The organism is Nocardia sp. NPDC020380, from assembly GCF_044386975.1.
Lineage (GTDB): Bacteria > Actinomycetota > Actinomycetes > Mycobacteriales > Mycobacteriaceae > Nocardia.
In genome coordinates this window covers 682,617-770,310 of record NZ_JBIRVQ010000001.1, presented here as the reverse complement: position 1 = coordinate 770,310, position 87,694 = coordinate 682,617, and the positions used below count along the sequence as shown (strand labels likewise).

At 68.0% G+C, this 87,694-nt stretch carries 54 protein-coding genes (1 of these 54 running past the window's edge); 27 read left to right on the top strand and 27 right to left on the bottom strand.

All coding sequences use genetic code 11. The features are described 5' to 3' along the window. Nucleotides 1-63: 63 nt before the first annotated feature. Both ACH438_RS03475 and ACH438_RS03470 read right to left on the bottom strand, forming a co-directional pair. Nucleotides 64-243: an SRPBCC domain-containing protein gene (locus tag ACH438_RS03475; protein ID WP_397000667.1), complete on the bottom strand. Its 180-nt coding sequence runs from the start codon at nucleotides 241-243 to the stop codon at nucleotides 64-66. Then, on the bottom strand, nucleotides 240-509 hold the full coding sequence (locus tag ACH438_RS03470; protein WP_397000665.1) for an acyl carrier protein: 270 nt from the start codon (nucleotides 507-509) through the stop codon (nucleotides 240-242). The genes ACH438_RS03475 and ACH438_RS03470 overlap by 4 nt, the downstream gene beginning before the upstream one ends. A gap of 76 nt (nucleotides 510-585) precedes the next feature. Between ACH438_RS03470 and ACH438_RS03465 the strand changes: the two genes are divergently transcribed. Further along, nucleotides 586-1,509 (top strand): MerR family transcriptional regulator, encoded by a 924-nt coding sequence (locus tag ACH438_RS03465; RefSeq protein ID WP_397000663.1) that lies wholly within the window; start codon nucleotides 586-588, stop codon nucleotides 1,507-1,509. Nucleotides 1,510-1,527: 18 nt separating this feature from the next. On the opposite strand, the gene ACH438_RS03460 is transcribed toward ACH438_RS03465, so the two are convergent. Beyond that, the gene (locus ACH438_RS03460) at nucleotides 1,528-2,343 is read right to left on the bottom strand and encodes a DUF899 family protein (protein ID WP_397000661.1); all 816 of its coding nucleotides are present in this window, start codon (nucleotides 2,341-2,343) and stop codon (nucleotides 1,528-1,530) included. Nucleotides 2,344-2,512: 169 nt separating this feature from the next. Here ACH438_RS03460 and ACH438_RS03455 point away from each other — a divergent pair, with 169 nt between their 5' ends. Beyond that, a complete protein-coding gene (locus ACH438_RS03455) occupies nucleotides 2,513-3,298 on the top strand; it encodes an alpha/beta fold hydrolase (protein WP_397000659.1) in 786 nt (261 codons plus the stop codon). Here ACH438_RS03455 and ACH438_RS03450 read toward each other — a convergent pair. Next, nucleotides 3,295-3,834 carry a GNAT family N-acetyltransferase gene (locus ACH438_RS03450; protein ID WP_397000657.1) on the bottom strand — a complete coding sequence of 180 codons (540 nt, stop codon included), beginning with the start codon at nucleotides 3,832-3,834 and terminating at the stop codon, nucleotides 3,295-3,297. The two genes, ACH438_RS03455 and ACH438_RS03450, sit on opposite strands and share 4 nt — an antisense overlap. A 140-nt stretch (nucleotides 3,835-3,974) precedes the next feature. Here ACH438_RS03450 and ACH438_RS03445 point away from each other — a divergent pair, with 140 nt between their 5' ends. Together ACH438_RS03445 and ACH438_RS03440 are read left to right on the top strand one after the other, a co-directional pair. Continuing rightward, on the top strand, nucleotides 3,975-4,700 hold the full coding sequence (locus tag ACH438_RS03445; protein ID WP_397000655.1) for an LppP/LprE family lipoprotein: 726 nt from the start codon (nucleotides 3,975-3,977) through the stop codon (nucleotides 4,698-4,700). 104 nt (nucleotides 4,701-4,804) lie between these two features. Beyond that, nucleotides 4,805-5,692 carry a class I SAM-dependent methyltransferase gene (locus tag ACH438_RS03440; RefSeq protein ID WP_397000653.1) on the top strand — a complete coding sequence of 296 codons (888 nt, stop codon included), beginning with the start codon at nucleotides 4,805-4,807 and terminating at the stop codon, nucleotides 5,690-5,692. A gap of 187 nt (nucleotides 5,693-5,879) precedes the next feature. Here the strand turns inward: ACH438_RS03440 and ACH438_RS03435 are convergent, their stop codons facing one another. Continuing rightward, a complete protein-coding gene (locus ACH438_RS03435) occupies nucleotides 5,880-6,758 on the bottom strand; it encodes an esterase/lipase family protein (protein WP_397000651.1) in 879 nt (292 codons plus the stop codon). Between the two features lie 170 nt (nucleotides 6,759-6,928). Here ACH438_RS03435 and ACH438_RS03430 point away from each other — a divergent pair, with 170 nt between their 5' ends. Further along, on the top strand, nucleotides 6,929-7,141 hold the full coding sequence (locus ACH438_RS03430; protein ID WP_397000649.1) for a hypothetical protein: 213 nt from the start codon (nucleotides 6,929-6,931) through the stop codon (nucleotides 7,139-7,141). Here ACH438_RS03430 and ACH438_RS03425 read toward each other — a convergent pair. The 12 genes from ACH438_RS03425 to ACH438_RS03370 are packed head-to-tail and all read right to left on the bottom strand — an operon-like array spanning nucleotide 7,093 to nucleotide 17,814. Then, on the bottom strand, nucleotides 7,093-8,349 hold the full coding sequence (locus tag ACH438_RS03425; protein WP_397000647.1) for a TetR/AcrR family transcriptional regulator: 1,257 nt from the start codon (nucleotides 8,347-8,349) through the stop codon (nucleotides 7,093-7,095). The two genes, ACH438_RS03430 and ACH438_RS03425, sit on opposite strands and share 49 nt — an antisense overlap. 47 nt (nucleotides 8,350-8,396) lie before the next feature. Then, the gene (locus ACH438_RS03420; protein WP_397000645.1) at nucleotides 8,397-8,993 is read right to left on the bottom strand and encodes a hypothetical protein; all 597 of its coding nucleotides are present in this window, start codon (nucleotides 8,991-8,993) and stop codon (nucleotides 8,397-8,399) included. 11 nt (nucleotides 8,994-9,004) lie between these two features. Further along, the gene (locus ACH438_RS03415; protein WP_397000643.1) at nucleotides 9,005-10,183 is read right to left on the bottom strand and encodes an MCE family protein; all 1,179 of its coding nucleotides are present in this window, start codon (nucleotides 10,181-10,183) and stop codon (nucleotides 9,005-9,007) included. Beyond that, a complete protein-coding gene (locus tag ACH438_RS03410; RefSeq protein WP_397000641.1) occupies nucleotides 10,180-11,286 on the bottom strand; it encodes an MCE family protein in 1,107 nt (368 codons plus the stop codon). The genes ACH438_RS03415 and ACH438_RS03410 overlap by 4 nt, the downstream gene beginning before the upstream one ends. Continuing rightward, the gene (locus ACH438_RS03405; protein WP_397000639.1) at nucleotides 11,283-12,389 is read right to left on the bottom strand and encodes an MCE family protein; all 1,107 of its coding nucleotides are present in this window, start codon (nucleotides 12,387-12,389) and stop codon (nucleotides 11,283-11,285) included. Before ACH438_RS03405 ends, ACH438_RS03410 begins: the two co-directional genes overlap by 4 nt. Next, nucleotides 12,389-13,375 carry an MlaD family protein gene (locus ACH438_RS03400; protein ID WP_397000637.1) on the bottom strand — a complete coding sequence of 329 codons (987 nt, stop codon included), beginning with the start codon at nucleotides 13,373-13,375 and terminating at the stop codon, nucleotides 12,389-12,391. The genes ACH438_RS03405 and ACH438_RS03400 overlap by 1 nt, the downstream gene beginning before the upstream one ends. After that, entirely contained in the window at nucleotides 13,372-14,394 is a 1,023-nt protein-coding gene (locus tag ACH438_RS03395; RefSeq protein ID WP_397000635.1) for an MCE family protein, read from the bottom strand. Before ACH438_RS03395 ends, ACH438_RS03400 begins: the two co-directional genes overlap by 4 nt. Nucleotides 14,395-14,402: 8 nt before the next feature. Continuing rightward, nucleotides 14,403-15,644, bottom strand: a complete 1,242-nt coding sequence (locus tag ACH438_RS03390; RefSeq protein WP_397000633.1) for an MCE family protein — start codon at nucleotides 15,642-15,644, stop codon at nucleotides 14,403-14,405. A gap of 8 nt (nucleotides 15,645-15,652) precedes the next feature. Next, nucleotides 15,653-16,516, bottom strand: coding sequence for an ABC transporter permease (locus tag ACH438_RS03385; protein WP_397000631.1), 864 nt, complete (start codon nucleotides 16,514-16,516; stop codon nucleotides 15,653-15,655). A 1-nt stretch (nucleotide 16,517) separates the two neighbouring features. Beyond that, the gene (locus tag ACH438_RS03380; protein WP_397000629.1) at nucleotides 16,518-17,372 is read right to left on the bottom strand and encodes an MlaE family ABC transporter permease; all 855 of its coding nucleotides are present in this window, start codon (nucleotides 17,370-17,372) and stop codon (nucleotides 16,518-16,520) included. Between the two features lie 29 nt (nucleotides 17,373-17,401). Next, nucleotides 17,402-17,602, bottom strand: a complete 201-nt coding sequence (locus tag ACH438_RS03375) for a hypothetical protein (RefSeq protein ID WP_397000627.1) — start codon at nucleotides 17,600-17,602, stop codon at nucleotides 17,402-17,404. Next, the gene (locus ACH438_RS03370; protein WP_397000625.1) at nucleotides 17,590-17,814 is read right to left on the bottom strand and encodes a hypothetical protein; all 225 of its coding nucleotides are present in this window, start codon (nucleotides 17,812-17,814) and stop codon (nucleotides 17,590-17,592) included. Before ACH438_RS03370 ends, ACH438_RS03375 begins: the two co-directional genes overlap by 13 nt. A gap of 83 nt (nucleotides 17,815-17,897) precedes the next feature. On the opposite strand from ACH438_RS03370, the gene ACH438_RS03365 reads away from it, so the two are divergent. Together ACH438_RS03365 and ACH438_RS03360 are read left to right on the top strand one after the other, a co-directional pair. Beyond that, nucleotides 17,898-18,764, top strand: coding sequence for an oxygenase MpaB family protein (locus tag ACH438_RS03365; RefSeq protein ID WP_397000623.1), 867 nt, complete (start codon nucleotides 17,898-17,900; stop codon nucleotides 18,762-18,764). A gap of 116 nt (nucleotides 18,765-18,880) precedes the next feature. Continuing rightward, entirely contained in the window at nucleotides 18,881-19,324 is a 444-nt protein-coding gene (locus ACH438_RS03360; protein WP_397000621.1) for an SRPBCC family protein, read from the top strand. Between the two features lie 16 nt (nucleotides 19,325-19,340). Here ACH438_RS03360 and ACH438_RS03355 read toward each other — a convergent pair whose 3' ends face one another. Both ACH438_RS03355 and ACH438_RS03350 read right to left on the bottom strand, forming a co-directional pair. Continuing rightward, nucleotides 19,341-19,658, bottom strand: a complete 318-nt coding sequence (locus ACH438_RS03355; protein ID WP_397000619.1) for a DMT family transporter — start codon at nucleotides 19,656-19,658, stop codon at nucleotides 19,341-19,343. Between the two features lie 21 nt (nucleotides 19,659-19,679). After that, complete coding sequence (locus tag ACH438_RS03350) at nucleotides 19,680-20,012, bottom strand: DMT family transporter (protein WP_397000617.1); 333 nt, start codon at nucleotides 20,010-20,012, stop codon at nucleotides 19,680-19,682. 75 nt (nucleotides 20,013-20,087) lie between these two features. On the opposite strand from ACH438_RS03350, the gene ACH438_RS03345 reads away from it, so the two are divergent. Then, nucleotides 20,088-20,522: a MarR family winged helix-turn-helix transcriptional regulator gene (locus ACH438_RS03345; protein ID WP_397000615.1), complete on the top strand. Its 435-nt coding sequence runs from the start codon at nucleotides 20,088-20,090 to the stop codon at nucleotides 20,520-20,522. A gap of 18 nt (nucleotides 20,523-20,540) precedes the next feature. Continuing rightward, on the top strand, nucleotides 20,541-21,308 hold the full coding sequence (locus tag ACH438_RS03340) for an enoyl-CoA hydratase (RefSeq protein ID WP_397000613.1): 768 nt from the start codon (nucleotides 20,541-20,543) through the stop codon (nucleotides 21,306-21,308). Nucleotides 21,309-21,504: 196 nt separating this feature from the next. Here ACH438_RS03340 and ACH438_RS03335 read toward each other — a convergent pair whose 3' ends face one another. The 4 genes from ACH438_RS03335 to ACH438_RS03320 form a co-directional block, all read right to left on the bottom strand. Further along, nucleotides 21,505-22,161, bottom strand: coding sequence for a hypothetical protein (locus ACH438_RS03335; protein ID WP_397000611.1), 657 nt, complete (start codon nucleotides 22,159-22,161; stop codon nucleotides 21,505-21,507). Next, a complete protein-coding gene (locus tag ACH438_RS03330; protein WP_397000609.1) occupies nucleotides 22,161-22,898 on the bottom strand; it encodes a hypothetical protein in 738 nt (245 codons plus the stop codon). Before ACH438_RS03330 ends, ACH438_RS03335 begins: the two co-directional genes overlap by 1 nt. A gap of 270 nt (nucleotides 22,899-23,168) precedes the next feature. Continuing rightward, a complete protein-coding gene (locus ACH438_RS03325; protein WP_397000607.1) occupies nucleotides 23,169-23,780 on the bottom strand; it encodes a hypothetical protein in 612 nt (203 codons plus the stop codon). A 161-nt stretch (nucleotides 23,781-23,941) separates the two neighbouring features. After that, nucleotides 23,942-24,535, bottom strand: a complete 594-nt coding sequence (locus ACH438_RS03320; protein WP_397000605.1) for a TetR/AcrR family transcriptional regulator — start codon at nucleotides 24,533-24,535, stop codon at nucleotides 23,942-23,944. A gap of 162 nt (nucleotides 24,536-24,697) precedes the next feature. Here ACH438_RS03320 and ACH438_RS03315 point away from each other — a divergent pair, with 162 nt between their 5' ends. The 7 genes from ACH438_RS03315 (at nucleotide 24,698) to ACH438_RS03285 (ending at nucleotide 33,711) form a co-directional block, all read left to right on the top strand. Beyond that, entirely contained in the window at nucleotides 24,698-26,284 is a 1,587-nt protein-coding gene (locus tag ACH438_RS03315) for a carboxyl transferase domain-containing protein (protein WP_397000603.1), read from the top strand. A 5-nt stretch (nucleotides 26,285-26,289) separates the two neighbouring features. After that, nucleotides 26,290-28,350, top strand: a complete 2,061-nt coding sequence (locus tag ACH438_RS03310) for an acetyl/propionyl/methylcrotonyl-CoA carboxylase subunit alpha (RefSeq protein ID WP_397000601.1) — start codon at nucleotides 26,290-26,292, stop codon at nucleotides 28,348-28,350. After that, nucleotides 28,347-29,507, top strand: coding sequence for an acyl-CoA dehydrogenase family protein (locus tag ACH438_RS03305; RefSeq protein ID WP_397000599.1), 1,161 nt, complete (start codon nucleotides 28,347-28,349; stop codon nucleotides 29,505-29,507). The genes ACH438_RS03310 and ACH438_RS03305 overlap by 4 nt, the downstream gene beginning before the upstream one ends. A 5-nt stretch (nucleotides 29,508-29,512) precedes the next feature. Further along, nucleotides 29,513-29,989 (top strand): MaoC family dehydratase, encoded by a 477-nt coding sequence (locus tag ACH438_RS03300; RefSeq protein WP_397000767.1) that lies wholly within the window; start codon nucleotides 29,513-29,515, stop codon nucleotides 29,987-29,989. Beyond that, a complete protein-coding gene (locus ACH438_RS03295) occupies nucleotides 29,986-30,819 on the top strand; it encodes an HpcH/HpaI aldolase/citrate lyase family protein (protein ID WP_397000597.1) in 834 nt (277 codons plus the stop codon). The genes ACH438_RS03300 and ACH438_RS03295 overlap by 4 nt, the downstream gene beginning before the upstream one ends. 11 nt (nucleotides 30,820-30,830) lie before the next feature. After that, nucleotides 30,831-32,771 (top strand): acetoacetate--CoA ligase, encoded by a 1,941-nt coding sequence (locus ACH438_RS03290; protein ID WP_397000595.1) that lies wholly within the window; start codon nucleotides 30,831-30,833, stop codon nucleotides 32,769-32,771. A gap of 76 nt (nucleotides 32,772-32,847) precedes the next feature. After that, nucleotides 32,848-33,711 (top strand): hypothetical protein, encoded by an 864-nt coding sequence (locus ACH438_RS03285; protein ID WP_397000593.1) that lies wholly within the window; start codon nucleotides 32,848-32,850, stop codon nucleotides 33,709-33,711. Between the two features lie 41 nt (nucleotides 33,712-33,752). On the opposite strand, the gene ACH438_RS03280 is transcribed toward ACH438_RS03285, so the two are convergent. Next, nucleotides 33,753-34,283 (bottom strand): helix-turn-helix domain-containing protein, encoded by a 531-nt coding sequence (locus tag ACH438_RS03280; RefSeq protein WP_397000765.1) that lies wholly within the window; start codon nucleotides 34,281-34,283, stop codon nucleotides 33,753-33,755. A 212-nt stretch (nucleotides 34,284-34,495) separates the two neighbouring features. Between ACH438_RS03280 and ACH438_RS03275 the strand changes: the two genes are divergently transcribed. Next, entirely contained in the window at nucleotides 34,496-35,536 is a 1,041-nt protein-coding gene (locus tag ACH438_RS03275) for an isopenicillin N synthase family dioxygenase (protein WP_397000591.1), read from the top strand. Nucleotides 35,537-35,539: 3 nt separating this feature from the next. On the opposite strand, the gene ACH438_RS03270 is transcribed toward ACH438_RS03275, so the two are convergent. Beyond that, nucleotides 35,540-36,505 carry a helix-turn-helix transcriptional regulator gene (locus ACH438_RS03270; protein WP_397000589.1) on the bottom strand — a complete coding sequence of 322 codons (966 nt, stop codon included), beginning with the start codon at nucleotides 36,503-36,505 and terminating at the stop codon, nucleotides 35,540-35,542. A gap of 91 nt (nucleotides 36,506-36,596) precedes the next feature. On the opposite strand from ACH438_RS03270, the gene ACH438_RS03265 reads away from it, so the two are divergent. The 5 genes from ACH438_RS03265 to ACH438_RS03245 all read left to right on the top strand — a co-directional run bounded on the left by ACH438_RS03265 (nucleotide 36,597) and on the right by ACH438_RS03245 (nucleotide 39,769). Then, a complete protein-coding gene (locus ACH438_RS03265; RefSeq protein ID WP_397000587.1) occupies nucleotides 36,597-37,730 on the top strand; it encodes an epoxide hydrolase family protein in 1,134 nt (377 codons plus the stop codon). A 31-nt stretch (nucleotides 37,731-37,761) separates the two neighbouring features. After that, nucleotides 37,762-38,028 (top strand): type II toxin-antitoxin system Phd/YefM family antitoxin, encoded by a 267-nt coding sequence (locus ACH438_RS03260; protein ID WP_397000585.1) that lies wholly within the window; start codon nucleotides 37,762-37,764, stop codon nucleotides 38,026-38,028. Then, on the top strand, nucleotides 38,016-38,414 hold the full coding sequence (locus ACH438_RS03255; RefSeq protein WP_397000583.1) for a type II toxin-antitoxin system VapC family toxin: 399 nt from the start codon (nucleotides 38,016-38,018) through the stop codon (nucleotides 38,412-38,414). Before ACH438_RS03260 ends, ACH438_RS03255 begins: the two co-directional genes overlap by 13 nt. Before the next feature lie 26 nt (nucleotides 38,415-38,440). Then, entirely contained in the window at nucleotides 38,441-39,202 is a 762-nt protein-coding gene (locus ACH438_RS03250) for an SDR family NAD(P)-dependent oxidoreductase (protein WP_397000581.1), read from the top strand. 138 nt (nucleotides 39,203-39,340) lie between these two features. Further along, complete coding sequence (locus ACH438_RS03245; protein ID WP_397000579.1) at nucleotides 39,341-39,769, top strand: DUF4254 domain-containing protein; 429 nt, start codon at nucleotides 39,341-39,343, stop codon at nucleotides 39,767-39,769. A gap of 10 nt (nucleotides 39,770-39,779) precedes the next feature. Here the strand turns inward: ACH438_RS03245 and ACH438_RS03240 are convergent, their stop codons facing one another. Together ACH438_RS03240 and ACH438_RS03235 are read right to left on the bottom strand one after the other, a co-directional pair. After that, nucleotides 39,780-40,505 (bottom strand): ABC transporter ATP-binding protein, encoded by a 726-nt coding sequence (locus ACH438_RS03240; RefSeq protein WP_397000577.1) that lies wholly within the window; start codon nucleotides 40,503-40,505, stop codon nucleotides 39,780-39,782. A gap of 35 nt (nucleotides 40,506-40,540) precedes the next feature. After that, complete coding sequence (locus tag ACH438_RS03235; RefSeq protein ID WP_397000575.1) at nucleotides 40,541-41,590, bottom strand: ABC transporter permease; 1,050 nt, start codon at nucleotides 41,588-41,590, stop codon at nucleotides 40,541-40,543. 131 nt (nucleotides 41,591-41,721) lie between these two features. Here ACH438_RS03235 and ACH438_RS03230 point away from each other — a divergent pair, with 131 nt between their 5' ends. The 5 genes from ACH438_RS03230 to ACH438_RS03210 form a co-directional block, all read left to right on the top strand. Continuing rightward, nucleotides 41,722-42,879 carry a sensor histidine kinase gene (locus tag ACH438_RS03230; RefSeq protein WP_397000573.1) on the top strand — a complete coding sequence of 386 codons (1,158 nt, stop codon included), beginning with the start codon at nucleotides 41,722-41,724 and terminating at the stop codon, nucleotides 42,877-42,879. Continuing rightward, a complete protein-coding gene (locus tag ACH438_RS03225; RefSeq protein WP_397000571.1) occupies nucleotides 42,876-43,514 on the top strand; it encodes a LuxR C-terminal-related transcriptional regulator in 639 nt (212 codons plus the stop codon). Before ACH438_RS03230 ends, ACH438_RS03225 begins: the two co-directional genes overlap by 4 nt. 20 nt (nucleotides 43,515-43,534) lie before the next feature. Next, nucleotides 43,535-43,960 (top strand): PPOX class F420-dependent oxidoreductase, encoded by a 426-nt coding sequence (locus ACH438_RS03220; protein ID WP_397000569.1) that lies wholly within the window; start codon nucleotides 43,535-43,537, stop codon nucleotides 43,958-43,960. A 17-nt stretch (nucleotides 43,961-43,977) separates the two neighbouring features. Next, nucleotides 43,978-44,754, top strand: coding sequence for a precorrin-4 C(11)-methyltransferase (cobM, locus tag ACH438_RS03215; protein WP_397000567.1), 777 nt, complete (start codon nucleotides 43,978-43,980; stop codon nucleotides 44,752-44,754). 283 nt (nucleotides 44,755-45,037) lie between these two features. Next, nucleotides 45,038-87,694, top strand: partial view of a non-ribosomal peptide synthase/polyketide synthase gene (locus ACH438_RS03210; RefSeq protein WP_397000565.1) — the 5' portion only. The gene runs 2,139 nt beyond the window's last position; only the first 42,657 of its 44,796 coding nucleotides appear in the window; the start codon lies at nucleotides 45,038-45,040; its stop codon lies beyond the right edge, outside the window.

The window sequence follows — 87,694 nt, the reverse complement described above, 5'->3', positions numbered from 1 at the left end:
CTCTTCGTTGTAGTTCTTGGACATCGGGTAGATCTTCTCGCTTTCCCTGGTCTGAGACCAAGATCAAGCGTGTCCACTACCCGGGGTCAAGGCCCCTGTGGCGCCGATGGAGGTTGTCGGGCGGAGCAGCCAGCGTTCCAAGAGGTCCGGGTCGGTCAGTGCGTGCCATACGGTGGTGGGGGGTTCGGGGTAGAAGGCGTCCAGTTCGACTGCGGCGGGGTTCAGGTGGTGGTCGGCGATCATTGGTGGGCTTCCTTGATTTTCGCCTCCATCTGCTGGACGTAGGTGGTTGCGTCGCCGACGGTTATGAGGGTTTGGAGGTCCTGGTCGGGGACTTTTACTTTGTACTTGTCCTCGAGTTGTACGACGATTTCTACTAGGGAGAGGGAGTCGATTTCCAGGTCTTCTGTGAAGGATTTGTCGATTGTCACTTCGGAGGCGTTGATGCCGGTGACCTCCTCGATGATTTCGGCGATGCCGGCGACGATTTCTGCTTGCGTGGTGGGCACGGGGTTCTCCTCGGTGTGATCGGATGTGCGCCAGTACGCTAAAAGCTCCAGTGGGGTGGAGGTTCAAGAGGTTGTGATGGGTGACACAGGCGAGGGGCTGGTGAGTATCGGGGAGTTGGCGCGGCGTAGCGGGCTTTCCGTGCGGACGATCCGGTTCTATTGCGATGAAGGGATTCTGGAATCGCGGCGGAGTGCGGGTGGGCATCGGATGTTCGATTCCGCCAGTGCCACCGAGCGATTGGTGCTGGTGCGGCGGTTGCGGGCGCTGGGGCTGGGGTTGGGGTCGATCAGCGCGGTGCTGCGTGGGGAGCGGTCGATCGAGGAGGTCGTTGCTGCTGAAAGTGCGCGGCTCGATGTCGAATTCAGGGCGCTGGCGTGGCGGCGGGCTTCGGTGCGGGCCGTCGAGAATGCCGGGCCGGCACAGCGGGCGGAGCGGCTCGCGTTACTGGCCGCTGCACAGGATGGTGGTGCGGCACACGATTGCCTGGTCCGGTTCTGGCAGCGGATTCTCGCGCCGGTACCCCGGAGTGATCTCGATATCTGGTTGTACTGGAATGTCCCTGAGCCACCTGCTGATCCGTCCGTCGACGAGGTGGTCGCGTATGCGGAGTTGGCGGCTCTCGTCGATACTCCCGGCTTGAACAGCGCTGTACGGCAACAATATTGGCGGCACCGGCCGGAATCGATCCGCGACCGCCGCGGGCTGTATGCCGACGTGGGTGAACTATTGACCGATGTGGTGCCACTGGTATCGGCAGGGGTGCCGCCACGTGCCGGCATCGAACTCGATCGGTTCGTCAACGCCCATGCCGGTGCACGAGGGGAATCCGATTCCCCTCGTTTCCGCACGCAATTGCTGACGGACGCAACCGATACGGACCACCGTATTCATCGATACTGGGCTCTCACTGGTCAGCTTCTCGGGCCACGTGTCACCGTGGGGCCGACTCACCACTGGCTGTACGACGCATTGGTCCGCACCACCGATACTTCCGAATAGGCGTTATACCTGGGATTCTCAGTGCTCTCCCTGCCGGCCGAGGGTCTGCACGGGCCCCGCGCCCGGCCGAGTCCATTGCGGCACAGGACGACTCGTCTCACCCCACACCGCATTGCCCTCCGCATCCGTGCGCCAGTACCAGCACGCGTGATTACCCTCGGGCCAGCCTTCGGGGCTGTCCTGCCACGCCTCGCGCCGCCCGTACGGCGTCATATCGAGCAGCGCGAAGGTGCCGCTGAACACCTCGTTGCCGCGCCCCGTCGTCGAGTAGGTGAGGAACACGCGGTCCCCGTCGCGCAGGTAGGAGGTCATGTAACCCATGCTCCCGCCGACCGGTTCGCCCACTCCGCGCACCGAGTACCAGGGCAGCGTGTACCCCATGAATTCGGTGAAGGCGGCCACTTCATCCCACTCGCCCACGGTGACGATGGCGAGCGAGATGCCGCGCGCATCGAGGTAGGCCCCGAGGTCCTTCAGATGCCAGGCCGCGTTGGTACACCCCTCGCACTGCCCCTGATGCGGCGCCCCGTCCCACCACATGTGCTTGTAGACCAAGAGCTCGTCGCGCCCCTGGAACAGATCCAGGAACGGCACGGCCCCCTCGGGTCCGACGACCTCGGTCTTCCCGTCGAACTCCACCATCGGCAACCGCCGCCGCTCGGCGGCGAGCGCATCACCCGCGCGCGTATGCGCCTTCTCCCGGACCAGCAACTCGTCCCGAGCCGCCTGCCAGGTGGCGAGGTCGACGATCGGCGGGCGGCCGGGCAGCACGTCCGAGTCGTTGGGAATGGTCGTCATGGTGTCCTCCAGGTTTCCGATGCCGGGCAGCGCCATACGACGTCCTATGACGCTCACCAGAAGAGACGCCCGCCGCCACCGAAATTCATCGCCGCCCGCGGCCCGGATATCGCGTCAGCGCACGCATCAGGCCGGCGTCAGCCCGATATCAGCCCGGTTCGCGAAAGTTCTTCCTGTCAGCAACGCCAACGGCAAAGGAAAAACAATGAACACGCAGCTCACCACCACCGCCTGGACCGGCCAGGTCACCGTCGAGGACACCACCCTCGCCGTCACCGACACCGGCGGCGCCGGCACCCCCGTCCTCTACCTGAACGGCTCCTACGCCGACCAGTCCTCCTGGAAGCGCATGATCGCCGACCTCGGCCCCGGCTACCGCCACATCACCTTCGACGAGCGCGCCCGCGGCAAGTCCGGCCGCTCCGCCGACTACTCCTTCGAGGCCTGCCTCCGCGACGTGGACGCCGTCCTCGCCGCCCGCGGTGTGGAGCGCGCGATCCTGGTCGGCTGGTCCTACGGCGCCCTGGTCGCCGTGCACTACGCGGACCGCAACCCCGAGCGTGTCCTCGGTGTGGTCTCCGCCGACGGCGCCCAGCCCTACGGCCTGACCGACGAGGCCGGAAAAGAGCGGATCCGCAAGCTCTTCCACGGCATGCGCTACTTCATGCCGCTGCTGCGCCCCCTCGGCCTGGCCGCCCGCATGAGCGCCGACCAGCACGCCGAGATCAATATCGAACTCAACGAGCTCTGCGCCGCCCTCGCCCCGCTGCTGGAGCGCCTCACCTGCCAGGTTCGCTACGTCCTCGCCACCGGCGCCAATCTCGGTGCGGCCGCGGAGGAAATGGAAGCCGTCCGCGCGTCTCTCGACCCGGTGCTGGCCGCCAACCCGAACCTGAAGGTCAGCGCGAAGGTCCCCAGCAACCATTCCAAGCTGCTGGCCAAGGACTTCCATGCTCTCGCCGACGCGGTCCGCGAGCTCAGCGCCCGCTAAAGATCCACCGCCGCAACCTCATAGATGATTTCCAACCCGTCCTCCTCGTCCATCTGCTCGCCGACTTCGACGAACCCGTACTGCGACACCAGTCCGTACGAGGCGAGATTGTCGGGGCTGATAGTGACGCGCACCGTCCGCACCTCCGGTTCGCGGGCGGCGCGTCGGAGGAGCGATTCCAATGCCGCACGCGCATAACCTTTTCGCCGATGCTCCGGCTCGACCGCGTACCCGATTTCCACCATCCCCGCCGCGTCGGGCGGCCCATGATACCCGGCCCGCCCCACCACGAGATCCCGCTGCTCATCCCAGATGGCCCCGGTGACCCAAGCGGCGCTCCCCGGATCCTCCCGCACCTGCCGATCCCGCCGCTCCCACAACGGCTGCCATTCCGCCCCGGCGAAATGATCCGGCAGCGGAATCGGACTGACAGCATTGGCCGCCGCCAGATCCCCCCGTGCGAGCGCCTCGAGGACCGGCCCGTTCAGATGCACGATCCGCACGGCCGGAAGTTCGCCGTTCCGATATAGAGACATGAATCGACCCTCCCATATCTTGTTGGTGCCCATGGCTTTTGGGGCATCTATCCCGGCGTCCCCGGGTAACACCGTATTCGCCCGCCTCGATGATCATTGTGTCCTTCCGTTCGGAACGGAAGTCGAATCGAGGGGATTCCATGAAAGCCGACTCTGTGCTGTTCGCTGCGCTCACCGCGGGCCTGCTGGTCACCGTCACCGCGTGCGGGACCGCTTCGAACCAGGCGGCAACGCCCACGTCGTCGCCCGGCAGCGTGTCGCAGGGAGCGCAGCCGCCCCAGGCCACACGGGCAACGCAGCCCGCACCGCCCGGGCAAGCCGAGCCGTCGTCCCCGGGCGACTCCGACCCGACGGTGGTGGCGCCGGTGACGACAACGAATCCGGTTGCGCCGCAGCCGCCCGCGGTAACCCCGCAGCCGCCCACGGTGGCGCCGGTGACCTCGGCGGCGCCGTACGGCAGCGGGCACGGACTCTGCTTCGATCTCAATTCCGCCCTGTCGAATACCGCCATCAAGAGCCTGGCGGCCCCGCCCGTCGGAGCCTGGACCAACCCGTCGGCGAGCAATGACCACATCTCCGACGGCTGCGACGGCGTGCTGTCGTGGATGACGGTGGAATCGGGCAATATCCACCCGTATACGCATGTCCTCTTCTTCACCAACGGCACCTATCTGGGCACGGCGACCGCCAAGCCGTACGGCTACACCGAGATCGTCGGCAAGACCACGAACACGGTGTCGGTGAGTTACCGCTGGGCGCAGCCGCAGGATGCCCTGTGCTGCCCGTCCGGCGGTCCCAGCCTGGTGACCTTCACCCTGTCCGGCGGCAAGGTGCAGGCCAGCGGCCAATTCCCGCCCTCCAGCTGAGCCTGGTTGCCGGGTAGTTACCAGCGGGGGAAGATCGAGAGTGGTGCGGTGGATGGGGCCGCACCGAATTCTGCTGTGATAGTCGGCGAACCGTGAGGTGGGACATGCGAACTGACGGGGACAGCTGGGACATCGTGACGAGTGTGGGGCTGACCGCCCTGGGGGTTGCTACCTTCCGGGCATTGGAGTCGGCCGAGAGCGTGCCGATGATTCGCGACGACTACGCGACCTTGTTCGTGAAGGCCGCGGGGGAGCCGCATTTCGTGAGCATGCTGGCCGATCAGGCCGCCATGGGCGGCGCCCGCCGCTTCGGCCGTTTCATGGGCGTCCGCACGAAATTCTTCGACGAATTCTTCGAGGCGGCCTGGCAGCGGGGCGTGCGGCAGGCGGTGATCCTGGCCTCCGGCCTGGACGCCCGCGCCTACCGGCTGGATTGGCCGCCGGGCATGGTGGTGTTCGAGATCGATCAGCCCCAGGTGCTGGCGTTCAAGGACCAGGTGCTCACCGACAACCACGCGGTACCCAGGGCCGATCGGCGCGTGCTGGCGGTCGATCTGCGCGATGATTGGCCCGCCGCGCTCATCGCGGCCGGTTTCGATCCCGCCCGCCCGACGGCCTGGTCCGCCGAGGGCCTGCTGCCGTTCCTGCCGGGCACCGCGCACGACGCTCTGTTCGAGCGCATAAACGCCTTGTCCGCACCGGGCAGCAGCGTCGCGACGGACGATTTCGCCCGCGGCCTGAATCCCGACCATTTCGTCAATATGGCGGAAAAGGCGTTCGGCGCCAACCCTTTCGGTGACCTGGACGTCGGCGCGCTCTGGTACGACGACCCGCGGGCCGAGCCGGGAGCCTGGCTGTCCGAACACGATTGGTCGGTCCGCAGCACCACGCCGTACGACCTGGCCGTCGCCTACGGCCGTCCGATGGCCGATCTGCCCGCCGAGGTCGTCGACCTGACCCGCCTGATGTGTTACGTGACCGGCACGCGCTGACCGCAAAGGCGCAGGGCCACCGGTGCATTCCGCCCCGGTGGCCCCATTTCGCACCCGAATACACGCCGCGGTGTGCCGTCCACCTTTCCCTGCCGGACCGGTGCGCCGCGGCGTCCAGGCACTGTCGAGTATCCAGCACCGAGCCGGTCGGCGGGTGGGGTATGGGTCGGTCTGTGACGCCGGAGCCTCAGCTCTGCAGCTGATCCAGCACCCACCCGGCGGTCTGCGTGCTGGACCGGATCAGCGAGTGATCCACCGGATCGGCCCCCGGGAACAGATCCTCGTAGACCGCATTGGTAACCCCGGGCTCGTCGATCAGAGAGCAGGTGACGGCCGGCGTCGCGAGTTGATCGTTGCGCGTGGCGATTACCGAATATCGCACCCCGGGCTGCGTGACATTCCCGTCGAAGATGGCCTGGTACACATCGGAAGTCGGCGCCATCTCGGTGGCCACCGCCATATCGGGCGACAGCGATCCCAGCACCGACGCCAGGAACGGCAGCGCGGTCAGCAACTGCACCGGTGTGATCGGCGGATTCTTGATCCCGAACGGAGCGAGCAGCCCCGCGCCGTCGCACCCGCGCGATTCGGGTGTGATGAACACGGCGTGGTGCACTGCCGGTGCCCCGCCGAGCACCTTCAGGTAGTCGTTGGTGACGACCGTCCCCGCCGAATGCGCGACGATATCGACCTGTTCGGCACCGGTGGCCTGCCGCACCTTCGCGACGAATTCGGCCAGCTGATGCGCCTCGGCGGGAATGTCTCCGGCCCACCGTTTCCCGTTCACGATCCCGCCCTGGAACAGCAGCGTGCAATTGCCCGCCCCGCGCAGCGCCCCGAGCATGGTCGCCCATTGCGCATCGGTGTCCGTGGTGTTTCCGTCCCCGCCGGGCAGCACGATCACCGGATTCGGGTGCGCCGCTGTCGGTCCGCAGTCGATCGGTGGTTCGATGGTGGTCCCGGCCGGCAGGGCGGCCGCCGCGGGCGTGGTCGCCGGCCCGGGATCCGCGGTCGCGGTGGCCGTGCTCGCGAAAATCGCCCCCACCAGGACGGCGGCGAGACTCATCCCAATTCTCATGCGTGGAACTGCCTTTCGAGTCGTTCGAGTGCGGCTCGATTATTCACGAAATTCGACTCGCGCTCTCTGCTTGCTGCAATAGCGAATGATTGGCAAATATATTGCTCAGAGGCGGACCGAATTGCCGTGATAGTCCGGGAAGTGCGGAGAGGAATGCCATGAGCAGGACCGATACGTTGGAACCGAACCACGCCGGGCTCTATTGGGACCGGGACGGCGACATCTGGCAGCGCGAGGACGTCGGCTGGCGTCTCATTCTGCAGAGCGGCGTCGCCGTCGATCCGATCTCGGTGTGGGAGTGGGATGCCGGGTGCGTCCGCGATTACGCGCCCTTCACCCCTGTTTCACCCATTGCGGCGGCGGGCGGATAACCGAAGAGCACGGTTTCCATCAGGCGGATGACCCGTTGCTGTGGGCAGATCTGCCGGCTCGGGGATTCGGCGTCGGAATCGTCGAATACCCGGCCCAGATCGACCACCAGTCCGAAGGCGGCCTGCACCAGAATGCGGGCCTCGCCCTCCGAGAGTTCCGGTCGCACCGCCACCAGCAGTCGCACCCATTCGGCCACGATGAGCCGTTGCACATTGCGCAGCATGGTGCGTTCCTCGGCCGAGACATGACCGAATTCGGCGTAATAAACGAAAGTCAGTTCCCGTTCGGCAAACGACCCGGCCACATAGAGATCCACCAGCTTGGTCAGCGCCTCGGCGGGCGTGGGCGAGGAGGCCACCGCCGGCCCGATCGCCCCCGACACCCGATCGGCCGCCCGCCGGAAGGCCGCGGCCAGCAGATCGCCCTTGCTGCGGTAGTAGCGGTACACCGCCGAGGCCGCGGACAGATCCGCCGCCGCCGCGATGTCTTCCACGCTCACATTGGGATAGCCGCGCTCGTGGAACAGTTCCACGGCCTTCTTCAGCAGCAGTTCGTGTTTGAAGGAGAGCGGGATCTCCACCGCGCGCGGCGGCCCGGGATCGGTGCCGGCGGGCGGCAACTCGGTCGCGATGACCGCCGCGCAGGCCGAATGCAGCAGGGCGGTCAGGGTTTTGGCGGGCAGTGCCGCGTGATGGTCGCCGATACTGGAGATCACGCTGAGCAGCGTGACGGCCCGTACGGCCCGGTCGTGCCCGTCGAGTTCCGGCCGTACCTCCCCGATCAGCCGCCGCAGCGTGGTGATGGCGTACGCGAATTGCTCGTCCAGGCCCTGTTTGTCGGTGGCGTCGAGGTAGCGCCCCTCCCAGCGTGCCAGCGCCACCGTGGACCGATTGGCAATGGTCTCGCCGATGAGCCGGTCGATGATCTGTGAAAGGCGCTGCGCCGGCGGCAGGTCCAGCGCTTCGGGTGGCAGGGTGGCGGCGTCGGCGGTGATGGCGCCCAGTCGTAGCAGCTCCTCGCGGAAGAGCGCGTACTTGCTCGGATAGTGCCGATACAGCGCCGCGGAGCTGATCCCGACCCGCGTCGCGATGTCCTCCATGCTGACGCCGTGGTACCCGAGCGAACCGAAGGCCGCCGCCGAGGTGGCGGCGATCTGGGCACGCCGGTTCTTCGGCCGGCGCCGGATCACCCGCTCCTCGACACTCATGTCAGCAATGGTAGCGACCTGGTCGTTTGCGGAATCTTCCTGTCCCGTCAAGGCTGCTGCTTCCCCAATGTCGAATCGACCTTGTTCACCAGCCACCGATCCCCGGACCGCTGCAACCGCATCACCATGGCCAGCTGCCCGGGCGCGGGCTTGCCCTGTGTCCCCAGACTGGTGATGGTCTGCCCGATCACCACCACCGCCTCCGCCGAATCCTGATCCCCGCTGCGAATCGCGCACTGCACATCCGTCGCCTTGGACACCACCTGTCCCTGCACCAGCACGTCGCGCAGGTCCTTGCTGGTGGAGTCGAACTGGGTATGCCAATCCCCGGTGGCGCCGTCGAGTACCGATTTGAAGTAGTCGTCGAGATGCGCCGCGTCATAGGTGGCCAGTTTGGGCGCGTACTGACACGCCGCCTCCTGCGCCGAATCTCGCGCGTTCAGCAGCGCCCGCTCGTCGCGGCTCTGGGTGTAGAAATGCACGCTGGTGCCGATGGCTCCGGCCAGCACCAGCGCCGCGCCCGCCCCTGCCGCTATCCGCCTCCGACTCACCCTGGGTAAGCGACGCGGCCGAAGCTGTTTCACGACCGCGATTTTCGGCTGCTCGTCCGCGAGATCGGTTGTCCCGGTGTCGTTGTCACTCATGATCGTGGCTCCTATCGGCCCGAATTCGGCTGGGAGAGTTCGTTTCCGGTGGCGCCGGGCGGCATGGTCGCACCGTTGTCGGGGACGTCCGGCCGCGGCGCGTCGGCGGAACCGCGGATCTGCAGCGCCGGATTGCCCGTGACGCAGTAGTTGTAGAGGCGCACCCGGGTATCGGCCGTAATCTGCGTCGGGACAACCGGAATGGTGTCGTATTCGCAGGTGGGCCGCGGCCACGGATCCACGAGGGTGTTGTAGGCCCCGTCGTGCGCGGGGATGCCGAGCGCCTCGGAACCTGCCCGCAGCGCGGGGAACAGCGCCGCGATGGCCGGGGCACGCAGCTGCGCAGCCTTGGTGATGGCGACGAAATTGGTCACCAGCGAGGTCACCGGATCCCGATTCCTGGTGACGAAGTCGCCGAGCGTGCCGAGCTGACCGGGCCCCTGTTGCAACAGCTTCCGCAATTCCTGATCGGCCGCCGAGAACTGATCGAACAGCACCCCGCCCGCCGAGGTGAGCGTGCCCAGATCGGGCTGGGCGTGCTGGGTGGTGTCGGCGATGACCTCGAGATTCTCGAGCAGCTGCTGCGTCTGCGGCAGCAGATCCGAGAGTCCGGACATGGCCCGGCTGATCCCGGCGATCATATTGCGCAACCGATCCGGCCCACCGGCCAGCGCCTTGTCCAGCTCGTCGATGATCACGTTCAACCGGTCCGGATTCATCCCGCCGATGAAATCGCTCATATTGCTGAACACCGACTGGATCTGCACGGGCACAGCGGTATTCGCCCGCGCCACCACCGATCCGTCGTGCAGGTACGGCCCGGTGTCGGAGTCGGGCCGGAAGTCGAGGTACTGCTCGCCCGCCGCCGAGAGCCGCCCGACGGCCACCGACCCGCCGACGGGTATCCGTGCCGAATCGTCGATCTGCGCCACCGCCGCCACACCGTCCCCGGACACGTGCACGTCGGCGACCTTCCCGACCCGACTGCCCCGGAAGGTGACGTCATTGCCCGCCGACAGCCCGCCGGAGGACTGCAACTGCACCGTCACCCGGTAGGTGTGCGGAATCGGGTTGAACCGCAGCACATATCCGCCGATGTATCCGGCCCCGATCACCAGCACCACGATCAAGCCCAGATTGGCGATCCCGATGTGATGCCGCACCACCCATTGCCACAGCGGCGAATTCATCGACCGCCTCCCTGCGGTTGCTGCGGGGGACTGTTCAGCCGCCCGATGACCTTCTCCAGCACCTGCTGCAGACTGCCGATGAAGGCCGGGACGTCTCCGGCGTTCGGCCATCGGCTGCCGCTCGGATCGGTCAGCGCTCCCACATCCAGGTAGGACACGGTCGCGGCCACGGCCAGCGCCGGCCCCCGGATGCTCGCCATGAGCGAGGGATAGATCCCGTGCAGCCCGTCCAGCGCGGGCGCGAGCTGATCACTCTTGGCGAAGCTGGACATGAGCGCCTGAATGCTGTTGAACAGCCCCACGAAATCCCCGCCCGTGGTCTTGCTGAAGTCGCCGAGCGCATCGGTGGTGACCGCGACCTTGTTCAGCAGATCCACGATCTGCTGATTGTTCTCGCTGAACAGCCCGAGCAACTGCGGGAAAGTATCGGCGGCGGTCCCGAGTTCGGCCTTGCGCTGCGCCAGATCCCCGGACAGCGCGTCCATCCCGCCCAGCACCTGGTCGATATCGGTGGTGCGCTGGTTCAAAGCGGTGATGACGCTGGTCAGCTGGGTGAGCAGATGCGACAGTTCCGGCGCCCGCCCCGCGAACATGGAGTTCATCTGGCTGGTGATCTTCGCGGCCTGCTCGATCCCACCACCGTTGAGCAACAAGGAGATCGACATCATGAGCTGCTCGACCGAGGCCCCCGCCGAGGTCTTGTCGGTCCCTATGGAGTCCCCGTCCTTCAACGGTTCACCGGCCTCCCGCGCGGACGGCAGTGTCATGGCCACGAACATGTCGCCCAGCGGAGTCGCTTGCCGCAGTTGCACAGTCGTGCCTTCAGGCAGCTGAATATCCTTCCGGATGAGCATCTGCACATCAGCGATGTAGTTGGTGGTCTTGATCTTGGTGACCACTCCGATATCGGTCCCGCCGATCTTGACGTGCGCATGATCCGGCAGATTGAGCGCATCGGTGAACGCCGCGTGCACGGTGTACCCGGGCCCGCCCAATCCGGGCTTGGGCATGGGTATGTTGTCGACGGTCACGGCACAGCCGGTGGCCCCGCCGAGCGCGGCGACGGTGACCAATGACGCGAAAACGGTTGCGCGAATTCTCATTTCAGATTCACCATCCCGAGCATTGCGGCGGCGAGCCCGAAATCGGGGCCGAAGTCCTCGATCTTCCCGGTGCGGCAGCCGTCCGAGCGCATCTGGATGCGCTCGCAGAAGGTGGACAGCGCCTCACTGTCGAGCACGCTCTTGTCGAGCAGCCCGTGCAGTCGCAGCGCCTGCCGGTCGCGACTGGTGGCATTGTTCAGGTTCTGGAACATGAGCGGCCCTACATCCACGATCTCGGTGAGTCCGCGTGCATTGGCCCGCATCTGATTGCTGATGGCGACGAAGCGGCTCAACGCCCCGCCGAGCTGATCGCCGTTCTGCCCCACCAGCGAGGCGGTATCGGTGACGAAATCGTCGAGCTGACCCAGGACCGCCTGCAATCCGGGCGCCTGCTGCCCGAGCAGACTCACCAATTCGGTGAGCCGGCCGCTGAAGTCGCGCACCGTCTGGTCATTGCTCGCGATGACCTGCGTGACGTCATTGAGTTTGACGATAGTGTTCGCGATCTGGTCCTTGTTGGCGAAGCTCACCTCGAAGGCCGAGGACAGCGCGTCCAAGGTCTCGCGCAGCTTGTCTCCATTGCCATTGAGCAGCGGGAACAGCACCCGGCTCGCCATGGGCCCGGTCTGATCGTCGCCCTTCAACGCAGCACCCAGCTGCGAGAAATCGGCCAGAATCCGATCCAGTTCGACCGGCACCCGCGTCCGCGTGATGGGAATGTACGCACCATCGCTCAACGTGGGCCCACTCCCGGTATAGGCGGGGGAGAGCTCCACGTGCCGGTTGGTGATCAACTGCGGATTGACCAGCGCCGCCATGGCATCCGCCGGAATCTTCACGCTCTTGTCCAGCGACATGGTGACCCGCACATAACTGCCCTCGGGCTGCACGGATTCGACGGTCCCGATCGGGACCCCCAGCACCGCGACATCATTGCCCGCGTACAGCCCCGCCACATTCTCGAAATCCGCGCTGACCTTCATCCGGTCGCCCAGATACTGCTGCGGCAGCGAGGTGATGGAATCGGGCAGCAGCCCGCATCCGGAGGTCAGCAGCAGGGCGCCGGTGAGCGCCGCCAATTTGAGCCGATGTCGAAGTCTCATCACTTGCACCCCTGAATGGCCTGCGCCGCGCACAGCCAGTTGTCCGGGAAGATCCACGGCGCGTAGACATTGCCGTAGGGCCCGTCGCCGAGCACATTGTTGAACTGCCGCAGGGCCACCGGCATGGTCTGATACAGCTTGTCGAGATTGGCCTTGTTCTTGGTGAGGCCGTCCGACATGGTGTTCAGATCGGTGATGAGCGGCGCGAGCCGGTTATTGTTCTCCAGCCCCATCTGCTGCAACAGTTTCGACAGCGAGGCCACATTGTCGAGCAGTTGCTGCAGCAGCGTCTGCCGCTGCTGCACCGCATCGCCGATGGCCTGGCCGCGGGTGAGCAGCATGAGCACGCTGTTCTGATTGTCGGAGGCCAGCTGCGACACCGTGTCCATGCCTTTGAGCAGCTTGTCCACTTCGTCGCGGCGGTCATTGATCACCTTGGCCAGCGCCCCGACGCTGTCCAGCGCCTGCACCGCGAGCTGCGGGGAATCGCCCATCTGCTGATCCACCAGATCCAGGGCCTGCCGCAGCTTTTCCGGATCCAGTCGTTCGATGCGCTCGAACGATGCCTTGTACTGCGGGTCCTGAATGACCTTGCCGAGGTTGTAGGGCACCGACGTGTGATCGAGCTTGATCCGATTGCCCGGCAGCGCTTTTCCCTTGCCGGGTGTCAGATCCACATGCAGCCGGCCCAGAATGGTCGTCATCTTGATGGCCGCCCGGGCATCGTCGCCGAGGTCGATATTCCGGTGCACCCGCATATCGACGAGCACCTTGCCGTTGTCCAGCTTCACCGCGCTGACCTGCCCGACCTCGATACCGGACACGTCCACGGTCGCCCCGGACCGCAGTCCGGCCGCCTGCTCGAACTCGGCGTGAATGGTCTTGTCGCCCAGCTGCGCCCGCTGGATGAGCGTCGACCCGGCGAGCAACAGCACGACGAATGCGGCCGCCAGCACGCCGAGGCGCAGAAACCGATTCCGGATCATCGGCACACCTCCGAATGGGATTGCCCGCCGATCTGGTCGAACAGTCCGGGCGGGAACAGCACGCCGTACAGCGAGACATCCAGGCTGCAGATATAGGCATTGCCGTAGGTGCCGTAGCTACTGAATCGTGCGACGGCATTGAGAATGTCGGGCAGCTCCACGGCCGCCTTGTCGAGCGAATCCCCGCTGGCCAGCAGTAGCGTGACCCCGTCGGTGGCATCGGTCTGCGCCTTGGCGATGCCGGGTTTGACCTGGCTGACGATATTCACCAGCGAATCGGTGGCGGTGGCCACGCGTTCCACCGACGATTTCAGCGCGGTCCCTTGCGAATACAGCGCATCGGTCAGCGACCGGGCCTGGGTGATCAGCGTCTCCAGCTGCCCGCTGCGATTGGCCAGCCCCGAGATGACGCTGCTGAGATTGCTCACCACCTGCCCGAGAATCTGATCCCGCTGCCCGAACGTGTCCGCGAGCTGCGCGGCCTGGGTCACCAGTGCGCTGAGCGAGACCCCGTTCCCCTGCAAGGCCTGAATCAGCGTCTCCGACAGCGAATTCACTTGATCCGGCTGCAAGACACTGAACAGCGGCTCGAAGCCGGACAGCAGGGATGACACGTCGAAGGACGGTTCGGTCCGTTCGAGCGGAATCTGCGCACCCGCCCCCACCGGCTGCCCGGCATCCTTGCCCGGGATGAGCGCGATATACCGCTGCCCGATCAGATTCTGGTATCGCACCAGTGCTTTGGTGGAGGTGGTCAGATGCTGATCGTCCTCGATCCGGAAATCCACCCGCGCCTGGTACTCGCCGGTGAAGTCGATCTTGTCGACCCGCCCGACCCGCACGCCCGCCATCCGGATGTCGTCCCCGATCCGCAGCCCGAGCACATCGGAGAACACCGCCGAATAGTGGTCGGTCCGGCCCGGCACCGAGCGCTGCAGGGTGGACCACATGGTGTAGCTCAGCACCACCGCCACGATCGCGAACAGCCCGAAACCGGCCAGTGCCCGCCCGGATTTCATGGAAGGCCTCATCGCCCGCCTCCCGGCTCCGACGGCACCAGCGCGCCCCCGGCCAGCGCCGGCGGCAGCATGAGCAGATCGGCCACATTCGGGGCCCGGCCGAGCAGCGCCCGTACGGCGTCGAGATCGCGCAATCCGGGCGGAGTGTCCTGCACCGGCGCGGCCTCGGGCACCGTCGAGCCGCCGCAACGCGGGCCCGCCAGCTCGCCGTAGTGCGGGCAGTCGGCCGCGGTGTACTGCTGGAACGGGGTGAAGGAAACGTCCATTTTCCAGACCATTTGCTTGTGGGGGCCGAAGGTGAAGGTGGTCTGCAGTCGCTGCAGCGCGGTATTCAGATTCGAGATGGCATAGGGAATCGCGTCAGGATCTTGTGCGAGGCTGCCGAACAGCCCGTTCAGGCCCGAGACCAGGAACTTGCCCGAATCGGGATTGCGGGCGAAGAGCGAATTGATCGAATCGACGGCGGTGCCGCCATTGGTCAGCAGCGCAACGAGATTCGAGCGCTGCTCGGTGAGTGTGCGCGCCGTGGTCACCGACTTCGACAGCATCCCCACCAGATCCGGAGCGGACTGGCTCAGCGCCGTGGCGGCCCGGCCGAGATTCCCGAGCAGATCACCGATTCCGGGGATGTCGTGCACGGCGGTGATCCAGGTGTCGAGCCGCTCCACCGTGGAGCCGGGCAGGCGCGCCGAGGGATCCAGTGCCGCCGAGAGCGTGCCCAGCACCCTTCCGAGCTTCTCGGGCTGAATGTTGTCGAGCACGTTGCGCAGTACGTTCAGTGTGGTCTGCAACTGGACCGTGCCCTCGCTGGTGTCCTCGGGAATCGTCGCCCCGGCCTTCAGCGTCTGCAAGCGCGGGGAGGCGGAGCGGGTCGGCGAATTGTCGACCAGTTCGATGGCGGTGACGCCGAAGATATTGTTGGGAATCACCCGCGCGGTGACATTGGCCGGAATAGTCCCCGCAACAAGCGGTTTCAGCGCGAGCCGGGCCCGCTGCTGCGCGCCCTTGGCGGCGATATCCACGCCGTCCACCCGCCCCACCACCATGCCGCGGAACTTCACATCGGCATGCGCCGGCAGCCCGTCACCGGTGCTGGTGAGCACGGCGACGACCGGCACCTTGTCCTCGAATCGCCCCGTATACCGCAGGGAGAGCAGATAGATCAGCAGGGCGATGGTGGCCATCACCGCCAGCCCGGCCAGGCCGAGCTGCCGTGCCGTGGGTCCGCGCCCGCTGGGATCGAGAAGCATGCGAACCCCTATCCCGAGATCCGGAATCCGGGGTCGATGCCCCAGATGGCAAGGGTCAGAAACAGATCGGCGAAGACCGTGACGACGATGACCATCTTGATGGCGCGCCCGGCCGCCACCCCGACGCCTTCCGGCCCGCCCGTCGCGACGAATCCGTAGTAGCACTGGATGAACGCCGACAGCAGCACGAACACGATCACCTTGAGCAGCGACCAGAACACGTCCGGGCCCAGCAGGAACTGGAAGAAGTAGTGGTCGTAGGTGCCCGCCGTGGTGCCGCCCAGGAACAGCACCACCAGCTTGGTGGCGAGATACGCCGCCGCCAGCCCCACGCTGTAGAGCGGGATGATGGTCAGCGTCGAGGCGATCATGCGGGTGCTCATCAGGTACGGAAGCGGCCGGATGGCAATGGATTCCAGCGCGTCGATCTCCTCGGAGATGCGCATGGAACCCAGTTGCGCGGTGAACCGGCAGCCCGCCTGGATGGCGAAGGCCAGTGTCGCGATGATGGGCGCGAGCTCACGGGTGGTGGCGAAGCCCGAGATGGCCCCGGTGAGCGGACCCATCGTGAGCAGGTTCAGCGCCGTGTACGACTCCATACCCACCGTGATCCCGGCGAACGCGCACAGGATGAGCACCACGCCCACGATGCCGCCGCCCACCACCAGGGAACCGTTGCCCCAGCCCACATCCGCGGTGAGCCGCACGACCTCCTTGCGATAGTGCTTGAGCACGAAGGGCATGGCGAAGATCGCCTGGAAGAAGGTGACGGCCTGATGCCCGAGCCGCTGATTCGCCTGTATCGGCACCGAGGCCGCGGTGGTGACCAGCCGCACCGGTTTCAGCGCGGGCGGTACATACGTGCTGCCCACCTCACACCACCTTGGCCGGCAGCAGCGTGTTGTACAGCTGCGTGAGAATGATGTTGGTGGCGAACAGCATGAGCGCGGAGGACACCACCGCCGAGTTCACCGCATTGGCCACCCCGCCGGGCCCGCCGTGCGCGTGCAGCCCGATATCGCAGGAGATGACCGCGGTGAGCAGCCCGAATATGGCCGCCTTCAATAGCGCGATCAGCAGATCATTCGCTACCGCGAACGAGGAGAAGGACCCGATGAACGAGCCCGGCGTCCCGGACTGCGCGTACACGTTGAACATGTAGGCCGTCGCGAACCCGACGAACACGATGAACCCGCAGAGCAGCATGCTCACCAGCACCGCCGCCGCCAGCCGTGGCGCGACCAGCCGCCGCACCGGGTCCACGCCCATGACCATCATGGCGTCGATCTCCTCGCGGATGGTGCGGGAGCCCAGATCCGCGCAGATGGCCGAGCCGACCGCGCCCGCGATCATGAGCGAGGTGACCAGCGGCGCGCCCTGCCGGATGATGCCCAGTCCGGCCACCGCGCCGATGAATGTCGTTGCGCCGACCTGATTCACGAGCGCGCCCACCTGGATGGACACCACCACCGCGATGGGGATGGCCACCAGCACGGTCGGCGCGGCCGAGACGCTGGTCATGAAGGCGCACTGCTTGATGAACTCCTGATACGGAAATCGCCTGCGCACCAGCGAGATCACGAGCTGTTTGAGAGCGTCGCGGCCCAGATCGACCTGGCGGCCGAGGGTTTCCAGCGAGCGTTGCGGATGCCGCCGCCACAGGCCGGTGGCGCTGTCGCGGATCTTGGTTAATTCGGACTCTTCGAGAGTCTGTTCAGTGGTGGTCATGCGTCCCCTCCGGTATCCGATGACCGCAGCTAGGAAAGGGTTACGAGCCAGTGCTGCAGGAGCACCAGTAGCACGCCGAGCACCGCGAGGCCGGCGAGCAGCACGCTCACCACGGCCAGCCACAGCGCGAACCGGAGTACCGGATTGACTTCCATGCGCCCACCGAGGATCTTCACGCCGATGACCAGCACGTCGATGAGCCAGACCAGCGCCATCATTACGTCATGCACACATTCGAGAAGGTGAGCACCGGCCAGCACACGATGGCTCCGAGGAACGACACGACGACGTCGATGCCGTGCAGGTTCTTCAGGTGCGAGGTGTGGGTGAGCGTCCAGATGACGCCCACGATCCCGTAGGGGATCCCGAGCAGAATCAGCGTGCCGAGGAACTCCGACACCTTCATCTCGTAACTGAGTATTCGATCAAGCCGTTTGAGCACGCGCCGTATGTTACTCACGATTCTCGAAGAGCGATGGGGTTTCGGCTGTGTTATTTCGGATCTAAGTTACGTACGATTCCTTCATGCTGACGATCGATACGAATCGCATCGAGATCCCGGCCGTGCACCGCTCGGAGACCAAACGACCCCCGCACCTGCAGGACGCACTCGACTTCTGGCAGTTCGCGGGCTCGGCCGCGAACGTCGCCATGCAGATGTCCAACCCGGGCGTCGGCTACGGCGTGGCCGACAGCAAGGTGGAGTCCGGCGCGCTCATGGAGCATCCGTGGAAACGGTTGCGCACCACCGCGTCCTACCTCGCGGTCGCCATCCTCGGCAGTCCCGGGGAGAAGCTCGCCTTCCGCGAAGCGGTGAATGTGGCGCACCGGCAGGTGAAGTCGGATCCGGGCGCGGCGGTGAAGTACAACGCCTTCGACCGCAAGCTGCAACTGTGGGTGGCGGCCTGCCTGTACATCGGATTCGAGGACTCCTATCAGCTGCTCAACGGCCGCATGAGTCCCGAACAGGCCGAGCACTTCTACCAGACCTCGGCGAGTCTCGGCACCACGCTCCAGGTCCCCGTGGAACTGTGGCCCGCGACTCGCGCGGACTTCGACGAGTACTGGAATGCCGCGGTCGAAGAGGCGGTGCTGGACGACAAGATCCGCGCCTACATCGACGATCTGCTGAACCTGCGCATGATCCACTGGTATCTGCGGGTGTTCTTCGGTGGACTGCTGAAGTTCCTCACCGCCGGATTCCTGGCGCCACACTTCCGCAAACAGATGGGCGTGGAGTGGACCGCGACCGATCAGCGCCGCTTCGAGCACCTGTTCCTGTTCGTGGGCTTCGTGAACCGATTCATTCCGAAGTTCCTGCGTTTCGCGCCCACGCAGTTCATGATGCGAGATGTTCGCCGGCGCATGCGAAAGCGCAAGGCGCTCATCTGATTCCGGTCACAAGGTGAAGTGATCGGAATGCAATCTTGCGATTCGAGTGATCGGCTCGATCGGGGGTGTTCGATCTCGTAGGCTGCGACAGCAGCAACGATCGAAACGGAGCCGGCATGCGCACGGTGGAGCTTGAACGCACCATCCAGGCACCACTCGTCGATGTGTTCGACTGGCTCACCGATGCCACCAATTATCAACGGGCGCCGTTCGTCCGCCGGGTCACCCCGGTCCGGCCGGGCGATACCAATGGCCACGGGGTCGGCGCGGTCCGGCTCATCGTCACCCCGCTCATCCGGCTGACCGAAGAGGTCGTCGAGTACGACCCGCCCGTGCTGATGCGCTACAGCTTGCTGAAATCCGTTCCGCCGCTGCGGCATCAGGAAGGTCATATGGCCTTCAGCGAGTGCTCGGCGGGCACCCGCGTGCACTGGTCCACGACCTTCGAGATCGCCTCGCCGATCCTGCCCGCGCTGTGCACCCGCCTGTTCCTGCCCGTGGTGCGGGAGGGGTTCCGGCTGGTGCTGCGCACCGCGGAGCGCGAACTCCGCGGTGCGTGAACAAGATCCGTGATCGTCAGCCGGCGGCCAGGCGCAGCGTGATCGCGCCCGTGATGATGGCGGCGAAGGAGAGCAGCTTGGGCAGCGTGATCTTCTCCTTGTAGATCAGCGCGCCCAGCACCACGGTGCCGATCGAGCCGATTCCGGTCCACACGGTGTACCCCACGCCGACATCCAGGGTCCGGAGCGCGAGGCTCAGCGTGAAAATCCCGGCCGCCGCGGCGATCAGCGTGAACACCGACGGCCACAGGCGGGTGAAACCCTTGGTGGCATTGGTGCCGAGCGCGAAGGCGACCTCGAAAACGGCGGCTATCAGCAGATATCCCCAGGCCATGATGAAACTCCTCGAAGAACGTCAAGCGGTGGCGGAAAGCTTGTCGGCGAGCTTGAGCCCGAGGACGCCGCCGATGATCAGTACGAAGGCAACGGCTTTCGCGGGCGTGATGGTCTCGTGGAAGACGATCGAGGCGAACACCACCGTGCCCACCGACCCGATCCCGGTCCACACCGTGTAGCCCACCCCGACATCCAGCGACTTCAGCGCCAGACTCAGGAAGAAGATGCCGCCGGAGGCGGCGGCCGCGGTCAGCAGTGACGGCCACAGCTCGGTGAAGCCGTGCGTCGCGTCGGTGGCGAGGGCGAAGACGACCTCGAAAACGGAGGCAATGAGCAGATAGACCCAAGCCATCGAGAGCTCCTAGGTAGTTGCATGTATGTGCAAGTTTCTTGCGCGCGGCAAAAGCATGCATGTACAAATAGCTTTGTGTCAACCCCGATTCGAACCGACGCCGCCCTGTGGAGCCGCATGCTCACGCTGCACGCCCACGTGGAAACCCGCCTTGCCACCGCGCTGCAACGTCGACACGGCCTGGGCCTGTCCGAGTACCGCGCGCTCGTCTTCCTAGACGACGCCCCCGACAACGAACTCCGCATGCAGGAACTCGCCGCCAAACTGGGCCTCAACCAGAGCTCCGTCACCCGCCTGGTGGCCCGGCTGAACTCCGCCGACCTCACCTATCGCGACCTGTGCCCCGAGGACAAACGCGGCGCCTACACCGTCCTCACCGACGCCGGCCGCACCCGCTACCGGCAGGCCCGCCCCACCTACGACGAAACCCTCACCGTCGCACTGGCCGACGCCGCCGAAGCCGATCCGGCCGTGGCCGAATTCCTGACCGCCGCCCGTCAATCCTGCTGACGCGCCTACGATCTGCGCGTGGCCGAAATCAAACTGGAACGCACCGGCAAGGTCGCGGTCGTCACCGTCCATGACCCCGACAAGCGCAATGCCCTCACCCTGGACCTCTCCGCCGATCTGGCCGACGCCATCGCGGAAGCGCAGCACGACACCGCCGTCCACGCCGTCGTGGTCACCGGCACGCCCCCCGCCTTCTGCGCGGGCGCCAGCCTCACCGCGCTGGGCGAGGCCAAAGAGCAAGGCCTGCGCGCCATCTACGAAGGCTTCCTCGCCGTGGCCCGCTGCCCCCTCCCCACCATCGCCGCGGTAGGCGGCCAAGCCGTAGGCGCCGGCCTCAACCTCGCCCTGGCCGCCGACATCCGCCTGGCAAACCCCAAGGCCCGCTTCGACGCCCGCTTCCTCCGCCTCGGCATCCACCCCGGCGGCGGCATGACCTGGATGCTCCAGCGCGCCGTAGGCCCCCAGCAAGCCGCCGCCATGACCCTCTTCAACGAGGTCCTCGACGCCCGAGCCGCCCACTCCGCCGGCCTCGTCCACCGAGTAATCGAAGGCGACCACCCCACCCTCCTCGCGGCCGCAATCGAATACGCCTCCACCACCGCCGAAACCCCCCGGGACCTCCTCATCTCCACCAAACGCACCATGCGAGCCACCCGCTCCCTCGCAGCCCACGCCGAAGCCGTAGACGCCGAAGTACCCCCCCAACTCGAATCCCTCGCCTCCCCCGAATTCGCCACCCGCCTGGCCAACATCCAAGCCCAAATCACCGCCGCCCAGCCCCACTGACCCCAAAAGCCGAGCGCCACACCCGCACCCGGCTCCCCATCGCCGAAGGCGACATCCCAGTGCCAAGACGGCCTGAGATAAGCGCAGGGCTGGCGAACCCGCCCATCGAAGTCAGCGGCTTGGCCCCACTATGCGCCCGACATACGAAAGCCGAGCGCCACAACGGCGCTCGGCTCCTTCGCGGTGGAGGGGAGTGTCAGGGCTGACCGGTGAAGTAGGCGATGCCCGCGTCGAGTAGTGGCTGACCGCCCACTGCAAGGAAGCCGATGCTTGCTCCGATAGCTGCACCGATCAGGGGCGGTAGAACGAGATAGAAGACCGGTATCCCGAGTACTGCGCCGATTCCGGCGCCCACGAGTGCGCCGAACGTAGCGCGCTGAACTTTGGCGTCCCAACGCTCCTTCGAGCTGGCGTTGTCTGCGGAAATCGAGCGCAAGGTAAGTGTCGAAGCATTATCGGTGACGGTCGGGGCGAAGGTGAAGACATGATCCGCGACGCTGACCGTGAGAGGCACCGCGGCAACTATTCGGCCGCGGTCGTTCGTGATGGTCACGGCGTCGAGATCTGTTCTGATGGCGAACGAGCCGGAATCGAGGGCCGTGACCACGCCCTGGCCGTCTGGTGTTGTCCGCGCGAGAAATGCCACACCGCTTTGTGATCCACGCACAATCGATATCGTCGGGGGAGACGCGGTCGGCACGGCGGATGGTGTCCTGCTGTCCGATACGGACTCGGCCTGCGCGGTTCCTGCTAGTCCGACGGTGCCAGCGAGCGTCAGCGTCGCGAGGCTGATTATGTTGAACGCGAAGCTGGTCGGATTGGAGGAGGCGCGCTTTCGTGCGGCCCGTCTCATTACCGCAGGCCGCCGATCCCAGCGCCGATCGCGGCGCCGGCGGCTGCGCCGATGCCCGCAAGCGGAATGGCGTACAGCGGGACCACGACCGCACCGATGATGGGCGTGAGGATAACCATTCCCGCGATGAGCGATCCGAGTGTGCCCGCGGCTACCCCGAGTCCGGCTCCCATCGCCCCGCCCACGAGCGCGCCCGCGATTGCTCCTGAGGCGACGCTGTCCGCGCGGCTGGGCGCTACGCCGACGGATCGTGCGAACTGCGAGATATCAGCTTCCGGGCGCGCGAAGGTCGAGTTCACCTGGTCGATCTGATCCGCATTCAGGAAATCCGGCGCACCGATCGTGAGATCGCCCGCGCGCAGAATGCGCGGTGCGGGAACGATTTCCGCGAGAGGCGGAGTCGGATCCGGCGCGTGCAGCGTCTGCGGCTGAAGCGGCGCGATGTAGTCGCGGTTCGGGACCTCGCGGATCGGCGCGTCGTAGTCGGAAGACGGGGCGACGCCGGCGGCATCGTCCTGCGGCGCGACATACGTGGCCGGCGGGGGAGTGCGGACCGCGGCCGGAGCGGGCGGCTGTATGGTCACGCCCGGCTGAACTGCGCCTGGACCCTGCTCGCCGGGATTCTGCATATTGACGCCCGGCTGCGGCGTAATGAACTGCGGCGCAGCTTGTGCGACTGCGGTACCCGTGACCAGCGCGGTGATCGGCACGATACCCATTGCCGTGCGAGCGGCCACCCGCTGTATTCCGGTTTGCCTGCGGTGTTTCGCCACGCGAATCCCCCCAACGGTTGTTTCGATATCCCGACCCGGGCGCGCGCAATTCCTTGCGTCATGCCCATTGCCCTGCCGGGGCTTTCGATATCCGTTGCATGGGTTCGCAGCATCCGCAGGGCAATTCGCCCCGCAGTACATCGGTGTTCCTGTGGACGTGTCAAATGTCCCCACCTGTACTGGGGTGGGGGTCACATAGTTATGGCCTGCGCTATAACGCGATTCGGGACGTGATTATCGAATACTCCCGATGCCGGCGCCGACGATCGCGCCGGCGGCTGCGCCGATGCCGGCCAATGGCACCACGGTCATGGGAAGTACGGCCGGGGCGATGAACGGCGAGAGGATCACGAGGCCCATGAAGAGGGAGGCGACGGTGCCCGCGTAGACGCCGACGCCACCGCCGAGCGCCGCGCCCACGACCGCGCCCGCCACGGTTCCGGAGGCGATGCTGTCCGAGCGGCTGGGGGCGAGGCCGATCGAGCGGGCGTAGCGGGAGATGTCGGCTTCGGTGCCGGAGGTCAGGGAGTTGATCTGGTCTATCTGGGTGGGGTCGAGGAATCCGGGCGCCGGGGTCATGAGGTCGCCCGCGCGCAGAATGCCCGGCGGCGGAACGATTTCCGCGACCTTGGGCGTCCGCCGGGGCGCGTGCAGCTGGTCGAGCTGGATGGGGTTGAGGTTGGTGCGGGCGGGCAGGCCGCGCACCGGCGCGTCGTAGTCGGAATCCGCGGCCGCGGGCGTAATGGATTGCGGCGCAGCCTGTGCGACCGCGCAATCCGTGAGCACGACGGCGCCGGTCAGCACCGTGGATATCGGCATCACGCCCATTGCCGCCCGCGCGGCCATTCGCCGTGCCCTGGTCTGCCTGCGATGTTTCGCCACGTGAATAACCGACCCCTTCCGAAATTGCGGTATGGATTCCTGGCATTCGCGAGGCAACTTACATCCAAATGAATGACTGTCCCCGGTGGACATGCCAAATGTCCGCGCCTATCTCGAGGCAGGTTTCACAGCAGCGCGGCCAGAGCCATCCGGCGCAGTACGGGCCGCGCGCGGGTGGCGGTCGTCGCCGGCGCGCTGTGCGGGGTGGAGTTGATGAGCCCGAAGGTGGCATGCGCCTGCGTGCGCGCCACCTGCTCGGGCAGATCGGCGTGCAGCTCCCGCAACACACTGACCCATAGCTCGACGTACTGCCGCTGCGTCCGCCGCACCTGCCGCCGCGCCGACTCGGGCAGGTTCTCCAGATCGCGATCCTGGATCCGAATCAGCTCGGGATTCCCGAACGCGAAATCCAGATGGAAGTCCACCAGCCCATCGAGCGCCTCGCTCGGCCCCTCTGCCCCTTCGACCACTACGCGCCCGCCCTCGAGCAAGCGCTGACTGATCCCCACGAGCAGCTCGACGAGTAGCGCTTCCTTATTGGGGAAGTGCCGGTACACGGCCGGGCCACTGATGCCCACTGCGGCTCCGAGATCATCGAGCCGCATCCCCAGGAACCCGCGGTCCGCGATCAGCCGTGCCCCGGCATCCAGCAACTGCTGCCGCCGCTGCGCCTTGAGCTGCTCACGCCGGGTAGGGGCAACGGTTTCAGTGCTGTTCACCGCATGCTCCCTTCGCTCGTCGACGGGTGTCCGAGGGGGTTCGGGGGCGTAAGCCCCTGAGAGCCCCGAGAGTTGGCACCCTGGGTCCCTGGACAACTCAGTTAATGAAGATTATCTTATTTTCCAGTTATTGGTGATTAACCGAGCGGACAGGATGCCGGGATGACGGTCACTGGGGACGTGCGCACCGGGAACAGGGCCGCGCACCTCGAACTGGTCGATGAGCTGCGAGAAAAGCTCGCCACGAGTGCGTTGGGCGGACCGGAGAAGTCGCGGGAACGGCATGTGGCGAGAGGCAAGCTGCTGCCGCGCCAGCGTGTGGACCAGTTGCTGGATCCTGGCAGCCCGTTCCTGGAACTGTCCCCCCTAGCGGCCGACGGAATGTACGGCGACGAGTGCCCCGGCGCGGGCGTGATCGGCGGCATCGGCCGCGTCTCCGGCCGCGAGTGCGTGATCGTCGCGAACGACGCCACCGTCAAGGGCGGCACCTACTACCCCATGACGGTGAAGAAGCACCTCCGCGCCCAGGAAGTAGCCCTGCAGAACCACCTGCCCTGCATCTACCTGGTCGACTCCGGCGGCGCCCACCTCCCGCACCAGGACGAGGTCTTCCCCGACCGCGACCACTTCGGCCGCATCTTCTACAACCAGGCGAACCTGAGCGCCAAGGGCATCGCCCAGATCTCCGCGGTCATGGGCTCCTGCACCGCCGGCGGCGCCTACGTCCCCGCCATGAGCGACGAGAACGTCATCGTCCGCAACCAGGGCACCATCTTCCTGGGCGGACCCCCGCTGGTGAAGGCCGCCACCGGCGAGATCGTCACCGCCGAGGAGCTCGGTGGCGGCGAATTGCATTCCCGCACTTCGGGAGTCACCGACCACCTGGCCGAGAGCGATCAGGACGCCCTGCGCATCGTCCGCAATATCATCGCCACCCTGGGCCCGAAGACCCCGACCCCGTGGGCCGTCGTCCCCACGGTCGACCCCATCGCCCCGCAGGACGAGCTGTACGACATCGTCCCCGTAGACCTCCGCACCCCGTACGACGTCCGCGAGGTCATCACCCGCCTGGTCGACGGCGGCGAATTCCAGGAGTTCAAAGCCGAATACGGCCGCACCCTGGTCACCGGCTTCGCCCGCATCCACGGCCACCCGGTCGGCATCGTCGCCAACAACGGCGTGCTCTTCAGCGAATCCGCCATGAAGGGCGCGCATTTCATCGAACTCTGCGACAAGCGGGTGATCCCGCTGCTGTTCCTGCAGAACATCACCGGCTTCATGGTCGGCCGCGACTACGAGGCCGGCGGCATCGCCAAGCACGGCGCCAAGATGGTCACCGCCGTGGCCTGTGCCCGCGTCCCCAAGCTGACGGTGGTCATCGGCGGCTCCTACGGCGCGGGCAACTACTCCATGTGCGGCCGCGCGTATTCGCCCCGCTTCCTGTGGATGTGGCCCAATGCCCGTATCTCCGTCATGGGCGGCGAGCAGGCCGCCTCGGTGCTCGCCACCGTGCGTGGCGATCAGTTGGACGGCAATGGCAAGCCCTGGTCGGACGAGGATCAGGAGGCCTTCAAGGCCCCCATCCGCGACCAGTACGAGCGGCAAGGCAATCCCTACTACTCCACGGCCCGCCTCTGGGATGACGGCGTGATAGATCCGGCCGACACCAGAACCGTTGTCGGCCTGGCACTCTCGGCCTGCGCGCAGGCGCCCCTCGAACCCGTCGCCTATGGCGTCTTCCGGATGTGATTGCCATGATGAACAAAGCGCACCCCGTCGCCTTCGATACCGTCCTGGTCGCCAATCGCGGTGAGATCGCCGTGCGGGTGATCCGCACTTTGCGCGCCATGGGAATTCGCTCGGTCGCTGTCTACAGCGACGCCGACGTCGATGCCCGCCATGTGCAGGAGGCCGATACCGCCGTGCGGCTGGGCCCGGCTCCCGCACGTGAGTCCTATCTGAATATCGCCAAGGTGGTGGACGCCGCGGTGCAGTCCGGCGCCCAGGCCGTGCACCCGGGATACGGCTTCCTGTCCGAGAATTCGGCGTTCGCGGCGGCGTTGGATGCCGCGGGCATCGTCTTCCTCGGCCCGCCCGCCCGCGCCATCGAGATCATGGGCGACAAGATCGCCGCGAAGAACGCGGTCTCCGCGTACGGTGTGCCGGTGGTCCCCGGTATCGCGCGCCCCGGTCTCACCGATGCCGAATTGATCGAGGCCGCAACGGAAATCGGCTACCCGGTGCTGGTGAAGCCGTCCGCGGGCGGCGGCGGCAAGGGCATGCGCCGGGTCGAGGACCCCGCGCAACTCCCCGACGCACTGGTCAGCGCCCGGCGTGAAGCGGGCGCGGCCTTCGGCGACGACACCCTCTTCCTGGAGCGTTTCGTGCACCGCCCCCGCCATATCGAGGTGCAGATCCTCGCCGACAGTTTCGGCCAGGTCCTGCATCTGGGCGAGCGTGAATGCAGTCTGCAGCGCCGCCACCAGAAGGTGATCGAGGAGGCCCCCTCGCCGCTGCTGGACGCCCGCACCCGGGCCCGCATCGGCGCGGCGGCCTGCAATACCGCGCGCAGCGTGGACTATGTCGGCGCGGGCACGGTGGAATTCATCGTCTCGGCCGACCGGCCGGACGAGTTCTTCTTCATGGAGATGAACACCCGTCTCCAGGTGGAACACCCGGTGACCGAGCTGGTCACCGGCGTCGACCTGGTGGAATGCCAGGTCCGCGTGGCGGCCGGGCAGAAGCTGGCGGCCAGCCAGGAGGACATCCGCCTCACCGGCCATGCCATCGAGGCACGCGTCTACGCCGAGGATCCGGGCCGCGACTTCCTGCCCACCGGCGGCACCGTGCTGGCCCTGCGCGAGCCCGAAGGCAAAGGCGTGCGCGTGGATTCGGGTCTGCGCGCGGGCACCGTGGTCGGCACCGACTACGACCCCATGCTGTCCAAGGTCATCGCGCACGCACCGGATCGCACCGAGGCCATCAAGCGCCTCGATACGGCCCTGCGGGACACCCAGATCCTCGGTGTCCGAGCCAATATCGACTTCCTCCGCTTCCTCCTCGCCGACCCGGATGTCCAGGCGGGCCACCTCGACACCGGCCTCCTCGACCGCCGCGCGGGAGATTTCACCACCGCCGCGGTGACCGACGCCCAGTTCATCGCCGCCGCCGCACAGCTGTGGCTGCGGCAGTGGCCGGCCGGTCCCACCGACCCCTGGGCGATCCCGACCGGCTGGCGAGTAGGAGCGAACGCCCCCACCGGCTTCCGCCTCGCGGGCGGCGACCGCACGGTGCACGTCTTCCTGAGCGGCACCCCCGCCGAGGCCACCGCCTGGCTCGACTCCGGCGAAAAGCCCTCGTCCGCAACGCAACCCGGCACGGTCCACGCCTTGACGGCGCACGCCGAGGTGGACGGCCTCACCCTCGTGCTCGACGGCCTGCGCGAGCACTACCGCATCGCCACCCAGCCGGGTCAGATCTGGGTGGGCGACCGCACCGGCGTCGCCCTGCTGCGCGAGGTCGCCGAGGCCGATGTCCGCGCCGGCGAAGCACACGTCGGCGATGCCGAAATCCAGAGCCCCATGCCGGGTTCGGTCATCGCCACCCCGGTCGTCACCGGTACGGTCGTCGCCGCCGGCGCCCCGATCGTGGTGGTGGAGGCCATGAAGATGGAGCACACCCTCACCGCGCCGATCGCGGGCCGGGTGGAGTTGCTGGTCGATCCGGGCGCCCAGGTTCGCCTGGATCAGCTGCTGGCCCGTATTACCGCGGCGAGCCGCGAATCAGGCACCGTAGAGGAGAACATCGCGTCATGACCGAATTCCTGTCCACCGGAACGCTTCCGGACGAGTACCGCCAACTCGCCCTCACCGTGCGGGATTTCGCGAACCAGGTGGTGGCCCCGGTCGCCGCGAAGCACGACGCCGAGCACACCTTCCCCTACGAGGTGGTCGCGGGCATGGCCGATATGGGCCTGTTCGGCCTGCCCTTCCCCGAGGAGTTCGGCGGCATGGGCGGCGACTACTTCGCGCTCTGCCTGGCGCTCGAGGAGCTCGGCAAGGTCGACCAGAGCGTGGCCATCACCCTGGAGGCCGGAGTATCGCTGGGCGCCATGCCCATCTACCGCTTCGGCAACGACAAGCAGAAGCAGGAATGGCTCCCGCTGCTCACCAGCGGCCGCGCGCTGGGCGCCTTCGGCCTCACCGAGCCCGGCGCGGGCAGCGACGCCGGCGGCACCCGCACCACCGCCGTGCAGGACGGCGACAGCTGGGTCATCAACGGCAGCAAGCAGTTCATCACCAACTCGGGCACCGATATCACCCGCCTGGTCACCGTCACCGCCGTCACCGGCACCACGGATGGCAAGAAGGAGATCTCGACCATCCTGGTGCCCACCGACACTCCCGGCTTCACCGCCGAGCCCGCCTACAACAAGGTCGGCTGGCACGCCTCGGACACCCACCCGCTGAGCTTCGACGACGTCCGCGTCCCCGCCGAGAACCTGCTCGGCGAGCGCGGCCGCGGCTACGCCAACTTCCTGCGCATCCTCGACGAGGGCCGCATCGCCATCGCGGCGCTCTCGGTGGGCGCGGCGCAGGGCTGCGTGGACGAGAGCGTCCGCTACGCCAAGGAGCGGGAGGCGTTCGGCCGCACCATCGGCAGCAATCAGGCCGTCGCCTTCAAGATCGCCCGCATGGAGGCGCGCGCCCACATGGCCCGCACCGCGTACTACGACGCGGCCGCCCTCATGCTCGCCGGCAAACCGTTCAAGAAGCAGGCCGCCATCGCGAAACTCGTCGCCAGCGAGGCCGCCATGGACAATGCCCGCGACGCCACCCAGGTTTTCGGCGGCTACGGCTTCATGAACGAATATGCTGTGGCGCGGCACTATCGAGACAGCAAGATCCTGGAAATCGGTGAGGGCACAACTGAGGTGCAGTTGATGCTGATCGGGCGGGAGCTGGGTTTGTGACTGAGGTGAGTCCGAAGCGCGTTGTACAGCGCGGTCTCTGGTTCGACGAGTTCGAGATCGGCGTCGTGTACGAGCACCGGCCCGGCCGCACCATCACCGAGGCCGACAATGTGCTGTTCACGACGCTGACCATGAATACCCAGGCGCTGCACCTGGATGCGGCGTTCGCGGAGGCGCTACCGCCGTTCCATCAGCGGCTGGTGAACTCGATGTTCACGCTGTCGACGCTGGTGGGGTTGTCGGTCGCGCAGCTGACCCAGGGCACGATCGTCGCCAACCTCGGGTTCTCCGAAATCGCCTTCCCCAAGCCGCTTTTCCATGGGGACACCCTGTACGCCGAGACCGAAGTGACCGAGCTACGGGAATCCAAGAGCCGGCCGGGGGAGGGGATCGTCACCTTCGCCCACACCGGGCTGAATCAGCACGGAGATGTCGTAGCCACCGCCGTCCGCAAAACCCTGGTGAGGAAGCAAACTGCATGAGCTGGGAAATGCCCGGTCCCGCATGGCTTTTCTGCCCCGCCGACCGACCGGAGCGGTACGGCAAGGCACTCGCCGCCGCCGATGTGGTGATCATCGATCTGGAAGACGGTGTGGCAGAGGCCGACAAGGCCGCCGCCCGCACCGCCCTGATCGAGACCCCGCTGGACCCGGATCGCACCGTCATCCGCGTCAATGCCGCGGGCACCCTCGAGCACATGCTCGACCTCGACGCCCTGATCCGCACCGAGTACCGCCGCATCATGCTGCCCAAATGCGAATCGGCGGAACAGATCACGCGGCTCGCCGACTACGAGGTGATCGCGCTCATCGAATCCCCGCTCGGCGCGCTCGCCGTGGGCCGGGCGGTCATGGTGCGCAATGCCATCGGCGTCATGTGGGGCGCGGAGGATCTGGTGGCCGCGCTCGGCGGCAACTCCAGCCGCCGCGCCGACGGCAGCTACCGGGACATCGCCCGGCACGTGCGCTCACAGTCCCTGCTCGCCGCCAAGGCGTACGGCAAGTTCGCCCTCGACTCGGTGTTCCTGAACATCACCGACCTGGACGGCCTCGCCGACGAGGCGGAGGACGCCGTCGCCATCGGCTTCGACGCCAAGGTCGCCATCCACCCCAGTCAGGTGCCGGTCATCCGCCGCGCCTACGCGCCGCGCGCGGAGGAAGTGGACTGGGCGAACCGGGTGCTGGTGGAGGCGCCGAACCATCGGGGAGTATTCACCTTCGAGGGACGGATGGTGGACATGCCGGTCATCCGGCATGCCGAACGGATCGTGCAGCGCGCGAAGCAGGCCGGGAACACCGGATTCGCGTCGTAGGAGGTAGAGCGGTGGAACCACAGTGGGTGCCGGGCGAGCAGGACATCGCCGAGGCGCAGGTCAGCTATTTCGCCCGATTCGTCGAGAAACGAACCGGGATCGCGGTGCCGGACTACCAGTCGCTCTGGCAGTGGTCGGTGGACGACCTGGCCGGATTCTGGGGTGAGGTCTGGGACTACTTCCACCTCGGCGCCCGCGCGGGAGAGGTGCTGGCGTCCGCGGAAATGCCCGGCGCACAATGGTTCCCGGGCACCCGGCTGAACTACGTCGACCGGGTGGTGAGCCAGGCCCGCACCGACCGGCCCGCCATCCTCGGCGTGGACGAGGACGGCAGCATCGCCGAAATCTCCTGGGCCACCATGCTCGCCACCGCCGCCGCCTTCGCCCGCACCCTGCGTGAGCTGGGAGTGGAGCCGGGGGATCGGGTCGCCGGCTACCTCCCGAACATCCCCGAGGCCATTATCGCCTTCCTCGGCACCGCCAGCATCGGCGCTACGTGGAGCGCCTGCGGGCAGGACTACTCCGCGCAGGCGGCGCTGGACCGGCTCGGGCAGCTGGAGCCGAAGGTCCTGGTCACCGCCGACGGGTATCGCTTCGGCGGAAAGACGCACGACAAGAGCGCGGACATCGCGACGCTCCGCGCCGGCCTTCCGTCGCTGGCCGCCACCGTGGTGGTGCCGCGGCTGGGTGCATCAGCTTCGGGCGTCGCGTTGCCGGACACGCTCTCCTGGGCCGATCTGCCCGTGGACGCCGCGCATCCCGAAATCCACACCGAGCAGGTGGCCTTCGACCACCCGCTGTGGGTGCTCTACTCCTCCGGAACCACGGGCAAGCCCAAGGGCATCGTGCACGGGCATGGCGGCGTAGTGCTCGAGCACCTGAAATCCGTTGCCCTGCAATCCGATATCGGGCCGCAGGACACCTTCCTCTGGTACACCAGCCCGAGCTGGATGATGTGGAACTTCCAGGTCGCCGGCCTGCTGGTCGGCGCCACCGTCGTCACTTACGACGGCAGCCCCGCCGCTCCGGCGCCGGATGCGTTGTGGGAGATCGCATCCCGGACCCGGGCGACGGTCGTCGGCACCAGCCCCGGCTACGTCCTGGGCTGCATCAAGGCCGGTTCCGTCCCGCGCCGCGACCACGACCTGTCCGCCCTGCGCCTGGTCGGCATCACCGGCTCCTCCCTGCCGTCCTCCTCCTCGCTCTGGCTGCAGGAGAATGTCGGCGTCCCCGTCGCCTCCATCAGCGGCGGCACCGACGTGGTCTCCGCCTTCATCGGCGGCGTCCGCACCGTCCCGATCTGGCCCGGCGAACTCTCCGCCCCGTATCTCGGTGTGGCCCTGGACTCCTGGGACGAGTCCGGCAACCCCGTCCGCGGCGAGGTAGGCGAACTGGTCATCACCAAGCCCATGCCCTCCATGCCGATCCACTTCTGGAACGACCCTGGCGACGCCCGCTACCACGACGCCTACTTCGACATGTTCCCCGGCGTCTGGCGCCACGGCGACTGGATCACCCTCACCCCCCACGGCAGCGTAATCGTCCACGGCCGCAGCGACTCCACCCTCAACCGCCAGGGCATCCGCATGGGCAGCGCCGACATCTACCAAGCCGTCGAATCCCTCCCCGAAATCACCGAGGCGTTGGTAATCGGCGTAGAACTCCCCGAAGCCGCCTACTGGATGCCCTTGTTCGTCACTCTGGCCCCCGGCATAACCCTCACAGACGACCTCAAATCCCGCATCAACACCAAAATCCGCCAGGAAGTCTCCCCCCGCCACGTCCCCGACGAAATCATCGAAGCCCCCGGCATCCCCCACACCCGCACCGGCAAAAAACTGGAAGTCCCCATCAAAAAACTCTTCCAAGGCGCCGATCCCACAAAAGTCCTCTCCCCCACCGCAGTAGACAACCCCACCCTCCTCGACTGGTACGCCACCCAGAAGCCCTAGCCCGTCGTCAAAACCAACCAATCAGCCTCTTGACCTGCATCTTTCATGTCGGTGGCTGCCGGTAGCGTCCTTCCCCATGCCGAGCATCCTGCACGAAGCATTGGTCGACCTGTTCCGGCAGCGCCCACGCCTCGCTGCCGACCTGCTGACTACCGTGCTCGGTACGCCGCTACCCGAATTCGACTGCGCACGTCTGGAATCCGGAGACTTTCCGGACATCGATCCGACCGAGTATCGCGCCGATGCAGTCGTCGTTCTGGCAGACGGCGTCGATCCGGTGCTGGCAATCGTCGTTGAAGTCCAGCTCCGACCCGACCACGACAAGGGCTGGAGCTGGCCCGTCTATCTGACTACCCTTCGAGCTCGCCTGCGCTGTTCTACCCTGCTGCTTGTCGTAAGTCCCAGCGTCGGAACGGCGCGGTACTGTCGAAGACCGCTCGTTGTTGCTCCCGGCTTCACACTCGTCCCCACGATCTTGGGCCCCGACGAGATTCCGGCAATCACCGATCCGAACGTCGCCGCCGAGAACCCCGAGTTGGCCGTGATGTCGGCCATCACGCACCGGCACCACCCGCAGCGTGAGGCGATCCTGACCGCGCTGGCCGCCGAAGTGGTCGACGTGCCGAACGGCGAAATGTACATTGACCTGGTAATGGCCGTTCTCCCGAAGGCGGCCCGGCACTTCTTGGAGGGCCTCATGACCGCCGGAACCTACGAGTACAAGAGCGAGTTCGCTCGCCGCTACTACTCGCGTGGCCAGGCTCGAGGTGAAGCCGAGGGGGAGATCAAGGCCCTGTTCCGTGTGCTGGATCGGCGCGGATTCACGGTTTCGGACGAACTAGCAGCTCGAATTTCTCAGTGCACAGATCTCGATCAGATCGATGAGTGGATCGATCTCGCCGTCACTGCCGAGCACCTCGAGGACATCTTCACCGACTGAGTCTCATGCGGGAGTCGATCGCTTCACCATGTTCTCCGCGTTCAGATTGAGTGGGAGAGGACGAGGAGGACGTGGGTGGGGTGGTTGTCGGGGAGGTGCCAGCGGTCTCGGAGGGTGGCGGGGTGGGAGAGGAAGTCTCGGGGGCCCAGGCGGATTCGGTCCAGGCCGGGCAGTTCGATTTCCAGGTTGCCGGAGATGACGTAGACGCCTGTGACGCCTTGGGATTCGAACCATTCCGATATGTGCTGGCCTGGCTCTATGTGGTATTCGATCACCTCGAGGGGGCTGTTGGGGCGCAAGTGGAGGGCTCGGCCCACTGCGGCGTCGGGGCGGTCGGCTACGGGGATGCGGATGCCCTCGTCGGCTCGGACGATGGTTATCTGGTCGGAGATCGGGGTGGGGAGCAGGTCGCCGGGGGCTACGCCGAGGGCGGCGGCCAGGCGGTAGGTGGTGATCATCGAGGGAGCGCTGACGCCGCGTTCGATCTGGCTCAAGAAGGGCTGGCTGATGCCGCCGCGCTTCGCTAGTTCACGCATTGACAGTTGTGACTTCTCGCGTAGGTTGCGGACCACGCTGCCGACAAGCCTGGCCAGGCCGGCTTCTTCGGTTCTGCCGGTTACCACATCTTCCGCATCCACAGTGGCCAGTGTGCATGATTTCGGCCCGGTGGGCGGGGGAACATCGTTTACTTGGATGTGACAGCAGCGAACCCGGGCGCCATGTGGGTCGGCCAATCTGATTGGTGCCAACTATCGCTCGAATCTCCGGAAGATCGGGAGCCGTCATGGAGTTCCAGGTGCCAGTCATCGACATCACGCCCTATATGGGTGGTGGGGACGACGCTCAGCGGAAGGCGGTGGCTCGGCAGATCGACGAGGCCGCTCGCACAGTCGGTTTCATGCAGATCGCCGGGCATGGGGTGCCGCCCGAGGTGATCGACCGGTTCGCTGCCGCTCTGGACTCGTTCTTCGTCCTGGGGCTGGAGGTCAAGCAGGCGTATCGCACACCGCCCGAGATCAATCGCGGCTACTCGCCGCCGAAGAGCGAGAGCCTCAGCCTGAGCCTGGGTGTCGAATCCGCGACTCGGATGAACGACTTCTTCGAGGCCTTCAATGTCGGGGTCACCGGCGCCGACTATCCCGGTCTCGAGCTCCCGAAGATCGACTACGCCGAAAACCTCTGGCCCAGTGAGGCTCCGGAGTTCGAAGCCGCGGTCACCGCGTACTTCACCGAGGCTGCCCGCGTGGCCCGAACTCTCACCACGATCTTCGCCGACGCGCTCGATCTCCCCGCCGGATTCTTCGACCGCTTCACCGACCACTCCGTCGATGTCCTGCGCATGAACAACTACGCGCTGCCACCCGGAACCGTCGACCTGGACGGCGATCTCACCGGCATGGGCGAGCACACCGACTACGGCATCGTGACCGTGCTGTGGGCGGATCAGGCGCCGGGACTGCAGGTACTCGGCGCGGACGACGCATGGCACGATGTGCAGCCCGCCGACGGCGCGCTCCTGGTGAATCTCGGTGATCTCATGGCGCGCTGGACCAATGAGCGCTGGCTGTCCACCCTGCACCGGGTCAAGCCGCCGATCGTGGACGGCACCATTCAGCGGCGGCGCAGTGCGGCCTACTTCCATGACGGCAATATCGATGCGCTCATCGAGACCTTGCCATCGTGTATCGGCGAGGGAAGCCGGTACGAGCCGGTCACCGTGGCCGATCACATTCGCGCCAAGCTGGCGGGATCCCGTGGCCTGCAATCGAATACGAACGCACCCAGGGAAGCCGCCCGGGTACTCGCCGCGCAGCGCTATCCCTGAGGTCTATCGCGCGCCGAGGGACCGATCGATCCGCGCCCGCAGCTTCGCCAATTCCGCACGCAACTCCGGCGGTTCGCGCACGTCGAATTCGGCGCCGAGATCGGTCAGACGGGCCGCCAGCCATTCCGGGGAATCTTCGTGATCCATCGTCAGCCGGCAGGTGTGGTCGTCGAGAGCGGTCACACAACCCGGTCCGACGCCGAGCCGCCGCGCGATATTGTCTGCCGGCGCGTGAATCGTGACATCGAAGTGCAATGTCGGCAGGCCCCAGTCGGTTCTGCCGCCGGTCACGTAGGCGGCCGGATCGTCGGCAGGCAGTGCGCGGGGGGTGAAACGCGCACCGGTCGGCTGCGGACGCGTCAAGCGGTCGACGCGGAAGCTGCGCCAGTCGTCGCGGTCGATATCGAAGGCGACCAGATACCAGCGATGCCGATACGGGACCAGGCCGACCGGTTCGACATTGCGCCGCGTTTCGGCCCCCGCCTCGGATCGGTATGCGAAACGCACACGCTCCCTGTTGGTTATGGCCGCGGCGAGGGTGGTCAGGACCTCCGGATCGATCGGGTCGCCGCCCGGCCCCGGCGTGACAGTCGCGATCCCGAGCACCCGCACGCGCCGGCGCAGCTTGGCGGGCAGCACCTGCTCCAGCTTGGTGAGGGCGCGGACCGAAGCTTCCTCGATACCGGCGATGGCGGATCCGGCCGCCGCGCGCAGGCCGATCGCGATGGCCACGGCCTCGTCATCGTCGACGAGTAGCGGCGGCATGGCCGCGCCCGCGACGAGGCGGTAGCCGCCGGTGGCGCCGAGGGTCGCCTCGACCGGATAGCCGAGTTCGCGCAGCCGGTCGATATCGCGGCGCACGGTGCGATCGGTGACGCCCAGGCGCTCGGCCAGCTCGCTGCCCGGCCATTCACGAGGTGTCTGCAGCAGAGACAGCAGGCGCAACAGCCGTGCCGGTGTATCGGTCATGCCCCGACTCTCCTCTCAATTTAGGACCAGACTAGTCCTAGATGACTCCTACCTTGGGTTTCGGATCGAATGACCGACCTCAGGAGTCGCAATGAGCACCGCAGTCCACCCGTTCCGCATTGCCGTCCCGCAGCCCGATCTCGATGACCTGAACGAGCGGCTCGCCCGCATGCGCTGGTCGCCGCAACTGCCGGGGCAAGGCTGGGAGCGCGGGGTCCCGGTGGATTACCTGCGAGAGCTCGCCGAGTACTGGCGCACCGAATTCGATTGGCGTGCACAGGAAGCCGCACTCAACGAGTTCCCGCAGTTCATCACCGAGATCGATGATCTGGACGTGCATTTCCTGCACGTACGGTCACCCGAGCCGGATGCACTGCCGCTCATCCTCACCCACGGCTGGCCCAACTCCTTCGTGGAATTCACCAAAACCATTCCCCTGCTGACGAATCCGTCGGGACACGGACTGTCCTCGGAACAGGCGTTCGACGTGATCGTTCCGTCCGTTCCCGGCTTCGGTTTCTCGGCGGCCCCGCGCGAGCTCGGTATGAAGCCGCGCACGGTCGCCCGCATGTGGATAGAACTCATGTCCAGCCTCGGTTACGACCGCTACGGCGTCCAGGGCGGCGATCTCGGCGCATATGTGGTGCAGGAGATGGCGATCGCCGCGCCCGACCGCATCGTGGGCGTGCACATCGACGGCGGCATCGGCCTGCCCACCGAGGCCGACGTCCCCACCATGACCGCCGGCGAACTCGCCGAATGGGATCTCATGCAGAAGTGGCAAACCGGCGTGAACCACCACGTCCTGCTCCGTCAGGCGCCCCAGACCTTCGCCCACGCCTGGACCGATTCCCCCGCCGGCCTGCTCGCCTGGCTCGCCCACAAGTTCCGCGAATTCGCCCCGCTGGCCCACAGCCTCGACGACGCCTACGACCGCGACCAATTCCTCACCAACGCCGCCATCTACTGGTTCACCAACACCGCCGCCACCTCCTCCTGGCCCATGTACAACGGCCTGGGCAACAACGGATTCGCCTGGCCCACAGGCCAAAAGCTCGTCCCACTAGGCGTCCACGCCGGCGGCTCCCCCCTCATGCGCCGCCTCGCCGACCGCGACAACCGCATCACCCACTGGCCCGAGGGCAACACCGGCAACCACTTCGTGGCCATGGACCGCCCCGCCCAGCACGCCTCCGACATCCAGACCTTCTTCGCGAAGCTGTAGCAACCTGTAGCAAATGAGCTACACTCGGCTCATGAGCCAGCCTGAGCGGGTATCCGTGCGCGAGCTCCGGAACCACGTGAGCGAGGTGCTCCGGCGGGTCGAAGGTGGTGAGACGCTCGAAGTCACCGTGAACGAGCGTCCTGTAGCACTCCTCGTACCACGCCGCGAACGCCCGACGACCGTCCCGACGCGGGCATTTCTAGCGGACCTACCGCAGGCCGACACTGGACTGGCCGATCAACTCGCTGAGGAACTGACCGAGACCACCGACGAGATCCGGGACCCATGGCAAGCATGAGCATCGGCCTGCTCGACACATCGATCTTCATCGCTCGGGAATCACGTCGCCGAATAGACCTGGACTTGTTGCCGGAGGAATCGGCTGTCAGCGTGGTAACCATTGCGGAACTTCGCTGGGGCGTACTGATGGCTGTCGACGATGAGTCCCGCGCCCGCCGTCTGGACACTTTCACTATGGCGCAACGACTTCAGCCGGTCCCGATCGACGAGCGAGTCGCCGCCGCGTGGGCCTTGCTGCGGCAACGGCTGAAGGCTGCGGGCAGGAAGATGGAGATCAACGATTCCTGGATCGCCGCTACGGCGATAGCTCACAGCTGGCCGATCGTCACGCAGGACAACGGTTTCCCCGATTCCATCCCGGAGCTCTCGGTCATTCGAGTCTGATGTCGACCACCCCGTAGGTTTGCTGCATGGGTGAGCGTTTTGACGAGAAGGTCGTACTGATTACCGGTGGGGCCGGTGCGCTGGCGCGGGTGACTGCGCAGGCGTTCGCGGATCTCGGTGCGACGGTGGTGCTCGCGGGGCGGGACGGGGAGCGGCTTGCGGAGGCGGCGGCGGGGATTCGCGCGGAGGGTAGCAAGATCGATTGGGTGACAGTCGATGTCGCGGATGGGGATCAGGTGGCGGCTATGGTAACCGAAGTGGTTCGGCGGCACGGGGGATTACACATTGCGTTCAATAATGCGGGAATCTTCGGGAAGGCTTCGCCGGTAGGGGATCTCGACGAAGAGGTTTGGCGCACCGTGCTGGATACCAATCTGACCGGGATGTTTCTCGCTATGAAGCACGAAATCTCACACATGCGCGCCAATGGTGGTGGGGTCATCGTCAATATGGCGTCGAATATCGGCGCGCACGGGCGGCGGGCCGGAATGGCGGCTTATGCGGCGTCGAAGGCGGCGGTGAGTGTGCTGACGCAGACTGCGGCCCGGGACCATATTGCCGACGGTGTGCGGATCAATGCTGTGAGCCCCGGAGCCAGCGATACTCCGATGTCGTTCCGGCCCGGGGAATCACGCGCGGATCGGGATGCGCGGATCAGTACGGCGGTTCCCGCAGGTCGGGTGAGTGATCCGGCCGAGGTCGCGGCGGCGGTCGTCTGGCTGGCTTCCGATGCCTCCAGCTTCGTGGTCGGCCACGATTTGGTAGTTGACGGTGGTGCTACGGCCTGATTTCGTCCGAATTACCAAGCGCCGCTAAGGATCCAGCAATCGCGGAACGGCCGTAGGCTGTTGTATCGGGAGTCACGTTCTCGTCATCTGAGCTGATTAATGTGCTCGGAATTCGCAGAACATCGGGTAGGAGCAGTCGTGATCGCCAATACGCTGCCGAGCAAGAACCAAGTCCTCAAGGCATGCCGAGGGACCGGATTCCCGCGACATCCCCTATTGAGCGCAGCCCACACCCTGACCGAGCTACACGAACGCCGTTTGGCGGCCCCGCCCGATCAGCTCACCGAACTGGACACCATCCGAACGGATTTGGTCCACCAAATCGACTGCTGGGTAACCGCCCAATTACCCCCGTCCCACGGCGCAGCCCGAGTCCACACCGAAACCCTCGGCGCCGTAATAGACCGCCTCGCCCTACTGACAGCACATGCCTATGCGGCCTTGGCGAAAGCCTCGGGCCACGAATTGGCAGTCGTCTGGGAAAACCTGGCCGAACTCGCAGTCGGCTATGAAGACCTGGCCTCCGAGGTCGCCACCGGCCGTCGCCGCCTACCCGGCACCCATTGACGCTCGGCCGCTAGGCGGCCACGGGCAAGGGGAGTGGGGTGAGGGTGCCGTCGATCATTTGGTGGACGGAGGTCATTTGGTGGAGGTGGGTGCGGTCGTGGGTTACCAGGAGGGTGGCGGCTCGGTGGTCGCGGACCATGTCGACGATGAGGTCGATTATGGCGGCGCCTCGTTCCTGGTCGAGGGCTGAGGTCGGCTCGTCGATGACGAGGAGGGAGGGGGTGTTCATGAGGGCTCGGGCGATGTTCACGCGTTGGCGCTGGCCGCCGGAGAGTTGGGCGGGGCGTTTGGATTCGTGGCCGGCGAGGCCTACGGCGGCGAGGAGATCTCGGGCGCGGGAACGGGTTTCGCGGCGGCGGGTGGGGGAGACCAGCCAGGACTGGCCCAGGTGGGACATGGCCTCGAGTTGTTCGAGGGCGGTCAGGGCGGGGATGAGGTTGGACTGCTGGAAGACGATGCCGATGGAGGTGCGGCGGAGGGTGGCGGCCTCGCGGCGGCTCAGGTCGGTGAGGGTGGTTGTGCCGGTGGCTGTTTCGAGGTCCACGCGGCCGGAGTCGGGGCGGAGCAGGGTGGAGACGGTGGCCAGCAGGGTGGATTTGCCGGAGCCGGAAGGGCCGGTGATGGCGGCTATCTCGCCGCCGTTCACCCGGAGGTTCACGCGGTCGAGGGCGGTGATGCGGTCGGTGCCGTCGGGGAAGGTGAGGGTCAGGTCGGAGACCGTGAGGGTGTTGGGCATGGTGTGCGTCCTGGGGATAAGTCGGAAAGGGGTTGTCAGCGCGCCTGATTGAGGGCGGTGAGCGGGTCGGTGGTGAAGAGGAAGCGGAGGGCGAAGGCCGCACCCAGCAGACCGAGCGCTATCAGGGCCACGGCGGGGACGAGCGCGGTGCTCGCGGTGAGGATGAAGGGCACCGCGTCACCTATGAAGAGGGAAGCCACGGCGGTGGCGCCTACACCTATGCCGACACCCAGCAACAGGACGACGAGGGCTTGGCTCAGAGAATCTCGGGCCAGCGAACCCGTCGTCGCGCCAAGGGCTTTCAGTACAGCGATATCCGGCTGCCGCTGGACCGTCCACACCGTGAAGAACGCGCCGATCACCAGTGCCGAAATGGCGAAAAGCATGACCGTCATCAGCGTCAGCGACCCGTTCTCCGCCTGATAGGACGGCATGGCCGAGAGCGCGCCCTTGCTGGTCGTCGTGGTGGTGTGCGCCGCGAAGTTCACGGTCGCCATGTCCGGCACCCCGGAGACGGCGAGGATGGTGGCCGCTCCCGAGCGCGGATTCAATGACTGCCAATCGGTCAGCGTCATCCACACCACCGGCGTGTGCGCGTACCAGTCGTCGCCCGTGACGCTCTCCACGGTGAAATTGCCGTCGCCCAGCGCGATATCGTCGCCGGCCCGCGCGTGCAGGTCCTTGGCCGCGGCACTGCTCAGCACCACCTTGCCGAGTGAGGTTGCGGTGCGATTGCCGAAAGGCGTACCGCCGACCCCGAACAACGCCACCTGGGTCGGCGCCGAACCATTGAGCGTGGCGCGCGCCCGGCTGATGCCGATCGGATCCACGGTGCCCCCGGCGCGCTGCCACGCCGCCACCTGTTCGTCACTGAGCGTGGACGCGTCGAACGACGGCGAGGACCCGGTATCGGAGAACACCACCGTCCCGGTGCGCAACGATTGCAGGGCGGAGATGTTCTGGTGCGCGAGACCGGCGGTCAGCCCGCTCAGGAAGCTGACCAGCAGCGCGACCAGCGTCACCACCAGGGTAATGAGGAGGAAGCGACCGCGGGCGGCCCGCAGATCTCGGAGTGCTACGAACATGCCTCCACTCTCGCGTCGCAACCCGGTCCGGCCATCGCGCGGCGGAACGAAACCCACCCCTGCCGATGGTGGGTCGGCGTTTCCTACTTTCGATGGATGCCGCGCCAATAGCCGGGCATAAGCTGGTCGGCGTGCACCGCAACCCCCTGACCCCAGTGTTCGCCGGCCTGCAGCAGGGACTGCACGTGCTGGTGGTGCTGCTCACCGGAGTCGTGGTGGTGCGGTCGGTCGTCGCCGATGTCCGCCCGATAGCCGTGATCGTGGTGTCCGGCATCTTCCTCGGCGTCTACTTCATGGGCGGCCGATTCCGCCGCGACCTGGTCGCCGCGCGGATCTGGATGCTGGTCCTCACCCTGCTCTGGCTGCTGCTGGTGGCCCTCGAGCCGTACGCGGTATACCTGGTCTTCGGCCTCTTCTTCCTCTATCTCCATCTGCTGCCGCGCCGCTGGGGCGTGCTGGCGGTCATCGGCACCACCATCGTCTCGGTCGTCGGTTTCGCGCTCTATCAGGGCTGGACGCTCGGCGGCGTGATCGGCCCGCTGCTGGGCGCGCTGGTGGCGGTGGCCATCGGCCTCGGCTACGAGGCGCTCTTCCGGGAGGCGGGCGAACGCCAGCGCCTCATCGACGAATTGCTCGCCACCAGAAACACTCTCGCCGAACGGGAACGCACCGCCGGCAAGATGGCCGAGCGCGAACGCCTCGCGCAGGAGATCCACGACACGGTCGCCCAGGGACTCAGCAGCATCCAGTTGCTGCTGCACGCGGTGGAACGCGCGGCCCCGGATCATCCTGCGCTGGAAAAGATTCGGCTGGCCCGCGAGACCGCCGCCGACAGCCTGGTCGAAACCCGCCATCTCATAGCGGAACTCACCCCCGCCGCCCTGGAGGGCCAATCCCTGTCCGGCGCGCTCACCCGCATCGCACAGCGCGCCGCCGCCCCCGGCCTGGACGCGCAGGTCCTGGTGGAAGGTGACCCGGAGGCCCTGCCCATGCCGATCGAGGCCGCACTGGTGCGCATCGCCCAGAGCGCCGTCTCGAATGTGGTGCGGCATGCCCGCGCCGAGCGCATGCGCATCACCCTCACCTACGCCGATGACGCCGTGCACCTCGATGTGGTCGACGACGGCATCGGCATCGATCCCGCGGTACTGACCCGAACCCCTTCCGGCAGTTTCGGTCTCAACGCCATGCGCAGTCGAGTGGAGCAGCAGGGCGGCACCATGGACGTCGAATCCGAACCCGGGCACACGGCCGTCACGGTGTCCTTCCCGCTGGAGGAGGAGAAATGATCCGCATCCTGCTCGCCGACGATCACGCCATCGTCCGCGCGGGCCTGCGCGCGCTACTGGATTCCGGTGTGGCGGAAAGTGATTCGGCCGACGACGTGGAGGTCATCGGCGAGGTGGCGACCGCCGAGGACGCGGTGGCGTTCTGCGCCACCACCCGGGTGGATCTGGTCCTGATGGATCTGCGTTTCGGCTCCGGCAAGTCGGGCGCGGAAGCGACTGCGGCCCTGCGGGAATTGCCCGATCCCCCCAATATCCTGGTGGTCACCAACTACGACACCGACGCCGATATCCTCGGCGCCATCGAGGCCGGCGCCTGCGGCTACATCCTCAAGGACACGCCGCCCGCCGAACTGCTCGCCGCGGTCCGCTCCGCCGCCGAGGGCGAGAGCGTGCTTTCCCCTTCGGTCGCTTCACGTCTCATGACCCGCGTCCGCAAGCCCGACACCACCCTCAGCGCCCGCGAGATCGAGGTGCTGCGCCTGGTCGCCGACGGCCACTCCAATCGGGAGATCGGCAAACGCCTGTTCCTGAGCGAGACCACGGTCAAGTCCCACCTGGTGCACATCTACTCGAAGCTGGGCGTGAAGTCGCGGACTTCGGCCGTGGCACGGGCCCGCGAGCGCGGCGCGATCTGATCGAGTAATACCGTCTATCTATGGCCTCACTATCCGATCCCCGTGTACGCGAGTTCCTGAGCGAGGGCACCCGAACCGGCAAGCTCGCCTTCGCGGCGGCCGACGGCCGTCCGCTGGTCGCGCCGATCTGGTTCGTGCTGGAGGACGACGCCCTCGTCTTCAACACCGGAAAGAACACCGCCAAGGGCAGGTGGATCACCTCCGACGGCCGCATCTCGCTGGTCGTGGATCTGGAAGCCCCGCCCTACGGCTTCGTCCAGTTGCAGGGCGTCGCCGAGGTCTCCGAGGATCTCGACGACCTGGTGTCCACGGCCACCGCCATCGCGGCCCGGTATATGGGCGCGGACAAGGCCGAGGCGTTCGGCAAGCGCAACGGCGTGCCGGGCGAGCTGGTGGTCCGCCTGCGTCCGTCCAAGGTCACCGCGGCCTTCGACATGACCGGATAGCGTGCGAGACTCGCGGCATGACAGTGCACTTCATCGGGGCCGGGCCGGGAGCCGCGGATCTGCTGACCGTGCGCGCGGTCGAGCTGCTGCGATCGTCCCCGGTCTGCCTCTATGCGGGCACCTATCTGGATCCGGAGGTGCTCGCGCACTGCGCGCCCGATGCCGAGCTGATCGATACGCAGGGCTTGGATCTGGACCAGATCATCGAATTCTGTGAGCGGGCGCACATCAGGGGCAAGGATGTGGCGCGTCTGTGTTCCGGTGACCCGTCGATCTATTCGGCACTGACCGAGCAGAAGCGCCGGCTGGATGCGCTCGGGATCGCCTGGGATGTCACCCCGGGCGTCCCGGCGTATGCCGCCGCGGCCGCGATTCTGGGCGCTGAGCTCACGGTTCCGGAGCAGGTGCAGTCGGTGGTGCTCACCCGGACCCGGGCGCGTTCAACCCTTATGCCCGAATCGGAGTCGCTGGCGAACTTCGCCCGCACCCGCGCGACCTTGGTATTGCATCTCGCTATCACCCGAATCCGCGGCCTCGCCGAGGAATTGGTCACCGACTACGGGAGTGACTGTCCGGTCGCCGTGGTCTACCGTGCAACCCAGCCCGGACAGCAGGTGCTGCGGGGCGCGCTCGCGGACATCGCGGACCGTGTCGAGGCGGCTGGACTGCGGCAGGCAGCGGTGATCCTGGTGGGCGGAGCAGTGGCCGAATCGGTGGATTGCGCGCAATCGCACCTCTACGATCCGACTCGAAATAGGTCGCATCTCACTGGATGGAACGGTGAAATGCGGTGATAGCAAAGGGCTATGGTACTTCTGTGTTGGGGGTTGCTGGCTCCCGGTAGATTGGAGCGAGTGTGCACAAGCAAGACTCCGACTAGGGCCGCTGTCAGGCCCGCGGGCGCGGGCGCGCCCATGTAACAAGTTGCAAGGGCAAAACGGTTAGCCCAGAGAACATTTTTGACTCATTGTTACGTGAAGTGGCCCAAATATCGGACGCCACGCTAGTCCAAGCGTGGCGTCCTGTTGGGGTTTTCGGCGGGGAGCGCTCTGTGGTGTTCCGGAAGCGAGGTTAGGGTTGGACCGGCTGGATTTCGGCAGCAACGCAGGAGCTGGCAGCGAAATCGCACCGGGGCCGGGCGAGCTTTTCCCGCTGTCGCCCGCGCAACTCGGTATCTGGTACGCCCAGCATCTGGATCCGCAGGTGCCGATCAATATCGCCCAGTACGTCGACCTGCACGGCAAGCTGGATCGCGCGGTGCTGCGGCAGGCCACCATCGACGCCTCGGAGGAGTTCGGTTCCGGCTTCCTCTGCATCGTCGAGCGCGACGGCGAGCCGATGCAGTACATCGATCCGACCATCCCGGATCGCGACGACATCCTCTACCTGGACCTGCGGACCGCCGAGGACCCCGAAGCCGCGGCCATGGCCTGGATGAAGGCCGAGTACGCGCGCCCGATCGATCTGGTCAACGACCGCCTGATCCGGCTGGCCGTGCTGCAGCTCGCCGACGACCACTGGTTCTGGTACCTGCGCGCGCACCACATCATCCTCGACGGCTTCAGCGCGATGAACTACGTCAATCGTGCGGCGGAGCTCTATACCGCGGCGGTCAACGGCGTCGAGCCGACGCCCTCCAAGGTCTCCGACCTGCGCACCCTGGTCGACGCCGAATTCGCCTACCGCGAGTCCACCCGTTTCGTCTCCGACCGTGAGCACTGGGCGCAGCGCGTCGCCGGGCTCGAGGACGGCACCAGCCTGGCCGGCCGTTCGGCCGCGCCCGCACCGCTGAACACCGTGGTCAGCGCCGCCCTGACGGCGGATGAGGGCAACCTGCTGGACGCCGCGGTCAAGAACTACGACTCCTCGCCCGCGGTCCTGCTGATCGCGGGCTTCGCCGCGTATCTGTCGCAGTGGACCGGCTCCGAGGACGTCATCCTGAGCCTCCCGGTGACCGCGCGCACCACCGCGCCCATGCGCCGCTCGGGCGGTGTGGCCTCGAACATCGTGCCGCTGCGGCTGCACGTCGGTGCCGAGATCACCGTGCCGGAGCTGCTCAAGGCAGTGACCGTGGAAGTGTCCGGCGCCCTGCGTCATCAGCGCTACCGCCACGAGGACATCCGCCGCGATTCCGCGGCCAAGCTCGAATCGGCCGCCACCGGAATCGGTTCGCAGTTCTTCGGTCCGTGGGTGAACATCATGTTGTTCAACGACGAGATCGCGCTGGGCGACATGGTCGGCCGGATGAACGTGCTGTCCACCGGTTCCATCGAGGACCTCGGCGTCAACCTGTACCAGTCGCAGGGCGGCGCGCGCACGCACATCGACTTCGAGACCAACCCGAATCTCTACACCGCCGACGAGACCCGCAGCCACCACGCGCGTTTCCTGGAGTTCTTCGACAGCTTCCTGGCGGCGGCCGCGGATCAGGCGGTGTGGGGCCTGCCCATCACCACCTCGGCCGAGCTCACCCGCACGCTGCTGGACTGGAACGATTCGGGTCACGAGGTTCCGGCCACCACGCTGCCGGCCTTGCTGGACAAGCAGATTCCGCTCACCCCGGACAATGTCGCCGTCGAATTCGAGGGCGAGCAGCTGACCTACGCCGAGTTCGGCGAGCGGGTCAACCGTCTGGCGCGCTTCCTGATCGCGGACGGCGTCGGCCCGGAATCCCTTGTGGCCCTGGGCATGCGGCGTTCGCTGGAGCTGGTCGTCGGCATGCACGCCGTGCTGCGCGCCGGTGGCGCGTACGTGCCGATCGACCCGGATCACCCGGCCGATCGCACCGCCTACATCCTCGAGTCCGCGGCACCGGTCTGCGTGCTGACCAGTTCGCGTGACGAGCTGGAGTTGCCGGAGTCCGTGCGGCGCTTGGAGATCGACACCCTCGATCTCTCCGCTCACTCCGCCGAGCCGGTGACCGATGCGGACCGTCGCGCCCCGCTGCGCCCGGACAACACCGCCTACGTCATCTACACCTCGGGTTCGACCGGCCGCCCCAAGGGCGTCGCGGTCACCCACCACGCCATCGTCAACCAGGAACTCTGGATGCTCGACGAGTATCCGATGACCGCCGACGATGTCTACCTGCAGAAGACCGCGCAGACCTTCGACGTCTCGCTGTGGGGCTACTTCATGCCCCTGCTGGTCGGTGCGAAGCTGCTGGTGGCGACCCCCGACGGACACCGGGATCCGCTGTACGTGGCGGAGATGATCGAGCGTCACGGCGTCACGGTCACCGACTTCGTGCCGTCCATGCTGACGGTCTTCGTCGCGCACGCCACCCGCGCCCAATGCGCCACGCTGAAGTACGTTTTCGTGATCGGTGAGGCGCTGCCGCCGGAGACCGGCGCGGGCTTCCGCGCGATCACCGACGCGGGCCTGCACAACCTGTACGGCCCCACCGAGGCCGCGGTCTCGGTCACCTACTGGGAGAACACCGCCGCCGACACCGTCACGGTGCCGATCGGTGTGCCCGAGTGGAATGTCGAAGTCTACGTACTGGATTCGCGCCTGCGGCCCGCGCCCATCGGCGCCTACGGTGAGCTCTACCTGGGCGGCCGGCAGCTGGCGCGCGGCTACAAGGGCCGCCCGGACCTGACCTCGGATCGCTTCGTCGCGAATCCGTTCGGCCTGCACGGCGATCGCATGTACCGCACCGGCGACCTGGTGCGCTGGAACACGGTATCCAATTCGCCGCACGCGGCGGTCGGCGCGCTGGAGTACATCGGCCGCACCGACTTCCAGGTGAAGTTCCGCGGTCAGCGCATCGAGCTCGGCGAGATCGAGACCGATCTGCTGGCGCATCCGGCGGTTTCGCAGGCCGCCGTGCTGGTGGTCGACACCGCCACCGGTCAGCAGTTGGTCGCCTACGTGGTCCCGGTGCCGGGACAGACCGTCGACCCGGCCGAGCTGACCCGCTTCGCCGCGGAGAAGCTGCCGTCCTACATGGTCCCGGCCGCGATCATCGTGCTGGATGCCTTCCCGCTCAACACCTCCGGCAAGCTGGACCGCAAGGCCCTGCCCGAGCCGGTGTTCAGCGCGGACGCCGCCGGTTACCGCGCCCCGCGCACGGTCGCCGAGGAGATCGTGGCGGGCGTGTTCGCGGACGTGCTGGGCCACGTGCGCGTCGGCGCCGATGACAACTTCTTCGACCTGGGCGGTAACTCCCTGGTCGCCACCCAGGTGGTGGCCCGCATCTCGGCGGCGTTCGGCACCCGCCTGGGTGTGCGCGCGCTGTTCGAGACGCCGACCGTCGCGGGCCTGGCGGCGCGCGTGGAAAGCGCTGCGCCGTCGGACATCTCGCGGCCGCCGCTGGTCGCGCAAGCGCGGGGAGGCGGAGCGCAGCGCCCGGAGCGGGTGCCGCTGTCGCTGGCGCAGCAGCGCATGTGGTTCCTGAACCAGTTCGACCCGACCGTCCCGACCTACAACCTGCCGTTCGTGGTCCGCCTGCGCGGTCAGGTGGATCTGGACGCGCTGCAGCTGGCGCTGACCGATGTGGTGGCGCGGCAGGAGTCGCTGCGCACCGTGTTCCCCGAGTCCGGGGACGGCGGTTTCCAGCGGGTGCTGCCGATCGACGAGGTCGAGCTGGGCATCGCCGTGCACGATATCGCCGAGGCCGAACTGCCCGCGGCGCTGGCGCAGTTCGCGTCCACCGGTTTCGATGTGGCGCAGGAGCTGCCGATCCGGGTGCGGGTGTTCCGCGTGCTCGACGGCGAGACCGGGGCTGCCACGGCCCAGGCCGCTGCGGGCTCCGATGCGCGCGATGCCGACGGCTCTGTCGCGGCGACCGGTGCCGGCGATGTCGATCTGGCCGTCGCGTTCGTGGTGCATCACATTGCCGCGGACGGTTTCTCGTTCGGCCCGCTCTCGCGGGATATGACCGCCGCCTACCTGGCGCGCGTGGCCGGTACCGAGCCCGGCTGGGCGCCGCTGCCGGTGCAGTACCAGGACTTCAGCATCTGGCAGCGCGAGGTGCTGGGTTCGGAATCCGATGCCGATTCCATGGCCGCGCGCGAGATCGCCTACTGGCGTGGCGCTTTGGCGGGTCTGCCGGATCAGCTGGATCTGCCGGCCGATCGCCCGCGTCCGCCGGTGCAGTCCTTCCACGGTTCCCGGGTGACCTTCGAGATTCCGGCCGAGCTGCACGCGCAGCTGTCGAGTCTGGCTCGCGCCCAGGGTGTTTCGCTGTTCATGGTGATGCATTCGGCGCTGGCCGTGCTGCTGGCGCGGTTGTCGGGCACCACCGATATCGCCATCGGTACTCCGGTGGCCGGTCGTGGCGAGCAGGCCCTCGACGACCTGATCGGCATGTTCGTCAACACCTTGGTGCTGCGTTCGGAGGTGAGCGGCGCCGAGCGGTTCACCGATTTCCTGGCCCGCACCCGCGAATCCGATCTCGCGGCGTTCGCCAATACCGATGTGCCGTTCGAGCGGCTGGTCGAGGTGCTCAACCCGACCCGTTCGCAGGCGCGGCATCCGCTGTTCCAGGTCATGTTGTCGTTCCAGGAGATGTCGCACGGCTCCATGGAGCTGCCCGGCTTGACCGTCTCCGCGGACGAGCTCGAAGTCGATATCGCCAAGTTCGACCTGCAGTGGACCCTCACCGAGCAGCGTGGCCTGCGCGGCGAGCCGGACGGCCTGTCCGTGGTCCTGTCCTACGCCACAGATCTGTTCGACGCCGCCACCGTCACCGAGTTCGGCCGCCGCTACCTGCGGGTGCTCGAAACCGCGGTCGCCGCACCGGAAACCGTGGTGCGCGATATCGACGTCCTGGACGCCGACGAGTCCGAGACCGTGCTGCACGAGTGGAACCACACCGCGCACGCGCTGCCGGCCGCGACCACCGTGCTGGACCTGTTCGAGCAGCAGGTCCGCATCCGCCCGCACGCCACCGCCCTGATCTTCGATCCGGGTGAGCGCAGCGGCGGCATCTTCGGTCCCGAGCGCGAACTGAGCTACGCGGAGTTCTCCGCGCGGGTGAATCGCCTGGCCCGCAAGCTGATCGACGAGGGTGTGGGCCCGGAGTCCCTGGTAGCGGTGGGTATTCGCCGTTCGGTGGACATGCTGGTCGCCATCTACGCCACCCTCACCGCGGGCGGCGGCTATGTGCCGATCGATCCTGATCATCCGGCCGAGCGCACCGAGTACGTGCTGCGCACCGCGCAGCCGGTGGTCCTGCTGACCACCCGTGACGACGCGGTGGACGGCCCGGATTGCACCACCTTGTACCTGGATTCGCTGGATCTCGACGACTTCAGCGATGCTCCGGTCACCGATGCGGACCGGCGCGCGCCGCTGCGCGCGGGCAATGCCGCCTATGTGCTGTTCACCTCCGGCTCCACCGGCCGCCCCAAGGGCGTGGCCATCTCGCATGCCGGGGTGCTGAACCAGATCGCCTGGATCACCGCCGAATACGGCATCGACGACACCGATGTGATCCTGCAGAAGACGCCGGTCACCTTCGACGTCTCGGTGTGGGAGCTCTTCGGGTCCCTGGTCGTCGGCGCGCAGCAGGTCATCGCCGCGCCCGACGGGCATCGCGATCCCATGTACCTCTCGGAGGTCATCGGCCGGCACCGGGTCACCATGACCTCGTTCGTGCCGTCCATGCTGAGCGTGTTCGCCTCCAGCGCGTCCGCGGCCGAATGCCTTTCCCTGCGTGCGGTTCTCGTCGCCGGTGAAGCGCTGCCGCCGGCCACGGTGACCGCGTTCCGCAAGTTCTCCACCGCGGCCGTGCACAACCTGTACGGTCCGACCGAGTTCACCGTGCACGCCACCTACGCGCCCATCGACGCGCCCGTGGTCACCTCGGTGCCCATCGGCCGCCCGGTGTGGAATGCCCAGACCTACGTGCTCGACGCGGGCTTGCGCCCGGTTCCGGCCGGTGTCCCGGGTGAGCTGTACCTGGGTGGCGCGCAGGTCGCGCGCGGCTACTTCGGCCGCCCGGACCTGAGCGCGGAACGCTTCGTCGCCAACCCGTACGGCGAGCCGGGTACCCGCCTGTACCGCACCGGTGACCTGGTGCGCTGGAACTCCAACGACCCGGGCGTCATCGACTACATCGGCCGCACCGACTTCCAGGTGAAGTTCCGCGGTCAGCGCATCGAGCTCGGCGAGATCGAGACCGCGCTGCTGGATCACCCCAAGGTGCAGCAGGCCGTGGTGCTGGTCATCGATACGGTGGCCGGCGATCAGCTGGTGGCCTACATCGTCACCCGCGGCCCGGTGGATCTGGACGGGGTCAAGACCTTCCTGCAGCGCACGCTGCCCGCGTACATGGTGCCGGGCTCGATCATGCTGCTGGATGCCTTCCCGCTCAATGCCTCCGGCAAGCTGGATCGCAAGGCGCTACCCTCGCCGCGTTTCGAGGTGCGCGAATTCCGTGCTCCGACAACGCCGATCGAGGAGATCGTCGCCCAGATCTTCGGCGAGGTGCTCGGCATCGCGCGCGTCGGCGTGGACGACGACTTCTTCGAGCTCGGCGGCAACTCGCTGATCGCCACCCAGGTGGCGACCCGCCTGGGCACCGCGCTGGACACCCGTGTCCCGGTGCGCATGCTGTTCGAGGCCGCGACCGTGGAAGCCCTTGCGGCGCGGGTGGAATCGCATGTGGGTGACGGCGGCCGCAGGGCGCTGGTGGCCCGTGAGCGGCCCACCGAGATTCCGTTGTCGCTTGCGCAGCAGCGCATGTGGTTCCTGAACCGCTTCGACACCGCGTCGGCGGTCAACAACATCCCGGTCGCCATCCGGCTCTCGGGTGAGCTGGATATCGCTGCCCTGCAGGTCGCGGTCATCGATGTGATCGACCGGCACGAGTCGCTGCGCACGGTCTTCCCGGCCACCGATCACGGCCCGGTGCAGTTGGTGCTGGATGCCGCGCAGATCGTGCCGGACCTGACCCCGGTGCCGGTCACCGAGGACAACCTGATCGAGCACCTGGTCGAGCTGGCCACCATGGCCTTCGATGTGACCGACGAAGTGCCTTTGCACGCACGGCTTTTCGAGATCTCCGAGACCGAGTACGTGCTCGGCATGGTGGTGCACCACATCTCCGCGGACGGCTGGTCCATGGGCCCGCTGGCGCGCGATGTCATGGTCGCCTATGCCGCGCGCACTTCGTGGGAGGCCCCGGCGTGGGCCGAGCTGCCGGTGCAGTACGCGGATTACGCGCTGTGGCAGCGCGAGGTGCTGGGTTCGGAGGAGAACCCGGAGTCGTTGATCGCCAAGCAGATCCGGTACTGGGCCGGTGCGCTGGCCGATCTGCCCGACGAGCTGGTGCTGCCCGCGGACCGGCAGCGGCCGGCCGTGGCGAGCTACCGCGGTGGCACCTACCCGTTCGCCATCTCGGCGCAAACCCAGCAGGCGCTGGTGGATCTGGGCCGCGCGCACAATGCCTCGCTGTTCATGGTGCTGCACAGCGCCCTGGCGGTGCTGCTCGCGCGCCTGTCGGGGACCTCCGATATCGCGATCGGCACCCCGGTGCACGGTCGTGGCGAGGCGGCGCTGGATGACCTGATCGGCATGTTCGTCAACACCTTGGTGCTGCGCACCGAGGTGGAGGGCACCGAGACGTTCGCGGATCTGCTGGCGCGGGCCCGCGATACCGATCTGCACGCCTTCGCCCACGCCGATGTGCCGTTCGAGCGTCTCGTCGAGGTGCTCAACCCGGCGCGTTCGCAGGCCCGGCATCCGTTGTTCCAGGTCATGCTGACCTTCCAGAACACGCGCCAGGCCAGCCTGGAACTGCCCGGCCTGTCGGTCAACGGCATCGACTACGACGCCAATCTGGCCAAGTTCGATCTGCAGCTGACCCTGCAGGAGGCGCAGGACGCGCACGGTGAGAACGCGGGCATGTCCGCCGAGATCTCCTATGCGCTGGACCTTTTCGACGAGTCCACCATCGCGGCCTTCGCGCACCGCCTGGATCTGATCCTGGCGGCCGTGGTGGCCGACCCGGCCCAGCCGATCGGCGATATCGATTTGCTGGTGAACGGTGAACGCGCCCAGGTGCTCACCGGCTGGAACGACACCGCCTTCGACATCACCACCGAACTGCCCGAGGGCACGAACGCGACCCTGCTGTCGCTGTTCGAACGCCAGGCGCTGACCAGCCCCGACGCGCCCGCGGTCACGTTCGAGGGGACGACTCTGTCCTACGGCGAGTTCGCCGGACGCGTGCATACGCTGGCCCGCAAGCTGCTCGCACAGGGCGTCGGCGCGGAAACCCGGGTGGCCCTTGCCATCCGGCGTTCCACCGATCTGGTCGTCGCCATGTACGCGGTACTGGCCGCCGGTGGCGCGTACGTGCCGCTGGATCCGGATCAGCCCGCCGAGCGCATCGATTACGTGCTCGACACCGCCCGCCCTGTCGCTGTGCTGACCACCAGTCGCGACGACTTCATCACCGGCCGCAATGTGCCGGTGCTCGAAGTGGACGCCATCAACCTCGACATGTACCCGGAGTCGCCGGTCACGGACGCGGAGCGGGGCGGGCCGATCAAGCCCGAGCACTGCGCCTACGTGATCTTCACGTCCGGTTCCACGGGCCGCCCGAAGGGTGTCGCGGTCGAGCATCGCTCGGTCATGAACCGCCTGCGCTGGGGTCAGCACACCTACCCGATCGGGTCGGATGACGTGGTGCTGCAGAAGACTCCGGCCACCTTCGACGTGTCGGTGTGGGAGTTCTTCTGGCCCTTGCAGACCGGCGCGCGCCTCGTGGTGGCCAAGCCGGACGGGCATCGCGATCCGCTGTACCTGGCCCGCCTGATCGCCGACGAGGGCATCACCACGGCGCACTTCGTGCCGTCGATGATGTCGGTCTTCGTCGCCACCGTCGGCGCCGCGGACGCCGCGGCCATGAACCTGAAGCGCGTCTTCGCCTCCGGTGAGGCGTTGCCCGCGCCGATCGCGCAGAAGCTGCGCGAGCTCACCGGCGCCGAACTGCACAACCTGTACGGACCGACCGAGGCCGCGGTCGAGGTGACCTATCACGAGGTCGTCGACACCGACACGGTTTTCGTGCCGATCGGCCGCCCGGTGTGGAACACCCAGACCCTGATCCTGGACGCCCGCCTGCACCCGGTCGCGCCGGGTGTCGCGGGTGAGCTCTACCTGGCCGGCCACCAGCTGGCGCGCGGTTACCTGGGCCGCCCGGATCTGTCGGCGGACCGCTTCGTCGCCAACCCGTACGGCGAGCCGGGTGCGCGCATGTACCGCACCGGTGACCTCGTCACCTGGACGCCCGCCGGTGAGGTGAACTACCTGGGCCGCACCGACTTCCAGGTGAAGCTGCGCGGTCAGCGCATCGAGCTGGGCGAGATCGAGTCGGCGCTGCTGGCGCAGTACGGCGTCGCGCAGTCCGTCGTGGTGGTCCGGTCCGATGCCAATGCCGGCGATCAGCTCGTCGGTTATGTGGTGCACGAGCCCGGCGCCGTCCTGAACGTGGACGCCATGAAGGCCGAACTGGCCAACTCGCTGCCGGCCTACATGGTCCCGGCCGCGCTGGTGGTGCTGGATGCCTTCCCGCTCAACGCTTCCGGCAAGCTGGATCGCCGCGCGCTGCCCACCCCGGTCTTCGAGACCCGGGTGTTCCGCGCGCCGTCGACCCCGATCGAGGAGATCATCGCGCAGATCTTCGCCGATCTGCTCGGCGCTCCGCGCGTGGGCGTGGACGACGACTTCTTCGAACTGGGCGGCAACTCGCTGCTCGGCACCCAGGTCGCGGCCCGGCTCTCCGGCGCGCTGAACGCCGAGATCGGCGTGCGCGCGCTGTTCGAGGCGCCGACCGTGGCGGCGCTGGCCGCCCGCGTGGAGTCGCACGCGGGAACCGGTGTGCGCCAGGCGCTCACGGCGCAGGCGCGACCGGAGTACCCGCCGCTGTCGCTGGCGCAGCAGCGCATGTGGTTCCTGAACCGCTTCGACACCGAGTCCTCGGCCAACAACATTCCGGTGGCCGTACGTCTCGTCGGCGCGCTCGATTTCGATTCGCTGCAGGACGCGATCGCGGATGTGATCGGCCGCCACGAGTCGCTGCGCACCGTCTACCCGTCGCACGAGGGCGTGGCGTACCAGCTGGTGCTGCCGACCGCGCGGGCCGTCCCGGCGCTCGATGTCGTGGACGTGACCGAGGGCGAGATCTTCGCCGCGATCTACGCGTTCGTGGCGCAGGGCTTCGACGTGACCGCCGAACCGCCGGTGCGGCTACGGGCCTTCCGCCTGGCCGCCGACGAGGTCGTGCTGGTACTGGTGGCGCATCACATCGCCACCGACGGTTTCTCGATGAACCCGCTGGTGCGCGACCTCATCACCGCCTATGTGGCGCGCAGCGGCGGCGAGGCGCCGGGCTGGCGCGAACTCCCCGTGCAGTACGCGGATTACGCGCTGTGGCAGCGCGAAACCCTCGGCTCGGAAGAGGATCCGCGCTCGCTCATCACCGAGCAGCTGGACTACTGGCGCCGCACCCTGGCCGGACTGCCGGACGAGCTGCGGCTGTCCACCAAGCCGCGTCCGGCCGTGGCCGGCTACGACGCCGGGACGCATCGCTTCCAGGTGCCGGGTGATCTGATCACCGGGCTGAACCGGGTCGCGCAGCAGCACGGCACCACGCTGTTCATGGTGGTGCACAGCGCCTTCGCGGCCCTGCTGGCCCGCCTGAGCGGCACCGAGGACATCGCCGTCGGTATTCCGGTGGCCGGTCGTGGCGAGCAGGCGCTCGACGATCTGGTCGGCATGTTCGTCAACACCCTGGTGCTGCGTTCGACCGTCGACACCGGCGAGACGTTCGCCGACCTGCTGAAGTCGGTGCGCGAGCGCGACCTGCAGGCTTTCGCGCACGCCCATGTGCCGTTCGAGCGGCTGGTCGAGGTGCTCAACCCACCGCGCTCGCAGGCGCGGCACCCGCTGTTCCAGGTCATGCTGTCGTTCCAGAACCTGGGCCGCACCGCACTGGAACTGCCCGGCCTGTCGGTCTCCCAGCTGGAGGTCGATCAGCAGGCGGCCAAGTTCGACCTGCAGCTCACCCTGAGCGAGCGCGCCGACGCCCTGGACGCCGACGCGGCCGATCCGGCCATGGATGCCGAACTCGTCTTCGCCACCGACCTTTTCGACGCCGGCTTCGCCGACGTCTTCGGGCAGCGCTTCCTCGGCGTGCTCGCCGCGGTGGTCGCCGATCCGTCGGTGCGCGTGGGCGATATCGAGCTGCTGCACGACTGCGAGCGGGATCGCATCCTGCGCGCGTGGAACGAGACCGCGTTCGAGCTGGACGCCGCCCTGCCGGAGATCTCCGAAGGCGCCGCGGCGACGCTGGTTTCGCTGTTCGAGGCGCAGGTCGCGCTGACTCCCGACGCGACCGCGGTCACGTTCGAGCACGCCGATACCCCCCAACCGGCTACAAGTCTGTCCTATGCCGAGTTCGCGGACCGCGTCCGCAAGCTCGCACGCTGGCTCGTCGCCGAGGGCGTGGGGCCGGAATCGTATGTGGCGCTGGGTATGCGGCGTTCGCTGGATCTGGTGGTCGGCATGTACGCCGTCACCGTGGCGGGCGGCGCGTACGTCCCGCTGGATCCCGAGCACCCGGCCGAGCGCACCCAGTACATCCTCGAGACGGCGCAGCCGGTGTGCGTGCTGACCTCCGGTGAGGACCTGGAAGATATTGCGGTGCGGCAGGTTCGCATCGACGAGCTGGATCTGTCGGCCTTCGAGGGCACTGCGCTCTCCGATGCCGACCGCCGCACGCCGTTGCACCCGGCGAACACCGCGTACGTCATCTTCACCTCGGGTTCGACCGGCCGCCCCAAGGGTGTGGCCGTCTCGCATGCCGCCATCGTCAACCGCCTGGTCTGGATGCACGCCCAGTACGGGCTGGCCGCCGATGACGTGGTGTTGCAGAAGACCCCCGCCACCTTCGACGTGTCGGTGTGGGAGTTCTTCTGGCCCTTGCAGGTCGGCGCCCGCCTGGTCGTCGCGAAGCCCGACGGGCATCGCGATCCGGCGTACCTGGTGCGCCTGATCCAGGCCGAGCAGGTCACCACGGTGCACTTCGTGCCGTCCATGCTGGCGCTGTTCGTGGCCGAGGACGGTGTGTCCGAGTGCACCAGCCTGCGCAATGTCTTCGCCTCCGGTGAGGGCCTGCCCGCGCCGACCGCGCAGCAGCTGCGCAAGCGCACCGGTGCGCGCCTGCACAACCTGTACGGCCCCACCGAGGCCGCGGTCGACGTGACCTATCACGAGGTCACCGATGCCGATCTGGCGTCGGTGCCGATCGGTGCGCCGGTCTTCAACACCCAGGTGTACGTGCTGGATTCGCGGCTGCGGCCGGTTCCGGCGGGTGTCGCGGGTGAGCTGTACCTGGCGGGCGATCAGCTCGCCACCGCGTATGTGGCGCGCCCGGATCTGACCGCGGATCGCTTCGTGGCGAACCCGTTCAGCGCCGGTGAGCGCATGTACCGCACCGGTGACCTGGTGGTGTGGACGAACTCCGGTGAGCTGGAGTACCTGGGCCGCACCGACTTCCAGGTGAAGCTGCGTGGTCTGCGTATCGAGCTGGGCGAGATCGAGTCGGCGCTGACCGCGCTGCCGGCGGTCGCGCAGTCGGTCGTCGTGGTCCACCAGGACGAGCGCACCGGCGATCAGCTGGTGGCCTACCTGGTCGCCGCGGACGGTCACCTCGATATCGAGGCCGTGAAAGACGCGCTGGCACAAGGGCTTCCGGCCTACATGGTGCCGGCCGCCTTCATGGTGCTGGACGCCTTCCCGCTCAATGCCTCGGGCAAGCTGGATCGCCGGGCGCTGCCCGCGCCGACCTTCGCGATCAAGGCCTACCGCGCCCCGGAGACCCCGGTGCAGCAGACCGTGGCCGGCACCATCGCCGATGTGCTCGGCCTGGAGCGGGCCGGCCTGGACGACGACTTCTTCGAACTGGGCGGCAACTCGCTGATCGCCACCCAGGTCATCGCGCGCCTGTCCGCCGCACTGGACGCCGATATCCCGCTGCGCACGCTGTTCGAGGCGAGCACGGTGAGTTCGCTGGCGGCCCAGCTGGAATCGCGGGCCGGTACCGGTCGTCGCGCACCGCTGGTCGCGCAGGAGCGGCCGGCGCCGGTGAGCTTGCGAACCGGCGAGACAGCACAGCTGATTCCGCTGTCGCTGGCGCAGCAGCGCATGTGGTTCCTGAACCGCTTCGACAACCGCACCGCGGTCAACAACATCCCGGTGGCGCTGAAGCTCACCGGCACGGTCGATTCCGCGGCCTTCACCGCCGCGCTCGGCGATGTGCTGGCCCGGCACGAGGCGCTGCGCACCATCTACCCCGAGGTCTCGGGTGATGGCTACCAGCAGGTGCTGCCGCTGTCCGAGGTGGACTTCGAGGTCCGCACCGAGACGGTGACCGCCGAGGGGCTCACCGCGCGCGTCGTCGAGTTGGCGAGCGTCTTCTTCGACGTGACCCGCGAACTGCCCTTCCGGGCAACGGTACTCAGCCTGAGCGAGACCGAGCACGTGGTCGTGCTGGTGCTGCATCACATCAGCGCCGACGGTTTCTCGCTGCGTCCGCTGCTGACCGATGTGGTGGCGGCCTACCTGGATCGCAGCCGTGGCGAGGCCCCGGCGTGGGCGCCGCTGCCGGTGCAGTACGCCGATTACGCGCTGTGGCAGCGTGCGGTGCTGGGCTCGGAATCCGATGCGGAATCGGTTGCCGCCCAGCAGATCTCCTACTGGTCCGAGCAGTTGCGGGATCTGCCCGAGCAGATCGAGCTGCCCGCCGACCGGCCGCGGCCCGAGGTCGCCACCAATGCCGGTGGCACCTACGATTTCGCGGTCGACGCCGAGCTGCACCGCGCCCTCACCGGTGTGGCCCGTGAGCACGACGTCACCCTGTTCATGCTGGTGCACGCGGCGCTGGCGACCTGGGCGGCGCGGCTGTCGCGGTCGACCGATATCGCCATCGGCACCCCGATCGCGGGCCGCGGTGAACGCGCGCTCGACGATCTGATCGGCATGTTCGTCAATACCTTGGTGCTGCGCACCGAGGTTCGCCCGGACGCCGCCTTCCGTGATCTGCTCGCGCAGGCCCGCCGCACCGATCTGGCCGCCTTCGCGCACGCCGACATCCCGTTCGAGCGGCTCGTGGATGTGCTGAGCCCGGTCCGTTCGCAGGCGCACCACCCGCTGTTCCAGGTCGCGCTGACCTTCGAAGCGGCCAGCGCCAAGGATGCCCAGGCGATCTCGCTATCCGGGCTGGATGTCGAGCTCGTCGAATTCGATCCCGGCACGGCCAAGTTCGATGTGCAGCTGACCGTCAGCGAGCGCGCCGACGGGTCGCTGGGCCTGTCCTGGAACTACGCCACCGATCTGTTCGACGCCGAGACGGTCGCCGCCTTCGCCGATCGCCTGGTCCGCATCCTGCGCGCCGTCGCGGAGGATCCGGCCGCGCTGGTCGGCGATATCGACCTGCTGGGTGAGGGCGAACGCCACGATGTCTCCGAGCGCTGGGTCTCGGCGGGCGACGATATCGTCGCGCTGGCGGAGACCGCCCGCGCCGCCGTGTCCGACGCCGAACGCGCTGTCGCCGACGGTGTCTCGGGCATCGCACCCGCGGCCGCCGCGCTGGCTGTCCTGGGCGCGGCCGCCGAGCGCTGGGCCGACCCGCTCGCGGCGCTGGCCGGTCCGTTCGTCGACACCGGCGCCACGCTGTCGACCCTGTTCGACCAGGCCGCGGCCGCCAACCCCGCGCGGGTGGCGGTGCGGTTCGGTGACGAGGAACTGACCTACGCGGATCTGGATCGGCGCGCGAATGTGCTGGCGCGCAGGCTGATCGCCGAGGGCGCGGGACCGGAGTCGCTGGTCGCGGTGCTGCTGCCGCGGTCGGCCGATCTGGTGGTGGCGCTGCTCGCGGTCATCAAGACCGGTGCGGGTTATGTGCCGATCGATCCGAGCTACCCGGCGGATCGCATCGCCTTCACGCTCTCGGACGCGAAGCCGACCAGCGTCATCCTCGATTCCACCGTGCAGGTGGAGCTGCCCGCCGAGCTGCACCAGGTGCTGCTGGACGGGTACTCGCTGGAGGCCGGGGACATCGAGGACGCGGCGGATTCGCCGATCACCGATGCCGACCGCCTGACCCCGCTGCACCCGGATCACGTCGCGTACGTCATCTACACCTCCGGTTCGACCGGCCGCCCCAAGGGCGTGGCCGTGGCGCACCGGAATGTGGTGCGGCTCATGGCGAATACCGATCGCGAGTTCGGGTTCGGCGCCGAGGACGTGTGGACGCTGTTCCACTCCTACGCCTTCGACTTCTCGGTGTGGGAGCTGTGGGGCCCGCTGCTCTACGGCGGCACGCTGGTGGTCGTCGACTACTACGTGTCGCGTTCCCCGGAGCAGTTCCTGGAACTGCTGCGCCGTGAAGGGGTCACGGTGCTCAACCAGACCCCGTCGGCGTTCTACCAGCTCGCCGAGGCCGAGCGCATCGCTGCCTCGGCGAGCCGAGAATTGGGCACTGCCGCGGGTGATGATCAGCCTTTGGCGCTGCGCTACGTGATCTTCGGTGGTGAGGCCCTGGAGCTGCGCCGCCTGTCGGATTGGGTCGCGCGCCACGGGGACAGCTCGCCGTACCTGGTGAACATGTACGGCATCACCGAGACCACCGTGCACGTGTCGGTGCGGGTGCTCGATGCCGAGACCATCGCCGCCGCAACGGGTTCCGTGGTCGGTCGCGCCATCGCGGGCCTGCGCGTGCATGTCCTCGACGACCGCCTGCACCCGGTGCCGGTCGGTGTCGCCGGTGAAATGTATGTGGCCGGTGCGCAGTTGGCGCGCGGCTACCTCGGCCGCCCCGATCTGTCGGCGGGTCGTTTCGTGGCCAGCCCGTTCGGTGCGCCGGGCGAGCGGCTGTACCGCTCGGGTGACGTTGCCCGCTGGAACCGGTTCGGCGAGCTGGAATACCTGGGTCGTGCCGATGATCAGGTGAAGGTCCGCGGTTTCCGTATCGAGCTCGGTGAGATCGAGTCCGCGGTGCTGGCGCAGCCGGGTGTGGCCCAGGCGGCCGTCATCGTGCGCGAGGACCAGCCGGGCGATCAGCGCATCGTCGCCTATGTGGTGCCGGAGCACGGCGAGGCGCCGCTGCTCGACGCCATCCGCGACGGTGCGGCCGAGCGGCTGCCGTCCTACATGGTGCCGTCGGCCATCGTGCTGCTGGACCGGATTCCGCTGACCGTCAACGGCAAGCTGGATCGCCGCGCGCTGCCCGCGCCGGCGGTGCAGGCGCGGGCCTTCCGCGCGCCGGAGACCCCGGTGCAGGAGACCGTGGCCGGTGTCTTCGCCGAGGTGCTCGGCCTGGAGCGGGTCGGCCTGGACGACGACTTCTTCGAACTGGGCGGCAACTCGCTCATCGCCACCCGGGTGGTCTCGCGCGTCGGTTCGGCGCTGGACACCACCGTCGCGGTGCGCACGCTGTTCGAGGCGCCCACCGTGGAAGCCCTTGCGGCGCGCATCGAATCGCATGCCGACGGCGCCTCCCGCGCCAAGCTGGTGGCGCGCCCGCGCACCGCCGAAGCGCGGGGAGGCGGAGCGGACCTGGTGCCGCTGTCCTTCGCGCAGCAGCGCATGTGGTTCCTGAACCAGTACGACACCTCTTCGGCGGCCTACAACCTGCCCCTGGCCATTCGCCTCACCGGTGAATTGGATACCGCCGCACTGGAACTCGCCGTCGCGGACGTGGTCCGCCGCCACGAGTCGCTGCGCACCCGCTACCCCGAGCACGGCGGCACCCCGATGCAGGTAGTGGTCCCGGCCGAGCAGATCGCCCTCGATCTGCGCCCGGTCACCGTGGCCGCCGCCGAGCTGACCGCCGCCGTCACCGCCTTCGCGACCCTGGGCTTCAATGTGGCGGATCAGGTTCCGCTGCGCGCCCGGCTGTTCCGGATCGGTGGTGAGGATGCCGTCGAGCATGTGCTCGTGGTGGTGGTGCATCACATCGCGGGTGACGGTTTCTCCATGGCGCCGCTGACGCGGGATGTCATGGTGGCCTACACCGCGCGTACGCAGGGTGCGGTGCCCGGCTGGGCGCCGCTGGCCGTGCAGTACGCCGACTTCGCCATCTGGCAGCGCGAAGTGCTGGGGTCGGAAGAGGATTCGGCCTCGCTCATGGCGCGGCAGGTGGGTTACTGGCAGCGCGTGCTGGACGGGGTGCCGGACGAGCTGGCGCTGCCGATCGACCGCCCGCGCCCGGCCATCGCCTCGCATCGCGGTGCGACGCTGCAGCGGACGCTGTCGCCCGAGCTGATCGGTGCGCTGGAAGACGTGGCGCGGCGGCGTGGTTCGTCGCTGTTCATGGTCATGCACAGCGCGCTCGCGGTGCTGCTGGCCCGCATGTCCGGTGGCGATGACATCGCCATCGGCACGCCGGTCGCCGGTCGTGGCGAGGCCGCGCTGGACGATCTGGTCGGCATGTTCGTCAACACCCTGGTGCTGCGCACCGGGATCGACCCGGCGGAGTCGTTCTCCGATCTGCTGGATCGGGTGCGCCACACCGACCTCGACGCCTTCGGCAATGCCGATGTGCCGTTCGAGCGGCTGGTGGATCTGCTCGCGCCGGAGCGCTCGCAGGCCCGCAACCCGCTGTTCCAGGTGGTGCTGGCCTTCCAGAACCTGGACCGCACCACCCTCGAGCTGCCGGGGCTGAACGTCTCCGCACTCGACCTCGACGAGAACATCTCCCGCTTCGATCTGCAGTTCACGCTGTCCGAGCAGCTCGGCGGACGGACCGACGCGGGCGCCGCCATGACGCTGGCGCTGACCTACGCCGTCGACCTGTTCGACGAGGCCACCGCCGCCGGTTTCGCGCAGCGCTGGCTGCGGGTGCTGGAAGCGATCGCCGCGAATCCGGAACTCCCGGTCGGCTCGATCGAGATCCTGGATCAGGACGAGAAGGCCGATCTGGTGGCCCGCTACGGGCTGCCGTCCGAGCCGGTGTACACGCTGCCGGAGCTCATCGCCCTCGCAGTGGAGCACGACCGCAATGCCCCCGCGGTCGTCTTCGAAGGCGTCACCTACTCCTACGGTGAATTCGACGAGCGCTCGAACCGCCTGGCACGCCTGCTGATCCAGCGCGGCATCGGCTCGGAGGATCTGGTCGCCGTCGCGGTACCGCGTTCCGCGGATTCGTACCTGGCCGAATGGGCGGTCGCCAAGTCCGGTGCGGCCTTCGTGCCGATCGACCCGACCTACCCCGCCGACCGCATCGCGCACATGGTCACCGATTCCGGTTCGCCGATCGGCCTGACCGTGGCATCGGTGCGCGCCGGACTGCCGGAGTCGGTCGAGTGGCTGGTCCTGGACGAGCTGGAGTTGGATTCGTTCGCGGGCACCGCGATCGGCCAGGCCGATCGGGTGCGCCCGCTGCGGCTGCACCACCCGGCCTACGTCATCTACACCTCCGGCTCGACCGGCGTGCCCAAGGGCGTCATGGTCGGCCACGCCGGCCTGGCCAACTTCTGCTCCGAGCAGAACGACCGCTACCGCCTCGACTCCGACACCCGCGCACTGCATTTCGCATCGCCGTCGTTCGACGCGTCCATGCTGGAGTTCCTGCTCGCCATCGGCGGCGCGGGCACCATGGTGATCGTCCCGACCGGCGTCTACGGCGGTGACGAACTCTCCGAGCTGATCCGCCGCGAGCGGGTGACGCACGCGTTCATCACCCCCGCCGCGCTGGCCACCTTCAGCCCGGCCGGCCTGGACACCCTGCGCGTCCTGGTCGCCGGTGGTGAAGCCGTCCCCGCCGATCTGGTGGAGCGCTGGGCGGTGCCGTTGGCGGACGGCACGATTCGCGCCTTCTACAACGGTTACGGCCCCACCGAGGCCACCGTCATGACCAATGTCAGCAACCCGATGTTGCCCGGCGAGACGGTCGTCATCGGCGGTCCGATCCGCGGCTCGCAGTCGCTGATCCTGGACAGCCAGCTGCGCCCGGTGCCGGTCGGCGTCGCGGGTGAGCTGTACCTGTCGGGCATCCAGCTGGCGCGCGGCTACCACGCGCGGCCGGGCCTGACCGCCGATCGCTTTGTCGCGCACCCGTATCGGTACGGCACGCGCATGTACCGCACCGGTGACGTGGTGCGCTGGACCACGGGCGGCGAGGTCGAGTACGTCGGCCGCTCCGACTTCCAGGTGAAGGTGCGCGGTTTCCGTATCGAACTCGGTGAGATCGACGCGGCGCTGGCCTCGCACGAGAGCGTGGACTTCGCGGTCACCGTGGGCCACAAGAACGCGGCGGGCGCGACCTCGCTGGTCTCGTACCTGGTTGCCGCACCGGGCCATTCGATCGACGTCGCGGCCATCACCGCGCACGTCGAGCAGCGCCTGCCCGCGTACATGGTGCCGTCCTCGATCATGATGATCGACCGGGTGCCGCTGACCGGGGCCGGCAAGCTGGACCGCAAGGCCCTGCCCGAGCCGGTGTTCGCCACCGAGGTGGTCTTCCGCGCGCCGCGCAATGCCCTCGAGCACACCATTGCCGAGGTCTTCGCCGAGGTGCTGGGCCTGGAGCGGGTCGGTATCGACGATTCGTTCTTCGCGCTGGGCGGTGACTCCATCGTCTCCATCCAGCTGGTGTCCCGCGCCAAGGCGCGCGGCATCGTCTTCAGTCCGCGCGATGTGTTCGAGCAGCGCACGGTGTCGGGTCTGGCCGCGGTGGCGGAAACCACCGAGGGCCAGGACGATTCGGCGCCGCAGCTGTCCGAGCTGCCGGGCGGCGGCGTGGGTGTGCTGCCGCTGACGCCGGTGGTGCGGTTCATGGTGGGCCGGCCGGGTGCGTTCAGCCGGTTCAACCAGACCATGGCCCTGGAGTTGCCGATCGGCATCGACCGGGCCGGGATCGCGGCCACCGTCGGCGCGGTCATCGATCGCCACGACATGCTGCGGGCGCGCCTGCGCCGGGTGCCGGACGCCGACTGGATCATCGAGACGGTCGAGCCGGGCACCATCGATGTGGACGCGCTCATCGACCGGACCGAATTCGACGCCGCGGTGAGCGATGCCGAGCTGGCCGAGATCGCCTCGGCCGCACTGGATGCCACCCTGGACAAGCTGGATCCGGCCGCGGGCGTTGTCATTCGCTTCGTGTGGCTGGAGCCGACCACGGCGGGCCGTGAATCGGGCTCCGACGGCTCCCGTGCCGGTCGTCTCGTCGTGGTCGGCCATCACCTGGTGGTCGACGGTGTCACCTGGCGAATCCTGGTGCCGGACTTCGTGACCGCGTGGGGCCAGCTGTCCGCGGGACAGACCCCCGAGCTGGTCGCTCCGGCCACCAGCATGCGCACCTGGGCGCACGCCCTCGAGCGTGAGGCCGCCACCGAGGAGCGCGTGGCCGAACTCGCCTTCTGGCGCGGCATTGTCGAGGGCCTGGATCCGCTGCTCACCGAGCGGCCCATGGATCCGGCCGTGGATATCACCTCGACCATCGAGAAGCATCGTGTCGAGCTGTCCTCCGAGGTCACCAAGTCGTTGCTGACCACCGTGCCCGCCCTGTTCCACGGCGGCGTGAACGACGGTCTGCTCACCGCGCTCGCCCTGGCGGTCGCGAAGTTCCGGGCTGCCAAGACCCTAAAGGTTCGCGGCCGGCTCGATTCTGGACTGAGTGGAGCGGGGGAGCGAAGCGGAGGAGCGGAGGGAGGGAAGAATCGAGACTTCGGGGCCGCGAACCCGCCCGGAGCGAAGCGGAGGGCAGAAGATACAGCCCTCGTCCGGCTGGAGGGCCACGGACGTGAGGAAGAGGTCGTCCCGGGCGCGGATCTGTCGCGCACGGTCGGCTGGTTCACCGCCATCTTCCCGGTGCGTTTCGATCTGTCGGGCATCGATGTGGACGCCGCCCTCGCCGGTGGCGCGGCCATGGGCAAGGCGATCAAGTCCATCAAGGAGCAGCTGCTCGCGGTGCCGGACAAGGGCATCGGTTACGGCCTGCTGCGCTACATGAACTCCGATACCGCAGGCCAGCTGCCCAAGCAGCTGCCGGGTCAGGTCAGCTTCAACTACCTGGGCCGGGTCAACGAGGGCGATGTGCCCGAGGCGCTGCGCGGCTTCGGCTGGATCCCGGCCCCCGAGCTCGCCGATCTGGCCGGCGCCTACGACGGCGATATGCCGGCCATGGCCCCGATCGACATCAACGCGATCGTCATGGGCGACAAGCTGACCGCGAACATCGGCTACCCGAGCACGCTGCTCAGCGCCGCGGAGATCGCCGAATTCGGTGCGCTGTGGATCGCGGCGCTGGAAGCCGTTGCGCGGCATGCCGAATCCGCGAACGCGGGCGGGCACACCCCGTCCGACTTCGGGCTCGTGCGTATCACCCAGCGCGATATCGACGGCTGGGAACAGCGTTTCGGCGCCCTGGACCAGGTGTGGCCGCTGTCGGCGCTGCAGGCCGGTCTGCTCTTCCACGCGCAGCTGGCAGTCAGCTCCGTGGACGTGTACACCGCGCAGGCGGTGCTCACCCTCGAGGGCCGCGTGGACGCCGACCGCCTGCGCGCGGCGGCCCAGGCGCTGCTGGACCGCCACGAGATCCTGCGCACCGCATATGTTTCCGATGCCGCGGGCAACCCGGTGCAGGTGGTGCTGGACAGCGTGCGTCCGGTGTTCACCGTGCACGACCGCACCGCTGCATCTGATTCGCGGCCCGCCGCGGTAGGCGATGCCTCAGACATCATCGAGGCCGATCGGGTCGAGCGTTTCGACCTGACCGAGCCGCCGCTGATCCGCTTCACCCTGGTGCGCACGGCCGCCGATCGCTGGCAGCTGGCGGTGGCCAATCACCACATCCTGCTCGACGGCTGGTCCATGCCGCTGCTCATGCAGGACCTGCTGGTGCTGTACGCCACGCACTCCGACACCTCCATGCTGCCGCCGGTGCGTTCGTACCGGTACTTCCTGGAATGGGTTGCGCAGCAGGACCGCACGGCCTCGGTCGAGGCCTGGAAGCAGGCGCTGCGCGGCGTGTCCGAGCCGACCCTGCTCACCCGCCCGGACGCGGGCCGTGAGATCACGGCACTGTCCGGGGAGTACTTCTTCGAACTGGACGAGGCGGCTACCGCACGCCTCACCGGCTTGGCCGCGGAGATCGGTGTCACGCCGAACACCGTGCTGCAGGTGGCGTGGGGCATCTTGCTGGGCCGGCTCACCGGCCGCGACGACGTGCTGTTCGGCACCACGGTGTCGGGCCGCCCGGCGCAGCTGTCCGGCGTCGAGTCCATGGTGGGTCTGTTCATCAACACCGTGCCGGTGCGGGTCGCCTTCGATCCGGCCGAATCGGCGCGCGCACTGCTCACCCGCACCCAGGGTGAGCAGGCCGACCTGCTGGACCACCACTATGTGGGCCTGGCCGATATCCAGACCGCGGCGGGCATCGGCGGACTCTTCGACACCCTTGTGGTGTTCGAGTCCTATCCCGTTGACGCCGAGGGCATTCGCGCCCAGGCCGCCGATATCGACGGCATGGCCGTGACCGGTCTGGACGCCGCCGACGCCACCCACTACCCGCTGACGCTGATCGCTCAGCTCGACACCCGCCTGCGCGTTCGTGCGGGTTACCTGCGCGACCTGTTCGACGAGGACACCGTCCACCGCATCGCCGATCGCCTGGTGCGGGTGCTCACCGCCATCACGACGGAACCGGCTGCGGCAGTGGGCGATATCGAGCTGCTCGATGCCGCCGAGCGCGAGCAGGTCGTCACCACCTGGAACCGGACCACCTTCGACGTGGACTCGGTACTGCTGGAACTGACCGACGGCGTCATGGACGACCGGGTCGTCACCTCCACCGGCGACGACGCGAACACCCTGGTCGCGCTGTTCGAGGCGCAGGCAGAGCGGACTCCCGAAGCGACCGCGGTCAGCTTCGAGCACGCCGATACCACCCAACCGGCTACAAGTCTGTCCTACGCCGAGTTCTCGGCCCAGGTCCACCGCCTGGCCCGCTGGCTCATCGAGCGCGGCGTCGGCGCGGAATCCTTTGTGGCGCTGGGCATGCGCCGGTCCCTGGATCTGGTGATCGGCATGTACGCCGTCACCGCCGCCGGTGGCGCCTACGTGCCGCTGGACCCGGATCACCCGGCCGACCGCATCGAGTACATCCTCGCCACCGCGGATCCGGTGACCGTGCTGACCTCGGGTGAGGACCTGCCGGTCGATACCGCGCAGGTGCGGATCGATCTGCTGGATCTGTCCAACTACTCGGCCGCGCCGCTCACCGACGCGGACCGGCGTATCCCGCTGCGCGAGACCAATACCGCGTACGTCATCTTCACCTCGGGTTCGACCGGCCGCCCGAAGGGTGTGGCGGTGCCGCACTCGGCGATCGTCAACCGCCTGGTGTGGATGCAGCACGAGTACGAGCTGACCGCCGCTGATGTGGTGCTGCAGAAGACGCCGGCCACCTTCGACGTGTCGGTGTGGGAGTTCTTCTGGCCGCTGCAGATCGGCGCGCAGCTGGTCGTGGCCAAGCCGGACGGCCACCGCGATCCGGCCTACCTGGCCGAGCTCATTGCCGCCCGGGGCGTGACGGTCACCCACTTCGTGCCGTCCATGCTCGCGGTCTTCGTCGCGGAAACCGCTGCGGCGCAGTGCACCAGCCTGCGCAAGGTGTTCGCTTCGGGTGAGGCGTTGTCGCCGAAGCCCGCGCACAAGCTGCGCGAGCTGACCGGCGCCGAGCTGCACAACCTCTACGGCCCGACCGAGGCCGCGGTCGACGTCACCTACCACCAGGTGGTGGACGCGGACCTCGACCTGGTGCCGATCGGCCGCCCGGTGTTCAATACCCAGCTGTACGTGCTGGATTCGCGGCTGCGTCCGGTTCCGGTGGGCGTCGCGGGTGAGCTGTACCTGGCGGGCGATCAGCTCGCCACCGCGTACGTGGCGCGTCCCGACCTCACCTCGGATCGCTTCGTCGCCAACCCCTTCGGGGAGGGCGAGCGCATGTACCGCACCGGTGACCTCGTCACCTGGACCGCGGACGGCGAGCTGGACTACATCGGCCGCACCGACTTCCAGGTGAAGCTGCGCGGTCTGCGCATCGAGCTCGGCGAGATCGAATCCGCGCTCACCGGACTGGATGCCGTCGCACAGTCGGTGGTCGTGGTCCGCAACGATCCGCATGCCGGTGATCAGCTGGTCGGTTATGTCGTTGCGGCACCGGATCGTTCGATCGATGTCGAGGCGGTCCGTGCGGAGCTCGGCGAGAGCCTGCCCGCGTACATGGTGCCGTCGATCCTGATGGTGCTGGACGAGTTCCCGCTCAATGCCTCCGGCAAGCTGGATCGTCGCGCGCTGCCCGCGCCGGTGTTCGAGGCCGCGGTGTTCCGCGCCCCGGCTACTCCGGTGGAGCAGATCGTGGCCGGTATCTTCGCCGAGGTCCTCGGTTTGGAGCGGGTCGGCCTGGACGACGACTTCTTCGCCCTGGGCGGTAACTCGCTCATCGCCACCCAGGTGGCGGCGCGGTTGTCGGTCGCCCTGGATGCCCAGCTGGGTGTGCGCGAGATCTTCGAGGCCTCGACCGTGGCCGCGCTGGCCGCGCGTGCGGAAACCCATTCCGGTGCAGGTGCTCGCAAGGCGCTGACCGCGCAGGAGCGCCCGCAGCGGTTGCCGTTGTCGCTGGCGCAGCAGCGCATGTGGTTCCTGAACCGGTTCAATCCCGAATCGGCCGTGGACAATATCCCGGCGGCCGTGCGCCTGTCGGGTCTGGTGGATCGCCAGGCGTTGCAGATCGCCGTGGCCGATGTGCTGGCGCGGCACGAGTCGCTGCGTACCCGCTACCCCGAGGTCGACGGTCAGGCGTTCCAGGAGATCGTGCCGACCGGGCAGGTCATTCCGGACCTGACCCCGGTGGAGGTCACCGAAGCCGAACTGCCGCAGGCGGTCCGGGATCTGGTGCTGACCGGTTTCGACGTCACCACCGAGGTGCCCTTCCACGCTCGCCTGTTCGAGGTCAGTCCCACCGAGCATGTGCTCGCGCTGGTGGTGCACCACATCTCGGCCGACGGTTTCTCCATGGGCCCGCTGACTCGCGACATCATGACCGCCTACGGCGCCCGCGTCGAGGGCGGCGAACCGGCCTGGCAGCCGCTGCAGGTCCAGTACGCCGACTACGCGCTGTGGCAGCGCGAGGTGCTCGGCCGTGAGGACGACGCGGAATCGGTGATCTCCCAGCAGGTCTCCTACTGGCGCGACACCCTGCGCGGGCTGCCGGACCAGCTGGACCTGCCCTCGGATCGGCCGCGTCCCGCGGTCGCGTCGGGCCGCGGCGCCACCCACGTCTTCGATATCGACGCCGCCACCCACGCCAAGCTGGCCGAGCTGGCCCGCAGCCGCGGGACCACGCTGTTCATGGTCATGCACGGTGCGCTCGCGGTGCTGCTGTCGCGGTTGTCGGGTGAATCCGATATCGCCATCGGCACCCCGGTGGCCGGTCGTGGCGAACGCGCGCTCGACGACCTGATCGGCATGTTCGTCAACACCCTGGTGCTGCGGACCGAGATCGATGGTGGCGCCGGGTTCGCGGACCTGCTGAACCAGGTGCGCGGCACCGATATTCAGGCCTTCGGGCACGCCGATCTGCCGTTCGAGCGCCTGGTGGAGATCCTCAACCCGGCCCGTTCGCAGGCCCGGCATCCGTTGTTCCAGGTCATGCTGTCGTTCCAGAACACCGGTATCACCGAACTGGAACTGCCCGGCCTGACCGTCAGCGGCGTGGACCTGCCGATCGATACCGCCAAGTTCGACCTGCAGCTGGTGCTGACCGAGAAGCTCGCCGCTCAGCACATCGAGGGCAACGGCCAGGGCAATGCGGCAGGCCTGACGGCCGAACTCGTGTACGCCACCGACCTGTTCGACGCGGCCACCATGCGGCTCTTCGCGGCTCGCTTCGATCGCCTGCTGCAGGCCATCGCCGCACAGCCCGAACGCGCCGTGGGCGATATCGACCTGCTCGACGCCACCGAGCACGCGCAGGTCGTGGACGGCTGGAACAGCACCGCCGCCGACGTGGACGACACCGTCACGCTGGTGGACCTGTTCCAGGCGCAGGCCGCTCGCACCCCGGACGCCAACGCCCTCACCTTCGAGGGCGCGAGCCTGACCTACGGCGAGTTCGCCGGGCGCGTGCATCGGCTGGCGCGCAAGCTCATCGAGGCCGGCGTCGGCCCGGAGAGCCTGGTGGGCCTGGGTATTCGCCGCTCGCTGGATCTCGTGGTCGCCATGTACGCGGTGGTCGAGGCCGGTGGCGCGTACGTGCCGCTGGATCTGGACCAGCCCGCCGACCGCATCGACTACGTGCTGGAGACCGCGCGGCCGGTGGCCGTGCTGACCACCGCGCAGGACGGGTTCACGCACGACAGCGTGCCGGTCGTCGCCGTGGACACCGTGGATCTGTCGGGTTACTCCGACACCCCGGTCACCGCCGCGGATCGCCGTGCGGCACTGCGGCCTTCGAACACCGCCTACGTCATCTTCACCTCCGGTTCGACCGGCCGCCCGAAGGGTGTGGCGGTCAGCCACGGCGCGATCGTGAACCGCCTGGTGTGGATGCAGGCCGAGTACGGCCTCACCGCCGACGACGTGGTGCTGCAGAAGACTCCGGCCACCTTCGACGTGTCGGTGTGGGAGTTCTTCTGGCCGCTGCAGGTCGGCGCCCGCCTGGTCGTCGCCAAGCCGGACGGTCACCGCGACCCGCTGTACATGGCGGAACTCATTGCGGCCGAGGGCATCACCACGGCGCACTTCGTGCCGTCGATGCTCGCCGTGTTCGTGGCCACGCTCGCGGGCGAGCAAATGGATACCGTGGCCGCGGCGCGGTGCAGCAGCCTGCGACTGGTCTTCGCCTCCGGTGAGGCGCTGCCCGGCATCACCGCTCAGCAGCTGCGGCAGCTGACCGGTGCGGCACTGCACAACCTGTACGGCCCGACCGAAGCGGCCGTCGACGTCACCTTCCACGAGGTCGTGGATGCCGATGTCGACACCGTGCCGATCGGTCGCCCGGTGTTCAACACCGAGGTGTACGTGCTGGATTCGCGCCTGCACCCGGTCGCCCCGGGCATGGCGGGCGAGCTGTACCTGGCCGGTGTCCAGCTGGCGCGCGGTTACGTGGCGCGGCCGGATCTGAGCTCGGATCGGTTCGTGGCCAACCCGTTCAGCGCGGGCGAGCGCATGTACCGGACCGGTGACCTCGTCACCTGGACCGCGGCAGGCGAGCTGGAGTACCTGGGCCGCACCGACTTCCAGGTGAAGCTGCGTGGTCTGCGGATCGAGCTCGGCGAGATCGAGGCCGCGCTCACCGCGCACGCCGCCGTGTCCCAGGCGGTCGTGGTGCTGCGCAGCGATGCGCGCACCGGCGACGCCCTGGTCGCCTATGTGGTGCCGGCAGCTACGGGCACGCCGCTCGCGGCCGGTACGAATGCCGCGCGGGCCGCGGACGTCTCGCGCTCGGCGCGGGCCGGAGCCGCACCGACCGCGGCACTGCTCGGTGCGGACGCGATCGATATCGAGTCGCTGCGCGCGCATTTGGCCGCACAGCTGCCGTCCTACATGGTTCCGGCCGCCTTCGTGGCGCTGGAGTCGTTCCCGCTCAACGCCAATGGCAAGCTGGATCGCCGCGCGCTGCCCGAGCCGGAGTTCGCCGCCCGCGAATTCCGTACCCCGGCAACGCCGGCCGAGCAGATCGTGGCGAGCGTCTTCGCCGAGGTGCTCGGACTCGCCGACCCGGTCGGCGCGGACGACGACTTCTTCGAGCTGGGCGGTAACTCGCTCATCGCGACGCAGGTCGCCTCGCGCGTCGGCGCGGCCCTGGATACCCGGGTGCCGGTGCGCGCGTTGTTCGACGCACCGACTGTCGCGGGCCTGGCCGCCCGGGTCGAGGGGCAGGCCGGAACCGGCCGCCGCCGCGAGCTGGTGGCGCAGGAACGTCCGGCCGAGATTCCGCTGTCGCTGGCACAGCAGCGCATGTGGTTCCTCAACCGCTTCGACACCGCCTCGGCCGTCAACAACATTCCGCTCGCGGTCCGCCTCACCGGCGAACTCGATGTGACCGCGTTGCTGGCCGCCGTCGGTGATGTGCTGGAGCGCCACGAGGTGCTGCGTACGGCCTACCCGGAGGACTCCGAAGGCCGTGGCGTGCAGGTCATCCTGCCCGCGGCCACCGCCAAGGCGTACCTGGATCTCGCGGCCGTCGAGGTGGGCGAGAGCGAACTGCGCGAGCGGGTCGCCGAGCTGGTGCTCACCGGGTTCGACGTGACCGTCGCACCGCCGGTGCGCGCGGGCCTGTTCCGCGTCACCGATGCCGGACAGCCCACGCACGTGCTGGTTTTCGTGGTGCACCACATCTCCGGTGACGGCTGGTCGGTGCGCCCGCTGGCCCGCGATGTCATGGTCGCCTACGCCTCCCGCGCGAACGGCGATGCGCCGGCGTGGGCTCCGCTGCCGGTGCAGTACGCCGACTTCGCGCTGTGGCAGCGCGAGACCCTGGGTTCGGAGGAGGACGCCGGCTCGCTCATCGCGCAGCAGGTGAACTACTGGTCGGCGAACCTGGCCGGGCTGCCCGACCAGATCGACCTGCCTTCGGATCGCCCGCGCCCGGCCGTCGCCTCCAACCGCGGTGACGTGCACGAGTTCTCGATCGACGCCGACCTGCTGTCCGGCCTGAACGCGCTCGCCCGCGAACACGGCGCGAGCCTGTTCATGGTCGTGCACGCGGCCTTCGCGGCCTTGCTGGCGCGGCTGTCCGGTGGCGAGGACATCGCCATCGGCACGGCCGTCGCGGGCCGTGGCGAGCAGGTGCTCGACGATGCCATCGGCATGTTCGTCAACACCCTGGTGCTGCGCACGCCGGTGGCGGTGGGGGAGAGCTTCACCGAGCTGCTCGCCCGCACCAAGGACGCCGACCTGGCCGCCTTCGGGCACGCCGATCTGCCGTTCGAGCGCCTGGTGGAGATCCTCAACCCGGCTCGCTCGCAGGCCCGGCATCCGTTGTTCCAAGTCATGCTGTCGTTCCAGAACACCGGTGCGGCCAGCTTCGCGCTGCCCGGCCTGGAGGTCACCGGCGTCCCGCTGGACGTGGTCACCGCCAAGTTCGATCTGCACCTGAACCTGACCGAACGCCCCGACGGCTCGGGCATGTCGGCCGAGTTCGCCTACGCCACCGATATGTTCGACGCCCGCACGGTCACCGGCTTCGCGGATCGCCTGGTGCGCCTGCTGTCGGCCGTGGTCGCCACGCCGGCCGCACTGGTCGGCGATGTCGAGCTGCTGGACGAGGCCGAGCGCCGCCAGGTCCTCAAGACCTGGAACGCCACCGAATACGACGTGCGCCGCGTGGTGCTCGGCGGTAAGAAGTCCGACGCCGAGGTCACCCTCGCGTCCATGTTCGAAACCCAGGTCGCGCAGACGCCGAACGCGCCCGCCGTCCAGTTCGAGGGGACAGGTCTCTCTTACGCCGAGTTCGCGTCCCGCGTGCACCGGCTGGCCCGTCACCTCATCGCCGAGGGCGTGGGACCGGATTCCTATGTGGCCCTGGGCATGCGGCGCTCGCTCGATCTGGTGATCGGCATGTACGCCGTGATCACCGCCGGTGGCGCCTACGTGCCGCTGGACCCGGATCACCCGGAGGAGCGCAACCAGTACGTGCTCGACACCGCCCAGCCCGTGGTCGTACTGACCACGGCGCGTGACGGTTTCGAATCGCACCGCCGCCGGCTGCTCATCGACGAGCTGGACGTGTCGGAGTACTCGGACGCGCCGATCACCGATGCGGACCGCGTCGCCGCGCTGCGTGGCGACAACACCGCGTACGTGATCTTCACGTCCGGTTCCACCGGCCGCCCGAAGGGTGTGGCCGTGAGCCACACCTCGATCGTCAACCGCCTGGTGTGGATGCAGACCGAATACGGCCTCTACACCGACGATGTCGTGCTGCAGAAGACCCCGGCCACCTTCGACGTGTCGGTGTGGGAGTTCTTCTGGCCCTTGCAGATCGGCGCCCAGCTGGTCGTGGCCAAGCCCGACGGGCACCGCGATCCGGCCTACCTGGCCGACCTGATCGTGGAAACCGGCGTCACCACCGCGCACTTCGTGCCGTCCATGCTCTCGGTCTTCGTGGCCAGCCTAGAATTGGGCAGGTCGAACGCCCTGGGTGCAAGCACGCCCGAATGCACCACGCTGCTCAATGTCTTCGCCTCCGGCGAGGCGCTGCCCGCGCCCACCGCGCAGAAGCTGCTCGAACTGACCGGTGCTCGCCTGCACAATCTGTACGGCCCCACCGAAGCCGCGGTCGACGTCACCTACCACGAGGTGGACGGCGGCGACACGGTCTCCGTGCCGATCGGCGCCCCGGTCTTCAATACCCGTGTCTACGTGCTGGATTCGCGTCTGCACCCGGTCGCGCCGGGTGTCGCGGGTGAGCTGTACCTGGCCGGTATCCAGCTGGCGCGCGGCTATGTCGCCCGCCCGGAGCTGACCGCCGACCGGTTCGTGGCGGACCCGTTCCAGCAGAGCGCGCGCATGTACCGCACCGGCGACCTGGTGAAGTGGATCGGCGCGGGTGAACTGGAATACCTGGGCCGCACCGACTTCCAGGTGAAGCTGCGTGGCCTGCGCATCGAGCTCGGCGAGATCGAGGCCGCGCTCACCGCCGTCGCGGGCATCGCCCAGTCGGTGGTCGTGGTCCGCTCCGACGAGCACCTCGGCGATCAGCTGGTCGGCTACGTCATTCCCGGCGCCGGTCACACCGTCGACCTCGAGGCCGTGCGCACCCAGCTGCAGGAGGAACTGCCGACCTACATGGTTCCGGCCGCCTTCGTGGTGCTGGATGCCTTCCCGCTCAATGCCTCCGGCAAGCTGGATCGCAAGCAGCTGCCCGCGCCGGTGTTCGAGACCAAGGTCTTCCGCGCCCCTCGCACCGAGGTCGAACGAATCGTGGCGGGCACCTTCTCCGACGTGCTCGGGGTCGGGCGCGTGGGTCTGGACGACGACTTCTTCGAGCTGGGCGGCAACTCGCTGCTCGCCACCCAGGTCACCGCGCGACTGGGTGCGGCGCTGGACATCCACCTGGCCGTGCGCGATCTGTTCGAGGCGTCGACCGTGGCGGCCCTCGCCTCGCGGGCCGAACACCAGACCGGATCGGGCCGCACCCGTCCGCGCCTGACCGTCGGCGAGCGGCCGGAGATCCTGCCGCTGTCGCCCGCGCAGCAGCGCTACTGGTTCCTGAACCAGTTCGACACCAGCACCTCCGCGGTGGACAACATTCCGCTCGCGGTGCGGCTCACCGGCGCGCTGGATCTGCATGCGCTGCGCTTGGCGATCGGTGACGTGATCAACCGGCACGAGTCGCTGCGCACCATCTACCCGCGCTCGGCGGACGGCCCGCACCAGGTGATCCTGCCCGCCTCCAAGGTCGATCTGACGCTGGAGCCAGAGACCATCGCCGAGGGCGAACTGCTCGGCAAGGTCATCGAATTCGCCATGACCACCTTCGACGTCACCGTCGAGGTGCCGCTCGCGGTGAAGGTGTTCCGCATCGCCGACACCCTAGAGGTTCGCGGCCGTCTCGATTCTGGACTGACTGGAGCGGAGGAGCGAAGCGGGGGAGCGGAGGGAGGGAAGAATCGAGACTTCGAGGCCGCGAACCCGCCCGGAGCGAAGCGCAGGGCAGAAAATACCGCGCACGTGCTCGCCATGACGGTGCACCACGTCTCCGCCGACGGTTCCTCCATGGGCCCGATGGCGCGCGACATCATGGTCGCCTACGCCGCCCGCGCCAATGGCGATGCGCCGCAGTGGGCGCCGCTGCCGGTGCAGTACGCCGACTACGCGCTGTGGCACCGCGAGGTGCTCGGCTCCGAGGACGATCCGGAATCGCTGGCCGCCCAGCAGGTCTCGTACTGGACCCGCGCGCTGGCCGAACTGCCGGATCAGCTGGAGCTGCCGACGGATCGGCCGCGCCCGCCGGCGCAGTCGTTCCACGGCAAGGCGATCACCTTCGACATCGACGCCGAACGCCACGCCAAGCTGCACGAACTGGCTCGCGCCAATAACGCGTCGCTGTTCATGGTCGTGCACGCCGCGCTGGCGGTGCTGCTGGCGCGGTTGTCCGGCACCACCGATATCGCGGTCGGCACCCCGATCGCGGGTCGTGGCGAGCGTGAACTCGATGATCTGATCGGCATGTTCGTCAACACCCTGGTGTTCCGCACCGAGGTGGACGGGTCCAAGACCTTCGCCGATCTGCTGGCCGAGGTGCGCGAACGCGACCTGGAAGCCTTCGCCAATGCCGAGGTGCCGTTCGAGCGCCTGGTCGAGGTGCTCAACCCGGTCCGCTCCACCGCGCGCAACCCGCTGTTCCAGGTGGGCCTGTCGTTCCAGAACCTGGCCGAGACCGCCTTCGAACTGCCGGGCCTGCACGTGGCCGCGGTGCAGTTCGAGGCGCAGCTGGCCAAGACCGACCTGCACGTCACGCTCTACGACCGGTACACCGAGGACGGCGCCCCCGCCGAGATCCTCACCGAATTCGGTTACGCCACCGACCTGTTCGACGAGGCCACCATCCGCGGCTTCGCCGACCGGTTCGTGCGCACCCTCGACGCCATCCTGGCCGACACCACGGTGCCGGTCGGCGATATCGACCTGCTCGACGCGGCCGAGAACGAGCGGATCCTGCAGCGCTGGAACAACACCGCGCACGATCTGGAGGACGTCCGGTCCGGTGCGGCCGAGGCCACCCTGGTCTCGCTGCTCGACGAGGCGGTTGCCGACGATCCGAAGTCGGTGGCCATCGTCGCCGACACCGCCGACGGCAAGACCGTCTCGCTCACCTACGCCGAACTCGACGCCCGCGTGAACCGCCTGGCGCGCGAGCTCATCTCGCGCGGCATCGGCGCCGAGGACCGGGTCGCCCTGGCCCTGCGCCGCTCGGTGGACCTGGTGGTCGCCATGTACGCGGTCGCCAAGTCGGGTGCGGCGTATGTGCCGATCGATCCGGATCAGCCCGCCGAGCGCGTCGGCTACATCCTGGAGACCGCGGCGCCGAAGGTCGTACTCACCACGGCCGCAATCGGTTTCGACGCCGACCTGGCCGAGGTCGTGCGGCTCGACGAGCTCGACCTCGCCGGCCACTCGGACAAGCCGATCACGGCCGCCGAGCGGGTGCGCCCGCTCACGGCCGCGAACACCGCGTACATCATCTTCACCTCGGGTTCGACCGGTCGTCCGAAGGGTGTGGCGCTGCCGCACTCGGCGGTGGTCAACCAGTTGCTGTGGAAGGTCACCGAATTCGGCCTCGATCCGGCCGATGCGGTGCTGCTCAAGACCGCCGCCACCTTCGACCTCTCGGTCTGGGAGTTCTGGTCCGCGGTGGCCTGCGGTGGCCGCATGGTCATCGCGGCGCCCGACGGTCACAAGGACCCGGCGTACCTCAACGAGCTGATGGCGCGGGAATGGGTGACCACCCTGCATGTGGTGCCGTCCATGCTGGACGCGCTGCTCACCGACGGCTTGCCGGATTCGCTGTGGCGCATCCTGGCCATCGGTGAGGCGCTGCCCGGACCGCTCGCGCAGCGGGTGCTGCGGGAGCGGCCGCGCACCGAGCTGTTCAACCTCTACGGTCCGACCGAGGCCGCGGTGTCCATCACCAACCACCGGGTCACCACCGCCGACGCGGTCTCGGTGTCCATCGGCTCGCCCGAATGGAACAGCCAGGTGTACGTGCTGGATTCGCGTCTGCGGCCGGTGCCGGTGGGCGTGTCCGGTGAGCTGTACCTGGCCGGTGCGCAGCTGGCGCGCGGCTACTACGGCCGCCCGGACCTGACCTCGGACCGGTTCGTCGCGAACCCGTTCCGCTCCGCCTCCCCGCGCTTCGGCAATGGTTCCCGCATGTACCGCACCGGTGATCTCGTCGCCTGGACGGATCGCGGGGAGCTGGAATACCGGGGCCGCACCGACTTCCAGGTGAAGATCCGCGGCTTCCGCATCGAGCTCGGCGATATCGAATCCGCGCTGCTGAAGCTGGACGCTGTGGCCTCGGCCGCCGTGGTCGCGCACACCGATCCGGTGCTGGGCGATCGCTTGGTCGCCTATGTGGTTCCGGCCGCCGGTGATGTCGACAAGCAGCAGTTGCAGGCCGCGCTGGCCGCGGAACTGCCGTCGTACATGGTGCCGTCGGTGTTCATGCCGCTGGAGCGGCTGCCGTTGAACGCCAACGGCAAGCTGGACCGCAAGGCGTTGCCGCAGCCCACCTTCGAGAAGGCGGTCTTCCGCGCGCCCGTCACCCCGATCGAGCAGATCGTGGCCGGCGTGTTCGCGGACGTGCTGCGCGTCGAGACCGGCCGCATCGGCCTGGACGACGACTTCTTCGCGTGGGGCGGCAACTCGCTGCTCGCCACCCAGGTGGCCGCGCGCCTCGGCGAGGCGCTCGACACCCGGGTGCCGGTGCGCATGCTGTTCGAGGTGTCCACCGTGGCGGCGCTCGCCGCCCGCGTGGAACGCGACGCGCACTCCGGCGGGCGCAAGGCGCTCGTCGCCGCACCGCGACCGGACCAGGTGCCGTTGTCGCTGGCGCAGCAGCGCATGTGGTTCCTCAACCGCTTCGACACCGATTCGGCCGCCTACAACGTGCCCGTCGCGGTGCGCCTGTCCGGCGCGCTCGATGTGGGCGCGCTGCGCGCCGCCATCACCGATGTCGTTGCCCGCCACGAGATCCTGCGCACCATCTACCCGCAGACCGACAGCGGCCCGGTGCAGGTCATCCTGCCGCCGGCGCAGGCCGTGCCCGAGCTCGACGTGCGGTCGGTGACCGTCGACGAGGTCGCGGGCGCGGTACTGGGACTCGTCTCCACCGCATTCGACGTCACCACCCAGGTGCCGCTGAAGGTCGGTCTGTTCAAGATCGAAAGCGGCGCACCGGCTGCCGATGTCGCGGAGGCTTCCGCCCCGGCCGTCGACATCATCGGCGAGGACGTTCGAACCGCAGCGGCCGCCGGCGCTGACGACGCAGCGCGCAGTGGCAGCGCCGCGGCCCATTACGGGCCGCGGAAGACGGCGGCGTCGATGTACGCGGAGGCGTACACGTTCGCGGCCGCCGACGCGGCCGACACCGGCTACTTCCCGGTGGTCGGAGCGGACGGCACGGTTCCGGGCTTCGAGCCGGAGGCCCCCGCCGCCGAAACCGCCGCCGCGACCGAAACCGCCGCTCCGGCAGACGAATACGTGCTGGCGCTGGTCATCCACCACATCTCCGGTGACGGCTCCTCGGTGGCGCCGCTGACCCGCGACATCATGACCGCCTACGCGGCCCGCTCCATCCGGCAGAAGCCGGGCTGGACGCCGCTCGCGGTGCAGTACGCCGACTACGCCATCTGGCAGCGTGAACTGCTCGGCAGCGAGGACGATCCGGAATCGCTGTCCGCCAAGCAGGTCGCCTACTGGAAGCAGGAGCTGGCCGATCTGCCCGATCAGCTGGACCTGCCCGCGGATCGCCCGCGGCCCGCCACGCCGTCCTTCCGGGGCAGCAAGGTCGAGGTCCGCATCGACGGCGAACTGCACCGGGCGCTGGTCGCGCTGGCCCGCGCCGAGGGCGCGACGCTGTTCATGGTCGTGCACACCGCGCTCGCGGTGCTGCTCGCCCGCCTGTCCGCCACCGAGGACATCGCCATCGGCACCCCGATGGCGGGCCGCGGCGAGGCCGTCCTCGACGACCTCATCGGCATGTTCGTGAACACGCTGGTGTTCCGTAGCCGGGTGCACACCGCCGAGGCGTTCACCGAACTGCTGGCCCGCCAGCGCGAGACCGACATCCAGGCCTTCGCCAATGCGGACGTGCCGTTCGAGCGCCTCGTCGAGGTGCTCAACCCGGTCCGCTCCACCGCGCGGCATCCGCTGTTCCAGGTGGGCCTGTCCTTCCAGAACCTGGGCCTCACCAGCCTGGAACTGCCGGGCCTGACCGTGTCCGGGGTGGACTCCGAGCAGACCACGGCACAGTTCGACCTGAACCTGATCGTCACCGATACCTACGACACGGACGGCACGCCGAACGGTATTGTCGGCAGCCTGGTCTACGCGACCGATCTGTTCGACGAGTCCACGGTGCTCGGTTTCGCCGAGCGCCTGCACCGCGTGCTGTCGGCGGTGGCGACGCAGCCGCAGCGGCCGGTCGGCGAGATCGAGCTGCTGGAGCCCGCCGAGCGTTCGCGAATGCTGGTGGACTGGAACGAGACTCGGCACGAGATCGCGCCGGAACTGCTGCTCGACGGCTACCGCCGGGCCGTGGCCGCGCATCCGGACCGGGTCGCGGTGGTCTACGAGGGTCGGCAGCTGACCTACGCCGAGTTCGATCAGCGGGTCAACCAGCTTGCCCGCCTGCTCATCTCGCAGGGTGTCGGCGCGGAGTCCCTGGTGGGCCTCGCGATCCGCCGCTCGCTGGATCTGGTCGTCGGCATGTACGCGATCGTCACCGCCGGTGGCGCGTGGGTGCCGCTGGATCCGGATCACCCGGCAGAGCGCATCGCCCACATCCTCGATACGGCCCAGCCCGCGTGCGTGCTGACCACCACCGTGGATGCGGTCGAGGTGCCCGATGGCATCCAGGTCCTGCATCTGGATACCGCTGCGCTGGACGAGTTCTCGGCCGAGCCGGTCACGGCCGCCGAGCTGTCCGGTCCGGTGCGCCCGGAGAACCCGGCCTACGTGATCTTCACGTCGGGTTCGACCGGTCGCCCGAAGGGTGTGGCGATCAGCCACGGCGCCATCCACAACCAGACCACCTGGATGCTGGCCGAGTACCCGATGGGCCCGGAGGACGTCTACTTCCAGAAGACGGCCACCACCTTCGACGTGTCGCTGTGGGGCTACTTCATGCCGCTGCGCAGTGGTTCGACCCTGGTCGTCGCCACCCACGACGGTCACCGCGATACCGACTACATCGCCGAAACCATTGCGGCGCAGGGCGTCACGGTCACCGACTTCGTGCCGTCCATGCTCACCGTGTTCGCGGCGCACACCGCGCCGGGCAGCATGCCCACCCTGCGGGACGTGTTCGTCATCGGTGAGGCGCTGCCGCCGGAGACGGTGAACTCGGTGCTCGCGCTGGGTTCGGGCATCAAGGTGCACAACCTGTACGGCCCGACCGAGGCCGCGGTGTCCATCACCTACTGGCCGTCCGAGGGTCGCGACACCCGCACCGTCCCGATCGGCCTGCCGCAGTGGAACTCCCAGGTCTACGTGCTGGATTCGCGCCTGCGGCCGGTTCCGGCGGGCGTGCCGGGCGAGCTCTACCTGGCCGGTGACCAGCTGGCGCGCGGCTACGTGCGCCGGCCGGACCTGACGTCGGATCGGTTCGTGGCCAACCCGTTCGCACCGGGCGCGCGCATGTACCGCACCGGTGACCTGGTGGTGTGGCGCGATGCGCCGCAGCGGCTGGAGTACATCGGGCGCACCGACTTCCAGGTGAAGTTCCGTGGTCAGCGCATCGAGCTCGGCGAGATCGAGACCGCGCTGCTGGCCCAGCCTGCGGTGAGCCAGGCGGTGGCCTTGGTGCTGCCGACCTCGCTGGGTGATCAGCTGGTCGCGTACGCAGTGCCCGCACCGGGCTACAGCATCGATCAGGAGCAGCTGCTGGACGCGGCGGCGGAAACGCTGCCCGCCTACATGGTTCCGGCCACGGTCGTCGCCCTCGACGCCTTCCCGCTGAACACCAGCGGCAAGCTGGATCGGAAGGCCCTGCCGGAGCCGGTCTTCGCGACCCGCGAATTCCGGGCTCCCGAAACCGAAGTCGAGATCGCCATCGCCGGTGTCTTCGCCGATGTCCTCGGCGTCGAACAAGCGCGGGTCGACGGAGCGATCGGTGCGGACGACGACTTCTTCGCGCTCGGCGGCAACTCGCTGCTGGCCACCCAGGTCGCGGCGCGCCTCGGCGCGGCCCTCGACACCCGCGTGCCGGTGCGCACGCTGTTCGAGGTCTCGACCGTCGCCGGCCTGGCCGCCACCCTCGCGCCGGAAGCCGGTGCGGGCGGGCGGCAGCCGCTGGTCGCGCAGCAGCGGCCGGAGCACCTGCCGCTGTCGCTGGCACAGCAGCGCATGTGGTTCCTCAACCAGTTCGACACCGCCTCGGCCGCGTACAACGTGCCCGTCGCGGTCCGGCTCACCGGCGAACTGGATGTGACCGCGCTGCAGCAGGCCGTGCTCGATGTGGTCTCGCGGCACGAGACCCTGCGCACGGTGTACCCGCAGCGCGACGGCGCGGCCATCCAGGTGATCGTGTCCGCGGAGGATGCGGCGCCGGATCTGACTCCGGTCCCGATCGAGGCCGCCGAGCTGGAACACCGGGTCACCGCACTGGTCACCGCCGGCTTCGACGTCACCGCCGAGGTGCCGTTGCGGGCCACGCTGTTCCGGGTCACCGATGCCGAGAAGGCCGAGTACGTCCTGGTTTTCGTGGCCCATCACATCAGCGCCGACGGCTGGTCCATGGGCCCGCTCACCCGCGACGTCATGATCGCCTACGCCTCGCGGGCCAATGGCTCCGAGCCGGCGTGGGAGCCGCTGCCGGTGCAGTACGCGGATTACGCGCTGTGGCAGCGCGAGATCCTCGGCGCCGAGGACGATCCGGCCAGCCTGATCTCCGCACAGGCCGACTACTGGCGGACCGCGCTGGCCGACTTGCCGGACGAGCTGAACCTGCCGTCCGACCGGCCGCGCCCGACCATGCAGTCCTTCGAGGGCGGCAAGGTGCTGTTCCCGATCGATGCCGCCCTGCATCGCGGCCTGCAGCGGATCGCGCGCGAACAGGGCGCGACCATGTTCATGGTCGTGCATGCCGCGCTCGCGGTCTTCCTGTCCCGCCTGTCCGGCACCGACGACATCGCCATCGGCGCGCCGATCGCGGGTCGTGGCGAGGCCGAACTCGACGGTCTGATCGGCATGTTCGTCAACACCCTGGCGCTGCGCACCAAGGTGGACGGGCAGCAGACCTTCCAGCAGCTACTGGCCCAGGCCAAGGATGCGGACCTGCAGGCGTTCGTGCACGCGGACATTCCGTTCGAGCGGCTCGTCGAGCTGCTCGCCCCGGAACGGTCCACGTCGCGGCACCCGCTGTTCCAGGTGGCGTTGTCCTTCCAGAACCTGCCCGGCGGCGCCTTCGAGCTGCCGGAACTGAGTGTGGCCGCCGTCGACTTCGACGTGGAGGTCGCCAAGTTCGATCTCATGCTGACCATCCAGGAAGCAGAGGCCGAGGCCAACGCGGGCATGTACGCCGAATTCGGTTACGCCCGTGACCTGTTCGACGAATCCACCATCCAGGTGTTCGCCGAGCGGTTCGTGCGATTGCTGGGCGAGATCGTCGCCACGCCGCGCAAGGCGGTCGGGGATCTGGAGATCCTGGACGCCGCCGAGCGTGCCGATCTGATCGCGCGCCGTGGCGGACCCGCCATCACGCCGCGCGTGCTGCCGGAGCTGCTCGCCGAGGCCGTGGCCAACAATGCGCTCGGCGAGGCCGTGGCTTTCGACGGGCAGGCGCTCGGCTACGCCGAACTCGATGCGGCCTCCTCGCGCCTGGCGCGGGTGCTCATCGAGCGCGGTGCGGGACCGGAAACCCGTGTCGCCGTGGCCATCCGGCGCTCGTTCGAGTCGGTGCTGGCCATCTGGGCCGTCGCCAAGTCGGGTGCGGCCTTCGTGCCGGTCGATCCGTCCTACCCGGCGGACCGCATCGCGCACATGGTCGACGACTCCGGCTCGGTGCTCGGGCTCACGGTGAACGCCGAGCTCGACGGGCTGCCGCCGGTCAAGAGCCTGGCGGGCTGGATCTCGCTCGACGATGTGGTGGTGCAGGCCGAAATCGGCTCGCACTCCGCGGAACCGGTGACCGACACCGAACGCTGGGCCCCGGTCCGGCCGGAACACGTGGCGTACGTGATCTACACGTCCGGCACCACCGGCATGCCGAAGGGCGTCGAGGTGACGCACGCCGGTCTGGCCAACTTCAGCACCGAGCAGATCGTGCGCTACAACCTCGACTCCGGTTCGCGCGCACTGCACTTCGCATCGCCGTCGTTCGACGCGTCGGTGCTGGAGTACCTGCTCGCGCTCGGCGCGGGCGGCACCCTGGTGATCGTGCCGCCGGGCGTCTACGGCGGCGAGGAACTGGCGCGGATCATCCAGGACGAGCGGGCCACGCACGCGTTCATCACGCCCGCGGCGCTCGCCACCCTGGATCCGAAGGGCCTGGATTCACTGCGGGTGCTGGTCGCCGGTGGTGAAGCCGTCCCGGCCGATCTGGTCGAGAAGTGGGCGATTCCGCTGGCGGACCGCACCACTCGCGCCTTCCACAACGGCTACGGCCCGACCGAGACCACCATCATGACCAACATCAGCGATGCGCTGATGCCCGGTGATCTGGTGACCATCGGCGGACCGGTGCGCGGCATGCAGTCGCTCATCCTGGATGCGCGCCTGCGTCCGGTACCCGTGGGCGTCGCCGGCGAGCTCTACCTGTCCGGTATCCAGCTCTCCCGCGGTTACCACGACCGGCCCGGCCTGAGCGCCGAGCGGTTCGTGGCCAACCCGTACGTCGACGGCGAACGCATGTACCGCACCGGTGACGTGGTCCGCTGGACCCCCACCGAAGCGCGGGGTGGCGGAGCGGAGGTGGAATACGTGGGCCGCAACGACTTCCAGGTCAAGGTGCGCGGTTTCCGCATCGAACTCGGTGAGATCGACGCGGCCCTGGCCTCGCACGAGACCGTGGACTTCGCGGTCACCGTGGGTCACAAGACCGAGGCGGGCGCGACCATCCTCGCGTCGTACGTGCTGCCGGTCTCGGGTCGCTCCATCGACATCGCCGCGCTGACCGACCATGTCGCCGGGCGACTGCCGGAATACATGGTGCCGACCGCCATTACGGTCCTGGACGCCATCCCGCTCACCCCGGTCGGCAAGCTGGACCGGCGGGCACTGCCCGAACCCGTGTTCACCGCACGCGATTTCCGCGCGCCGGTGACCGAGATCGAGGCGACCCTCGCCGAGGTGTTCGCCGATGTGCTCGGCCTGGACAAGGTCGGCGCGGACGACTCGTTCTTCTCGCTCGGCGGCGACTCCATCCTGTCCATCCAGCTGGTGTCCCGCGCCAAGGCGCGCGGCATCGTGTTCAGCCCGCGCGACGTGTTCGAACGCCGCACCGTGGCCGGACTCGCCGAAGTGGCGGCGCTGGGCGGGGATTCGCGTGCCGAGAAGCTGGCCGAACTGCCCGGCGGCGGCGTGGGCGACATCCCGCTGACGCCGATCATGCACGCCATCCTGGGCAGCGGCTCGTCCTACGAGCGGTTCTCGCAGACCATGGCGCTGCGCCTGCCCGACGGCATCGACCGGGCCGCCCTGGTCGGCGCCATCGGCGCGGTCTACGACCACCACGACGTACTGCGGTCGCGCCTGCGCGGCAATGCCGCCGAGGGCTTCGTCTTCGAGGCGCTCGAGCGCGGGGCCGTGGACGTGGACGCCCTGGTGCACCGGGTCGAACTGCCGGGCGACACCTCCGAGGAGGAGCTGTCCCGCATCGGCAGCATCGAATTCGATGCCGCCCTGGGTCGTCTGGATCCGGCCAACGCCGCCATGGTGGAGTTCGTCTGGTTCGCCTTCGACGGGACCCGGCGCGATGTGCTGCTGATCGTGGCGCACCACATGGTCGTGGACGGCGTCTCCTGGCGCATCCTCATTCCGGATCTGGGCCTGGCCTGGTCGCAGCTGGCCTTCGGGCAGCCGCTCGCGCTGCCCGAGACCGGCACGTCCATGCGGCGCTGGGCGCACGCCCTCGTCGAACAGGCGAGCTCGCCGGAACGCGTTGCGGAACTGCCGTTCTGGCAGCAGGTGACGACCACGCCGGATCCGCTGCTCGGTGCACGGGCCTTCGATCCGAAGATCGACACCTTCGCCACCGTCGAGCGGGTCGAGGTTTCGCTGCCCGCCGACGTGACCGAGGCCGTGCTGACCCGGATTCCGGCGCTCTACCGTGGCGGCGTCAACGACGGCCTGCTGGCGGCGCTCGCCCTGGCGGTCGCGCGCTGGCGCGGCGAGACCACCGGCTCGGCCGCCCTGGTCAAGCTCGAGGGCCACGGTCGTGAAGAGGAAATCGTGCCGGGCGCGGATCTTTCGCGCACGGTCGGCTGGTTCACCGCCGCCTTCCCGGTGCGGGTGGATCTGGAAGGGGCCGATCTGGCCGATGCCTTCGACGGCGGAAAGTCGCTGGGAGACATCGTCAAATCGGTGAAGGAGCAGCTGCTCGCCGTGCCCGACAAGGGCCTCGGCTACGGTCTGCTGCGCTACCTGAACCCGGAAACCGCCGCACAACTGGGCGATGCGGGCCAGATCAGCTTCAACTACCTGGGCCGTGTCTCCGCGGGCGAGGTGCCGGAGCATCTGGCCGAGATCGGCTGGACCCCGGCCGACGACCTGGGCCGCCTGGATGCCGAGATGGACGCGGACATGCCCGCGAACGCCGTCCTCGACATCAATGCCATTGCCACCGACGGCGAGAACGGCCCGCAACTGGGCGCGGCCTTCGCCTTCCCGACCGGCCTGCTGGAACGGGAACGGGTGCAGGAGTTCGCGGACCTGTTCGTGGCGGCGCTCACCGCGCTGGCCCGGCATGCCCAGCGGACGGACGCCGGCGGCTTCACGCCGTCGGATATGGCGCTGGTCAAGGTCACCCAGCCGGATCTGGATGTG

Excerpts from the sequence above, each read along its gene's own strand:
- ACH438_RS03270 (WP_397000589.1), bottom strand. The coding sequence starts at position 36,505 with ATGACCGATACACCGGCACGGCTGTTGCGCCTGCTGTCTCTGCTGCAG.
- ACH438_RS03380 (WP_397000629.1), bottom strand. The coding sequence starts at position 17,372 with ATGACCACCACTGAACAGACTCTCGAAGAGTCCGAATTAACCAAGATC.
- ACH438_RS03425 (WP_397000647.1), bottom strand. The coding sequence starts at position 8,349 with ATGAGTGTCGAGGAGCGGGTGATCCGGCGCCGGCCGAAGAACCGGCGT.
- ACH438_RS03235 (WP_397000575.1), bottom strand. The coding sequence starts at position 41,590 with ATGTTCGTAGCACTCCGAGATCTGCGGGCCGCCCGCGGTCGCTTCCTC.
- ACH438_RS03455 (WP_397000659.1), top strand. The coding sequence starts at position 2,513 with ATGAACACGCAGCTCACCACCACCGCCTGGACCGGCCAGGTCACCGTC.
- cobM (WP_397000567.1), top strand. The coding sequence starts at position 43,978 with ATGACAGTGCACTTCATCGGGGCCGGGCCGGGAGCCGCGGATCTGCTG.
- ACH438_RS03400 (WP_397000637.1), bottom strand. The coding sequence starts at position 13,375 with ATGATCCGGAATCGGTTTCTGCGCCTCGGCGTGCTGGCGGCCGCATTC.
- ACH438_RS03225 (WP_397000571.1), top strand. The coding sequence starts at position 42,876 with ATGATCCGCATCCTGCTCGCCGACGATCACGCCATCGTCCGCGCGGGC.
- ACH438_RS03355 (WP_397000619.1), bottom strand. The coding sequence starts at position 19,658 with ATGGCCTGGGGATATCTGCTGATAGCCGCCGTTTTCGAGGTCGCCTTC.
- ACH438_RS03390 (WP_397000633.1), bottom strand. The coding sequence starts at position 15,644 with ATGCTTCTCGATCCCAGCGGGCGCGGACCCACGGCACGGCAGCTCGGC.
- ACH438_RS03265 (WP_397000587.1), top strand. The coding sequence starts at position 36,597 with ATGAGCACCGCAGTCCACCCGTTCCGCATTGCCGTCCCGCAGCCCGAT.
- ACH438_RS03450 (WP_397000657.1), bottom strand. The coding sequence starts at position 3,834 with ATGTCTCTATATCGGAACGGCGAACTTCCGGCCGTGCGGATCGTGCAT.
- ACH438_RS03310 (WP_397000601.1), top strand. The coding sequence starts at position 26,290 with ATGATGAACAAAGCGCACCCCGTCGCCTTCGATACCGTCCTGGTCGCC.
- ACH438_RS03420 (WP_397000645.1), bottom strand. The coding sequence starts at position 8,993 with ATGAGTGACAACGACACCGGGACAACCGATCTCGCGGACGAGCAGCCG.
- ACH438_RS03410 (WP_397000641.1), bottom strand. The coding sequence starts at position 11,286 with ATGAGAATTCGCGCAACCGTTTTCGCGTCATTGGTCACCGTCGCCGCG.
- ACH438_RS03475 (WP_397000667.1), bottom strand. The coding sequence starts at position 243 with ATGATCGCCGACCACCACCTGAACCCCGCCGCAGTCGAACTGGACGCC.
- ACH438_RS03435 (WP_397000651.1), bottom strand. The coding sequence starts at position 6,758 with ATGAGTCTCGCCGCCGTCCTGGTGGGGGCGATTTTCGCGAGCACGGCC.
- ACH438_RS03365 (WP_397000623.1), top strand. The coding sequence starts at position 17,898 with ATGCTGACGATCGATACGAATCGCATCGAGATCCCGGCCGTGCACCGC.
- ACH438_RS03220 (WP_397000569.1), top strand. The coding sequence starts at position 43,535 with ATGGCCTCACTATCCGATCCCCGTGTACGCGAGTTCCTGAGCGAGGGC.
- ACH438_RS03440 (WP_397000653.1), top strand. The coding sequence starts at position 4,805 with ATGCGAACTGACGGGGACAGCTGGGACATCGTGACGAGTGTGGGGCTG.
- ACH438_RS03350 (WP_397000617.1), bottom strand. The coding sequence starts at position 20,012 with ATGGCTTGGGTCTATCTGCTCATTGCCTCCGTTTTCGAGGTCGTCTTC.
- ACH438_RS03255 (WP_397000583.1), top strand. The coding sequence starts at position 38,016 with ATGGCAAGCATGAGCATCGGCCTGCTCGACACATCGATCTTCATCGCT.
- ACH438_RS03325 (WP_397000607.1), bottom strand. The coding sequence starts at position 23,780 with ATGGCCGCGCGGGCGGCAATGGGCGTGATGCCGATATCCACGGTGCTG.
- ACH438_RS03415 (WP_397000643.1), bottom strand. The coding sequence starts at position 10,183 with ATGAATTCGCCGCTGTGGCAATGGGTGGTGCGGCATCACATCGGGATC.
- ACH438_RS03405 (WP_397000639.1), bottom strand. The coding sequence starts at position 12,389 with ATGAGACTTCGACATCGGCTCAAATTGGCGGCGCTCACCGGCGCCCTG.
- ACH438_RS03445 (WP_397000655.1), top strand. The coding sequence starts at position 3,975 with ATGAAAGCCGACTCTGTGCTGTTCGCTGCGCTCACCGCGGGCCTGCTG.
- ACH438_RS03305 (WP_397000599.1), top strand. The coding sequence starts at position 28,347 with ATGACCGAATTCCTGTCCACCGGAACGCTTCCGGACGAGTACCGCCAA.
- ACH438_RS03285 (WP_397000593.1), top strand. The coding sequence starts at position 32,848 with ATGCCGAGCATCCTGCACGAAGCATTGGTCGACCTGTTCCGGCAGCGC.
- ACH438_RS03395 (WP_397000635.1), bottom strand. The coding sequence starts at position 14,394 with ATGAAATCCGGGCGGGCACTGGCCGGTTTCGGGCTGTTCGCGATCGTG.
- ACH438_RS03275 (WP_397000591.1), top strand. The coding sequence starts at position 34,496 with ATGGAGTTCCAGGTGCCAGTCATCGACATCACGCCCTATATGGGTGGT.
- ACH438_RS03335 (WP_397000611.1), bottom strand. The coding sequence starts at position 22,161 with ATGAGACGGGCCGCACGAAAGCGCGCCTCCTCCAATCCGACCAGCTTC.
- ACH438_RS03430 (WP_397000649.1), top strand. The coding sequence starts at position 6,929 with ATGAGCAGGACCGATACGTTGGAACCGAACCACGCCGGGCTCTATTGG.
- ACH438_RS03260 (WP_397000585.1), top strand. The coding sequence starts at position 37,762 with ATGAGCCAGCCTGAGCGGGTATCCGTGCGCGAGCTCCGGAACCACGTG.
- ACH438_RS03460 (WP_397000661.1), bottom strand. The coding sequence starts at position 2,343 with ATGGCGCTGCCCGGCATCGGAAACCTGGAGGACACCATGACGACCATT.
- ACH438_RS03360 (WP_397000621.1), top strand. The coding sequence starts at position 18,881 with ATGCGCACGGTGGAGCTTGAACGCACCATCCAGGCACCACTCGTCGAT.
- ACH438_RS03465 (WP_397000663.1), top strand. The coding sequence starts at position 586 with ATGGGTGACACAGGCGAGGGGCTGGTGAGTATCGGGGAGTTGGCGCGG.
- ACH438_RS03315 (WP_397000603.1), top strand. The coding sequence starts at position 24,698 with ATGACGGTCACTGGGGACGTGCGCACCGGGAACAGGGCCGCGCACCTC.
- ACH438_RS03250 (WP_397000581.1), top strand. The coding sequence starts at position 38,441 with ATGGGTGAGCGTTTTGACGAGAAGGTCGTACTGATTACCGGTGGGGCC.
- ACH438_RS03295 (WP_397000597.1), top strand. The coding sequence starts at position 29,986 with ATGAGCTGGGAAATGCCCGGTCCCGCATGGCTTTTCTGCCCCGCCGAC.
- ACH438_RS03240 (WP_397000577.1), bottom strand. The coding sequence starts at position 40,505 with ATGCCCAACACCCTCACGGTCTCCGACCTGACCCTCACCTTCCCCGAC.